Annotated in this window: 100 protein-coding genes and 1 pseudogene (1 of these 101 cut by a window edge); 42 read left to right on the top strand and 59 right to left on the bottom strand. The window is 73.0% G+C overall.

The features are described 5' to 3' along the window. Positions 1-394: the 5' portion of a suppressor of fused domain protein gene (locus IE332_RS11025; protein ID WP_189915604.1), read on the bottom strand. The gene continues 248 nt to the left of window position 1, outside the view; only the first 394 of its 642 coding nucleotides appear in the window; its start codon is at positions 392-394; the stop codon falls past the left edge of the window. A 429-nt stretch (positions 395-823) separates the two neighbouring features. Here IE332_RS11025 and corA point away from each other — a divergent pair, with 429 nt between their 5' ends. After that, complete coding sequence (corA, locus tag IE332_RS11020) at positions 824-1945, top strand: magnesium/cobalt transporter CorA (RefSeq protein ID WP_189915603.1); 1122 nt, start codon at positions 824-826, stop codon at positions 1943-1945. 67 nt (positions 1946-2012) lie between these two features. Here the strand turns inward: corA and IE332_RS11015 are convergent, their stop codons facing one another. After that, a complete protein-coding gene (locus IE332_RS11015; RefSeq protein ID WP_189915602.1) occupies positions 2013-2987 on the bottom strand; it encodes a DMT family transporter in 975 nt (324 codons plus the stop codon). Between the two features lie 94 nt (positions 2988-3081). On the opposite strand from IE332_RS11015, the gene IE332_RS11010 reads away from it, so the two are divergent. The 4 genes from IE332_RS11010 to IE332_RS10995 all read left to right on the top strand — a co-directional run bounded on the left by IE332_RS11010 (position 3082) and on the right by IE332_RS10995 (position 6936). Beyond that, positions 3082-3621, top strand: coding sequence for a hypothetical protein (locus IE332_RS11010; protein ID WP_189915601.1), 540 nt, complete (start codon positions 3082-3084; stop codon positions 3619-3621). Positions 3622-3759: 138 nt separating this feature from the next. Continuing rightward, a complete protein-coding gene (locus IE332_RS11005) occupies positions 3760-5073 on the top strand; it encodes a magnesium transporter MgtE N-terminal domain-containing protein (RefSeq protein ID WP_189915600.1) in 1314 nt (437 codons plus the stop codon). A gap of 49 nt (positions 5074-5122) precedes the next feature. Then, positions 5123-5719 carry a DUF1003 domain-containing protein gene (locus IE332_RS11000; protein WP_373313706.1) on the top strand — a complete coding sequence of 199 codons (597 nt, stop codon included), beginning with the start codon at positions 5123-5125 and terminating at the stop codon, positions 5717-5719. Between the two features lie 56 nt (positions 5720-5775). Then, positions 5776-6936, top strand: a complete 1161-nt coding sequence (locus IE332_RS10995) for an Mrp/NBP35 family ATP-binding protein (RefSeq protein ID WP_189915599.1) — start codon at positions 5776-5778, stop codon at positions 6934-6936. Between the two features lie 94 nt (positions 6937-7030). On the opposite strand, the gene IE332_RS10990 is transcribed toward IE332_RS10995, so the two are convergent. The 4 genes from IE332_RS10990 to sigE form a co-directional block, all read right to left on the bottom strand. Further along, positions 7031-7699, bottom strand: a complete 669-nt coding sequence (locus tag IE332_RS10990; protein WP_189915598.1) for a hypothetical protein — start codon at positions 7697-7699, stop codon at positions 7031-7033. A gap of 220 nt (positions 7700-7919) precedes the next feature. Then, positions 7920-8357, bottom strand: coding sequence for a sec-independent translocase (locus IE332_RS10985; RefSeq protein ID WP_189915597.1), 438 nt, complete (start codon positions 8355-8357; stop codon positions 7920-7922). A gap of 146 nt (positions 8358-8503) precedes the next feature. Beyond that, positions 8504-9529 (bottom strand): zf-HC2 domain-containing protein, encoded by a 1026-nt coding sequence (locus tag IE332_RS10980; protein WP_189915596.1) that lies wholly within the window; start codon positions 9527-9529, stop codon positions 8504-8506. Continuing rightward, on the bottom strand, positions 9526-10257 hold the full coding sequence (gene sigE / locus IE332_RS10975; RefSeq protein ID WP_373313705.1) for an RNA polymerase sigma factor SigE: 732 nt from the start codon (positions 10255-10257) through the stop codon (positions 9526-9528). Before sigE ends, IE332_RS10980 begins: the two co-directional genes overlap by 4 nt. 288 nt (positions 10258-10545) lie before the next feature. Between sigE and IE332_RS10970 the strand changes: the two genes are divergently transcribed. Beyond that, a complete protein-coding gene (locus tag IE332_RS10970) occupies positions 10546-11178 on the top strand; it encodes an O-methyltransferase (protein WP_189915839.1) in 633 nt (210 codons plus the stop codon). Between the two features lie 165 nt (positions 11179-11343). Here IE332_RS10970 and IE332_RS10965 read toward each other — a convergent pair whose 3' ends face one another. After that, positions 11344-11511 (bottom strand): DUF3117 domain-containing protein, encoded by a 168-nt coding sequence (locus IE332_RS10965; RefSeq protein ID WP_014137929.1) that lies wholly within the window; start codon positions 11509-11511, stop codon positions 11344-11346. A gap of 299 nt (positions 11512-11810) precedes the next feature. Between IE332_RS10965 and IE332_RS10960 the strand changes: the two genes are divergently transcribed. After that, positions 11811-12611 (top strand): enoyl-CoA hydratase-related protein, encoded by an 801-nt coding sequence (locus IE332_RS10960; protein WP_189915595.1) that lies wholly within the window; start codon positions 11811-11813, stop codon positions 12609-12611. A 27-nt stretch (positions 12612-12638) separates the two neighbouring features. Here the strand turns inward: IE332_RS10960 and IE332_RS10955 are convergent, their stop codons facing one another. Next, positions 12639-13238 carry a DNA-3-methyladenine glycosylase I gene (locus IE332_RS10955; RefSeq protein WP_308437552.1) on the bottom strand — a complete coding sequence of 200 codons (600 nt, stop codon included), beginning with the start codon at positions 13236-13238 and terminating at the stop codon, positions 12639-12641. Further along, the gene (locus IE332_RS10950) at positions 13235-13696 is read right to left on the bottom strand and encodes a DivIVA domain-containing protein (RefSeq protein WP_189915594.1); all 462 of its coding nucleotides are present in this window, start codon (positions 13694-13696) and stop codon (positions 13235-13237) included. The genes IE332_RS10955 and IE332_RS10950 overlap by 4 nt, the downstream gene beginning before the upstream one ends. A gap of 181 nt (positions 13697-13877) precedes the next feature. On the opposite strand from IE332_RS10950, the gene folP reads away from it, so the two are divergent. Further along, positions 13878-14690: a dihydropteroate synthase gene (folP, locus tag IE332_RS10945; protein ID WP_189915837.1), complete on the top strand. Its 813-nt coding sequence runs from the start codon at positions 13878-13880 to the stop codon at positions 14688-14690. Between the two features lie 66 nt (positions 14691-14756). Here the strand turns inward: folP and IE332_RS10940 are convergent, their stop codons facing one another. Together IE332_RS10940 and dapE are read right to left on the bottom strand one after the other, a co-directional pair. Then, the gene (locus IE332_RS10940) at positions 14757-15566 is read right to left on the bottom strand and encodes an LOG family protein (RefSeq protein WP_189915593.1); all 810 of its coding nucleotides are present in this window, start codon (positions 15564-15566) and stop codon (positions 14757-14759) included. 133 nt (positions 15567-15699) lie between these two features. Further along, entirely contained in the window at positions 15700-16776 is a 1077-nt protein-coding gene (gene dapE, locus IE332_RS10935) for a succinyl-diaminopimelate desuccinylase (protein ID WP_189915592.1), read from the bottom strand. A gap of 348 nt (positions 16777-17124) precedes the next feature. On the opposite strand from dapE, the gene IE332_RS10930 reads away from it, so the two are divergent. After that, positions 17125-18123, top strand: coding sequence for a VldE C-terminal domain-containing protein (locus IE332_RS10930; protein ID WP_444542939.1), 999 nt, complete (start codon positions 17125-17127; stop codon positions 18121-18123). Positions 18124-18426: 303 nt separating this feature from the next. Beyond that, positions 18427-19230 (top strand): hypothetical protein, encoded by an 804-nt coding sequence (locus IE332_RS40865; RefSeq protein ID WP_229928511.1) that lies wholly within the window; start codon positions 18427-18429, stop codon positions 19228-19230. Between the two features lie 102 nt (positions 19231-19332). Here IE332_RS40865 and dapC read toward each other — a convergent pair whose 3' ends face one another. Beyond that, a complete protein-coding gene (gene dapC / locus IE332_RS10920) occupies positions 19333-20475 on the bottom strand; it encodes a succinyldiaminopimelate transaminase (RefSeq protein WP_308437557.1) in 1143 nt (380 codons plus the stop codon). Positions 20476-20501: 26 nt separating this feature from the next. Further along, positions 20502-20828 (bottom strand): ferredoxin, encoded by a 327-nt coding sequence (gene fdxA, locus IE332_RS10915; RefSeq protein WP_030061559.1) that lies wholly within the window; start codon positions 20826-20828, stop codon positions 20502-20504. Positions 20829-20958: 130 nt separating this feature from the next. Here fdxA and IE332_RS10910 point away from each other — a divergent pair, with 130 nt between their 5' ends. Continuing rightward, the gene (locus tag IE332_RS10910; protein ID WP_189915590.1) at positions 20959-21972 is read left to right on the top strand and encodes a GNAT family N-acetyltransferase; all 1014 of its coding nucleotides are present in this window, start codon (positions 20959-20961) and stop codon (positions 21970-21972) included. A gap of 61 nt (positions 21973-22033) precedes the next feature. Continuing rightward, positions 22034-22906, top strand: a complete 873-nt coding sequence (locus IE332_RS10905) for a transglutaminase family protein (protein ID WP_229928544.1) — start codon at positions 22034-22036, stop codon at positions 22904-22906. A 46-nt stretch (positions 22907-22952) separates the two neighbouring features. On the opposite strand, the gene IE332_RS10900 is transcribed toward IE332_RS10905, so the two are convergent. Further along, complete coding sequence (locus IE332_RS10900; RefSeq protein ID WP_189915588.1) at positions 22953-23582, bottom strand: response regulator transcription factor; 630 nt, start codon at positions 23580-23582, stop codon at positions 22953-22955. Between the two features lie 64 nt (positions 23583-23646). Between IE332_RS10900 and IE332_RS10895 the strand changes: the two genes are divergently transcribed. Both IE332_RS10895 and IE332_RS10890 read left to right on the top strand, forming a co-directional pair. After that, a complete protein-coding gene (locus tag IE332_RS10895; protein WP_189915587.1) occupies positions 23647-24600 on the top strand; it encodes a MerR family transcriptional regulator in 954 nt (317 codons plus the stop codon). Continuing rightward, complete coding sequence (locus tag IE332_RS10890; protein WP_189915586.1) at positions 24594-25079, top strand: GNAT family N-acetyltransferase; 486 nt, start codon at positions 24594-24596, stop codon at positions 25077-25079. The genes IE332_RS10895 and IE332_RS10890 overlap by 7 nt, the downstream gene beginning before the upstream one ends. A gap of 7 nt (positions 25080-25086) precedes the next feature. On the opposite strand, the gene IE332_RS10885 is transcribed toward IE332_RS10890, so the two are convergent. From IE332_RS10885 to IE332_RS10865, 5 genes are all read right to left on the bottom strand, one after another. Then, on the bottom strand, positions 25087-25437 hold the full coding sequence (locus tag IE332_RS10885) for a hypothetical protein (protein ID WP_189915585.1): 351 nt from the start codon (positions 25435-25437) through the stop codon (positions 25087-25089). 78 nt (positions 25438-25515) lie between these two features. Beyond that, complete coding sequence (locus IE332_RS10880; protein WP_189915584.1) at positions 25516-26790, bottom strand: sensor histidine kinase; 1275 nt, start codon at positions 26788-26790, stop codon at positions 25516-25518. An 8-nt stretch (positions 26791-26798) separates the two neighbouring features. Then, on the bottom strand, positions 26799-27521 hold the full coding sequence (locus IE332_RS10875) for an ABC transporter permease (protein ID WP_189915583.1): 723 nt from the start codon (positions 27519-27521) through the stop codon (positions 26799-26801). Beyond that, entirely contained in the window at positions 27518-28477 is a 960-nt protein-coding gene (locus tag IE332_RS10870) for an ABC transporter ATP-binding protein (RefSeq protein WP_189915582.1), read from the bottom strand. The genes IE332_RS10875 and IE332_RS10870 overlap by 4 nt, the downstream gene beginning before the upstream one ends. A 181-nt stretch (positions 28478-28658) precedes the next feature. After that, a complete protein-coding gene (locus IE332_RS10865; protein ID WP_189915581.1) occupies positions 28659-30812 on the bottom strand; it encodes a S9 family peptidase in 2154 nt (717 codons plus the stop codon). A 311-nt stretch (positions 30813-31123) separates the two neighbouring features. On the opposite strand from IE332_RS10865, the gene IE332_RS10860 reads away from it, so the two are divergent. The 5 genes from IE332_RS10860 to IE332_RS10840 all read left to right on the top strand — a co-directional run bounded on the left by IE332_RS10860 (position 31124) and on the right by IE332_RS10840 (position 37183). Further along, positions 31124-31318: a DUF2304 family protein gene (locus tag IE332_RS10860; RefSeq protein ID WP_030062563.1), complete on the top strand. Its 195-nt coding sequence runs from the start codon at positions 31124-31126 to the stop codon at positions 31316-31318. A gap of 31 nt (positions 31319-31349) precedes the next feature. Next, on the top strand, positions 31350-32258 hold the full coding sequence (mshB, locus tag IE332_RS10855) for an N-acetyl-1-D-myo-inositol-2-amino-2-deoxy-alpha-D-glucopyranoside deacetylase (RefSeq protein WP_189915580.1): 909 nt from the start codon (positions 31350-31352) through the stop codon (positions 32256-32258). Continuing rightward, entirely contained in the window at positions 32255-32713 is a 459-nt protein-coding gene (locus IE332_RS10850) for a DUF6113 family protein (RefSeq protein ID WP_229928510.1), read from the top strand. The genes mshB and IE332_RS10850 overlap by 4 nt, the downstream gene beginning before the upstream one ends. Before the next feature lie 243 nt (positions 32714-32956). After that, positions 32957-35341 carry a hypothetical protein gene (locus tag IE332_RS10845; protein ID WP_189915579.1) on the top strand — a complete coding sequence of 795 codons (2385 nt, stop codon included), beginning with the start codon at positions 32957-32959 and terminating at the stop codon, positions 35339-35341. Positions 35342-35461: 120 nt separating this feature from the next. Beyond that, a complete protein-coding gene (locus tag IE332_RS10840) occupies positions 35462-37183 on the top strand; it encodes an ABC transporter family substrate-binding protein (RefSeq protein ID WP_189915578.1) in 1722 nt (573 codons plus the stop codon). A 42-nt stretch (positions 37184-37225) separates the two neighbouring features. Here IE332_RS10840 and IE332_RS10835 read toward each other — a convergent pair whose 3' ends face one another. The 19 genes from IE332_RS10835 to IE332_RS10745 form a co-directional block, all read right to left on the bottom strand. Next, positions 37226-38275, bottom strand: a complete 1050-nt coding sequence (locus tag IE332_RS10835; protein ID WP_189915577.1) for an ABC transporter ATP-binding protein — start codon at positions 38273-38275, stop codon at positions 37226-37228. A 165-nt stretch (positions 38276-38440) separates the two neighbouring features. Then, positions 38441-39574 (bottom strand): ABC transporter ATP-binding protein, encoded by a 1134-nt coding sequence (locus IE332_RS10830; RefSeq protein WP_229928509.1) that lies wholly within the window; start codon positions 39572-39574, stop codon positions 38441-38443. Then, positions 39564-40616 (bottom strand): ABC transporter ATP-binding protein, encoded by a 1053-nt coding sequence (locus IE332_RS10825; RefSeq protein ID WP_229928508.1) that lies wholly within the window; start codon positions 40614-40616, stop codon positions 39564-39566. Before IE332_RS10825 ends, IE332_RS10830 begins: the two co-directional genes overlap by 11 nt. 16 nt (positions 40617-40632) lie before the next feature. Then, entirely contained in the window at positions 40633-41547 is a 915-nt protein-coding gene (locus tag IE332_RS10820) for an ABC transporter permease (RefSeq protein ID WP_229928543.1), read from the bottom strand. Positions 41548-41623: 76 nt separating this feature from the next. After that, positions 41624-42550 carry an ABC transporter permease gene (locus IE332_RS10815; RefSeq protein WP_189915574.1) on the bottom strand — a complete coding sequence of 309 codons (927 nt, stop codon included), beginning with the start codon at positions 42548-42550 and terminating at the stop codon, positions 41624-41626. Positions 42551-42660: 110 nt separating this feature from the next. Continuing rightward, a complete protein-coding gene (locus tag IE332_RS10810; protein ID WP_189915573.1) occupies positions 42661-44283 on the bottom strand; it encodes a peptide ABC transporter substrate-binding protein in 1623 nt (540 codons plus the stop codon). 207 nt (positions 44284-44490) lie between these two features. Beyond that, positions 44491-45507 carry an ABC transporter ATP-binding protein gene (locus IE332_RS10805; protein WP_189915572.1) on the bottom strand — a complete coding sequence of 339 codons (1017 nt, stop codon included), beginning with the start codon at positions 45505-45507 and terminating at the stop codon, positions 44491-44493. After that, positions 45500-46549 carry an ABC transporter ATP-binding protein gene (locus tag IE332_RS10800; RefSeq protein ID WP_189915571.1) on the bottom strand — a complete coding sequence of 350 codons (1050 nt, stop codon included), beginning with the start codon at positions 46547-46549 and terminating at the stop codon, positions 45500-45502. Before IE332_RS10800 ends, IE332_RS10805 begins: the two co-directional genes overlap by 8 nt. 19 nt (positions 46550-46568) lie before the next feature. Continuing rightward, positions 46569-47513: an ABC transporter permease gene (locus IE332_RS10795; RefSeq protein ID WP_189915570.1), complete on the bottom strand. Its 945-nt coding sequence runs from the start codon at positions 47511-47513 to the stop codon at positions 46569-46571. Then, complete coding sequence (locus IE332_RS10790; RefSeq protein WP_189915569.1) at positions 47506-48432, bottom strand: ABC transporter permease; 927 nt, start codon at positions 48430-48432, stop codon at positions 47506-47508. Before IE332_RS10790 ends, IE332_RS10795 begins: the two co-directional genes overlap by 8 nt. A 144-nt stretch (positions 48433-48576) precedes the next feature. Next, positions 48577-50217 carry a peptide ABC transporter substrate-binding protein gene (locus IE332_RS10785; RefSeq protein ID WP_189915568.1) on the bottom strand — a complete coding sequence of 547 codons (1641 nt, stop codon included), beginning with the start codon at positions 50215-50217 and terminating at the stop codon, positions 48577-48579. A gap of 432 nt (positions 50218-50649) precedes the next feature. After that, positions 50650-52554, bottom strand: a complete 1905-nt coding sequence (typA, locus tag IE332_RS10780; RefSeq protein WP_189915567.1) for a translational GTPase TypA — start codon at positions 52552-52554, stop codon at positions 50650-50652. Positions 52555-52817: 263 nt separating this feature from the next. After that, entirely contained in the window at positions 52818-54563 is a 1746-nt protein-coding gene (locus tag IE332_RS10775) for an ABC transporter family substrate-binding protein (protein ID WP_189915566.1), read from the bottom strand. Between the two features lie 93 nt (positions 54564-54656). After that, positions 54657-57266 carry a SpoIIE family protein phosphatase gene (locus tag IE332_RS10770; protein ID WP_373313699.1) on the bottom strand — a complete coding sequence of 870 codons (2610 nt, stop codon included), beginning with the start codon at positions 57264-57266 and terminating at the stop codon, positions 54657-54659. Positions 57267-57525: 259 nt separating this feature from the next. After that, positions 57526-60285, bottom strand: a complete 2760-nt coding sequence (locus IE332_RS10765) for a SpoIIE family protein phosphatase (RefSeq protein ID WP_189915565.1) — start codon at positions 60283-60285, stop codon at positions 57526-57528. Positions 60286-60479: 194 nt separating this feature from the next. Then, positions 60480-60956, bottom strand: coding sequence for an NUDIX domain-containing protein (locus IE332_RS10760; protein WP_189915564.1), 477 nt, complete (start codon positions 60954-60956; stop codon positions 60480-60482). Between the two features lie 18 nt (positions 60957-60974). Further along, positions 60975-61187, bottom strand: a complete 213-nt coding sequence (locus IE332_RS10755) for a hypothetical protein (protein ID WP_189915563.1) — start codon at positions 61185-61187, stop codon at positions 60975-60977. A 167-nt stretch (positions 61188-61354) separates the two neighbouring features. Further along, positions 61355-62866: a DUF4190 domain-containing protein gene (locus IE332_RS10750; protein ID WP_189915562.1), complete on the bottom strand. Its 1512-nt coding sequence runs from the start codon at positions 62864-62866 to the stop codon at positions 61355-61357. Positions 62867-63015: 149 nt separating this feature from the next. Then, complete coding sequence (locus IE332_RS10745) at positions 63016-63834, bottom strand: methyltransferase domain-containing protein (protein ID WP_189915561.1); 819 nt, start codon at positions 63832-63834, stop codon at positions 63016-63018. Between the two features lie 164 nt (positions 63835-63998). Between IE332_RS10745 and IE332_RS42350 the strand changes: the two are divergent. Further along, positions 63999-65143, top strand: a pseudogene (locus IE332_RS42350) (dihydrofolate reductase family protein). Between the two features lie 110 nt (positions 65144-65253). Here IE332_RS42350 and ychF read toward each other — a convergent pair. Next, positions 65254-66327 carry a redox-regulated ATPase YchF gene (gene ychF / locus IE332_RS10730; RefSeq protein ID WP_189915558.1) on the bottom strand — a complete coding sequence of 358 codons (1074 nt, stop codon included), beginning with the start codon at positions 66325-66327 and terminating at the stop codon, positions 65254-65256. A gap of 231 nt (positions 66328-66558) precedes the next feature. Here ychF and IE332_RS10725 point away from each other — a divergent pair, with 231 nt between their 5' ends. After that, the gene (locus tag IE332_RS10725; RefSeq protein WP_189915557.1) at positions 66559-67173 is read left to right on the top strand and encodes a DUF6542 domain-containing protein; all 615 of its coding nucleotides are present in this window, start codon (positions 66559-66561) and stop codon (positions 67171-67173) included. Positions 67174-67223: 50 nt separating this feature from the next. On the opposite strand, the gene ppgK is transcribed toward IE332_RS10725, so the two are convergent. Next, positions 67224-67970 (bottom strand): polyphosphate--glucose phosphotransferase, encoded by a 747-nt coding sequence (gene ppgK, locus IE332_RS10720; protein ID WP_189915556.1) that lies wholly within the window; start codon positions 67968-67970, stop codon positions 67224-67226. A 189-nt stretch (positions 67971-68159) separates the two neighbouring features. After that, on the bottom strand, positions 68160-69134 hold the full coding sequence (locus IE332_RS10715; protein WP_189915555.1) for a 4-hydroxy-3-methylbut-2-enyl diphosphate reductase: 975 nt from the start codon (positions 69132-69134) through the stop codon (positions 68160-68162). Between the two features lie 109 nt (positions 69135-69243). Here IE332_RS10715 and IE332_RS10710 point away from each other — a divergent pair, with 109 nt between their 5' ends. The 4 genes from IE332_RS10710 to IE332_RS10695 all read left to right on the top strand — a co-directional run bounded on the left by IE332_RS10710 (position 69244) and on the right by IE332_RS10695 (position 72874). Next, entirely contained in the window at positions 69244-70599 is a 1356-nt protein-coding gene (locus IE332_RS10710; protein ID WP_189915554.1) for an APC family permease, read from the top strand. Between the two features lie 10 nt (positions 70600-70609). Then, complete coding sequence (gene xseA, locus IE332_RS10705; protein ID WP_189915553.1) at positions 70610-71842, top strand: exodeoxyribonuclease VII large subunit; 1233 nt, start codon at positions 70610-70612, stop codon at positions 71840-71842. Positions 71843-71904: 62 nt separating this feature from the next. After that, positions 71905-72162 (top strand): exodeoxyribonuclease VII small subunit, encoded by a 258-nt coding sequence (locus tag IE332_RS10700; protein WP_189915552.1) that lies wholly within the window; start codon positions 71905-71907, stop codon positions 72160-72162. 109 nt (positions 72163-72271) lie between these two features. Further along, complete coding sequence (locus IE332_RS10695; RefSeq protein WP_189915551.1) at positions 72272-72874, top strand: malonic semialdehyde reductase; 603 nt, start codon at positions 72272-72274, stop codon at positions 72872-72874. 85 nt (positions 72875-72959) lie between these two features. On the opposite strand, the gene IE332_RS10690 is transcribed toward IE332_RS10695, so the two are convergent. Next, positions 72960-73475 (bottom strand): DUF4245 domain-containing protein, encoded by a 516-nt coding sequence (locus tag IE332_RS10690; RefSeq protein WP_229928507.1) that lies wholly within the window; start codon positions 73473-73475, stop codon positions 72960-72962. Positions 73476-73710: 235 nt separating this feature from the next. Between IE332_RS10690 and glpX the strand changes: the two genes are divergently transcribed. Further along, on the top strand, positions 73711-74751 hold the full coding sequence (gene glpX / locus IE332_RS10685; protein ID WP_189915547.1) for a class II fructose-bisphosphatase: 1041 nt from the start codon (positions 73711-73713) through the stop codon (positions 74749-74751). Positions 74752-74884: 133 nt separating this feature from the next. Here the strand turns inward: glpX and IE332_RS10680 are convergent, their stop codons facing one another. Both IE332_RS10680 and IE332_RS10675 read right to left on the bottom strand, forming a co-directional pair. Beyond that, complete coding sequence (locus tag IE332_RS10680) at positions 74885-75253, bottom strand: WhiB family transcriptional regulator (protein ID WP_373313704.1); 369 nt, start codon at positions 75251-75253, stop codon at positions 74885-74887. A gap of 314 nt (positions 75254-75567) precedes the next feature. Further along, complete coding sequence (locus IE332_RS10675) at positions 75568-76254, bottom strand: DUF1707 SHOCT-like domain-containing protein (protein ID WP_189915831.1); 687 nt, start codon at positions 76252-76254, stop codon at positions 75568-75570. Positions 76255-76457: 203 nt separating this feature from the next. Here IE332_RS10675 and IE332_RS10670 point away from each other — a divergent pair, with 203 nt between their 5' ends. Next, a complete protein-coding gene (locus tag IE332_RS10670; protein ID WP_189915545.1) occupies positions 76458-78125 on the top strand; it encodes a fumarate hydratase in 1668 nt (555 codons plus the stop codon). Positions 78126-78220: 95 nt separating this feature from the next. After that, the gene (locus IE332_RS40855) at positions 78221-78439 is read left to right on the top strand and encodes a type II toxin-antitoxin system Phd/YefM family antitoxin (protein WP_308437549.1); all 219 of its coding nucleotides are present in this window, start codon (positions 78221-78223) and stop codon (positions 78437-78439) included. A 15-nt stretch (positions 78440-78454) separates the two neighbouring features. Here IE332_RS40855 and IE332_RS10660 read toward each other — a convergent pair whose 3' ends face one another. Beyond that, positions 78455-79213, bottom strand: coding sequence for a GntR family transcriptional regulator (locus IE332_RS10660; protein WP_189915543.1), 759 nt, complete (start codon positions 79211-79213; stop codon positions 78455-78457). A 137-nt stretch (positions 79214-79350) separates the two neighbouring features. Between IE332_RS10660 and IE332_RS10655 the strand changes: the two genes are divergently transcribed. Next, positions 79351-79554, top strand: a complete 204-nt coding sequence (locus IE332_RS10655; protein WP_189915541.1) for a hypothetical protein — start codon at positions 79351-79353, stop codon at positions 79552-79554. A 256-nt stretch (positions 79555-79810) separates the two neighbouring features. On the opposite strand, the gene IE332_RS10650 is transcribed toward IE332_RS10655, so the two are convergent. Further along, positions 79811-80095, bottom strand: a complete 285-nt coding sequence (locus IE332_RS10650; RefSeq protein WP_189915539.1) for a hypothetical protein — start codon at positions 80093-80095, stop codon at positions 79811-79813. A gap of 214 nt (positions 80096-80309) precedes the next feature. Here IE332_RS10650 and IE332_RS10645 point away from each other — a divergent pair, with 214 nt between their 5' ends. The 3 genes from IE332_RS10645 (at position 80310) to IE332_RS10635 (ending at position 86498) form a co-directional block, all read left to right on the top strand. Continuing rightward, complete coding sequence (locus IE332_RS10645; protein ID WP_189915537.1) at positions 80310-83270, top strand: AfsR/SARP family transcriptional regulator; 2961 nt, start codon at positions 80310-80312, stop codon at positions 83268-83270. A 478-nt stretch (positions 83271-83748) separates the two neighbouring features. Continuing rightward, positions 83749-84513, top strand: coding sequence for a class I SAM-dependent methyltransferase (locus tag IE332_RS10640; protein WP_308437548.1), 765 nt, complete (start codon positions 83749-83751; stop codon positions 84511-84513). A gap of 80 nt (positions 84514-84593) precedes the next feature. Continuing rightward, the gene (locus IE332_RS10635; RefSeq protein ID WP_189915535.1) at positions 84594-86498 is read left to right on the top strand and encodes a SpoIIE family protein phosphatase; all 1905 of its coding nucleotides are present in this window, start codon (positions 84594-84596) and stop codon (positions 86496-86498) included. Positions 86499-86602: 104 nt separating this feature from the next. Here IE332_RS10635 and IE332_RS10630 read toward each other — a convergent pair whose 3' ends face one another. Beyond that, on the bottom strand, positions 86603-88786 hold the full coding sequence (locus IE332_RS10630) for an MMPL family transporter (RefSeq protein ID WP_189915533.1): 2184 nt from the start codon (positions 88784-88786) through the stop codon (positions 86603-86605). Positions 88787-88937: 151 nt separating this feature from the next. Between IE332_RS10630 and IE332_RS10625 the strand changes: the two genes are divergently transcribed. Continuing rightward, the gene (locus IE332_RS10625; RefSeq protein WP_189915531.1) at positions 88938-89561 is read left to right on the top strand and encodes a TetR/AcrR family transcriptional regulator; all 624 of its coding nucleotides are present in this window, start codon (positions 88938-88940) and stop codon (positions 89559-89561) included. 92 nt (positions 89562-89653) lie between these two features. Here the strand turns inward: IE332_RS10625 and IE332_RS10620 are convergent, their stop codons facing one another. Next, positions 89654-90607, bottom strand: coding sequence for a LysR substrate-binding domain-containing protein (locus tag IE332_RS10620; RefSeq protein WP_229928505.1), 954 nt, complete (start codon positions 90605-90607; stop codon positions 89654-89656). Positions 90608-90799: 192 nt separating this feature from the next. Between IE332_RS10620 and IE332_RS10615 the strand changes: the two genes are divergently transcribed. Then, complete coding sequence (locus IE332_RS10615) at positions 90800-91351, top strand: peroxiredoxin (protein ID WP_189915529.1); 552 nt, start codon at positions 90800-90802, stop codon at positions 91349-91351. Positions 91352-91354: 3 nt separating this feature from the next. Next, positions 91355-91897 carry an alkyl hydroperoxide reductase gene (locus IE332_RS10610; protein ID WP_189915527.1) on the top strand — a complete coding sequence of 181 codons (543 nt, stop codon included), beginning with the start codon at positions 91355-91357 and terminating at the stop codon, positions 91895-91897. Positions 91898-91979: 82 nt separating this feature from the next. Here IE332_RS10610 and IE332_RS10605 read toward each other — a convergent pair whose 3' ends face one another. The 4 genes from IE332_RS10605 to IE332_RS10590 all read right to left on the bottom strand — a co-directional run bounded on the left by IE332_RS10605 (position 91980) and on the right by IE332_RS10590 (position 97772). After that, positions 91980-93566, bottom strand: a complete 1587-nt coding sequence (locus IE332_RS10605) for an AI-2E family transporter (protein WP_189915525.1) — start codon at positions 93564-93566, stop codon at positions 91980-91982. Positions 93567-94111: 545 nt separating this feature from the next. Then, the gene (locus IE332_RS10600) at positions 94112-94849 is read right to left on the bottom strand and encodes an aggregation-promoting factor C-terminal-like domain-containing protein (protein WP_459646717.1); all 738 of its coding nucleotides are present in this window, start codon (positions 94847-94849) and stop codon (positions 94112-94114) included. A 450-nt stretch (positions 94850-95299) separates the two neighbouring features. After that, positions 95300-96634 (bottom strand): RNA 5'-3' helicase PhoH2, encoded by a 1335-nt coding sequence (gene phoH2 / locus IE332_RS10595; RefSeq protein ID WP_189915516.1) that lies wholly within the window; start codon positions 96632-96634, stop codon positions 95300-95302. 343 nt (positions 96635-96977) lie between these two features. After that, entirely contained in the window at positions 96978-97772 is a 795-nt protein-coding gene (locus IE332_RS10590; protein ID WP_189915514.1) for an isoprenyl transferase, read from the bottom strand. Between the two features lie 447 nt (positions 97773-98219). Here IE332_RS10590 and IE332_RS10585 point away from each other — a divergent pair, with 447 nt between their 5' ends. Beyond that, the gene (locus IE332_RS10585) at positions 98220-99827 is read left to right on the top strand and encodes a chitinase (RefSeq protein ID WP_189915512.1); all 1608 of its coding nucleotides are present in this window, start codon (positions 98220-98222) and stop codon (positions 99825-99827) included. A gap of 172 nt (positions 99828-99999) precedes the next feature. On the opposite strand, the gene IE332_RS10580 is transcribed toward IE332_RS10585, so the two are convergent. Continuing rightward, positions 100000-100740 carry a prepilin peptidase gene (locus IE332_RS10580; protein WP_189915510.1) on the bottom strand — a complete coding sequence of 247 codons (741 nt, stop codon included), beginning with the start codon at positions 100738-100740 and terminating at the stop codon, positions 100000-100002. Between the two features lie 288 nt (positions 100741-101028). Here IE332_RS10580 and IE332_RS10575 point away from each other — a divergent pair, with 288 nt between their 5' ends. Together IE332_RS10575 and IE332_RS10570 are read left to right on the top strand one after the other, a co-directional pair. Beyond that, positions 101029-102243 (top strand): pyridoxal phosphate-dependent aminotransferase, encoded by a 1215-nt coding sequence (locus tag IE332_RS10575; RefSeq protein WP_189915508.1) that lies wholly within the window; start codon positions 101029-101031, stop codon positions 102241-102243. A 201-nt stretch (positions 102244-102444) separates the two neighbouring features. Then, the gene (locus IE332_RS10570; protein WP_189915506.1) at positions 102445-103014 is read left to right on the top strand and encodes an RICIN domain-containing protein; all 570 of its coding nucleotides are present in this window, start codon (positions 102445-102447) and stop codon (positions 103012-103014) included. 154 nt (positions 103015-103168) lie between these two features. Here IE332_RS10570 and IE332_RS10565 read toward each other — a convergent pair whose 3' ends face one another. Continuing rightward, positions 103169-105010 carry a phosphoenolpyruvate carboxykinase (GTP) gene (locus tag IE332_RS10565; RefSeq protein WP_189915504.1) on the bottom strand — a complete coding sequence of 614 codons (1842 nt, stop codon included), beginning with the start codon at positions 105008-105010 and terminating at the stop codon, positions 103169-103171. A gap of 284 nt (positions 105011-105294) precedes the next feature. On the opposite strand from IE332_RS10565, the gene trhA reads away from it, so the two are divergent. Next, complete coding sequence (gene trhA / locus IE332_RS10560) at positions 105295-105987, top strand: PAQR family membrane homeostasis protein TrhA (RefSeq protein ID WP_229928504.1); 693 nt, start codon at positions 105295-105297, stop codon at positions 105985-105987. Here the strand turns inward: trhA and IE332_RS10555 are convergent. Next, on the bottom strand, positions 105958-106674 hold the full coding sequence (locus tag IE332_RS10555; RefSeq protein ID WP_189915495.1) for a hypothetical protein: 717 nt from the start codon (positions 106672-106674) through the stop codon (positions 105958-105960). The genes trhA and IE332_RS10555 overlap by 30 nt on opposite strands. A gap of 311 nt (positions 106675-106985) precedes the next feature. Here IE332_RS10555 and IE332_RS10550 point away from each other — a divergent pair, with 311 nt between their 5' ends. Both IE332_RS10550 and IE332_RS10545 read left to right on the top strand, forming a co-directional pair. Further along, on the top strand, positions 106986-108575 hold the full coding sequence (locus IE332_RS10550; RefSeq protein WP_229928503.1) for an MFS transporter: 1590 nt from the start codon (positions 106986-106988) through the stop codon (positions 108573-108575). An 8-nt stretch (positions 108576-108583) separates the two neighbouring features. Continuing rightward, positions 108584-109240: a TetR family transcriptional regulator gene (locus tag IE332_RS10545; protein ID WP_189915493.1), complete on the top strand. Its 657-nt coding sequence runs from the start codon at positions 108584-108586 to the stop codon at positions 109238-109240. Between the two features lie 132 nt (positions 109241-109372). On the opposite strand, the gene IE332_RS10540 is transcribed toward IE332_RS10545, so the two are convergent. Beyond that, positions 109373-110284 (bottom strand): hypothetical protein, encoded by a 912-nt coding sequence (locus IE332_RS10540; protein ID WP_189915491.1) that lies wholly within the window; start codon positions 110282-110284, stop codon positions 109373-109375. Positions 110285-110292: 8 nt separating this feature from the next. Beyond that, positions 110293-110985 carry a papain-like cysteine protease family protein gene (locus IE332_RS10535; protein ID WP_189915490.1) on the bottom strand — a complete coding sequence of 231 codons (693 nt, stop codon included), beginning with the start codon at positions 110983-110985 and terminating at the stop codon, positions 110293-110295. Positions 110986-111245: 260 nt separating this feature from the next. Here IE332_RS10535 and IE332_RS10530 point away from each other — a divergent pair, with 260 nt between their 5' ends. Next, a complete protein-coding gene (locus IE332_RS10530) occupies positions 111246-112178 on the top strand; it encodes a hypothetical protein (RefSeq protein ID WP_189915827.1) in 933 nt (310 codons plus the stop codon). A 54-nt stretch (positions 112179-112232) separates the two neighbouring features. Here IE332_RS10530 and IE332_RS10525 read toward each other — a convergent pair whose 3' ends face one another. After that, positions 112233-113123 (bottom strand): GNAT family N-acetyltransferase, encoded by an 891-nt coding sequence (locus tag IE332_RS10525; protein ID WP_189915489.1) that lies wholly within the window; start codon positions 113121-113123, stop codon positions 112233-112235. A 98-nt stretch (positions 113124-113221) separates the two neighbouring features. Continuing rightward, positions 113222-115297 carry a thioredoxin domain-containing protein gene (locus IE332_RS10520; RefSeq protein ID WP_189915488.1) on the bottom strand — a complete coding sequence of 692 codons (2076 nt, stop codon included), beginning with the start codon at positions 115295-115297 and terminating at the stop codon, positions 113222-113224. Positions 115298-115343 lie beyond the last annotated feature (46 nt).

Below are 115343 nucleotides of genomic sequence, written 5' to 3'. Positions count from 1 at the left end.
CCAGCGAACCGCCCGGGGCCACCACCAGGCCCTCGACCTGCGGGGTCGCGGCGAAGGTGGCCAGGCTGCGCAGGACGCCGTCGCGCCCGCCGCGCACGGTCAGCAGCAGTTCGACGCGCGGGCCGCGCAGCTGGTCGGCGACCGCGGCGGTCGGGTCGGCCATCGGCGCGGCGGCCATCCCGAGCGTGGCGTACCGCACCAGGCCCTCGGCGTCGGGGCCGAAGCGCAGCACCTCGATCCGGTCGGTGCCGAGGAAGGTGACCGCGGCGCGGCCGCTCGGTTCGCCGAAGGTGGCGATCAGCCGGGCCTCGACGGCGGCCAGCACCGCCTCCCGGGAGAGCTCCGGGGAGCTGCCGCCGTGGGGATCGCCGAAGAGCGGGAAGTCGTGGGCCATGCCGGTGAGCGTAACCCGCGGGGGCACGGGGGCCGCGTGCGGGCGTCCCGGAGGGTCGGCCCGTCAAGGACCAGTAAAGCCTGGGGAACCCCTCGGCGCCGATGGCCGGTCAGATGTTAGGGTGAGCGACTGGCCACCGGAATTCTTCCGTTCCGGGGCGGCGGCGCGAAGGAGGTGGTTGCGGTGGATACCGGCCGACCATGCAGTACCGGCAGCTCTGCCCGGCCCCGACTTCCCCGTACCCCGCGCCCCGCAGGCCCAATCGGCTGATTCAGCCGCGGTAGCCCCGGGCGCAGGCCCACGGCGGACGGACCGGCCGGGAGAGCACATCCATCCCCCTGTCACCGGTGTTCTTCGCCGTCGTACCGCGGCCGAACGTTTCTCCTTCCGCGCCGCCCTGCGACGGCTCCCTGCCCCTGGGAGCCTGCCATGTCGATGATCAACAGCCTGCGTGCCGCCGTCCGCACCAACCGCCGCCGCGGCGCGTCCGGGGTGTACGACGTCCTGCCCGAGGGCGCCGGCTCGGCGGTCGTCGACTGCGCGGTCTACCAGCACGGCAAGCGCAAGGGCGTGACCTGCAGCCCGCGCGAGGCCGCCCGCCGGGTCAAGGCCGAGCAGCAACTCCCGGAGGGCACCGGCTCGTTCAGCTGGATCGGGCTGCACGAGCCGACCGAGGCGGAGTTCGAGGGGATCGCCCAGCGCTTCGGGCTGCACCCGCTCGCGGTCGAGGACGCGGTGCACGCGCACCAGCGGCCCAAGGTCGAGCGCTACGACGACGTGCTGTTCGCCGTCTTCAAGACGATCCGCTACGTCGAGCACGACCAGCTCACGCCCACCAGCGAGGTGGTGGAGACCGGCGAACTGATGGTGTTCGCCGGGCGGGACTTCGTGATCACCGTCCGGCACGGCGGCCACGGCTCGCTCCAGGAGCTGCGCCACCGCCTGGAGGCCGACGCGGACGAGACCGGGCTGCTCGCCAAGGGCCCCGCAGCGGTGCTGCACGCGATCGCCGACCACGTGGTGGACAACTACCTGCTGGTCGCCGAGCGGCTGCAGAACGACGTGGACGAGATCGAGTACGGCGTCTTCTCGGCCAAGGGCGGCCGCAGCTCCGACGTCGGCCGGGTCTACCAACTCAAGCGCGAGGTCCTGGAGTTCAAGCGCGCCGTGGTACCGCTGCTGCGCCCGATGCAGCAGCTGTCCGAGCCGCTGCAGCGCCTGGTGGACCCGGACATCCAGAAGTACTTCCGGGACGTCGCCGACCACCTGGCCCGGGTCGCCGAGCAGGTGCACGGCTTCGACGAGCTGCTGAACTCGCTGCTGCAGGCCAACCTGGCGCAGGTCTCGGTGGCGCAGAACGAGGACATGCGCAAGATCACCGCCTGGGCGGCGATCTTCGCGGTGCCCACCATGATCACCGGCGTCTACGGCATGAACTTCGAGTACATGCCGGAGCTGCACCACAAGTACGGCTACCCGACGGTGCTCGGCGCGATCGTGCTGATCTGCGTCGGGATGTACCGGGGGTTCCGCCGCAACGGCTGGCTCTGACGGCTCCGGCGGCTCTGCGGGCTCTCACGCCGACCGCGGCAGGCGTCGGCGCCGACCGCGGCAGGCGTCAGCGCCGACCGCCGCGGGCGACCAGGACCAGCCCGAGCAGGATCACCACCACCGCCGGGTACGCGGCCGCCGGCGGCCACTGCCCCAGCCAGAGGGCCGCGATCAGCGCCGCCCCCGGGGTCTCCAGCAGGATCGCGGTGGAGGTGACCGACGGTCCGAGGGTGCGCACCACCCGGTTGCTAAGCGAGTGGCCGAGCAGCTGGGCGGCGACCATCAGCAGCACGATCTGCCACCACACCCCGGCCGGCCACCCGGCCAGCGGGGTCCCGGCGACCAGGCAGATGCCGAGCAGGACCACCGCCGTGGTGGCATAGCAGACCAGGGTGTACCCGGTGGTGCTGACGGTCTTGCGGACCTCGGCGCCCAGCAGCATGTACCCGGCCGCGGCCAGTCCGGCGGCCAGCGCGAGCGCGTCGCCGAGCAGCGCGCGGGGGGAGAGCGACAGGTCGACCCCGGTCAGCACCAGCACGCCGGCGAAGGCCACGACCGTGCCCAGCCAGACCATTCGGGGCGCCCGGACGCCCATCAGCCGCATCAGCAGGATGGTCCACAGCGGGGTGGTGGTGACCAGGGCGGTGGCCGAGGCCACCGAGGTCATCCGCAGGCTGGGCATCCACAGCGCGAAGTGGACGCCGAGCAGTGTCCCGGCGGCGATCGCGAGCAGCAACGCCCGGCGGCCGATCCCGCGCAGTTCGGCACGGTGGCGCAGCAGCGCGTACGGGCCGAGGACGCCCACCGACATGACGTTGCGCCAGAAGGCGATCGCCAGCGCGGGCGCGGCGGTGGCGCTGATCAGCGGGCCGGACAGCGAGATGCCGCCGATCGAGACGGCGAGCAGCAGCAGGTCGAGGGTGGGGAGCGGGTGCGTCGGGCGCGCGTCGGCGGCGGGTGCGGAAGCGGGGGCGGGGGCGGTCGCGGGCCGGGCGGCGGGCACGGCGCTCCTCTGCTGGTCGCGGTGGCTGGGGCGGCTCATACGGTAAGGCCCGTGGCGCGCCAATGGAACTGTCGCCCGGGGGCTGAGACGTCCGGCGGACGGGAAAGGGGCGGAAACCCGTACGCTGTCGGCCATGGACCGTACGCCCGCCGCCGCGCCCGCCGACGCCTTCCTCGACCAGGCCCTGCTGGAGGAGGCCGCGAAGAAGTCCGGTCTGCTCTGGGTGCGCGCGGACGGGCAGGAGCAGGCCCGGCCGCTGTGGCACGCCTGGCACGACGGCGCGGTCGTGGTGGTCGGCGAGGGCGGCGAGCAGCCGCTGCACGGTCTGACCCCCGGCGCCGGGGCCGTGGTGACCGTCCGCAGCAAGGACAAGGGCGGCCGGCTGACCGGCTGGAGCGCCCGGGTGGTCGAACTGCCGCCGGGCGGCGAGGCCTGGCTGGGCGCCGTCGAGGAGCTCAAGGGCAAGCGGCTGAACGCGCCCGACACCGACACGATCACCGAGCGCTGGGCCCGCGAGTGCCGGGTGCTGCGGCTGGAGCCCACCGGGCCGCTCACCGAGCACCCCGGCGCGATGCCGGACGGCTCGCACGCCGCCCAGCCGATGCCCACCGGGGCCACCACCCGCCGCCCGATCCCGGCCGGCCTGCCCAAACTGCTGTTCAAGCGCCGTTAAAGGTTCACGCCGAGGTCGCCGAGGACCGCTACGGTGCCTCGTCGGGCCGGGCTCCGCACTCGCGGGTAGATTTGGCCCCGGGTGCGCCCCGGCGACACCCGCGCACCGCGAACGGCGTCGAGCGAGTCGAGGGAGTTCATGGCAGGGCCAAGCACCCGGGTCTTCATCTCCCACCTGTCCACCATCGCGGTCTTCGACCCGAACGGCGACCAGGTCGGCCGGGTCCGGGACGTGGTCGTCTCGCTGCGGCTCGGCGGGCGCCCGCCGCGCGTGCTCGGTCTGGTGGTCGAAGTGGTCGGCCGGCGCCGGATCTTCCTGCCGATGACCCGGATCACCAGCCTGGAGTCCGGCCAGGTGCTCACCACCGGCGTGATCAACCTGCGCCGCTTCGAGCAGCGCCCGTCCGAGACCCTGGTCCTCGCCGAACTGCTCGACCGCACCGTCACCTGGTCCAAGACCGGTGAGGACGTCACCGTGCTGGACGTCGGCATGGTGCAGACCCGGCTGCGCGAGTGGGAGATCAGCAAGGTCTTCGTCCAGCTCGGCCGGGCCGGCCGGCTGCGCAAGGGCAAGGGCGAGCGGCTCACCCTGGACTGGCAGGACGTCACCGGTTTCTCGCTGCCCGAGCAGGACCAGGGCGCGGCCAACCTGCTCGCCACGTTCGAGCAGCTGCGCCCCGCCGACCTCGCCAGCGTGATGCACCACCTGTCCGCCAAGCGCCGCGCCGAGGTGGCCGCCGCGCTGGACGACGAGCGGCTGGCCGACGTCCTGGAGGAGCTGCCCGAGGACGACCAGGTCGAGATCATCGGCAAGCTCAAGGAGGAGCGCGCCGCCGACGTCCTGGAGGCGATGGACCCGGACGACGCCGCCGACCTGCTCTCCGAACTGCCCGGCGACGAGGCCGAACGGCTGCTCCAGCTGATGGAGCCGGACGAGGCCGCGCCGGTGCGCCGCCTGCTGACCTACGAGGAGGACACCGCCGGCGGTCTGATGACCACCGAGCCGGTCGTCCTGGAGCCGGACGCGACGGTCGCCGAGGCGCTGGCCCGGGTCCGGATCAGGGACCACAAGCCCGCGCTCGCCGCCCAGGTCTTCGTCTGCCGCCCGCCGAACGAGACCCCGACCGGCCGCTACCTGGGCACCGTGCACTTCCAGCGGCTGCTGCGCGAACCCCCGTACGTCCTGGTCGGCTCGCTCGTCGACGACGACCTGGACCCGCTGCCGCCGGACACCCCGCTGTCCCTGATCACCAGCTACCTGGCGACCTACAACCTGGTCGCCGCGCCGGTCGTGGACGAGGCGGACCACCTGCTCGGCGCGGTGACCGTCGACGACGTCCTCGACCACCTGCTGCCGGACGACTGGCGCGACGCCGCACTGCACGCCGACGACGACCGGCAGGACCGGCACGACCGGCAGGACCACAGGGAAGGGGTGACCGGTGGACGGTGACCGCAACGGCCGCCCGGACGACTCGGCGCGCCGGCGCCTCCAGGGCGAGCTGCGCCAGCTCCGCCAGTTGCGCGAGCTGCGCACCCGCGAGGGCGGCCGCGAACGGCGGGCCGAGACCACCCCGATCACCGGCACCGGCCGCACCCGGCTCGACCAGCCGCGCACCGAACGGCCCGGCCTGCTCTCGCTGCCCTCCTACGACCCGGAGGCCTTCGGCGTCCTCTCCGAGCGGATCGCCCGCTTCCTCGGCACCGGGCGGTTCATCGTCTGGATGACGGTGGTGGTGGTCGTCTGGATAGCGTGGAACACCCTGCTGCCGGCCACCGTCCGCTTCGACGAGTACCCGTTCATCTTCCTGACCCTGGCGCTGTCGCTGCAGGCCTCGTACGCGGCCCCGCTGATCCTGCTGGCGCAGAACCGCCAGGACAACCGGGACCGCGTCAACATGGAGCAGGACCGGGCCCGCAGCGACCGCAACATCGCGGACACCGAGTACCTCACCCGGGAGGTCGCGGCCCTGCGGCACGGACTCGGCGAGGTGGCCACCCGCGCCTTCATCGCCTCCGAGATGAGCGGTATCCGCTCCGAACTGCAGTCCCTGCTCAGGGAGATCGAGGAGCGCCGGGACGCCCCCGAGCCGCTGTGACCGGCGGCACGCTACCGGCGGGTTAAGCGGTTCGCCCGGCGCCGTACCATCAAGGCATGGCCAACGAGACAGAGGTCGCGGCCGGCGTCACGGAGGAGTCCGTACGCCAGGCGCTGGCGACCGTCAACGACCCGGAGATCAACCGCCCGATCACCGAGATCGGCATGGTGAAATCGGTCGAGATCGCCGAGGGCGGCGCGGTGCGCGTCGCGGTCTACCTGACGGTCTCCGGCTGCCCGATGCGCGACACCATCACCACCCGGGTCCGCGAGGCGGTCGGCAAGGTGGCCGGCGTGACCGGCGTCGAGGTCGAGCTCGACGTGATGAGCGACGAGCAGCGCAAGGAGCTCTCCCAGCTGCTGCGCGGCGGCGCCCCCGAGCGGGAGATCCCGTTCGCCAAGCCGGGCACCCTGACCCGCGTCTACGCCGTCGCCTCCGGCAAGGGCGGCGTCGGCAAGTCCTCGGTGACCGTCAACCTGGCGGCCGCGATGGCCGCGGACGGCCTGAAGGTCGCCGTCGTGGACGCCGACATCTACGGCCACAGCGTGCCGCGCATGCTGGGCGTCGAGGGCAAGCCGACCCAGGTCCAGGACATGATCATGCCGCCGCAGGCGAACGGCGTGAAGGTCATCTCGATCGGCATGTTCACCCCGGGCAACGCCCCGGTGGTCTGGCGCGGCCCGATGCTGCACCGCGCGCTCCAGCAGTTCCTCGCCGACGTGTACTGGGGCGACCTGGACGTGCTGCTGCTGGACCTGCCGCCCGGCACCGGCGACATCGCGATCTCGGTGGCCCAGCTGGTCCCCAACGCGGAGATCCTGATCGTCACCACCCCGCAGATGGCCGCCGCCGAGGTGGCCGAGCGGGCCGGCACCATCGCGGTGCAGACCCACCAGAAGATCGTCGGCGTGATCGAGAACATGTCCGGCATGCCGTGCCCGCACTGCGACGAGATGATCGACGTCTTCGGCACCGGCGGCGGCCAGACCGTCGCGGACGCGCTCACCCGCACGGTCGGTGCGACCGTCCCGGTGCTCGGCTCGATCCCGATCGACGTGCGCCTGCGCGAGGGCGGCGACGACGGCCGCCCGGTCGTGCTCGCCGCGCCCGACTCCCCAGCCGGCGCCGCCCTGCGCGCGGTGGCCGGCAAGCTCGGCGGCCGCCAGCGCGGACTGTCCGGGATGTCGCTCGGACTGACGCCCAAGAACAAGTTCTGAGGCGGTGACGCCCGCCCCGCCCCGGAGGCGAGCGGGCGAGTGACAGCAGGGGGTCGGTGATGATCACCGGCCCCCTCCGTCGTACCCGCGAGTCCTACGGCCTGGTGTAGCTGCCCAGGTCCGGGACGGTGCAGAAGCCGACGCCGTAGGCGCTGACGCCGCGGCCGTAGGCGCCGAGCAGGACACCGGGGGCCTCGCCCGCCAGCACCCAGCCGTACTCGGACTCGCGGTAGCGGAAGGGCTGCGGCAGGCCGTTGACCGGCAGGCTGAGGGTGGACCAGCCGGGGCCCGCCAGGTCGTCGGCGAGGTCCCAGGCGAGGCTGCTCTGCTGGTCCAGCCAGTCCTGGCGCAGCGCGCGGTCCAGCTGGCCCGGCCAGGTCGCGGCGAGCAGGCCGGAGCCGGCCAGCCAGGCCGCGGAGGAGGCGCTGGTCGCCTCCAGGGTGCCGGTGTTGTCGGCGCTGCGCCGGCTGTCGCGGCGGGCGACGGTGACCACGGCCGCGAACTTCCGCATGTCGCGCGGCTCGTACTGCTTGGCCGGCTCGTCGCCGTGGCCGAGCGAGCCGTAGTCGACGCTGCCCGTGGCGCGGGTGCCGGCGCCCGCCTGCATCAGGTAGCGGCGGCCGGTCCAGCCGTCGTCCAGCCCGTACCAGGGGAAGTCGGCGGACAGGTAGGGCACCAGCGGGTCCGCCGGGCCGGCCTGTCCGCCGACCACCGGGCCGCCGGCCGTGGCCGTCGCCCCTCCCGTCTGACTCGTCGCGTCCATCCCCGGGCCTCCTCAAACGCACGTTTGCCTGCCGTGGCGCGCTCCCATGGTGGCGTACCGCGGCGTTCCCGGGGGCCGTTCCTGGTCCGCGACAGTGCGGAATGTGACGGACGGCTCAGCGGGAACAATCAGCACAATAGCGGCGCACGCACCACCGCCCCGCTCAGCCGGGCGGCCGGGCGGGGCGGTGGCGCGCTGCCGGAGCGCCCTGGAGGACGGGTCAGGTGGCGTCGGGGTCGAACGGGGGCCGCTCGCCGGCCGCCAGCGGGACCCCCGCGGAGGCGGGTGCCGGGGCGGCGGACTTCTCGAAGCTGACACTGCCGGTGCGGCCGTTCACCGGCGCCGCGGGCTTGTCGTCCAGGACGGAGCGGATGTCCAGCGAGTCCTTCATGTCCTTGAGGCCCAGCGGGTCCTCCTGGCCGCCCATGAGCTGCTTGCGGACGAAGGTCTTGGGGTTGAGGTCCTCGAACTCGAAGTCCTGGAACTCGGGGCCGAGCTCGCTGCGGATGTCCTCCTTCGCGTTGTCGGCGAAGGAACGGATCTTCCGGATGAAGCCCATGGTGTCCTGGATCAGCTTCGGGAGCTTGTCCGGGCCGAAGATGATGATCGCCATGACGATCAGGGTGAGGATCTCCAGCCCGCCTACGTCGCTGAACACCTTTGCTCCCTAGCTCGCCGGACGACGGTTCCTACAGGGTAATGGCCACCGGCGAGTCCCTGGTCCACGCTGCGATGAAGCCGTGGTAAAGACCTGCCGGTGGCCTGGTGCGTCGAGCCCGGGTGCCGGCGCCCTCCGGGGGCGCTCTAGCGGGTCTGCTGGCGCAGGGCGGCGATGCCGCCGAGGAAGCGCTCCGGGGTGGGCGGCGGGGAGGCGCCGCGGGTCGCGGCGACCGGGCGGCCGGGGAAGTCCACCGGGACCTGCGCGTTCATCGGGACGAGCCCGCCACCGCGGCCGGTGCCGACGTTGCCGCCGGCCGGGCTGACGGTGGTGCCGTGCCGCTCCTCGCCCTGCGGGGAAAGCCCGCCGACGCCACCGAGCGTGACCGCGGCGACCGAGAAGGCGCCCGCGGCGGCGAAGACCAGGCGGCGCCCGCGCGCGGGGGGGCGCAGGGCGGCCGCGGACGGCTGCGTACGGACCCCGGGGTCCGGTCCGGCGTCCGGCTCGGGACGGGCGGTGCGCCGGCCCATCAGCGGCCGCAGCACCGCGCCGCGGCCGAAGGCCCGCGGGTCGACCCCGGGCACGGGCGCGTCGGCGCCCAGCGCGCCCGCGCCGAAGGAGGCCCCGGCGCCGCGGCCGAAGGAGCCGCCGGTGAGCCGGCTGCCGCCGAGCGTGCCGGTGGCGGCGACCCCGCCGCCGGGCAGGTCGTCGTCGTCATCGCGGCGCCCGCGCCCGGACGGCCAGTCGCCGCCCGCCGGGTCGTCCTCGGGGAGGTTGCCGACGGCCATCAGCCGGGCCATCAGCGCGGAGGAGGGGCCGGGCGGGGCGGTGCGGGTCAGCAGGTGCTTGACGCCCCGGCCCTCGTCGGCCTCGGCGAGGCACTGCGGACAGGTCGCCAGGTGCGCCTGGACGCGCTCGCGCGAGTCGTGGCCGAGTTCGCCGTCCAGGAACGCGGAGAGGCGGTCCCCGAGGTGGTGCTCCTCGGCGGCGGGCTCCACCGGCCGTACCGGCAGCGCGTGCAGGGCCGTGTCGGCGGGCAGCGCCAGTGCGGGCAGCACGGGCTCACCGGGGTCGTCGGCACCGCGACGGCCCGGCAGCGCCCAGCTCCGCCGGGACAGGGACCGGCCGGACGTGTCCGGACGGTCCGAGCCGGACCGGCTGGTTCCGCTCACGATCGCCTCCGTCCGCGCCCACCGGGCGCGACCGCGGCCTCGACCGCGCCGACGCCGACCGGCACCGGCTCCTCCGAGCCGCCGCGGCGCTCACGGCCGGGGGCCGAGCCGGGGGCGCGGTGCTTGAGCGCGGCGCGCAGGTGCGAGCGGCCGCGGTGGATGCGGCTGCGGACGGTGCCGAGCTTGACGCCCAGCGTGGCGGCGATCTCCTCGTACGACAGGCCCTCGATGTCGCAGAGCACCACGGCGGCGCGGAACTCCGGCGCCAGGGTGTCCAGGGCCTGCTGCACGTCGGCGTCGAAGTGGGTGTCGCTGAAGTGCTGGGCCGGGCTGGGCTCGCGGGAGGCGAGCCGCTCGGCCGCGTCCTCGCCGAGCGCGTCGAAACGGATGCGCTGGCGGCGGCGGACCATGTCCAGGAAGAGGTTGGTGGTGATCCGGTGCAGCCAGCCCTCGAACGTGCCGGGGGTGTAGGTGGACAGCGAACGGAACACCCGGACGAAGACCTCCTGGGTGAGGTCCTCGGCGTCGTGCTGGTTGCCCGTCAGACGGTAGGCGAGCCGGTAGACGCGGGCGCTGTGCGCCTCGACGATCTCCTCCCAGGAGGGCGGAGTCCAGGTCTGCGCGTCAGGCCCCTCGGCGAACGTGGCGAGGGCGGGGGCCTCGGCGGTCCCGGCGGCCGGCGTCACGGCGGCGGGCTGGTCCAGGTCGGAGTGCGCAGGCTGGTTCATCACGGGCTTCGGCGTACGGATCGACGCGGTGCCGCGGGAGTGCCGCCGCACGGGGACGTCGCCCTCGGCCACACCTCCTCGGTCGGCTCTTCTGCCCAGCAGGGCCACCACCATATCCACCTCACCCGTCAAGCCCGGATAAAAGTGCCCGGGAGGTCTCCCGCACCCGGTCCTTCATCACAACGGCCCGCCGCAGTACGCGGTTCCCGCCCGGCCAGTAATCTGTGGCAGGAAATATCGACATCCCCCGGCACCGGGCCGCCACCCGGGGCTCCGAAAGAGGCAGCCATCAGCGAGTTCGGGCCCGCGCGAGCGGCCCTCGCCGACACCTACGTGGGCGAGGACGCGGTGCTCACCTACGCCCGGGCCCAGTCCGCGCGCACCGGCATACGCGCGATCGGCCCCAGCGGCGGGGCCTGTCTGCGCCTCCTGGCGGCCGCGCTGGACGCCAAGGCGGTGGCCGAGATCGGCACCGGCACGGGGGTGTCCGGCGTCTACCTGCTGCGCGGGATGCGGCCGGACGGCGTGCTCACCACGGTCGACTCGGAGCCGGTGCGCCAGCAGCTGGCCCGCGAGGCGTACCAGGCGGCCGGGTTCGCGGCCAACCGCTCCCGGTTCATACCGGGCCGGGCCCTGGACGTGCTGCCCAGGCTCGCCGACGGCCAGTACGACCTGGTGTTCTGCGACGGCGATCCGGCCGAGTCGCGCGAGTACCTGCTGGAGTCGCTGCGGCTGCTGCGGCCGGGCGGGATGGTCTGCTTCGAAGGGGTCTTCCAGGAGGGCCGGCTGGCCGAGCCGGAGCTGCAGGACCCGCAGACCGGCGCGGTCCGGGACCTGGTCCGGGACGTACGGGAGAGCGAGGCGCTGCTGCCGGCCCTGCTGCCGGTCTCGGACGGCCTGCTCTGCGCGGTCAAACGCTAGGCGACGACCCGCCGGGCACCGCCGGGCGCCGGGGGGCCGTCAGACGCCGGTCCACCGCCGCGAGCGGGTCCGGGCGGGCCGGAAAACGCGCGGACCCGGGCCGACATGACGTCGTACCCGGGCCCGGCAGCACATCTCCAGGGAGATGGTGAGCACCCGCTGCGGTCAGCCGCAGGCCTTCTTCAGGGCCTCGCCCAGGGCGTCGGCCTCGTCAGGCGTGAGCTCCACCACAAGGCGCCCGCCGCCTTCGAGCGGAACGCGCATGATGATGCCCCGTCCCTCTTTGGTGACTTCGAGCGGGCCGTCACCCGTCCGCGGCTTCATGGCCGCCATGCTCGTTCCCCTTCCTGCAACCGCTCAGCTACGCACCGGCAGTCCGTCCACCGCCGGTATCGAACGCATTGATCGGAAGCCATTATCCCGCATGCCACGGGCTGATGACCAACATCACTCTCGGTGCAACCTCGGCCGGACCGCACCCAACCGCCCCAATTCACGTCATAAGCCCCGGCGTGGCGGCGGTGTGGACGCGGCCGGAAGGTGCGATACCTCACACTCCCCAGGCCACCGCATGCTCCGGCATCCTGACACACGACACCGACACCACGACGATCACCAGGGAGCCCTCACCCATGTCCGACTCCGTGCTGTACGAGCTCGACGGCGGCCTGGCCGTGATCACCATCAACCGTCCGGAGGCGATGAACGCCCTCGACGTCGCCACCAAGGTCGCGCTGCGCGACACCGTGGTCGCCGCTGCCGAGGACCCGGCGGTGCGGGCGGTGCTGCTGACCGGGGCGGGCGAGCGCGCGTTCTGCGTCGGGCAGGACCTGAACGAGCACCTGGCGCTGCTGAAGCGCGCCGAGGAGACCGGCGAGGGCGCGCTGCGCACCGTCGCCGAGCACTACAACCCGCTGACCCGGGCGCTGGCCGGGATGCGCAAGCCGACCGTCGCCGCCGTCGGCGGGGTGGCGGCCGGCGCGGGCGCCTCGCTGGCCTTCGCCTGCGACTTCCGGATCCTGTCCGACCGGGCCGGCTTCAACACCGCCTTCGCCGGGATCGGCCTCACCGCCGACTCGGGCGCCTCCTGGACCCTGCCCCGCCTGGTCGGGCACGCCAAGGCCACCGAGCTGCTGATGCTGCCCCGGACGGTCAAGGCCGCCGAGGCGATGGAGCTGGGCCTGGCCACCAAGGTGGTGCCGGCCGAGGAACTCGCCGCCACCGCACGGGTCTTCGCCCGCGAGCTGGCCGAGGGCCCGACCGTCGCCTACGGCGCCATCAAGGAGTCGCTGGCGTACGGCGCCTCGCACTCGCTGTCCGAACTCCTCGACAAGGAGGACGAGCTGCAGACGCTGGCCGGCGAGAGCGAGGACCACCGGATCGCGGTGCGCGCCTTCATCGCCAAGGAGAAGCCGAAGTACGTGGGCCGCTGAGACCGCCGGGGGCCCGTCGGCCCCCGGCTACTTCGCGCCGGTGCGGCCGGTGCGGACGTGGCAGTCCGCCAGGTGGTCGTCCACCAGGCCGCAGGCCTGCATCAGGGCGTAGGCGGTGGTCGGGCCGACGAAGCGGAAACCCGCCTTCTTCAGCGCCTTGGCCAGCGCCGTCGACTCGGGCGTGACGGCCGGCACCTCGCTCAGCCGGCGGGGGGCCGGCCGGTCCGGCTCAGGGGCGAAACCCCAGATCAGCGCATCCAGACCACCGTCCAGGTCGCGGGCGACCCGCGCGTTGGCGATCGCCGCCTCGATCTTGGCCCGGTTGCGGATGATCCCGGCGTCGGCGAGCAGCCGCTCCTTGTCGGCCTCGCCGAACTCGGCGACCCTGGCGATCTCGAAGCCGGCGAACGCGGCCCGGAAGCCCTCGCGACGGCGCAGGATGGTCAGCCAGGACAGGCCGGACTGGAAGGCCTCCAGGCAGACCCGCTCGAACAGCGCGTCGTCACCGTGCACCGGACGGCCCCACTCGGTGTCGTGGTAGACCCGGTAGTCGTCGGTGGAATCGCCCCAGGCGCAGCGCCGCAGCCCGTCCGCGCCGAGCACCGCGCCGTCCGCCGGGGCCGTCACTGCTCCGTCACCGGCTTCGCGTCCTCGGGGGCCGGGACCGGCTCGTCGGCGGACGACTCGGTGAAGGACGGCTTGGTGAGGGCGACGGCCGGCTCGACGACCTTGGCGAACTGCTCCAGGCCGGGCAGCGGTTCGGCCGCCGGGTCGGGGGCGCCGGTCGCCTCGACCGCGCCGCGCAGGTGGGCGGCGGCCTCCAGCTCGGCGATCCGCGCGTCGCGGTAGGCGAGTTCGGCGCCCAGGCGGTCCAGGACGTCGTCCACCTCGTCCATCCGGTAGCCGCGCAGCGCCATCGGCAGGCGCAGCTCGTCCACGTCCGCCTTGCCCAGCGGGCGGTCCTGCGGGAGCCGTGCGGAGATGCGGTCCGGGACCGCCTCCGGCATCGAGCCGCCCCCGCCGAGCGCCACCAGGGCGGCGCCGCCGACCACCACGGCCATGGCGACCACGATCACCCAGAACACGAGCTGTCCTCCCGAACTCCCGGTCGGCCTTCGTCGAGGTGCCAGGGAACCAGACTGATCATGACAGCATGGTCCCTTAGTGAGGCCGGGGGCCATCATCGCACCCGCAGGAGCTCTGGAGGAGACATCGGTGGCACTGCGCCTGGGACCGCGGGAATTCGGTGACGACGAACTGGTGATCATGGCGATCGTCAACCGGACGCCGGACTCGTTCTTCGACAAGGGCGCGACCTTCGCCGACGAGGCCGCCTTCGCGGCCGCCGACCGGGCGGTGGCCGAGGGCGCGGCGATCCTGGACATCGGCGGGGTGAAGGCCGGGCCGGGCGACGAGGTCACGGTCGAGGAGGAGCTGCGGCGCACGGTGCCCTTCGTGGCCGAGCTGCGCAAGCGCCACCCCGAGGCCGTGATCAGCGTGGACACCTGGCGGCACGAGGTCGGCGAGGCGGTCTGCGAGGCGGGCGCGGACCTGCTGAACGACGCCTGGGGCGGGGTGGACCCGAAGCTCGCCGAGGTGGCCGCCCGCCACGACGTCGGGCTGGTCTGCACCCACGCCGGCGGCGCCGAGCCGCGCACCCGTCCGCACCGGACCGGGTACGAGGACGTGATGGCGGACATCCTGCGGGTCACCGTGGGACTGGCCGAGCGCGCGGTGGAGCTGGGCGTACGGCGGGACGCGGTGATCATCGACCCGGGCCACGACTTCGGCAAGAACACCCGGCACTCGCTGGAGGCGACCCGGCGGCTGCCGGAGATGACCGCGACCGGCTTCCCGGTGCTGGTCTCGCTCTCCAACAAGGACTTCGTCGGCGAGACCCTGGACAAGCCGGTGAACGAGCGGCTGCTCGGCACCCTGGCGACCACAGCGGTCTCCGCCTGGCTCGGCGCACGGGTCTACCGGGCGCACCAGGTCGCGGAGACCCGCCAGGTGCTGGACATGGTCGCCTCGATCCGGGGTACCCGCCCCCCGGCGGTCGCCCGCCGGGGGCTGGCCTGAGCACCTTTGACGGCGCTCGGCTCGCCTCGTGACGACGCTCGCTCGCGCGCGTGGCCCGGGAAGCGCCTAGATCTCGTTGGCGGGCCGGCGGGCGTCGGCCAGGATCTTCATGACCTCGTCGAGCTCGTCGGTGATGTGGAACAGCTCCAGGTCGTGCGGGGCCGCCTTGCCCTGCGCGACCAGGGTGTTCTTCAGCCACTCGAAGAGGCCGCCCCAGTACGCGGTGCCGTAGAGGATCACCGGGAAGCGGGTGACCTTCTTCGTCTGCACCAGGGTGAGCGCCTCGAACAGCTCGTCCAGGGTGCCGAGGCCGCCGGGCAGGACCACGAAGCCCTGCGCGTACTTCACGAACATCGTCTTGCGGACGAAGAAGTAACGGAAGTTCAGCCCGAGGTCGACGAACTCGTTGAGGCCCTGCTCGAAGGGCAGCTCGATGCCGAGCCCGACGCTGAGGCCGCCGGCCTCGGAGGCGCCCCGGTTGGCGGCCTCCATCGCGCCCGGGCCGCCGCCGGTGATCACCGCGTAGCCGGCCTCGGCGAGGGCCCGGCCGATGGCCATGCCGGCCTCGTACTCGGGCGAGTCGGCCGGGGTCCGGGCGGAGCCGAAGACGCTGATCGCGGGAGGGAGTTCGGCGAGGGCACCGAAGCCCTCGACGAACTCGGAGGTGATCCGCAGCACCCGCCACGGGTCGGTGTGCAGCCAGTCGGTGGGGCCGGTGGTGTCCAGCAGCCGCTGGTCCGTGGTGCTCGTGCCGACCTGGTCCCGGCGCACCAGCACCGGGCCCTTCTGCTTCTCGGGCCAGGCCTTCTTCTTCCGCGGCACGCCGACCTGCTCGGGGCCGTGCCCGTACTGCTTTTCGTCTCCTGTGCCTGTCATGACGAAACCCTACGCCCGCCTTCCCCCGATTTCAGGCAACGGGGGAAGGTCGGTTCGGCAACCGGAAGGTGGCGTTCGACCGGTGATCGGATCAGCTGTCCGGAGCCACGGGCTCAGCCGGCCGGCCGGGCGCTCAGCCGGTGAGCCAGTCGCGCAGCCGCTGCTCGGTCTCGGCGATGGCGCTCAGCGAGCAGTGCTCCTCCCGCTTGTGCGCGAGGTTCGGGTCGCCGGGGCCGTAGTTGACCGCCGGGACGCCCAGCGCGCTGAACCGGGCGACGTCCGTCCAGCCGAACTTGGCCCGGGCCTGGCCGCCGGTGGCCGCCAGGAAGGCCTGCGCGGCCGGCTGGGAGAGGCCGGGCAGGGCGCCCGGGGCGAAGTCCGTGACGGTCAGCTCGAAGCCGTCGAAGACCTCGCGCACGTGCTTCTCCGCCTCCGCCTCGCTACGGTCCGGCGCGTACCGGAAGTTGACCGTGACGACGCACTCGTCCGGGATCACGTTGCCGGCCACGCCGCCGTCGATCCGCACCGCGTTCAGGCCCTCGCGGTACTCCAGGCCGTCGATCTCCACCCGGCGCGGCTCGTACCGCGCGAGCCGGCCGAGCACCTCGGCGGCGTGGTGGATCGCGTTGTCGCCGAGCCAGCTGCGGGCCGCGTGGGCGCGCACCCCGGTGAGCCGGACCTGCGCCCGCAGGGTGCCCTGGCAGCCGCCCTCGACCATCGCCCCGCTGGGCTCCATCAGCACCGCGAAGTCGGCCGCCAGCCACTCCGGGCGCTCCTTGGCGAGGTGGCCGAGGCCGTTGCGGTGGGCCTCCACCTCCTCGCAGTCGTAGAACACGAAGGTGAGGTCCCGGTTGGGCTCGGGCAGGGTGGCGGCGAGCCGCAGCTGGACCGCCACGCCGGACTTCATGTCCGAGGTGCCGCAGCCGTAGAGCAGGTCCCCGTCGACGTACGAGGGCAGGTTGTCGGCGATCGGCACGGTGTCCAGGTGGCCGGCCAGCAGGACCCGCTCGGCGCGGCCCAGGGTCGTCCGGGCGACCACGTTGTTGCCGTACCGGTCCACCGTGAGGTGCGGGTAGCCGCGCAGCGCGGCCTCCACGGCGTCGGCGAGCGCCTGCTCGTCGCCGCTCACCGAGGGGAAGTCGACCAGGCGGGCGGTCAGCGCGCCGCCGTCGAGAGTGAGGTCCAGGGGCGTCGGGTTCGGGCTGCTCATGGCGCCAGCCTAGTCCGCGCGCCGGATGCCCTCCGTGGTCGCTCTGTGACACGGGTCGGCTTCCCCGCCCCGAGCCGAAGGGCCGCGCCGGTGCCGAAAGGGAGAAGCGAGGAGGCCCGAGGAACGAGGGCATTGGAGCGCCGACCGTCGGCACCGGATCCGAGCGGCCCGGAGGCGAGCGGGCGAATAGCAGCAACCGGGGGGCGCCGCACATCCGTCCGAGTGGGTACGGTGTCGGATCAAGGTGCAGGCGCGAGAGGGGCGACGGTGGCCAGGAGAAGGAGCAGCGAGGAGCAGGGCGAGGACGAGACGCCCGCCCGCCGCCGCGGGCCGCTGCGCGCGCTGCTGATGGTGATCGTCGGGCTGCTCGGGCTCGCACTGGTCGCGGGCCTGGCCGTGGTCGGCATCTGGTGGTTCGGCTTCAAGCCGGGCGAGTCCGAGGGCTGCACGGTGAAGACCGCCGCCGGCAACGGCACCCTGGAGCTGCCGCAGGCCGCCAACGCCGCCACGATCGCCGCGGTGGCGCGCTCGCGCGGGCTGCCGGACCGGGCCACCACGATCTCGTTGGCGACCGCCATGCAGGAGTCCAAGCTGCGCAACCTCGCGGGCGGCGACCGGGACTCGATCGGCCTGTTCCAGCAGCGGCCGTCGATGGGCTGGGGCACCCCGGCGCAGATCGCGGACCCGGTGTACGCCACGAACAAGTTCCTGGACGGCCTGGTCAAGGTCCCCGGTTACACCCGGCTGCCGCTGACCGACGCCGCGCAGGCGGTGCAGAAGAGCGGCTACCCGCAGGCCTACGCCAAGCACGAGACCAAGGCGACGCTGCTCACCTCGGCGCTGGCCGGCCGGGAGCCCGGGTCCTTCTCCTGCATCGTGCACGACTACGCCAAGCCGGACCCGGAGGACTCCTCCTCCGCCACCCCGGGCGGCTCCCCCACCGCGGGCGCCTCCGCCACCCCGGCGGCGGCACCGGACCGGGCCCAGGTGCTGTCCGAGCGGGTGCGCCGGGAGTTCGGCCGCACGGTCACGCCGGCCACCGGCTACGCCTCGACCATCAAGGGCGCCGAGAACGCCGTCTCGCTGACCCCGGACCCGGCGACCGCCGCGCTGACCTCCGCCGACGCCGGCGCCGGTGCCGACGGCGGGGCGAACGCCGAGCGGGCCAGCGGCTGGGAGGTGGCCCACTGGGCGGTCGCCCAGGCCCAGCAGCTGGGCATCGCGACGGTCGCGTACGACGGCAAGATCTGGCGCAAGACGAAGTCGGGGGACGGCTGGCAGCCGCAGCCTTCGGGCACCTCGACCAAGCTCGTCCAGGTCACCCTGGCCCCGTCCGACAAGGGATGACGCACTGACGTTCGGGTTGCCGCCGGACGGGTGATTCCGGTCAACCCCGGTGGACCGGCCGCCCGTTCCGGCGACCCGGCCGGAGAACCGTCACTCCCCTTGGCCGGGGCCGGTCCGGTGGCGTCCGGCGGGGTCCGGCGAGCACCATCGCCGCAGTCCTACGATCCGATGGTCGGTCAGGAAGTTTCCTTGCACCGACCGAAACCTTCTGGCTTCTCAAGCGGTAACAACGTCGTCCGCCCGGTCGTCCACGCCCGGTCCCAGGGGCGGACGGGACGGACCCAGACCCCTTCGAGGAGCCCCATGTCTCACCCCCTCACGCGTCGGATCGCCCAGGCCGCGCTCGTCGTGGCGGCCGGAGCGACCCCGCTGGTCGCGGCCGGCTCCGCGTCCGCACTGGGCGGGGACGCCCTGCTGCCCAAGAGCGACCTCGCGGCGCCGTTGGGCCAGCTGACCAACACCGACACCGGTTCCACCCTGCAGCACACCACCCACCAGCTCGGCCAGGCGGCCGGCACCACCGGCGCGGCCACCGTCGCCGCCGGCGTACCGGCCTCCGCCGACGCGGCCGGCAACATCGTCGCCCACCAGCTCCCCGAGGCGAACGAGAAGGCCAGCTCGCTGACCGCCCCGGTCGACCAGACCGCCGCCACCACCGGCCAGCTCTCCGCCGTCACCCCGAAGGTCGCCTCGGCGCTGGCCGGCAAGGTCGGCGAGGCCGTCACCGGCAAGGGCATGGGCACCCGCAGCGCCAACGCCGGCTCCAGCCCGGTCGGCGGGCTCGCCCAGGCGGGCGGCGTCGCGCAGGCCCTGCCGGGCGCCGACAAGCTCTCCGGCGCCGTCCCCGGCACCAACGCCGTCACCGACGCGCTCCCGCTGGGCTCGGTGGAGCGCGCGCTGCCGCTCGGCTCGGTCGAGCACGCCGTCCCGGGCGGCCTGCCCGGCGCCGACGTCCTGGGCCTGGCCGAGCACGGCTCGGCCAACCGCCTCGGCGGCGCCGACCTCGGCCCGAACAACCCGCTGTCCGGCCTCACCGGCTCGCTCGGCCCGATCGGCGGGCTGCTGGGCGGCGTGAACGGCGGCAGCATCAGCGGCCTGCCGGTGTAGTCCGCGCGCGGCACGGTCCGTGCGGACACCGGCCCGCACGGGCCGTGCCGCATGCCGAAGGGCCGGTGTTCCTCCTCGGAACGCCGGCCCTTCGACGTCCGCTCAGCGCGCCGCGCGCAGCCGCTCCACGGCCGCGGCGACCCGCTCGTCGGTCGCGGTGAACGCCACCCGGACGAAGCGGTCGCCGGCCGGCCCGTAGAAGTCACCGGGCGCCACCAGGATGCCCAGTCCGGCCAGTTCGGCGACGGTCTCCCAGCACGGACGGTCCTGGGTCGCCCACAGGTAGAGGCTCGCCTCCGAGTGCTCGATCCGGAAGCCGTAGGCCTCCAGCGCCGCCCGCAGCGCCGAGCGCCGGGCCGCGTACCGCTCGCGCTGCTCGGCCACGTGCGCGTCGTCCGCGAGTGCGGCGACGGTCGCCGCCTGGACCGGGGCGGGCACGATCATGCCGCCGTGCTTGCGCACCTCCAGGAGCTCCCGGACGACCACCGGGTCGCCCGCGACGAAGGAGGCGCGGTAACCCGCCAGGTTGGAGCGCTTGGAGAGCGAGTGGACGGCCAGCAGGCCCTCGTGGCTCCCCCCGCACACGTCGGGGTGCAGGACGGAGACCGGGTCGGCCTCCCAGCCCAGCTCCAGGTAGCACTCGTCGCTGACCAGCAGCGCCCGGTGCTCGCGGGCCCACTCGACCGTACGGCGCAGTTCGTCCGCGCCCAGCACCCGGCCGGTCGGGTTGGACGGCGAGTTCACCCAGATCAGGCGCACCCGGGAGCCGTCCAGCTCGTCCACCGAGTCGTACTCGACCGGTTCGGCACCGCACAGCCGCGCGCCCACCTCGTACGTCGGGTAGGCCAGGCGCGGGTAGGCGACCTGGTCGCCGGGGCCGAGGCCGAGCTGGGTCGGCAGCCAGGCCACCAGCTCCTTGGAGCCGACGGTCGGCAGGACGGCCTGCGGGCCGATCCCGGCGCCGACGCGGCGGTGCAGCCAGCCGGCGATCGCCTCGCGCAGCTCCAGCGGGCCCCAGACGGTCGGGTAGCCGGGCGTGTCGGTGTGCGCGGCCAGCGCCTTCTGGATCAGCTCGGGGACCGGGTCCACCGGGGTGCCGACGGAGAAGTCGCAGAGGCCGCCCGGGTGGGCCACGGCGGTCGCCTTGTACGGCTCCAGCTTGTCCCAGGGGAAGACCGGCAGGAGGTCGGAAACGCGGCGCGCCGCCCCCGGGTGGCCCGGGAACGGCGCGCGCGTGCTGTCGATGCTCACAGCTTCGATGCCACCGATCGTCAGTGGTCGGCGTTCTGCGGCGGCAGAGCGGCGATGAACGGGTGGTCGCGCTCGATCAGGCCCAGCTTCGAGGCGCCGCCGGGCGAACCCAGGTCGTCGAAGAACTCGACGTTGGCCTTGTAGTAGTCCTTCCACTCCTCCGGAGTGTCGTCCTCGTAGAAGATCGCCTCGACCGGGCAGACCGGCTCACACGCGCCACAGTCGACACACTCATCCGGGTGGATGTAGAGCGATCGCTCGCCCTCGTAGATGCAGTCAACCGGGCACTCTTCGATGCACGCCTTGTCCTTCACGTCGACACAAGGCTGCGCGATGACGTAAGTCACGCTGTCTTTCCTCCTCGGAAGGGCCTGGTGGCCCGTTCTGTTCTGCTCGCGTGCGCGGTGAGCGCGGCGTCGTCGATGCCCGCCCCTAGTATCGCGGGTCGGAGACCGCAAATGCACAGGAGGTGGCCAGATGACGCCAGGCAACCCGGTGGACGGCCGTCCAGAGGTCCGGATAGACCGCTCTGACGTGGGACTTCGCGTGTCCGTCCGGCGCCTCTCCGAGTTCGTGGACGACCGGCCGGTGTTCCGGGATTCGATCGGCGTGCTCACATCGTGGGACGATCATGGGTTGACGGTCGTGCCCCGGTCCGGGGACCCGGTCTTCTTGCCGGAGAAGCTGCTGGTCGCAGGCAAGGTCGTGCCGCCGTTTCCCGCCCGGCGCGCTCCGCTGCCGGTCACCTCGCCGGTCGAACTGCAGCGGATCGCGGGGCGCGGCTGGCCGGCCGTCGAACAGGAGCCGCTCGGCGAGTGGACGCTGCGCGCCTCGGCCGGGTTCACCCGGCGGGCCAACTCCGTCCAGGCCCTCGGGGACCCGGGGATGCCGCTGCCGCGGGCGCTGGCGGCCGTCCGCGCCTGGTACGCGGAGCGCGGACTGCCCTCGTACGTCGAGGTGATCACCCCCGGGTCCCCGGAGGAGCTGCGCGCCGAACTCGACCGGCTGGGCGCCGGGTACGCGCCCACACTGGTCCGCACCGCCCCGCTGGCCGGGCTCGCCCGGACCGGCCGCGGGCACGACCGGGTACGGCTGGCGCGGACGGCCGACGCGGCCTGGCTGTCGCTGTACCGGCGGGTGAGCGGGGATCCGGCGGTCGAGGAGGCCGCCCGGCAGGTCCTGCACGGCGGGCCGTCGGTCTGGTTCGCCACCGTGCCGGGAGCGCCCGGGCAGCCGCCGCTGGCCATCGGACGCTGCGTCATCGAGGGGCCCTGGGCCTGCTTCGGCGCCATAGAGGTGCAGCCGCACGCCCGGCGGGCCGGACTGGCGACGGCGGTCATGGCGGTGCTCGCCTCGCGGGCGGCCGAGGAGGGGGCGAGCGGCGGCTACCTGCAGGTCGAGGCGGAGAACACCGGGGCGATCGCGCTCTATGACGGACTCGGCTTCACGACCAGTCACACTTACCACTACGCCCTGCTTCCCCAGGGGTAGCAGCCCGCCCGTTCGTCTTGCCCGTTTGTCCGCCCGCCGTACGAAAGCCGTCGCCGTCACCGTGACCGAGCAGAGCAGAGACCGCTTCCGGACCGCCGCCCGCGCCGAGCACCCCGACCCGGTGCTGCTCTGCCTGCTCGCCGCCGCCGAACACGGCCCGGCGCTCGACCCCGACGACCCCGGCGAACCCCCCAGCCCGGACGCCCTGCTCGCCGCCTGCGAGGCCGCGCTGGAGCGGCACGCGGCCGCCGTCCGGGTGGCCGTCGCGGAGCGCGCGCCCGCCGGACCGGAGGAGACCGCCGCGCTGCTCGCGGCCGTCCTCGGCGGGCGGGAGCGCTTCCACGGGCGGCAGGCGGACTACCGGCGGCTGGAGTCCTCGCTGCTGCCCGAGGTGCTGCGGCGCCGCCGGGGGCTGCCGATCATGCTCTCGCTGGTGTGGACGGCGGTCGGGCAGCGGGCCGGGCTCACCGTCCACGGCATCGCGCTGCCCGGCCACTTCATCGTCGCCGTCGGCGGGCCGGCCGGCGGCGAGGACTACGTACTGGCCGACCCGTTCCACGGCGGGCGGCTGCTCGACCCCGGGGACGTCGAGCGCCTGGTCGCCGCCTCCGGGCACGACTTCACGCCCGCGCTGCTCACCCCGGCGCAGCCGCTGGACATCGTCCTGCGGGTGCTCGGCAACATCCGCGCCTGGGCCGCCGACCGCCCCGAGCACGCCCGCACCCAGCTCTGGGCCACCGAACTCGCCCTGCTGCTGCCCCGGCACCCGGCCCAGCTCCGCCTGGAGCGGGCCGAACTCCTCGTCCGCACCGGGGACTTCCTCGGCGGCTCGGCGGAGATGGACGCCTACGCGCAGATCCTGGACGCCTTCGACCCGGACGGGGCCGCCAAGGTCCGGCAGGAGGCCCGGGCGGCCCGGCACCGGCTCAACTGAGCGCGACTGGGCGGACAGGACGGACTGGGCGGACTGGGCGTGGCGGCTACAGCCAGCCCTTCTCGCGGGCGATCCGGACCGCCTCGGTGCGGTTGCGGGCCTCGGTCTTCTGGATCGCCATCGACAGGTAGTTGCGGACCGTCCCCTCGGACAGGTGCAGCCGCTCGGCGATGTCCGCGTTCACCGCGCCGTCGGCGGCCGCGCCCAGCACGTCCCGCTCGCGCGCGGTCAGCGGGTTGGCGCCCTCGGCCAGCGCGGCCGCCGCCAGCGCCGGGTCGATCACCCGCTCGCCGCGCAGCACCCGGCGGATCGCCTCGGCCAGCTCGGAGGCGGGCGCGTCCTTCACCAGGAAGGCGTCCGCGCCGGACTCCATCGCCCGGCGCAGGTAACCGGGCCGGCCGAAGGTCGTCGCGATGACCACCTTGGTGCCCGGCGCCGCCCGGCGCAGCTCGGCGGCCGCGTCGATGCCCGTCATCCCCGGCATCTCGATGTCCAGCACGGCGACCCGCACGTCGTTGGCCAGCACCGCCGCCACCACCTCGTCCCCCCGCCCGACCTGCGCGACGACGTCGATGTCCCCCTCCAGCCCGAGCAGCGCGGCCAGCGCCTCCCGGACCATCCCCTGATCCTCGGCCAGCAGCACGCGGATCGGGGCCCCGTTGTCAGTGTCGTTCATGGCCATGACCTTAGAGGGCAACGGGCTTGAGTCTCCGGTAAGGGGAGAGTCCACAGTGGTCCCCATGGACGGCAGCCCCGCGGACGGCATCCGCTACTCGATCGGCGACCTCGCCCGGCGCACCGGGCTCACGGTCAAGACCATCCGGTTCTACGCCGACACCGGCCTCGTCCCGCCGACCGGCCGCACCCCGGCCGGCTACCGGCTGTACGACGTCCGCGCACTCGCCCGGCTCGACCTGGTGCGCACCCTGCGCGAGCTCGGCCTCGACCTGCCCGCGATCCGCCGGGTGCTGGAGCGGGAGGCCCCGCTGCCCGAGGTCGCCGCCGCGCACGCCGAGGCGCTGGAGGTGCAGATCCGCACCCTGCGGCTGCGCCGGGCGGTGCTGCTGGCCGTCGCCCAACGCGGTTCCACCCCTGAGGAGATGAGACTCATGCACAAGCTCGCCAAGCTCTCGGACGCCGAACGCCGGCGCCTCGTCCACGACTTCATCGACGAGGTGTTCGGCGGACTGGACGCCAACCCCGAGTTCGTCGCCATGATGCGCTCGGCGATGCCCGAACTGCCGGACGAGCCGCGGCCGGAGCAGGTCGAGGCCTGGGTCGAGCTGGGCGAACTCGTCCAGGACCGGGACTTCCGCGCGGCCGTGCGGAAGATGGCCGAGCACCAGGCCGCGGAGCGGGCGGACGGGGACCGCACGGGCCTGCACCACGCCCTGACCGAGACCGTGACCTCCGAGGTCCGCGCCGCGCTGGCCGCCGGGATCGCCCCCGCCTCCCCCGGGGCCGACCCGGTCGTCGCGCGCCTGTCCGCCGCGTACGCCGAGACCTTCGGGCGCCCGGACGACGAGGAGCTGCGGCGGTGGCTGCTCGACCGCCTCGGGGCGGCCGACGACCCGCGCGCCGAGCGCTACTGGCAGCTGCTGGCGACCGTCAACGGCTGGCCGGTCCCGGAGGGCCTGCGGGACGTATTCGCGTGGTTCTCCGAGGCCCTGCGGGCCAGACTGACGGGATGCTGAGCCTGGAACCCCTCCGTCCCGACCACGCCGAGGCCCTGCTGGCCTTCGAGCGCGCCAACCGCGCGTACTTCGCGCGCAGCGTCCCGGACCGCGGCGACGCCTACTTCGCCGAGTTCCCCGCCCGCCACGCCGCGCTGCTCGCCGAACAGGCCGCGGGCACCTGCCGGTTCCACGTCGTCCGGGACGCGGACGGGGAACTCGTCGGCCGGGTCAACCTGGTCGACCTCGTCGACGGCTCCGCCGAGGTCGGCTACCGGATCGCCGCGTCCGCCGCCGGGCGCGGGATCGCCACGGCCGCGGTCGCGGAGGTCTGCCGGCTCGCGGCCGACGGCTACGGGCTCCGCGCCCTGACCGCGGTCACCACCGTGGACAACCCCGCCTCGCAGACCGTCCTGGCCCGCAACGGCTTCCGCTTCGGGCACGAGTTCCTGCTCGACGACCGCCCGGCCCTCGCCTACCGCCGCGACCTGGTGCCGTAGGGCCCGTTCAGAGGTGCCGTCGGGCGGCCTCGACGCTGTCCGCGCCACTGCTGTTGAAGGCGATGGCGGCCCCGGGGGCGTGCCGGCGGACCAGGTTGACGACCTGCTCGAAGAACACCAGGGCGGGCTCCGGCTTGCGGATGCCGCCGCCGATGACGACGACGTCCCAGGGGCGGGAGGAGAGCGCCGCCACGACGGCGGGCTCGGCGGTGTCGTCGGGGGCCAGCAGGGTCATCGCGGCGTCGATGCCGTGGTCGGCGAAGCGGGCGAGTTCGGCGTCGAGGACGGCCCGCATGCCGTCGCCGTCCATGCCGGGGATGGTGTGCGGGTCGAAGCCGAGAACGAGAACAGTGGGCATGTCCCGAACGACGATCGGTACGGGTCCACGAGTTCCCCTCACGGGAGGCGGCCGGCCCCGGCGTTCACCCGTACCGGTTCACCGCGGCCCGGCCTTCGGCGAGGAGCCGGCCTCGGGCTCCGGGGCGGCGACCGTCCTCAGCGGCACCGAGGCCCGGACCCGGAAGCCCCTGCCGCGCTCCCCCGGTCCGGTCTCCAGCCGTCCGCCGACCAGCGCCAGCCGCTCGTCCAGCCCGGACAGCCCGTTCCCCGGCTGGGACTTGCCCGGCCCCTGCCCGTCGTCGACGATCTCCAGTACGGCGTAGCGCTCGCCGCTCGCCTCCCAGCTCTCGTCCGCCGTGACCGTGCAGACGGTGGCGCCCTCGCCGTGCCGGACCACGTTGGTGACGGCCTCGCGCAGCGCCCAGGCCAGCGCGCCCGCCTCCTCGTTGGCCAGCCCCGGCCAGCTGTCCACCAGCTCCGGCGCGGCCTCCAGTCGGACCTGTGCGGCGGCCAACGCGGTGCGGGCGGCGGCGAGTTCGACCGGCAGGGTCGGACGGCGGAAGCCGGTCACCGCCTCCCGGACGTCGATCAGCGACTGCCGGGCGACCTGCTCGATGTCGGCGACCTGCGCCCGCGCCGCCTCGTCCTTGCCGGCGTCCATGAACCGCCCGGCCAGCTCGCTCTTCAGCGTGATCAGCGAGAGCGAGTGCCCGAGCAGGTCGTGCAGGTCGCGGGCGAGCCGCAGCCGCTCCTCGGAGGCGGCCAGGTGCGCGACGGCGGCCCGGGCCTCGCGCAGCTCCCTCATGGTGGCGACCAGCCGCTGCAGGCCGGTCATCGCGACGCCGGAGAGGAACCCGCTGAGCGCGAAGGTGGCGATGTTGTCCATGCCCGCGTGGATCAGCAGGCCGACGGCGGTGATCAGCGCGGCCATGCCGGCCAGGGCGCGCAGCGCGTACCGCGCCGGGGTGACGATCGCGACGCACACCGAGGTGTAGATGAACAGGGTCAGGAAGGCTTCGCCGAGCACGAAGGCGCAGGCGATCGCGAGTACCACCATCATCGCGACGACCACCTGACAGGCGCGCGGCCGCATTCCCTCGGTGGAGCGGAAGATCACCAGCAGCACGTAGCCGGCCACGAAGAAGGCCAGGCAGCTCCAGCCGAGCACCAGGGCGCCCGTGCTGTGCACGCCGTTCAGCAGCCGGCTCACCGGGTAGGCCAGGTAGATCATCCAGAGCAGCATCCAGGTGACCTTGACCAGCAGCTGCCGCCTGGTCTCCACCGGGGAGCCGGGGACGTTCATGAACGAGGCACGCGCCGGGCCCGCGTCCGGGTGTTCGTCGGGGCCGTGGACCTGGCGCGTGTCACTCATGTCGATCATCATGCCTGCCGGGTGTCGCGGCGGTACAGGGCCGCGGCGGCGACCACGAACACCACCAGGAAGGCGCCCAGTCCGGCGACCGCGACGGTGTCCAGGGACTGCCCGGGCCGGGTGAAGGTGGCCAGGTGGTTGTACAGGTACACCGGGTTGAGCCGGGCGAACTTCTCCAGCGAGCCGCTCACCGGGAACCAGGTACCGCCGAGCAGCGCCATCGCCATGTAGACGATCATCACGATCGGCTGCACCGCGTCCGGCGCCGCCGCGTACCCGAGCGCCACCCCGAGCGCCGCGAAGACGAAGCTGCCCAGCCACAGCGCGACGACCAGCCCGGCCCACTGCGCCGCGGTGAGCGAGACGCCCTGGGCCGCGCCGGCCGCGAAGACCACCAGGATCGCCGGCAGCGTGGTGACCGCGCTCGCCGCGATCTTGCCCATGGTGTAGGCCCGGCCGGGCAGCGCGGTCAGCCGCAGCTGCCGGGTCCAGCCGCTCTTGCGCTCCAGCGAGATCCGCTGCGCACTGCCGGTCAGCACCGCGCCGACCGCGCCGAAGGTGGCCATCGAGACCATGAAGTACGTCTTCACCGGCAACCCGCCCGCCTGGTTGGCGGCCCCGTAGGCGTGGATGAAGAAGACGTACATCAGCGCCGGGTAGGCCACGGTGAAGAACAGGTAGCGCCGGTTGCGGAGGGTCCGCAGGATCTCCAGCGTGATCAGGGTGGTCATCGCGCACTCTCCAGGGCCGCGTCGTTCCGGTCCAGCTCTCCGGTGATGGTCAGGAAGGCCTGCTCCAGGCCCACGCCGGTGACCTCCAGCCCGCGCGGGTAGAGGCCCGCCCGGTAGAGCCCGGCGACGCTCGCGTCGGCGTCCGAGGTCCGGATCCGCACCGTCCGCACCCCGGGGACCCGCGCGGTGACGTCCAGCGACCGCACGCCCGGCAGGGTGCGCAGCAGGCCTTCGTCGAACCGCCCGGTGTCCGGGAGGTCCCCGTCGTGGAGCTCGAAGGCGATCCGGCGGGCGCCGGCCCGGGCCTTGATCTCGGCGGAGCTGCCGTCGGCGATCAGCCGGCCCCGGTGCAGCACCAGGACGCGGTCGGCGATCGAGTCGGCCTCCTCCAGGTAGTGGGTGGCGAACAGCACCGTGCGCCCGGCGTCGGCCTGCGCCCGCATGCTCGCCCAGAACGACTGCCGGACGCTGACGTCCATGCCGGTGGTGGGCTCGTCCAGCACGATCAGGTCGTTGTCGCCCGCGATCGCCAGGGCGAAGCGGACCCGCTGCTCCTGGCCCCCGGACAGCTTGTCGACCCGGCGCTCCGCGAGCTCGGTGATCCCGGCGTCGGCCAGCACCTCGGTGACCGACCGGCCGCGCGGGTGCACGTCGCAGGCGAGCCGGACGATCTCGCGCACCTTGACGTCGGACATCAGCCCGCCGCTCTGCAGCATCGCGCCGACCCGGCCGGCCTCGATCGCCGCCCGCGGGGTGCCGCCGAAGAGCGTCACCCCGCCCTGGTCGGGCTCGCGCAGCCCGAGCAGCAGGTCCAGGCTGGTGGACTTGCCGGCGCCGTTCGGGCCGAGCAGGGCGACGGTCTCGCCCGGCCGCAGCACGAGGTCCAGTCCGTCCACGGCGCGTACCCGCCCGTAGCTCTTTCCCACGCCGCGGAAGGCGGCCACCTCGGTGTCCATCGCCCGGCTCCTCTTCCCTGGTGCTGTCGCGTCCGGTGCTGTTCGCACCACCTCAGGGTCCCGCGCGGGCGGTTCGCGGCGGCAGTGTCCGCCGTCGTGCCTTCGACATGACGGATGTCATGCCGGCGGCCGGTACCGAGGTCACGGGTACCGGCCGCCGAACGTGCTGGTCAGGAGGGTCCTACAGCCCCAGCGAGCGCTTCACGAAGTCGACTTGGAGCAGCAGCAGGTTCTCCGCGACCTCCTCCTGCGGGGTCATGTGGGTGACGCCGGACAGCGGCAGCACGGTGTGCGGGCGCCCGGCGGCGAGCAGCGCCGAGGAGAGCCGCAGGGTGTGCGCGGCCACCACGTTGTCGTCGGCCAGCCCGTGGATGATCATCAGCGGGCGCTCCAGCCCGGCCGCGTACCCGCTGAGCGAGTTGCCCGCGTACACCTCGGGCCGCTCGGCCGGGTCGCCCAGGTAGCGCTCGGTGTAGTGGGTGTCGTACAGCGCCCAGTCGGTCACCGGCGCGCCGGAAACCGCCGCGTGGAACACGTCCGGGCGGCGTAGCACGGCCAGGGCGGAGAGGTAGCCGCCGTACGACCAGCCGCGGATGGCGACCCGGCCGAGGTCCAGCGGGAACTCCCCGGCGAGCGCCCGCAGCGCCTCGACCTGGTCGTCCAGGGTGGCCCCGGCGAAGTCGAAGGCGATCGACTTCTCCCAGGCCGGCCCGCGCCCCGGGGTGCCGCGCCCGTCGGCGACGACCACCGCGAAGCCCTGGTCGGCGAACCACTGCGAGTTGAGGTGCGGGTTGTGCGCCTGGACGACGCGCTGCCCGTGCGGGCCGCCGTACGGGTCCATCAGGACGGGCAGCAGGCCGTCGCGCTCCCGGTCGTAGCCGGTGGGCAGGAAGACGGCGGCCGGGATGCGGCGCTCGCCGGCGAAGCGGAAGACCGGACGGGCGGTGATGGCCGGGGTCTCGGCGTAGGAGGCGACGGTCGCGACGTCGTCGACCACCAGGCCCTCGGGCAGGTCGCGGGCGACCTGGACCAGGGTGCCGGGCAGGTCGGGCTCGGCGGTGGCCCGGACGGTGATCCCGCCGCCGTGCACGGCGCTGGTCACCGAGGTGAACGGCCGCCCGTTGGCGGACTCCCAGCCGAGCCGCTTGCCGTCGTGGCTGATCCGGCCGACGGCGATCCAGCCGGGCTCGGGGTCGGTCTCGGCGGCGCCGCCGGAGGCGCTGAAGAACACCTCGTCCTCGGTGACGGCGACGACGGACCTGACGTGCAGGTCGGCCCCGGTGACGGTCCGGTCGCCGACGACCAGCGCCCGCACCCCTCCCTCGTCGCTGATCCGCACCAGCTCGCCGCCCGGGGTCCACGCCGGGACGCCCCCGAACAGCTCCAGCCAGGCCGCGTCCTCCTCCTCGTGCAGCACCTCGGTGGCGCCGGTGGTCACGTCCAGGCCGAGGATCCGCTGGCGGCGCTGGTCGCGGGACTGCACCTGCAGCAGCGGCACGCCGCCCTTCGACCAGTGCACCCGGCCGAGGTAGGGGAAGGCCGCGCGGTCCCAGACCACCTCGGTGCGCCCGCCGTGCAGGTCGAGCACCCAGAGGCCGACCTCGGCGTTGGCGGTGCCGGCCGCCGGGTAGGCGATCTCGGCGGGCTCGCGGTCCGGGTTGGCCGGGTCGGCGATCCACCAGCGGCCCACCGGGCTGTCGTCGGCGCGCTCGACCAGCAGCCGGTCGCTCTCCGGGGACCACCAGAAGCCGCGGGCGCGGTCCATCTCCTCCTGGGCGATGAACTCGGCCTGGCCCCAGGTGACGTTCGGGCCGTCCGGCTCGGCGAGCACCCGGTCGCCGCTGCCGTCGGCCCGGGTCAGCCGCAGCTCGCCGGCCGTGTTGGCGTACGCGACGCAGGAGCCGTCCGGCGCCGGGCGCGGGTCCAGCAGCGGGCCGCGGGCGGGCAGTTCGGTGGTGGCGCCGGTGGCGAGGTCGGCCGTGAAGAGCCGGCCGGAGAGGGCGAAGGCGGCCAGCGCGCCGGTCGCGTCCAGGGCGTAGCCGACGATGCCGGCCGAGCTCTCGCGGCTGCGCTCCCGGCGGGCCTTCTCGGCCGGGGAGAGGTCCTCCTCGCCGCCGCCGAGCAGGACCGCCGGGTCGGCGGCGATCCGCTCCTCGCCGGTGGCCGTGTCGAGGCTCCAGAGCAGGTTGGCCCGGTCGTTGCCGGAGCGCGAGCGGAGGAAGACGACCCGCGAGCCGTCCGGTGCGACGGAGAAGGAGCGGGGCGCGCCGACGGTGTAGCGCAGGGTCCGCGCGTACTGCCGGGGGAAGGTGTCCGCAGGGGTGTGGGAGGTCATGGCACCAGACCCTACGACGCCGAACTGCCGCTGCCGGGAGGCTGGTGATCACTCGTTCGGAGCATCACCCCCGAGGGCGCCCCAAAGGGGCCCAAACGGCCTCCGACCGGCCCGGGCGCCCCGCGGGCGCCGCCGCACCCCGGCACGCCGGGACTCACTGAATGTAATGCTCCCCTTACCCATCGGGTATGACTTGTCGGGCAGGTGGTCGTCGGCCCCGTCCCGGGCCCCGGCCACCCGCAGCCCCAGTCCCGCACCGTCCCACCGCCGCCCTCCCGGGGCGGCGCGCCCGAGAAGGGGTGTGAGCCGACATGGCCATGAACATCTCCGCCGCCGTGCTGATGCTGGTCATCGTGGTGGTGCTGATCCGCCGCTCCGGCCTGAAGCTGGCGCACGCGATCGTCTGCGCGCTGCTCGGCTTCTACCTGGCGTCCAGCTCGATCGCACCGTCGATCAGCCAGGTCACCAGCAACCTCGCCGGGATGATCAACGGCCTGAAGCTCTAGGGTCACCCGGCCGGTGGTTAGGCTTCCTCCCATGACCGCGACTACCGGCCGCCGACTCCTCCTGGTGCACGCGCACCCCGACGACGAGTCGATCGGCAACGGCGCAACCATGGCCCGGTACGCCGCCGAGGGCGCCCGGGTCACGCTGGTGACCTGCACCCTCGGCGAGGGCGGCGAGGTGATCCCCCCGGAGCTGGCCCATCTGACGGCCGATCGGGAGGACACCCTCGGCGCGTACCGGATCGGCGAGCTCACCGAGGCGATGGCCGCCCTGGGCGTCACCGACTTCCGCTTCCTCGGCGGCCCGGGGCGCTACCGCGACTCCGGGATGATGGGCGTGCCCGACAACGACGTGCCCGGCTGCTTCTGGCGGGCGGACGTGGACGAGGCGGCCGGCCACCTGGTCGCGGTGATCCGCGAGGTGCGGCCGCAGGTGCTGGTCACGTACGACGAGGACGGCGGTTACGGCCACCCGGACCACATCCAGGCGCACCGGGTCGCGGTGCGCGCGTACGAGCTGGCCGCCGACCCGGCGCACCGCCCCGAGCTGGGCCCGGCCTGGCGGATCGCCAAGGTGTACTGGAACCGGATGCCCCGCTCGGTGATCGAGGCCGGGCTCGCCGAGACCGCCGCCAAGGCGTCCTTCCCGGGCGTCGCTCGGCCGTCCGACGTCCCCGGCGTGGTCGCCGACGAGGTGGTCACCACCGTGCTGGACGGCGCCCGATACGCCGGGCGCAAGGCGGCCGCGATGGCCGCGCACGCCACCCAGATCACCGTGGACGGCGCCTTCTTCGCGCTCTCCAACGACCTCGGCCAGCCGCTGCTCGCCACCGAGTACTACCAGTTGGCGCACGGCCAGGCCGGGCCCGGCGAGCCGGAGGACGACCTGTTCGCCGGCCTCGACGACGCGGCCGCGAGCACCGGGGAGGACACCCGATGAGCAAGACCGCCGACCGGCCACCGCACCGTTCGATCCCGGCGACCGTCCTCGGCACCCGCGACGAGCGGCTGGCCGAGCCCCAACCCCCGCGCGCCGCCCGGATCGCGGCGTATGTCCTGTTCTTCCTGCTGGGCATCGCGGTGTCGGTGTGCGGATCCTTTGTGCAGGCCCTGTGGCCGCCCGTGGGAGTCCTGCTGGCACTCGCCGCGAGCTGCGCCACCTTCTACGGCGGGCTGCGGGTCACCGGCACCCGGCTCGGCGCGGGCATGCCCGTGGCCGGCTGGTTCCTGGCGATGCTGCTGCTGATCGTGCCCCGGCCGGAGGGCGACAACGTGCTGTGGTCCAACGCCACCTCGCTGGCCTGGCTGTTCGGCGGCTCGGTGCTGGGCGTGATCTGCGCCACCCTGCCCACCCGGACCAGCTGGTTCCCCGGGGTGCCCGGCCCGCCCCGCTGACCCCGTCGGAGCACGCCGTACCGCACCGCGCACGACGCGCAGTCAGGAGCACACGGCCTTACTCTCATACCGGAGGAACCGGACGTATCAGGATCTGTCCGAAGCCGTTCACCGCTCAGTTCTTCCCAGTATGGTGGTCCCGCAGAACGCCGTACCCGACCGCCGCCCGCCCCAGCCGGGCCCGGCGACCACGAACCGCGGTCGCGCCTCACGGCCCGCCCGCGAACCCGGAGCAGAGCAGCATTGAGCAGCCGCGAATCTGACAACGCCCACCCGACGCCCCGGCGCACGGGTCCGGACGCCTACCCGTCGGGCACGCCGCCCTACGGCACGCCCGGGCTCCCCGGCGGCGACCGGGCCGCGGCCGGTGCCGGACAGGGCGCCGCGTCGGGCGGCGAGGACGACGGTCCGAAGACCGAGACCACCTTGACCACCCGGGTCCGGATCAACATCCCCGGCTCGCGTCCGATCCCGCCGGTCGTCGTCCGCAGCACCGTCAAGAACGAGGACGGCACGGCCGACGAGGCCCCGTCCGCCACCCCCGAGCAGGGCAACCCGCGCCACCGTTCGGCGCCGGCCTCGCCGGTCCTCGGCGTGATGGAGGGCGGCGGCGGCACGGCCACCCCGCCCGACCTGCCGCCGGAGTGGGAGATCCCGGCGATCCCGCCGGCGACCTCGGAGTCCGAGTCCACCGGCGCCTGGTTCCGGCCGCGGCAGAAGAAGGCCGCCGAGCCCGCCCCGGCCGCCGTGCCGGCCGGTGCCCCGAGCGCCCCGGCCGCGACCGGTGCCGCCGCCGAGCCCCGGCCGCAGGGTGCCCGTCAGGGCGGCGCCGCCGCCCGCGCCAACGGCGTCCCGAACGGCCGCCCGGTGCCCGCCCAGGGCAAGGCGCCCAACCCGGGCGCCCAGGCGGCTCCCGCCGCGCCGCGCCGCGCCGAGGCCCCGACCGAGGAGCCCGGCGTCTACGAGGCCGCCGACCCCTTCGCGCCCGTCGCCGACCCGTTCGCCCCGGCCCCGACGCCGGGCCCCGACGCCGGCACCCGCGGCCCGCGCGGCGGTCGTCCCCAGCAGAACGGCGCGCAGCAGAACGGCGCGAGGCAAAACCGGCCGCAGCAGAACGGCCCCCGTCAGGGCGGCCCGCAGCAGAACGGCCCGCAGAACGGCTTCCAGCCGAACGGCCACCCGAACGGCCCGCTCCCGCAGGGCGTGCCGGCCGGCGGGCCGAACCCGGAGGACACCTCCGTCGACGGCTTCGCGCCGATCCGCGAGAACACCCCGCCGCCCGCCGGAATATCCGGCCGGCCCCGCAACGGCGCCACGCACGGTGCCGACGGTCGTCCGCAGCCGGGCCTGTTCGCCTCGGCGCCGACCGGCGCCGACCCGTTCGCCACCCAGCGCCCGGCCGGCCCCGGCCAGGACGGCCCCACCGCCCCGACGGGCCCCGGCGGGCTCTTCCCGGGCGCCCCCGGCGCGGGCCCGCAGCCCGGCCGCCCCCAGCAGCCCGGCCCCGACCCCGAGGCCACCGCGGTCACCCCGCTGCCGGCCCCCGGCTCCGGGCCCGAGGCCGGACAGGGCGCCCAGCGCGTGCCCACCCCGACGCCTACCCCGGCGCCCGCCAAGGCCGAGCCCGCGTCCGGCAAGGCCAAGGGCAAGGGAAAGGCCAAGACCAAGGGCGGCGGCGGCGGCAAGAAGGTCGTCAAGCTGGCCGTGTACGCCGTCGGCGGGGTGCTGTTCCTCGGCGCCGCCGCGTACGGCACCGGCCTGATGCTCAACCAGTCCGACGTGCCCAAGGGCACCGTGGTGCTCGGCACCGACATCGGCGGCAACAGCCGTGACCAGGCGATCCACTCGCTGGACGAGTCGGTCGGCAAGGCCGGCCAGCAGCCGCTCAAGCTGAAGATCGGCGACCAGACGGTGGACCTCGACCCGACGGTCGCCGGGCTGGGCTTCGACACCACCGCCACCGTGGACGGCCTGGCCCAGCACAGCTACAACCCGGTCGACGTCATCAAGTCGCTCCAGGGCGGCACCAAGGCCGTCGCGCCGGAGGTCAAGGTCGACCGGGCCAAGCTGAAGGCCGCCCTCGACTCGCTCGCGGCCGGCTCGGGCCAGGGCCTGCAGGAGGGTTACGTCAAGTTCGGCGAGCCCAACGGCGAGCCGATCGTCGTCCCCGGCCGGGCCGGCCAGGCGGTGGACTCGGGGAGCGCCCTGGACGTGGTCGAGCAGGCCTACCGCGACCGTGCGGCCGGCAAGCCCGACCAGCCGGTCGCCCTCGCCGTCACGGCCGCCCAGCCGAAGGTCTCGGCCCAGGCCCTGCAGGCCGCCGCCGACAGCCTCGGCAAGCAGGTGGCCGCCGGCAAGGTGCACGTCGTGGCCGGCGCCAAGTCCTGGGACTTCGGCGGCAAGACCGCCGCCAAGGCGCTCACGCTCGTCCCGGACGCCTCCGGCAAGATCGTGCCCAAGTGGGACCTCGACGCGCTCTCCGGCCAGCTGGGCAACGTGTTCGACAAGGTGAAGTTCAAGAAGAACGGCCAGCTCGTCGCGATCACCCCGCAGGACGTCGCGGACGGCATCGCCTCGGTCTTCGACAAGACCGGCGACAAGGACCGCACCTTCAAGTTCGCCGTCTGACGTACCGCCTTCCGTCGGGGGGCGGGGCCGCATCCGGTCCCGCCCCTCGACAACTCCACCCCCCGGTCAGCAAGATGTGACGCCACACCTACCGTCACATCCACCTCCGGGAGCACGCCGATGGGCCGCCGCCTCCAGCACCACGGGACGGCCCTGCTCGCCGGCCTCACCGCCCTCACCCTCTCGCTCGCGCTCTGTTCCTGCGCCTCCGGGCAGGGCGGCGGCGACGGCGCCGACGGCCTGCCGTCCTCCCCCGCGACGCCCAAGCTGACCTCGGTCGACACCAACCCGCAGGAGCGCGGCCGGCTGCGCCAGGGCGGCACCCTGAACCTGGCGATCACCCAGTTCTCCCGCCAGTGGTCGCCGATCCAGACCGACGGCAGCGAGTCCTCGACCATCGCCGTCACCAAGCCGCTGCTGCCGACCTTCTTCCGCTCGGACGCGGCGGGCACCCAGACCGTCAACCCCGCCTACCTGCAGGACGCCCACGCCGACCTCAGGGACGGCAAGCAGGTGGTCACCTGGACGCTCAACCCGAAGGCGCACTGGTCCGACGGCACCCCGATCACCTGGCGCGACATCGAGGCCAACTGGCGGGCCCTGAACGGCAAGGACCCGGCCTACAAGGCGTCCAGCACCTCCGGCTTCGAGCAGGTCTCCTCCGTCGAGCGCGGCAAGGACGACTTCCAGGCCGTGATGACCTTCGACCGGCCGTTCTCCGAGTGGCAGTCGATGTTCAACGGCGCCGGCAACGCCCCACTGCTGCCGGCCGGCCGGATCGCCACCCCCGAGCTGTTCAACACCGCCTACCTGGACGCGATCCCGGTCACCGCCGGCCCGTTCAAGGTCGAGCAGCTGGACCGCGCCGCGCAGACCGTCACCCTGGTCGCCGACCCCGCGTGGTGGGGCGACAAGCCGATGCTGGACCGGATCGTCTTCCGCGCGATGCTCCCCGACGCGATGGCCGCCGCCTTCGCCAAGGGCCAGCTCGACCTGGTCAACAACGGCCCCGACGTGGCCGGTTACCAGACCATCCGGACCACCAAGGGCGCCGTGGTGCGCCGGGCCGGCGGCCCGGACTTCCGCCAGATCACCCTGAACGCCCGCACCCCCGCGCTGAGCGACGCGACCGTGCGCCAGGCCGTGTTCCAGGCGATCAACCGGGACACCGTCATCCGCTCCGACCTCAACGGCCTGGACTGGCCGGCCGTCCCGCTCAACAACCACCTGCTGGTCGCCAACCAGAACGGCTACCGCGACAACTCCCTCGGCCTGGCCCGCTACGACCCCGCCGAGGCCGCCCGCAAGCTGGACGCGGCCGGCTGGAAGCTCGACGGCGACGTGCGCAGGAAGGACGGCCACGAGCTGAACCTGCGCATGGTCATCCCGGCCGGTGTCACCCAGGCCCAGAACGAGGCCGCGAACACCACCAGGATGCTCAAGGACGTCGGGATCAAGGTCAGTACGGTGACCGCCCCCGTCAACGAGTTCTTCGACAAGTACGTCAACCGCAACGACTTCGACATCACCGCCTACTCGCTGCTCGGCACGCCCTTTCCGGCCAGCGGCAACCGCGCCAACTTCGTCCAGAACGGCGGCACCAACCACGTCGGCGCGGGCAGCCCGGCGGTCGACGCCGCGCTCGACCGGGCCGCCGCCGCGGGCGACGCCGCCACGGCCACCGAGGCCACCAACCAGGCCGACGGCGAGCTCTGGAAGGTGGCCGGCGTCCTGCCGCTCTACCAGCGCCCGCAGCTGTACGGCGCCCGCGCCGACCTCGCCAACATCGGCGCGCAGGGCCTGTCCGACATCGTCTGGGAGAACGTCGGCTTCCTGAAGTAGCGGGCGCCGGCGGGGGCGGCCGGCGAAAACCGCCGGGCGGGCTCAGCCGTGCAGCGTCTCGTGCCAGTAGTGGCAGGCGCTGCGACGGCCCACCAGCTCCTCCCCGTGCTCGCCCACCACCGGTACCAGCGACGGCAGTTCGGCCAGGCAGCGGTCCCGCGCCCGCTCGCAGCGCGGGTTGAAGGCGCAGCCCTCCGGGATCCGCAGCAGGTTGGGCGGCAGCCCCTTGATCGCGTGCAGGTCCTGGCCCTTCTGGTCCAGCCGCGGGATGGAGTCCAGCAGGCCCCGGGTGTACGGGTGGGCCGGGCGCGCGTACAGCTCGTGCACCGGGGCGGTCTCCACGATCCGGCCCGCGTACATCACGGCGATCTTGTCCGCGACGTCAGCGACCACGCCGAGGTCATGGGTGATCAGGATCAGCCCCATGTTGAACTCGGCCTGCAGCTCGGCCAGCAGGTCCATCACCTGGGCCTGCACCGTCACGTCCAGGGCGGTGGTGGGCTCGTCCGCGATGATCAGGTCCGGCTCCAGCGAGAGCGCCATCGCGATCATGATGCGCTGGCGCATACCGCCCGAGAACTGGTGCGGGAAGTCGCCGACCCGCTGCCTGGCCGCCGGGATGCGCACCCGCTCCATCAGCTCGACGGCCTTCTCCCGGGCCTCCTTGCGGGTGACCCCGTGGTGGACCCGGAACATCTCGCCCAGCTGGTAGCCCACGCTGAGCACCGGGTTGAGCGCGGACAGCGCGTCCTGGAAGATCATCGCGATCCGCCGGCCCCGGACGGCCCGCCGGGCGTTGGCGCTCATGGTCAGCAGGTCCTCGCCCCGGAACAGCACCCGCCCCGCGGTGATCCGCCCCGGCGGCATGTCCAGGATGCCCATGATCGCCTGCGCCGTCACCGACTTGCCGGAGCCGGACTCCCCCAGCACCGCCAGCGTCTCGCCCGCCGACACCGCGTAGCTCACCCCGTTGACGGCCTTCGCCACGCCGTCCCTGGTGTGGAACTCCACATGCAGGTCCTCGACCTCCAGCAACGGCGTCCCGGGCGCCAGGCTCGCCCGTCCGCCGCCGACCACCTCCACCGCGTCCATGTGAGCAGCCCTCCTCAGCACAGCAGCGACCATCGATGGGTGCAGAGCAACTATCAAGGACAGGGCCGGACTTGGCGAGCCCGCAGGAGATCTCTTTTCCATCACGGGACGAACGGCGAGGGCGCGCCCCCATCGCGGGGACGCGCCCTGGAGACCGCCGACCGGCTACTCCGTACCGCCCTGCCCGCTCTCCCCGGCCTGCCCGCTCTGCCCGGCCTGCCCGATCTCGCGCTCCGCCGCGAAGTGACACGCCGAGTCGTGCGAGGCCGCCCCGTCCAGCCAGGACGGCGCGGCGAGCAGCGGCACCTCCACCTCGCACCGCTGCTGCGCCTTCCAGCAGCGGGTGCGGAAGCGGCAGCCGGAGGGCGGGTTGGCCGGCGAGGGCACGTCCCCGGTGAGCACGATCCGGTCGCGGGACTCGCGCGCCGCCGGGTCCGGCACCGGCACCGCGGAGAGCAGCGCCTGGGTGTACGGGTGGGTGGCGTGGTCGTAGATCTCCGCGTCGCTGCCGACTTCGACCATCTTCCCGAGGTACATCACGCCGACCCGGTCGGAGATGTGCCGGACGATGGAGAGGTCGTGGGCGATGAACATGTACGACAGGTTGAACTCGCCTTGCAGCTGCTCCAGCAGGTTGATCACCTGCGCCTGCACCGAGACGTCCAGCGCCGACACCGGCTCGTCGCAGATGATGATCTCGGGCTTGAGCGCGAGACCGCGGGCGATGCCGATGCGCTGGCGCTGGCCGCCGGAGAACTGGTGCGGGTACCGGTTGATGTACTCCGGGTTGAGCCCGACCACGTCCAGCAGGTCCTGCACAGCCTTGCGGCGGTCGCCCTTGGGCGCCACCTCGGGGTGGATCTCGTACGGCTCGCCGATGATGTCGCCGACCGTCATGCGCGGGTTCAGCGAGGTGTACGGGTCCTGGAACACCATCTGGATGTTGCGCCGGACGGCCTTGAGCGCCGCGCCGGACAGCCGGGAGATCTCCTCGCCCTTGTACCGGACCGAGCCCCCGGTGGCCGGCTCCAGGTTCATCAGCACCTTGGCCAGCGTGGACTTCCCGCAGCCGGACTCGCCGACGATGCCGAGCGTCTCACCCTGCATCAGGTCGAAGCTGACCCCGTCGACCGCCTTGACCGCGCCGACCCGCTTCTTGAACAGGACGCCCTGGGTCAGCGGGAAGTGCTTGATCAGGTCCCGGACTTCGAGGATCGGCTCGCCGCGCGGCACCTCCTGCGTGAAGGCGGCCTCCTCGGGCACCGCCGCGCCCAGTGCGCTGGCCCCGTTAGCGGTCATGGAGGGTCTCCTTCCAGAAGAAGCAGGCGCTGCCGCGTCCCTCCAGCGGCGTCCCGTCCTCCTCGGTGACCGGGAACAGGTCCGGCACCTCGGCCCGGCAGACGTCCTGCGCGCGCGGGCAGCGCGGGTTGAAGGCGCAGCCCGGGGGGATCCGCAGCAGGTTGGGCGGCAGGCCCTTGATCGCGTAGAGCTCCTGGCCCTTCTGGTCCAGGCGGGGGATCGAGTCCAGCAGGCCCCGGGTGTACGGGTGGGCCGGGCGCGCGTACAGCTCGTGCACCGGGGCGGTCTCCACGATCCGGCCCGCGTACATCACCGCGATCTTGTCCGCGACGTCGGCGACCACGCCGAGGTCGTGGGTGATCAGGATGAGCCCCATGTTGTACTCGGCCTGCAGCTCGGCGAGCAGGTCCATCACCTGGGCCTGGACGGTGACGTCCAGGGCGGTGGTGGGCTCGTCCGCGATGATCAGGTCCGGTTCCAGGGCCAGCGCCATCGCGATCATGATGCGCTGGCGCATGCCGCCGGAGAACTGGTGCGGGTAGTCGTTCACCCGCTGCTTGGCCGCCGGGATGCGCACCCGCTCCATCAGCTCGACGGCCTTCTCCCGGGCCTCCGCCCGGGAGACCCCCCGGTGGGCCCGGAACATCTCGCCCAGCTGGTAGCCCACGCTGAGCACCGGATTGAGGGCGGAGAGCGCGTCCTGGAAGATCATCGCGATCTTCTGGCCGCGGATCTTCCGGCGCTCCTCCTTGCCCATCGTGAGCATGTCCCGGCCCCGGAAGCGGATCTCGCCGCGCGGGATCCGGGCCGGCGGCATGTCCAGGATGCCCATGATCGCCTGGGCCGTCACCGACTTACCGGAGCCGGACTCCCCCAGCACGGCGAGCGTCTCGCCCGCCGACACCGAGTAGTCGACGCCGTTCACGGCCTTGGCCACGCCGTCCCGGGTGACGAACTCGACGTGCAGGTCCCGCACGTCGAGCAGCGGCCCCTCGTACGGCGCCTCCCGCTCCCGCTTGGCGGTGTCCACCGCTGTGTTCACGTTGCGCTCCCCTCGCTCAGCGAAGCTTCGGGTCGAGGGCGTCGCGCACCGCGTCGCCCAGCATGATGAAGGCCAGCACGGTGACGGAGAGTGCCGCGGCCGGGAAGAACAGCACATAGGGCGCCGTCCGGATCACCTTCTGGGCGGAGGAGATGTCGATGCCCCAGGAGATGGTCGGGTCCTGCAAGCCGATGCCGAGGAAGCTCAGCGTCGCCTCGGTGGCGATGTAACCGCCGAGCGCGATGGTCGCCACCACGATCACCGGGGCGATAGCGTTCGGCAGGATGTGCCGGAACATCAGCCGGCCCGTGCCGGCGCCGAGTGCCCGGCCCGCCACCACGAAGTCGGCCTGCTTGACGGTCAGCACCGCTCCGCGCATCACGCGGGCGATCTGGGTCCAGCCGAGCACGCCGAGCGCGATGACCACGCTCCACACCGTGCGGGTGGCGAAGGCGTTCAGCAGCACCAGGGCGCCGAGCAGCAGCGGGATGCCGAAGAAGATGTCGGTGATCCGGGAGACCACCGCGTCCACGGCGCCGCCGAAGTACCCGGCGACCATCCCGGTCAGCCCGCCGAGCACGGTCACCGCGGCGGTCACGAAGATGCCGACGGTGATCGAGGCCCGGGCGCCGTAGATCACCCGGGCGTAGATGGACCGGCCCTGGGCGTCGTAGCCGAACCAGCCGCCCCCGAACACGTCGCCCCAGTTCGGCCGCCTGAGGTAGTCGTTGACCAGGTCGGCCTTGCGCGGGTCGGTGTCGGTGAAGGCCCAGGGGAAGATCGCCATCACGACCAGCAGCAGGATCAGCACCGCGGAGATCAGGAAGATCGGCCGCCCGCGCAGGTCGCGCCAGGCGTCGCCCCAGAGGCTGCGGGCCTCCTCCCGCTTCACCGGGTCGCGTTCGACCAGGGTCTCCTGCTCGACCGCCATGCCCTGCTCGCCCGCGTAGTCGAGGTGCGAGACGCCCGGCTTGGGGTGCGGTTCGTACGAGTCCTCGTCGTGGATGTCAGGCATAGCGGATCCTCGGGTCCAGGACCGCGTAGAGCAGGTCTACGAGCAGGCTGGCGACCAGGTAGACGATCACCAGGACGGTCACGATGCCGACCACGGTCGGGCCTTCCTTCTGGTTGATCGCCCGGTACAGGACGTTGCCGATCCCCTGTACGTTGAAGATGCCCTCGGTGACGATCGCCCCGCCCATCAGCGCGCCCAGGTCGGTCCCGAGGAAGGTGACCACCGGGATCAGCGAGTTGCGCAGCAGGTGACGGGAGATGATGGTCCGCCGGGGCAGCCCCTTGGCGACCGCGGTGCGGATGTAGTCGGCCCGCAGGTTCTCGCCGATGGACGTCCGGGTGAGCCGGGCGACGTACGCGAGCGAGAGCGAGCCCAGGACGGTGGCCGGCAGGACGAGCTGGGTGAGGTCGTAGCTGTCCTGCACGGTCGGGGTGACCCAGCCGAGGTTGGTGGCGAACACCGTCTGGGCGATGTAGGCGAGCACGAAGACCGGGATCGAGATCACCACGAGGGTCAGGATCAGCACCAGGGTGTCCGCGATGCTGCCGCGCTTGAGCCCGGAGAGCACGCCGAGGGCCAGGCCCAGGACCATCTCGAAGACGAACGCCATCAGCGCGAGCCGGATGGTCACCGGGAAGGCGTCCGCCATGATGTCGGAGACCGGGCGGCCGGTGAAGCTGGTGCCGAAGTCCCCCTGGAAGAGGTTCCCCATGTAGTGCAGGTACTGCTTCCAGATCGGCTGGTCCAGGTAGTACGTGTGCTTGATGCTGGCCACCACGGCCGGGTCCGCGGCCTTGTCGCCGAACAGCGCCGTCACCGGGTCACCGGGCAGCGAGTAGACCATCACGAAGATCAGCAGCGTGGTGCCGAAGAACACCGGGATCATCTGCAGCACCCGCCGCAGCACGTAACTGCCCATCCGAGCCTCCTTCCTAGGTGCCCGACCGGCCGGGCCGGCCGGCCGGGAGACCGCGCCCCGCCCTCCGTGCGGGGAGGGCGGGGCCGGCGCTGGGGATCAGGGCCCGGGGATCAGCCCTTGACCTCGACCTGGGTCCAGGCCGGGTTGCCGAAGGAGTCGAACTTCACGTTCTGCACCTTGGAGGAGTAGCCCGAGTTGGTGCGGTAGTACCAGAGCGGGATCGCCGGCATGCCGCTCGGCAGCACGGCCTCGGCCTGCTGGTAGCCGGTCACCGTGTCGGCGACGCTGGGGGCCTCGTCGGCCTTGGTGGCGGCCTCGTCGAACTGCGGGCTGCTGTAGCCGAAGTCGTTGGAGGCGGCGCCGGTGCGGTAGACGTCCGACAGGAAGTTGGCGTTCAGCGGATAGTCCTGCACCCAGCCGGTGCGGAAGGCGCCGTTGATCTGGTGCCCGGTGATCGCCGCCCGCGCGGTCTTGAAGTCGGGCTTCGGGTCACCCAGGCAGTCGACGCCGGTGCTCTGCCGGATCGAGTTGCAGACCGCGTCGACCCACTCCTTGTGGCCGCCGTCCGCGTTGTAGGTGATCAGCAGCTTGTTGCCGGGGACGCCGCCGCCGTCCTGGATCAGCTGCTTGGCCTTGGCCGGGTCGAACTTGCAGAAGTCCCCGCAGGCGCCGTCCTTGTAGCCCTCGACGCCCTCGGCCACCCAGGCGGTGGCCGGCTTGCGGGAGCCCTGCAGCACCGTCTTGGTGATGACGTCGCGGTCGATCGCCATCGACAGGCCCTGGCGCACCTTGGCCTTGTCCGGCGCGGCCCAGTCGGCCTGGTAGAGCGTGAAGCCGATGTTCTGGATGGCGCCCTGCGGGGCGTCCACCGCCCGGTCGCCGAGGTCGTTCTTGTACGTCGCCAGCGCGGACGGCGGCACCTGGTCCATCACGTCCAGGTTGCTGGACTGCAGGTCCGCGTAGGCGGCCTCGGCCGTGGTGTACATCTTGAAGACGATGCCGCCGTTCTTCGGCTTGTCCACGCCCTGGTAGTCCGGGAAGGCCTTGGTGACCACCTGGCTGTTGTGCGCCCAGCTGACGAACTGGTAGGCGCCGTTGCCCACCGGCTTCTGCCCGTACCCGGCCGGGTCCTTGAAGAAGCCGTCCGGCAGCGGTGAGAAGGCGATGTAGCCGAGCTTGTACTCGAAGTACGAGACCTTGTGGCTCAGCTTCACGGTGAAGTGCAGGTCGTCGGTGACGGTCAGGCCGGACATCTTGTCGACGGTCGGCTTGCCGGTGGCCGGGTGGATGTCCTGGTAGCCCTCGATGTCGGAGAACCAGGAGCTGTTGATCTGGTTGCTCGCGGGGTTGGCGCCCCAGTTCCAGGCGTCGACGAAGTTCTTGGCGTGCACCGGGGTACCGTCGTGGAACTTCCAGCCGTCCTTCAGCGTGATGGCGAAGGTCTGCGAGTCGCTGGTCTCGATCTTGTCGGCGACCTGCATCCGGATCTTGGCGTTGGTGGGGTCGTAGTCGACCAGCCCCTTGAAGAGGTTCTGGATGATGCGACCACCGCCGACCTCGTTCGCGTTGGCGGGCTGCAGCGCGTTCTGCGGCTCGCTGCTCTGGTAGCTGAAGGTCTTGCTGGCGTCCGACGAGCTGCTGCCTCCTCCGCCGCTGCTGCTGCACCCGGTGGCCACCAGGGCCACGGACGTCGCAACGGCGAGGACCCAACGAGCGCGGGCGGCTACGGGCATGGAGGTCCCTCCTCAAGGTGTGTGTCGCATCACACCCCATGAGAAGCGCGCCCCGGCGACGGCGCGAGTCGGGTGCACCCGGATGGGTGCCGTGACCCCCCTGCCGAGTTGACGAGGCGCCGCATCGACGCAGCGTCTCCTCGTATCAGCACAACGACGGAAGGGCCCGTGGCGGGAAGCCACGGGCCCTTCCGGGGAGAGCGGGGGTCAGGCCGCGGCCTGCACCCGGACCTCGGGGAAGTGGCAGGCCGAGTCGTGCGCGGCCGCGCCCTTCAGCACCGTGGGCACCGCGAGCAGCGGGATCTCCTCGGCGCAGCGGTCCTCCGCCTTCCAGCAGCGGGTGCGGAAGCGGCAGCCGGACGGCGGGTTGGCCGGCGAGGGGATGTCACCGCTGAGGATGATCCGGTCGCGGGACTCGCGCGCCGCCGGGTCCGGCACCGGCACCGCGGAGAGCAGCGCCTGGGTGTACGGGTGGGTGGCGTTGTCGTAGATCTCCTCGTCGCTGCCGATCTCGACCATCTTGCCCAGGTACATCACGCCGACGCGGTCGGAGATGTGCCGGACGATGGAGAGGTCGTGCGCGATGAACATGTACGACAGCTCGAACTCGCTCTGCAGCTGCTCCAGCAGGTTGATCACCTGCGCCTGGACGGACACGTCCAGGGCGGACACCGGCTCGTCGCAGATGATGATCTCGGGCTTGAGCGCGAGGCCGCGGGCGATGCCGATGCGCTGGCGCTGGCCGCCGGAGAACTGGTGCGGGTACCGGTTGATGTACTCCGGGTTCAGACCCACGACGTCCAGCAGGTCCTGGACGGCCTTGCGGCGGTCGCCCTTGGGCGCCACCTCCGGGTGGATCTCGAACGGCTCACCGATGATGTCGCCGACCGTCATGCGCGGGTTCAGCGAGGTGTACGGGTCCTGGAACACCATCTGGATGTTGCGGCGGACGGACTTGAGCGCCGCGCCGGACAGCTGGGAGATGTCCTCGCCCTTGAACAGGACCTGGCCGGAGGTGGCCCGCTCCAGGTTCATCAGCACCTTGGCCAGCGTGGACTTGCCACAGCCGGACTCGCCGACGATGCCGAGCGTCTCACCCTTCTTCAGCTCGAAGGAGATGCCGTCGACGGCCTTGACGGCGCCGACCTGCTTCTTGAACAGGACGCCCTGGGTCAGCGGGTAGTGCTTGACCAGGTCCTTGACCTCCAGGATGTTCTCAGCCATGGAGGGTCTCCTTCCAAAGGTGGCACGCGCTGCGGCGGCCGGTGAGCTCCTTGCCGTCCTTGTCGGTCACGTGGTGCAGCGCCGGGATCTCGGTGCGGCACAGGTCGGTGGCGACGTCGCAACGGGGGTTGAACGCGCAGCCGGCCGGGACCTTCAGCAGGTTCGGGGGGAGGCCCTTGATCGCGTAGAGCTCCTGGCCCTTCTGGTCCAGGCGCGGGATGGAGCGGAGCAGGCCCTTGGTGTACGGGTGCGCGGGGTTCGCGTACAGCTCGTGCACCGGGGCGGTCTCCACGATCCGGCCCGCGTACATCACGGCGATCTTGTCCGCGACGTCGGCGACCACGCCGAGGTCGTGGGTGATCAGGATCAGGCCCATGTTGTACTCGGCCTGCAGCTCGGCGAGCAGGTCCATCACCTGGGCCTGGACGGTGACGTCCAGGGCGGTGGTGGGCTCGTCGGCGATGATCAGGTCGGGCTGCAGGGAGAGCGCCATCGCGATCATGATGCGCTGGCGCATGCCGCCGGAGAACTGGTGCGGGTAGTCGTTCACCCGCTGCCGGGCGGCGGGGATGCGCACCCGGTCCATCAGCTCGATGGCCTTCTCCTTCGCCTCCTTCTTGGAGGCGCCCTGGTGCACCCGGAACATCTCGCCGAGCTGGTAGCCCACGCTGAGCACCGGGTTGAGGGCGGAGAGCGCGTCCTGGAAGATCATCGCGATCTTCTGGCCGCGGATCTTCCGGCGCTCCTCGTTGCCCATCGTGAGCATGTCCTGGCCGCGGAACAGGATCTGGCCCTGGGTCACCTTGCCCGGGGGCATGTCCAGGATGCCCATGATGGTCTGCGCCGTCACGGACTTGCCGGAGCCGGACTCACCGAGCACGGCGAGCGTCTCGCCCGCCGCGACGGAGTAGTTGACGCCGTTCACGGCCTTGGCGATCCCGTCCCGGGTGTGGAACTCCACGTGGAGGTCCTTGACCTCGAGGAGCGGGGTTCCGACTTCGAGACGATCGTTCTTCTGGTTGTTCTCGATCACGGTGGTCATCGGGTCGTCACCTCTTCTCTCAGCGGAGCTTCGGGTCGAGGGCGTCGCGCACCGCGTCGCCGAGCATGATGAAGGCCAGCACGGTCAAGCTCAGCATGCCGGCGGGGAAGAACAGCGCGAACGGCGCCGTCCGGATCACCTTCTGGGCCGAGTTGATGTCGATGCCCCAGGAGATGGTCGGGTCCTGCAGACCGATGCCGAGGAAGCTCAGCGTCGCCTCGGTGGCGATGTAGCCGCCGAGCGCGATGGTGGCGACGACGATCACCGGGGCGATCGCGTTCGGCAGGATGTGCTTGAACAGGATCCGGGTGGTGCCGGCGCCGAGCGCCTTGGCCGCGGTCACGAAGTCGGCCTGCTTGACCGTGATGACCGAGCCGCGCATGACACGGGTCATCTGGGTCCAGCCCAGGGCGACCAGGGCGAAGACCACGCTCCAGATGGTGCGCTCGGTGAAGGCGTTCAGGATCACCAGGGCGCCGAGCAGCAGCGGGATGCCGAAGAAGATGTCGGTGACCCGGGAGATGATCGTGTCGATCCAGCCGCCGAAGTAACCGGCGAGCATGCCCGTGATTCCGCCGAGGATGGTCACACCGGCGGTGACACAGATGCCGACCACGACCGAGGCGCGGGCACCGTAGATGACGCGGGCGTAGATGCTGCGGCCCTGGAGGTCGTAGCCGAACCAGTCGGCCTGGAAGAAGCTGCCGTAGTTCGGCTTCGTCAGGTAGTGGTTGCGCAGGTCGCCGGCGCGCGGGTCCACCGAGGTGAACAGGCCCGGCGCGATCGCGATGACGACCAGCAGCAGGATGAGCAGCGCGGAGATCACGAAGATCGGCTTGCGGCGCAGGTCGTGCCAGGCGTCCGAGCCGAGGCTGCGGGCCTTCTCCTGCTTCGGCGCCGGGGCGTCCGCGGTGCGCTGCGCCGGGATGTCCCCGGAGGTCTTCTTCTCGGTCAGATCAGGCATACCGGATCCTCGGGTCCAGGACCGCGTAAAGCAGGTCGACGATCAGGCCGGCGGCCAGGTACACGAGCACGAGGAAGGCGACGAAGCCGGAGACGGTCGCGCCCTCCTTCATGTTGATCGCTTGGTACAGCGCGTGGCCGACACCCTGGACGTTGAAGATGCCCTCGGTGACGATCGCGCCGGCCATCAGGTTGCCGAGGTCGGTGCCGAGGTAGGTGACGACCGGGATCATCGAGTTGCGCAGCAGGTGGGTGCCGATGACCTTGCGTCGCGGCAGGCCCTTGGCCACCGCGGTGCGGACGTAGTCGGCCTTGATGTTCTCGGCTATGGAGGTACGGGTGAGGCGCGCGACGTAGGCCAGCGACAGCGAGCCGAGCACGACGGCCGGCAGCACCAGCTGGGTGATGTCGTTGCTGTCCTGGACGGTCGGGGTGACCCACTTGAGGTTCTGCCCGAAGACCGTCTGGACGACGAAGCCGAGCACCGGGACCGGGATCGCGATCAGCAGCAGGGTGAGGACCAGGGTGCCCTTGTCGAACAGCTTGCCGCGGCGCAGGCCGGAGAACAGGCCGATGGCGATACCGACCACGATCTCGATGGCGAACGCGAACAGCGCCAGCCGGACCGTGACCGGCAGGGCATCGGTGATCTTGTCGAGCACCGGACGTCCGTCCAGGGAGGTGCCGAAGTCGCCGGTGAGCAGGTTCCCCATGTAGGAGAGGTACTGCTGCAGCAGCGGCTGGTCGAGTCCCTGCTGGTGCTTCAGGGCTGCGAGCTGCACCGGGTCCGGCGCCTTGTCGCCCCACAACGCTGCCAGCGGGTCACCGGGCAGCAAGTGCACCATGAAAAAGATGAGTGCGGTCGTTCCGAGGAACACCGGGATCATCTGGAGCAGTCGCCTTGCGACAAAGCGCCCCATCGTGCCTCCATGTATGACTCTGCCGGGCCCGTCAACCCGGCCAGAGATAAGTCGGCGTGCCAACGGCCGGTGCCAGTCCTCGCCCTTGTGGGGATGGGACGGGCACCGGCCGTTGTCACCGGGTCAGGCGGTGCCGACCGATTACTACTTCTTGACCTCGACGTCGGTGTAGACCGGGTCGCCGAAGGAGTTGAACTTGACGTTCTGGACCTTCTTGGAGTAGCCCGAGTTCGTCTTGTAGTACCAGAGCGGGATCGCCGGCATGTCCTTGGCCAGAACGGCCTCGGCCTGCTGGTACAGGTCCGCGGTCTTCTCGACCGAGGTGGCGGCGTCGGCCTCGTGCGACAGCTTGTCGAACTCGGCGCTCGAGTAGCCGGCGTCGTTGGCCGCGGCACCCGTGCCGTAGACGTCGCGCAGGAAGTTGGCGTTCAGCGGGTAGTCCTGCACCCAGCCGGTACGCATCATGCTCGGGACGGCCTTCTTCGTGATGATGTCACGAGAGGTCTTGAAGTCGGGCTTCGGGTCACCGAGGCACTCGACGCCGGTCGCCTGGCGGATCGAGTTGCAGACCGCGTCCACCCACTCCTTGTGGCCACCGTCGGAGTTGTAGATGATGCCGATCTTGCCACCGGGGACGCCGCCGCCCTCGGTGATCAGCTGCTTGGCCTTCTCCGGGTTGTACTTGCAGGCGTCACCACAGGTGCCGGCCTTGTAGCCCATGACGCCCGGCGCCACGAACGAGTCGGCGGGCTGACGGCTGTTGTTCAGCACGGTCTTGGTGATGGTGTCGCGGTCGATCGCCATCGAGAGACCCTGGCGGACCTTGGCCTTGGCCGGGTCGGTCCACTCCGCGTTGTACAGCGCGAAGGAGATGTTCTGGATGGCACCCTGCGCCTGGTCGACGGCGCGCTTGCCCAGGTCGTCCTTGTACTTCGGCAGGTCGGTCGAGTCGACCTGGTCCAGCACGTCCAGCGTGTCGGACATCAGGTCCTTGTACGCGGCCTCGGGCGAGGTGTAGGCGCGGAAGACGATGCCGCCGTTCTTCGCCTTGTTGGTGCCCGTGTACTTGTCGTAGGCGGCCAGGGTGATGGCCTTGTTGTGCTCCCACGACACGAACTTGTAGGGGCCGTTGCCGACCGGCTTCTGGCCGTAGCCCTCCGGGTCGGAGAAGAAGCCCTCGGGCAGCGGGAAGAACGCCGAGTAGCCGAGCTTGTACGTGAAGTACGAGACGGTGTCGCTCAGTTCGATGGTGAAGTGAGTGTCGTCGATGACCTTGAGGCCCGACATCTCCTTCGCCGTCGGGGCGCCCTTGTCCTTGTCCGGGTGGACGGCGTCGTAGCCGACGATGTCCGAGAACCAGTCCGAGTTGATCTGGTTGTTGGCCGGGTTGGCCGACCAGTTCCAGGACTTGACGAAGGACGAGGCGGTGACCGGGGTGCCGTCGTGGAAGGTCCAGCCGGACTTCAGCGTGACGGTGTAGGTCTTGGAGTCGGTGGTCTCGATCTTGTCGGCCACCTGGTTGCGCAGGGCACCGGTCGCGGGGTCGTAGTCGACGAGGCCCGTGAACAGCTGCTTGACGATACGGCCGCCCTGGTTCTCCATGGCGTTCGCCGGCTGCAGCGGACGCTGCGGCTCGGCGCTCTGGTAGCTGAAGACGCCCTGGGCGTTGACCGCACCATCGGAGCTGCCCCCGCTGGAGGAGTCGCTGCTGCTGCTACAAGCAGTCGCGGCAAGGGCGACCGCAACAGCTGCGACAACCCACTTGGCCTGGCTCCCACCACGCATCGGTGTGCCTCCTGAATTCGACGTTGCAACGAGGAGAGCACCGCGGAACGGCTGTTCACCGGACCCGCTGTGCCGTCCGCGCTCGTGGTTTCGGCGCGCACCCCTGCGCGTTCACCCTTGACCCGAGCCTGACTGCACCCACTATCCGTCACGCACGGACACGAAAGTGACCAGTGACGATCTCAATTAGGTCACATGAACAGTCGGTAAGTTTCGAAAACCGGACATTTGAGACATAGCCAGACAGGTACCAAACGGACAGTCGTCATGCATGACGAACCGTGGTGTCCGCTCAGCGGACACCACGGTGTGATGAGCGTTATTCGGTTAATAGCGGCCCTGGCAACTTGGAGTAGTTGAAAAAGTTCGCCCCCCTCTCCATTGGAAAGGGGGGCGAATCATTCCGGCCAATGGCCGTTCGGAGCGACCGGATCAGACCTTCTTGGCGCGCGAAGCAGTGCGTCCGCGGTCCTTCTGGTCCAGGACGACCTTACGGATGCGAACCGTCTCCGGGGTCACCTCGATGCACTCGTCCTCGCGGCAGAACTCCAGCGACTGCTCCAGCGAGAGCTTGCGCGGCGGGACGATCGACTCGGCCACGTCAGCGTTCGAGGAACGCATGTTGGTGAGCTTCTTCTCCTTGGTGATGTTGACGTCCATGTCGTCGGAGCGCGAGTTCTCGCCGACGATCATGCCCTCGTACACCTCGGTGCCCGGCTCGCAGAAGAGCACGCCGCGCTCCTGCAGGTTGGTCATCGCGAAGGCGGTCACCACGCCGGCCCGGTCGGCGACCAGGGAGCCGTTGTTGCGGGTGGTCAGCTGGCCGAACCACGGCTCGTGGCCCTCGTGGATCGAGTGGGCGATGCCGGTGCCGCGGGTGTTGGTCAGGAACTCGGTCCGGAAGCCGATCAGACCGCGGGACGGGACGACGAACTCCATCCGGACCCAGCCCGAGCCGTGGTTGGACATGTTGTCCATCCGGCCCTTGCGGATGCCCATGAGCTGCGTGACCGCGCCCATGTGCTCCTCCGGGACGTCCACCGTGAGGCGCTCGACCGGCTCGTGGGTCTTGCCGTTGACCTCCTTGGTGACCACCTGGGGCTTGCCGACGGTCAGCTCGAAGCCTTCCCGGCGCATCGTCTCGATCAGGATGGCCAGCGCCAGCTCACCGCGGCCCTGCACCTCCCAGGCGTCCGGCCGCTCGGTCTCCAGCACGCGCAGCGAGACGTTACCGATCAGCTCGCGGTCCAGGCGGTCCTTCACCTGGCGGGCGGTGACCTTGCGGTCCACCTTGGCGCCGGACTTGGCGTCCGCGCCCTTGCCGCTGCCGCCACGGCCGACCAGCGGCGAGGTGTTGGTGCCGATGGTCATCGAGATGGCCGGCTCGTCCACCGTGATCAGCGGCAGCGCGATCGGGTTCTCCGGGTCGGCCAGGGTCTCGCCGATCATGATCTCGGAGATGCCGGCGACGGCGCAGATGTCACCGGGGCCCGCCACCTCGGCCGGCTTGCGGGTGAGCGCCTCGGTCATCAGCAGCTCGGAGATGCGGACGTTCGAGATGCTGCCGTCGCGCTTGATCCAGGCCACGGTCTGGCCCTTGCGCAGCTCGCCCTGCTCGACGCGGAGCAGCGCGATGCGGCCGAGGAAGTTGTCGGCGTCCAGGTTGGTCACGTGGGCCTGCAGCGGCGCGTCCGCGTCGTAGCTCGGCGCCGGGACGTGCTCCAGCAGAGTGGAGAAGAACGGCTCCAGGCTGGTGGAGTCCGCCGGGACGGTGCCGTTCTCCGGCTTGGTCAGCGAGGCGACGCCGTCACGGGCACAGGCGTAGACGATCGGGAACTCGATCTGGTCCTCGTCCGCGTCCAGGTCCAGGAACAGGTCGTAGGTCTCGTTGATGACCTCGTCGATCCGGGAGTCCGGGCGGTCCGTCTTGTTGATGCAGAGGATGACGGGCAGGCGGGCCGTGAGCGCCTTGCGCAGCACGAAGCGGGTCTGCGGCAGCGGGCCCTCGGAGGCGTCGACCAGCAGGACGACCGCGTCCACCATCGACAGACCGCGCTCGACCTCACCACCGAAGTCGGCGTGGCCCGGGGTGTCGATGATGTTGATGGTGATCGGCGCGCCACCATCCTTCGGGTGGTACTTGACCGCGGTGTTCTTCGCGAGAATGGTGATGCCCTTCTCGCGCTCCAGGTCGTTCGAGTCCATCATGCGGTCGTCGAGCTGCTGGTGGGCGGCGAAGGCGCCGGCCTGCTTCAGCATGGCGTCGACCAGGGTGGTCTTGCCGTGGTCGACGTGGGCGACGATGGCGACGTTACGGATGTCGTTGCGCGTGGGCATGCCTTGCGGATTCTCCCGGAATCGTGGGTTGCGGCGCCCGGCTGCGTGACGCGCACTTGCGATCCCTGTCGATCGCCGCCGCCCGTTCCGCCTGCTACTACCGGTCCACCCGCCGGGCAATGGACATGCCTCGGCTTCCTCCTATCGTACGGGGAACGGCCCAGGTGAGCAGAAACGGGCAGGTGGGGCGGGACCAAGATCACAGGTGGGTCACACACTCTTCACCCGACGGCCGCCCCGGGGCCAGGCCCCGGACTCCCCCGCTACCGCTCCCGGATCCACCCCGTGTCCTGGAAGCGGGGGCGGCCGAAGCCGAAGGCGCCGGCGCCCGCGACGCCGTCGCGGACGGCGACCAGTTCGGGGCGCTGGTAGAGCGGGACCGAGTGGCCGAGCTGCCAGATCCGTACGTCCGCCTCCTGCAGCAGGTCCAGTCGGGCCGCCGGGTCCAGTTCGGTGGCGGCCCGGTCGAACAGCCGGTCGATCTCCTCGGTGCCGCTGCGGCCGTAGTTGGTGCCGGGGTCGAGCGCGCCGTCGGGGCCGGGCCGGGGTTTGGCGTAGGCAGGGCGCTGTTCGCCCACCGGGCTGGGGCCGGCCGGCCAGGAGAACAGGGCGAGGTCGTAGTCCCCGGCGGCCAGGTGGTCCTTGACGAAGGTCTCGGCGGGCGAGGTCACCGGCTTCAGCGCGATGCCGGACTCCGCGAGGTCGGCGGTGAGCGCGTCGGCGGTGCGCCTGGCGGTCACCGAGCCGGCCGGGACGAGCAGGGTCAGGGTGAGCGCCTTGCCGTCCTTGACCCGGGTGCCGCCGTTCGGCCGTTTCCAGCCCGCGTCGTCCAGCAGCCGGGCCGCGTCGGCCGGGCCGGCCGCGGCGCTGTTGTCCCGGTAGCCCTCCTGGTCCCCGGCGAGCAGGTGGCTGCCGAGCGGGGCAGCGGGCAGGCCGAGCGGGGTGAGCGCGGCCTCGGCGATCCGGCGCCGGTCGACCGCCCGGGCCAGCGCCCGCCGTACGGCCGGGTCGGTGAGCGGGGTGCGGGCGGCGTTGACGGTGAGCTGGGTGAGCGAGGCCGCGGCGGCCCGGTGCACGGTGACGCCGGGCAGTGACTCGGCCCGGCGCAGCGCCGTCGCCGCCGCCTCGGACGAGGGCAGGGCCCGGTCGAGTGCCGCGGTGAGCGGGGCGATGTCCAGCCGGTCCTGGTCGAGCGCGTCCAGCCGCTGCTCCGGCGGGGTGGCGAGGAACTCGATCCGGTCGGTCTTCGGTACGTCGCCCCACCAGCGCGGGTTGCGCACCACGGTGACCCGCCCGGCCCCGGCGTCGTACCGGGAGAGGGCGTACGGCCCCGCGCCGAGGTGGCCGTCGCCGGTCAGTGCCCGGTTGAAGACGTCCGGCCGGCCGGTCTCGGCCGCCGGGTAGAGCGGCCCGAACAGCGAGCGCCACTCGGCGTACGGCTGCCGGAAGGTGACCCGGACCTCGTGCGGGCCGGCGCCCTGGGCGACCGAGTCGACGGCGTCGTACCCGGCCGGCCGCAGGCCCCGGTAGGCCGGGTCCAGGCCGGAGAGGGCGGCCCGCTGGGCGGCGAGGTCGGCGGCCGAGAGCGGGCTGCCGTCGCTCCAGACGGCGTGCGGGTTGAGCCGGTAGGTGACCACCTGAGGCCGCTGCCCGGGCGGGGTGGACTCGGCGGACTCCAGGTAGTCCGGGTCGGGCACGAGCCGGCCGTGCTCGTCGGGGCGGAACAGCGAGGGGTACAGCGCGTGGGCGATCAGCGCCGAGTCGGCGGTCGCCGCGCCCTGGTAGACGTTCAGCGTGGCCGGGACGCCGTCCACCGCCCAGCGCAGCACCCCGCCGTCCCGGACGGCGGTGCGGTCGGCGGGCCGGACGTCCCCGGTGGTCGCGGTCGGGTCGGCCGAGGCGGGCACCGGGGCGGGGGTGCGGCCGGGGGCGGGGTGGCCGGAGCAGCCGCCGAGGCCGGCGGCGAGCAGCAGAGCGGCGGCTGCGGCGGTGAGCTGGCGGACGCGCATGGCGGCCATCGAACGCCGCCGGTCCGGCCCGGCCCGCGCCGACACGGCGGGCCGGGGGTGACTGCACCCTTACGGCCCAGCCGCCGGAAGGCGCTACAGCGCCAGTTCGAACCAGACGATCTTGCCCTTGGGCGTGCGCCGGCTGCCCCAGCGTTCGGCCAGCAGGCTGACCAGCTGCAGGCCGCGCCCGCCCTCGTCGGTCTCCTGGGCGCGCCGCTGGCGGGGCTGCGCGTAGCCGTCGTCCCAGACCTCGCAGACCAGGCCGCGCTCGCGCAGCAACCGCAGCCGGATCTCGCCGCGCCCGTGCTTGAGCGCGTTGGTGACCAGCTCGCTGACCAGCAGCTCGGTGGTGTCGACCAGCTCCTCCAGCCCCCGGGCCAGCAGCCAGCTGCAGGCCTGTTCGCGGGCCTTGGCGACGGAGGTGGGCTCGGGCGGCAGGAACCACTGGCCGACGGCGTCCTCGGGGAAGGCGTGCACCTTGGCCATCAGCAGGGCGATATCGTCCTCGCCGTGGTGCGGGTTGAGCTCGCCGAGCACGTGGTCGCAGAGCTCCTCCAGGCCCTTGCCCTCGGCGGACAGCGCGACCCGGAAGGCGCGCAGGCCCTCGTCCAACTGGTGCTTGCGGCTCTCCACCAGGCCGTCGGTGTAGAGGCCGAGCACCGCGCCGTCCGGGAGGTCCACCTCGACCTCCTCGAAGGGCTCGCCGCCGACGCCGAGCGGCAGGCCGGGCGGCACGTCGAGCATCCGGGCGCCCTCGCCGGGGCTGAGCAGCACCGGCGGCAGGTGGCCGGCGTTGGCGATCCAGCAGCGGCGGGTGACGGCGTCGTAGACCGCGTAGACGCAGGTCGCCAGGTAGATCTCGCGGGCCTCCTCGTCGGCCGTCGAGGTGAGCCGCCCGTACGGGGTGGGCGGCCCGGCCGGCACGGAGTCGTCGCCGAGGCCGCGGGCGATCTCGTCCAGGGCGGTGAGCACCTCGGCGGGTTCGAGGTCGAGCATGGCCAGGGTGCGGACGGCGGTACGCAGCTGGCCCATGGCGACGGCTGCGCGCAGGCCGCGGCCCATCACGTCGCCGATGACCAGCGCGGTGCGGTTGCCGGGCAGCGGGATGACGTCGAACCAGTCGCCGCCGACCTCGGTGTTGTTGTTGCTGGGCAGGTAGCGGCAGGCGATCTCCAGGCCGCTGGCGGCCGGGTTGCCCGGGGGCAGCAGGCTGCGCTGGAGGATCAGCGCGCGCTCGTGCTCGCGGCGGTAGAGCCGGGCGTTGTCGATGCAGACGGCGGCGCGGGCGACGAGCTCCTCGGCGATCGCGACGTCGCGGGCGTCGAAGGGTTCGCTGCCGATCGCCCGGGAGAGCTGGACGAGGCCGAGCACCTGGTCGCGGGCGACCAGCGGGACGATCAGGGTGGAGCGCAGCAGCGGGTCCGGCCCGGGCTCGGGCACGACGCTGCGGCCGGTGCGCAGCGCCCTGGCGTGCGGGGAGCGGCGCGGGTAACAGAGGGTGCCGCCCGCCTCGGCGATCGGCAGGCCGGTGACCGAGCCGAGCACCGAGGAGGCGCCGCCGACGACGCTGGAGACGGCGACCCGGCGCAGTTCGCCGCTGCCGTCGGTGAGCACGGTGTCGCCGAGCCGGCCGGCGCTGGGGACGGTCTCGCCGGAGAGCAGCGCGGTGTAGAGGTCGACGGTGGCCAGGTCGCAGAACGGCGGGACGACGACGTCCAGCAGCTCCTTGGCGGTGGTCTCCAGGTCGAGGGTGGAGCCGATGTGCGCGCTGGCCTCGTTGAGCAGGGCGAGGTTGCGGCGCACGCCGTCCGCCTCGCGCTCGGCGACGTGCCGGCTGGTGACGTCGGAGACCTGCCCGGCCACGCCCATCGGCTGCCCGGCGGCGCCGTTGAGGCGGTAGAGCGAGACGGCCCAGAGCCGGTTGCCCTCGCGGGTCGGGACGGCTCCGTGGAAGCGCAGGTCGAAGACGGGCTCGCCGGTGGCGAGGACCTTGCGCAGGGCGGCGCTGAGCCGGTCCGCCTCGGACGGCGGGAAGAGGTCGTGCGGGGTCAGGCCCTCCAGGTCGGTGGGGACCAGGCCCATGCCGGAGGCGAAGGCGTCGTTGACCCGCTGCAGGCGCAGCCGGTCGTCGAAGAGCACGAAGCCGGTGGGGGTCTGTCCGAAGACGGCCTCGGAGGCGGCGAGGTCGGTCTCGATCCGGCGCAGCCGTCCGAGGTCGACGGCCAGGCAGGTGGCGCCCGCGGTGGGCAGGGCGCTGTCGGGCATCAGGTAGAGCTCGGCGAGGCCCTCGCCGCCGCCGGCGTCCCGGTAGGGGGTGGTGCCGACCCACTCCTCGCCCGCCAGGGTGCGTTCCAGCCGGGCGCGGCCGCGCTGCCAGAGCTCGCGGGGGACGAAGGTGGAGATCGGGTCGGCGCCGACGGCGTCGGCGGCCGGGACGCCGAAGAACTCGGCGGCGCGCTCGCTCCACTGGCTGATCCGGCCGTCCGGGCCGATCGCGAAGGTGGCGACCCGGATGTAGTCGTAGATCGAGCCCGGGTCGCCGACGCCCCACGGTTGGGTCTCGGCGACGGGGTGGGCGCCGCGGCTCGCCGTGTCGCCGCCCGGCGGTGTCGCCGGTACGGGCAGGTGCAACGAGCCGGCCTGCCCGGGCACCGCGACATGACCGCTGCTGCTCGGCGCGTTCCGCGCCGGAGTGCTGTTCAACGGACCGACCCCTCCAACCCGCGACCGTCCGGATGTCGAGAAGACCGAGTATTCATCATCGAGGGGTGCGTTCACACGCCCTCAACATCACAACATCAGATCGGGCGAAGGTTTTTGTCCTACCGCCCGCGCAACCACAATGCCACGCTCGCGCCCCCTTCCGGGACGCGCGCTCCCCCCGGGCCTCCGATGGCATATGCGGCACCGCTCTCCTGGCGTTTCTTCCGGCGTTCGATCGAGTCCTCGGCGTTCGACCGAGTCACGACTCCCCCGCCTGATTACCCGGCAGCGCCTGCTCGAACCAGACCACCTTGCCGATGCCCTCGGCCCGGGCGCCCCAGCGCAGCGCCAGCCGGCGGACCAGTTCCAGGCCCCGGCCGCCCTCGTCGGCCTCGGCCGCGTGCCGCTCCCGGGGCGGGTCCGGCAGCGGGTCGGAGATCTCGACCAGCAGCGTCTCACCGAGCGTCAGCCGTACCCCGATGGGGGCGCTGGCGTACCGGACGGCGTTCGTGACCAGCTCGCTGACCAGCAGCTCGGAGGTGTCGGTGAGCGCCTCGACGCCCCATTCGGCGAGCGTGGCGCGGACCAGCCGGCGAGCCCGGGAGACGGCGGTGGGCTCGGCCGGCAGCGTCCAGCCGGCCGTCGGGGTACCGGCCTGGCCGTGGCCCAGCCGGGCCAGCAGCAGCGCGACGTCGTCCGGCTCGCGGCCCTGCTCCATGGTGTCCAGCACCGCCTCGCAGGCGGCCTGGATGGAGGCGTGGGGCTGCTGGAGCACGGTGAGCAGCCGGCCGAGGCCGACGTCCAGGTCCTTGTCCCGGGACTCCACCAGGCCGTCGGTACAGAGGGCGAGCAGGCTGCCCTCGGGGATCTTCAGTTCGACCGATTCGAACGGGACGCCGCCGACCCCGAGCGGGGCGCCGGAGGGCAGGTCGAGGATCCGGCCGGCGCCGCCGGGCAGCGGGCCGCCGGTGCGGGTCGGCTCCTCGGTCTCCTCGCCGGGCACCACCAGCACCGGCGGGATGTGCCCGGCCTTGGCGACGGTCAGCCGGGCCGTCGCCGGGTCGAAGACCGCGTAGACGCAGGTGGCGAGCAGCGCCTCGTCCGGGCCCTGGGCAAGGTCGTCGGCCAGTTCGTGGACGTGCCGCAGCAGGACGTCCGGCGGCAGGTCCAGGGCGGCCAGCACCCGGACGGCGGTGCGCAGCCGGCCCATCGTGGCGGCGGCCCGCAGGCCGTGGCCCATCACGTCGCCGACCACCAGGGCGGTGCGGTCGCCGGGCAGCGGGATGACGTCGAACCAGTCGCCGCCGACCTCGGTGCCGCTGCTGCCCGGCACGTACCGGTAGGCGACCTCGACGCCGGTGGGCTGCGGGACCTGCTGCGGCAGCAGGGTGCGCTGGAGGGTGAGCGCGGCGGTGCGCTCGCGGGCGTAGAGGCGGGCGTTGTCCAGCGAGCTGCCGGCCCGGTCGGCGAGCTCGACGGTGAAGGCCAGGTCGTCCCGGTCGAAGCCCTCGCGGTACCCGGCCCGGCTGACCTGCAGCAGGCCGATCACGATGCCGCGGGCGCGCAGCGGCACGACCAGCATCGAGTGCACGCCGAGGTCCCGGGCGGCCTGCATCTTCGGGTCGCCGGGGTAGGTGACGTCGTCCAGCTGGTCGGCGCCGGAGAGCAGCTCGGGCACGCCGGTGCGCAGCACCCGCCCGCAGGCGGAGTCCTCGGCGAAGGTGATCCGGGCGCCGCGGCGCAGCATCACGTCGACCTCGGGGCCGTCCTGGACGGAGGCGGTGCCGAGCTGGAGCAGCGAGGTGCGCCGGTCGTGGCCGTGCCGGGGCAGGTCGTCACCGTGCGCGACGGCCTGCAGCAGGATCACCGCCGAGTGGTCGGTGAGCCGGGGGACGACCGAGCTGGCGAGTTCCTGGGCGATCCGCGAGGCGTCCAGCAGGTCGCCGACCCGCGAGCCGAACTCGTTGAGCAGCGAGAGCCGGCGCCGGGCGTGCTCGACCTTGGCGACCGCCCGGTAACGCTCGGTCACGTCCATCACGGTGCCGGAGATGCCGAGCACCCGGCCGGAGCGGTCGGTCATCCGGCTGTAGGAGATCGAGCGGTAGCCCGCCCGGGTGGTGACCGGGGAAGCCAGCGTGACGTCGATGACCGGCTCGCCGGTGGCCAGCACCTGGCGCTGGATGGAGGTGATCTCGTCGGCGGCCCGCTCGGGGAGGGTCTCGCCGGTGGTGCGGCCGACGTGGTCCTCCAGGGCGACGCCGTTCATCTCGGCGAGGGTCTGGTTGACGGCGGTGTAGCGCAGGTCGGTGTCCAGGATGGCGATGCCCAGCGGGGACTGCTCGAACAGCGCGTCGCGCACCGCGAGGTCGCGCTCGACGGCCCGTACGGCGGCCGACTCGGCCAGGTTGACCTGCAGGAACGGGGTGCCGTCGCCGTCCACCAGGAGGGAGATCCGGGCCTCCACGGCGACCGGCACGCCCTCCCGGTCGCGCAGCTCCGCATAGCCGGCCCAGCGGCCGTGCCGCAGGGTGTCCTGGATCGCGGCCCGGATCCGGACGACCTGCTCCTGGTCGGGGATCAGCTCCTCGATCCGGCGGCCGACCAGCAGCTCGTTCGGCCAGCCGAGCAGCTCCTCGGCTGCGGGGCTCCAGAGCACCACCCGGCCCGCGGTGTCGAGGATCGCGATGGCGACCTTGAGCATGTCGAGCAGGCTGCCCTCGGAGGGCGCGCCGGGCCCGCCCGGGGCGTCGCCGGGACCGCCGGGGAACGGGCGGCCGGGGCGGCTGCGCAGGCCGGAGCGGTCGCCCGGCTCGGGGAGGGCCAGGGTCGGCGCGGGCTCGGCGGGCCGCTCGGCGTCGGGGGCGGCGACGGTGCCCCGGCGGCGGCCGGCCGGCGGCTGGGGGGTGGTCGGACGGACGGCAGCCGGACGGGCGGCGCGCCGCAGCCGGGCGCGCGCGGCGGCGCTGCCCGCGGGACCTGCCCGCCGCTCTCCCCCGCCGTCGTTCCCGGTACTCGACACCGACGGGGCCTCCGGCTCTGGTCGGGATCGGCGTCGCCGGCTGGGGCGGCTCACCGATGGTGACGAATGGTGCCGAAAAGTGACATACCCAGCAGAACCCAGGCTATCCCGGCGGCTGGGTCGTCTTGTCCGATTGACCTACCCGGCGGACGGCGCGTCGTCCGACCCAGGAGGCGGCCCGCACGCCGTCCGACCTACCCGGCGGACTGCGCGTCGCCCGCCGTTCCCGGCCCGGTGAGCAGCCGGGCGACGTACGGCAGCACCTCCCGGTCGTGGTCGATCCAGTCGACGGCGTCCAGCTCGTCCGGGCCCAGCCAGCGCAGCGCGTCGTGGTCCTGGAGCGCACGCGGCTCGCCGGCCAGCAGTTCGGCGGCCCAGAAACGCAACTCCAAGCCGGGGCGCACGGCCCACGCGCCGGGCAGCCGGGTCAGCGCCCGCGCCCGTACGCCCAGTTCCTCCAGCAGCTCGCGCTCCAGCGCCTGCTCCTCGGTCTCACCGGGCTCGGCCTTCCCGCCGGGGAACTCCCACCGGCCGGCCACCGCCTCTGGGGCGCTGCGCCGGGCCGCGAGCACCCGGCCGTCGTGGACCAGCGCGCCGCCGACCACGATCCGGGGCTCGGCGGGGCCGTCGGCGGAGCGGTCCTGGGGGTGTGCGGCGTGGGTGGCGTCCATGGTGGCGACCCTACGGCCTCAGGCGTTCCGGGCCGCGTCGGTCCCCGTGCCGGTGCCGGTCCTCTTCTCATCTCCGCCGGCTCCCGCGGTCTCCTCGACCCAGTACAGCTGCTTGTGGCCGCGCGCCTCGAACTCGGCGGCCAGCCGCTGCGCCTCGGCCCGGTCCAGGTCCTTGGCGACCAGGAAGCGGTTGCCGTTGTCGTCCTGCCGCATCACCCGGTAGCCGCCCATGACGGCAGGCTATCCGGCGCACGCCGGGCCGGGGGCCGGTACGGCGGACGTCCTCGTGCCCCCGGCTCGCGTGGGGGTCGGGCCGGGGGCACACCCGCGACGCTACGCGCCGATGGCTACCGGCAGGTACAGCTGTTGTTAACGGCCGGTAACCTCGTGTGCGGCGCTCAGACCCGCAGGTCCGGCGCCTGTTCCCCGGTGGACAGGCCGAGCCCGCGCCGGATCTCCACGCTCGTCGGCACCGTCTTGGCCACCAGCGCCCTGGCCCGGCGGATGCCGCCCTCCACGTCGTCGCCGGAGGCCGCGGCGTCCCAGACGGCGGCCGCCTGCGACTGGGCCTCGACCAGCTTGGCGATCTGCGGCCCGACCTCGGCCGGCCAGTTCGCGGTGGGCGCGCCGAGCACGGCGGCCTCCGTCCGGGAGGCGCCGGACACCCGGCGGGCCCAGAGCCGGAGCTCGGTCTCGGAGGCGCCGTCCTTCGGCTCGTCCAGGTAGGCGAGGTCGAAGCTCCGGACCGCCTCCAGGTAGGTCAGCTGGGGCGCGGTCAGACGGCTCCGGTCGGTGCGGACCGTGCCCCGGTGCTGGTCGTCGCGGTCCTCCAAGGCGCAGGTGGCGTACCGCTCACCGATCGCCCAATTGCGCGCGGTCGGGTAGAGGTAGACGTCGTCCATGCCGTCCGGGATGACCCACTGGTCCAGCGCGTACTCGTTCAGCACCGCGTGGCACAGCCGGGCGGCCGACTCGCGGACGGCGCTCTCACCCGGGTAGGCGCCGGTGCCCGTGGGGAGCGCGGCGGTGCCGGCCACCTCGCCGTGGTGCGGCTCTGCGCAGGCCACCCGGCGCACCCAGTACACCGTCTCGTCGCCGGCGCCGTTGGTCACCGACCCACCGGCCGGGGAGCTGTAGCAGTCGCCGGCCTTCAGCTCGGACCAGTGGACCGACCCGGCCGGGGCCTTGGGGCCCGCGAAACGGCCGTCGCGCGCCCCGCTGAAGTCCGCCGCGCCCAGCAGCAGCGAGAGCAGCACCGTACCGATCGTGCCGAGCACCACGCCGGTCACCGCCATGCCGGAACCGCGCTCCCTGCGGCGCTTGATCTGGACCAGGGCGACGATGCCGAACACCAGGGCCAGCGGCGCCACCAGGACCAGGCCGGTCACCAGGGAGCCGACCGCGAAACCGTTGGTCGGGGCGGGGGCGAAGGGCTGCGGGTACGGGTGGCCGGGCGGCGGGAAGCCGGGCTGGAGGCCCGGGGGGAGGCCGTTGGGCTGGAGGCCGTTGGGCTGGAAGCCGGACTGGGCGGAGGGCGTGACGGAGGCCCAGCCGCCGGCGGGCAGCGGGTGCGGCGGCTGCGGCGGGGCCGCCGACGGCACCGGGACGGCCTGCGGGCGCGCGGCGGCCGGGGCGGCGGCCGGGGCGGGGGCCGGGGCGGCCCAGGGATCGGGCGCGGCCCAGGGGTCGGCGGGGGCGGCGGGGGTCGCGGGCTCCGGCTCGGGCGCGGGGCCCGCCGGGGTGGGCTCGGGCTCGTCGGCCTCCTTGCGGAAGTCCACCCGGGGGTCCTGGCCCGCGGCCGGGGCCGCGTCGGCGTCCGTGCCCGTCGCCGCGTCCACGTCCGCGTCCGTCCCGGTCCGCACGGGCGGCTCCGACCCGGGGGCGGGCAGCTCGGACTCAGGCTTGGACACGTGGACTCCCCCAACCCGCCGGGGCGGGCATCGGCTCGGCGTACGGCACCATGGCTCGGACCCGAACGGGCCCGAATGTGAACGGTCGCGCGACTTTACCCGATCATTCCGAACACCTGCCCACCTCGGCGCGCGCCCCGTCCGGCGGCTCAGCCACGCGCCAGGATCTCGCCGTGCAGCATGGAGAACCAGCCGTCCCCGGCGGCGCTCCACTCCCGCCAGGCGGCCGCGATCCGCCCCGGTTCGTCCGGCTCGGCGAAGCCCCGCTCGACCACCGTCCGGCCCAGCGCGGTGCCGGTCATCCGGTCCGCCCACATCCCGCCCCACCAGTCGCGCCGCTCGGGCGTCGCGTACGTCCAGGTGGTGGCGCTCGCGGTGATCTCGGCGAAGCCGGCCGCGCGGGCCCAGGACAGCAGCCGCCGTCCGGCGTCCGGTTCCCCGCCGTTGGCGCGGGCGGTCCGCCGGTACAGCTCCAGCCACCGGTCCAGGGCCGGCACCTCGGGGAACCAGGTCATCGAGGCGTAGTCCACGTCCCGGACCGCGACCACGCCGCCGGGGGCCGTCACCCGCCGCATCTCGCGCAGCGCGGCCACCGGGTCGGCCACGTGCTGCAGCACCTGGTGGGCGTGCACGACGTCGAACTCGCCGTCCCGGTAGGGCAGTCGGTGCACATCGGCGCACTCCAGGACGACGTTCGCCAGGCCGCGCCCGGCCAGGTGCCCCGCGGCCTGCTCCAGCACCTCGGCGGAGGCGTCCACGGCCACCACCCGGCCGCTCGGACCGACCAGCGCGGCCAGGTCGGCGGTGATCGTGCCGGGCCCGCAGCCGATGTCCAGCAGGGCCTGTCCCGGCCGCAGTTCGGGCAGCAGGTAGGCGGCCGAGTCGGCGGCGGTACGCGAGCGGTGCGAGCGCAGCACGGCCTCCTGGTGGCCGTGGGTGTAGACGGTGGAGGGCTGCGGTGCGGACATGGGATCCCCCTGGACGTGGTCGGCTTTCCGTTCTCCTCGACGCCTCGACGCTACTCCCCGTCCCGGATGGCGAGAAGTTCTGTCTCACATGTCGACCACCGGACACCCCGGCCGCACCCGCCCGCCGTACCGTGGAGGCGCCCCCGACAGAACGGTCCCCGCCCATGCCCGGCCAGCGCCCCTTCGTCCTGCTGAGCGTCGCCGTCTCGCTCGACGGCCACCTCGACGACGCCTCCCCCGACCGGCTGCTGCTCTCCAACGCCGCGGACTTCGACCGGGTGGACGAGGAACGGGCGGCCGCCGACGCGATCCTGGTCGGCGGCAACACCCTGCGCGCCGACAACCCGCGCCTGCTGGTCAACGACCCCGCGCGCCGGGCCGCCCGGCTGGCCGCGGGGCGGCCCGAGCACCCGCTGAAGGTGACGCTCAGCGCGAGCGGCGACCTCGGCGCCGACCTGCGCTTCTGGCACACCGGCGGCACCAGGCTCGCCTACACCACCGACGCCGGGGCGGCCGTGCTGCGCCCCCGGCTGGACGGCCTGGCCGAGGTGGTCGCGCTCGGCGACACGGTGGACCTCGGCGCGGTGCTGGACGACCTGGGCGCGCGCGGGGTCCGCCGGCTGATGGTCGAGGGCGGCGGGGGCGTGCACACCCAGTTCCTGGCCCAGGGCCTCGCGGACGAGCTGCAGTTGGCCGTCGCCCCGCTGCTGGTCGGCCAGGAGCGGGCACCCCGGTTCGTCCGCCCGGCCGCCTTCCCCGGCGGCCCGGCCCGGCGGATGCGGCTGCTGGAGGCACGTACCGTGGGCGACGTCGTCCTGCTCAGGTACGCCCCGAAGGAGCCCGCGCCGTGAACCGCCCCGCGACCACCGACCTCGACCACCTGCGCCGGGCCGTCGAGCTCTCCCGCAGCTGCCCGCCGTCCGAGACGGCCTTCTCGGTCGGCGCGGTGATCGTCGGCGCCGACGGCGAGGTCCTGGCGGAGGGCTACAGCCGGGAGGCGGACGCGCACGACCACGCCGAGGAGGCCGCCCTGGCCAAGCTGCCGGCCGGCGACCCCCGACTGCGCGGGGCGACCGTCTACAGCTCGCTGGAGCCCTGCGGCCAGCGCGCCTCACGACCGGTGCCGTGCGCCCGGCTGCTGATCGCGGCGGGCGTGCCGCGAGTGGTGGTCGCCTGGCGCGAGCCGGACCTGTTCGTCACCGACTGCCAGGGCACCGCCCTGCTGGAGGCGGCCGGAGTCGAGGTGGTGGAGCTCCCGGAGCTGGCCGGCGCCGCCCGCGCGGTCAACGCCCACCTGCTCGGCCACTGACCCGGCGGAGCCAGCACCGAGCCGGCACGGAAAGGAGAACGGGGCCCGCCTCCGGAGAGGCGGGCCCCGTTCGACCTGCGCGGTCGGCAGATCGAGCCGACACAGGGCGGTCAGACGTTGAAGCGGAACTCCACCACGTCGCCGTCCTGCATGACGTATTCCTTGCCCTCGATGCGGGCCTTGCCCTTGGAGCGGGCCTCGGCGATCGAGCCGGTCTCGACGAGGTCGGCGAAGGAGATGACCTCGGCCTTGATGAAGCCCTTCTGGAAGTCGGTGTGGATGACACCGGCGGCCTCGGGGGCGGTGGCGCCCTTCTTGATGGTCCAGGCGCGGGTTTCCTTGGGGCCGGCCGTCAGGTAGGTCTGCAGGCCGAGGGTGTCGAAGCCGACCCGGGCGAGGGTGGCGAGGCCGGGCTCCTCCTGGCCCATGGACTGGAGGAGTTCGAGGGCCTCGGCGTCGTCCAGCTCGATCAGCTCGGACTCGATCTTGGCGCTGAGGAAGATCGCCTCGGCCGGGGCGACCAGCTCGCGCTGGGCGTTCTTGAAGTCCTCGTCGGCCAGCTCGTCCTCGTCCACGTTGAAGACGTAGAGGAAGGGCTTGGCGGTCAGCAGGTGGAGCTCGCGGATCGGGGCGGTGTCGAAGCCGGCCTCGAAGAGGGTCTTGCCGGTCTCCAGGACCGCCTGCGCGGCCTCGGCGGCGGCCAGCACGGGCGCGGTGTCCTTCTTGAGGCGCGCCTCCTTCTGCAGACGCGGCAGGACCTTCTCGATGGTCTGGAGGTCGGCCAGGATCAGCTCGGTGTGGATGGTCTCGATGTCGTCCTTCGGGGACACCTTGCCGTCCACGTGCACCACGTCGGGGTCGGTGAAGGCGCGCACGACCTGGCAGATCGCGTCCGACTCCCGGATGTTGGCGAGGAACTTGTTGCCCAGGCCCTCGCCCTCGCTCGCGCCGCGCACGATGCCCGCGATGTCGACGAAGTCGACGGTGGCCGGGAGGATGCGCTGGGAGCCGAAGATCTCGGCGAGCTTGGCCAGCCGCGCGTCCGGGACGCCGACCACGCCGACGTTCGGCTCGATGGTGGCGAACGGGTAGTTGGCCGCCAGCACGTCGTTCTTGGTCAGGGCGTTGAACAGGGTCGACTTGCCGACGTTCGGCAGGCCGACGATTCCGATCGTGAGCGACATGAAGCGCAGTCCCGGGGGCTTGGAGGAGTTGGGTCGGCACCGTACGGGCCGACCCCCAAGTCTACGGGCAAGCGTCCGCGGCTCCGGGGCCACCGGGACGTCCGGGCGGCCCGGCGGGACGGGTCGGCCCTCCCGGACGACGATCACATGACTACGCCGTCCGGAGACACGGGGCGGGACCTGAACGGTCCATTACACAGTGTGGCGATGATCGGACCGTACGTTGGGCAGGTGGAGCAGAGCATTCGAACCCAGCCGCCAGGGCCCAGACGCCGTCCGCCGAACCGCGCGGCCGCAGCCGCCGTCCCCGGCCCGGGCCGGGCTCCCGAGACCGCCGGGGCCGCCCCCGCCTCCCGGCTGCGCCCGGTGGCCGGCCCGTCCGGTGCCGACCGCCCGGCTGCCCCGCGGCTGCGCCTGCCGCTGCGCGGGCGCGCCGACGAGCGGCTGTACGGACGGCGCCGAACCGGTCGGCCGACCCGGCTGACGGCCGTCGGCACCGGCGTGGTCGCCGTGCTGGCCACGCTCGCGGTGGCGGGCGCGGACCGGCTGCTGTTCGACGACCTGAACTGGCTGTTCGGCCTCGGCTACCTGGTGGTCTGCTTCCAGCTGGCCGTGCGGGTCCGCTACGCCGACCTGCTGGCCGCGCCGATCAGCGGGCCGATCGCCTTCGCGCTGGCGCTGCTGCTGCTCGCCCCGGTCGGCTCCTCGGGCGTCACCGCCCAGGTGGTCTCGCTGGCGACCGGGCTGGCGCTGCGGGCCGGCTGGCTGTTCTCCGGCACCGGGCTGGCCGCACTGATCGTGCTCGCCCGCTTCATCGCCCAGCGCCGGATCCACCGCTCCCGCTGAGCCCCGGCGGGAGCCCTCACCGCCCCGCCGGGGCCCACCGGGGGCGGGCCTCAGCCCGCCGCCCGGGCCGCCGCCATGGCCGCTCCGACGATCCCCGCGTCGTTGCGCAGCTCCGCCGGCACCACCCGCGCCTCGCGGTCCTTCAGCAGCGGCAGGAACTTCTCGTGCTTGCGGCTCACCCCGCCGCCGATCACGATCAGCTGCGGCGAGAACAGCATCTCGACCAGGTCCAGGTACTCGTCGACCCGCCCGGCCCACTGCTCCCAGTCCAGCCCGTGCCGCTCCTTGGCGGCCGAGGAGGCCCGGCGCTCGGCGTCCTTGCCGCGCAGCTCCAGGTGGCCCAGCTCGGTGTTGGGCACCAGCGCGCCGTCCACGAAGAGCGCGCTGCCGATGCCGGTGCCGAAGGTGAGCACCATCACGACCCCGGACTGCTCCCGGCCCGCGCCGTGCGTGAGTTCGGCGAGTCCGGCCGCGTCGGCGTCGTTGAGGACGGTCGCGGGCAGGTCCAGCGCCTCGCGGAACAGGCCCTCGGCGTCCAGGCCGATCCAGCCCTTGTCCACGTTGGCCGCCGTCCTGGTGCGGCCGCCGACCACCACACCGGGGAAGGTCAGCCCGACCGGGCCCTGGTGGTCGAAGTGCCGGACCACCTCACGGACGGCGGCGACCACGGCCTCGGGGGCGGACGGCTGCGGGGTGAGCACCTTGTGGCGCTCCTCCGCGAGCGCGCCCCGGGCGAGGTCGACCGGCGCGCCCTTGATCCCGGAGCCGCCGATGTCCACGCCGAATACCGCCGTCATCACGTCCACCCTCCGCCGTGGCCGCGGACCCGCTTGTCCACAGCCTGTGCACAAAACTACGAGAGGGCGCACGGGCGCGCACAGCAGAAGGCCACACAGCCGGAGGCGCGCGGCAGGAAGCCGCACGGCAGGAGGCACACAGCGAAAGAGCCGGCACCCCGCGAGGGGGTGCCGGCTCCTCCGGACGGGTCAGAGCTTGCCGGCCGCCTCGGCGCGCAGGTCGCGGCGCAGTTCCTTGGGCAGCGAGAAGATCAGGTGCTCCTCGGCGGTCTTGACCGTCTCGACCGTGTCGTAACCGCGCGCGGCCAGGAACTCGAGCACGCCGTCGACCAGGATCTCCGGGACGGACGCGCCGCTGGTCAGGCCGACGGTGGAGACGCCCTCCAGCCACTCCTCGCGGATCTCCTCGGCGAAGTCCACCAGGTGGGCGGCCTTGGCGCCGTACTCCAGGCCGACCTCGACCAGGCGGACCGAGTTGGAGGAGTTCTTGGAGCCGACCACGATCAGCAGGTCGGTCTCGGGGGCCAGCTCCTTGACCGCGACCTGGCGGTTCTGGGTCGCGTAGCAGATGTCGTCACTGGGCGGGCTGACCAGCGCCGGGAAGCGGTTCTTCAGCTCGCCGACGGTGGCCATGGTCTCGTCCACCGACAGGGTGGTCTGGGAGAGCCAGACGACCCGGGACTCGTCCCGGACCTTCACGTTGGCGACGTCCTCGGCACCGTCCACCAGGTGGATCCGGTCCGGGGCCTCGCCCATCGTGCCGATGACCTCCTCGTGGCCCTCGTGGCCCACCAGCAGGATGTCGAAGCCCTCGTCGGCGAAGCGCACGGCCTCCTTGTGCACCTTGGTGACCAGGGGGCAGGTGGCGTCGATGGTGGCGAGCTTGCCGGCCCGCGCCTCGTCGTGGACGGCCGGGGCGACGCCGTGCGCGGAGAAGACCACGATCGAGCCCTCGGGCACCTCCTCCGTCTCGTCGACGAAGATCGCGCCCTTCTTCTCCAGGGTCTGCACCACGTACTTGTTGTGGACGATCTGCTTGCGGACGTAGATGGGCGCCCCGTACTGCTCCAGGGCCTTCTCCACGGCGATCACGGCGCGGTCGACACCCGCGCAGTAGCCCCGGGGGGCGGCGAGCAGGACACGGCGCTGCGCGGTGTTGGACATGGCTCCATCGTACGGGCGACCGGGGGCGCCGCCGCCCGCGGCGGGGAGCCGCGCCGAAGGCGGGCACGTTCCGTGCGATCCCGGTCACGAATGCTCAAATGTGGTGCCTATGAGCTCTGTGAGCGGGCAGGCGACGCCGAGCGGCCTGCGCCGCAGCCTGGGCGTCCGCGATCTGATGGTCTACGGGCTGCTGTTCATCGCCCCGATGGCCCCGGTCGGCGTGTTCGGCGTGCTGGACGCCAAGAGCCACGGCGCCGTCGCCACGGTCTACCTGGCCGCGACCGTCGCGATGGGCTTCACCGCCTTCTCGTACGCCCAGATGGTGCGCGCGGTGCCGCAGACCGGCTCGGTGTTCGCCTACGCGCGGGCCGGGCTCGGCGAGGGGCCGGGGTTCATCGCCGGGTGGATGGCGATGCTCGACTACCTGCTGATCCCGGCGGTGGCCTACCTGTTCTCCGGCATCGCGCTGCACTCGCTGGTGCCGGGCGTCTCGCGCTGGGCGTGGACGGCGATCGCGGTCGTCGTGACCACCGCGCTCAACCTGCTCGGGGTGCGGACCGCGGCGACGGTCGGCTTCGCGGTGCTGGCGCTGGAGATCGCGGTGCTGGCGGTGTTCGTGGCGGCGGCCGTGGTGGCGCTCGTCCAGGACGGCGCCCGGCGGGGCTGGGACACCCCGTTCACCGCGGTCGGCGAGTTCTCGCTGACCGCGGTGATCTCGGCGGTGTCCGTCGCGGTGCTCTCCTACCTGGGCTTCGACGCGATCGCGACCTTCGTGGAGGAGGCCGTCGGCTCCTCGGCCGCGGTGGCCCGGGCGGTGCTCCGGTGCCTGGTGCTGGCCGGGGTGCTGTTCGTCGCGCAGACCTACCTGGCGGCGCTGCTGGAGCCGCTGGGCCCGCGGCAGCTGGCCGCCGACCCGGTGGCGCAGGGCTCGGCCTTCTACGACACCGTGGAGACCGGCGTCGGGCACTGGCTGCACGTGCTGGTGGCGGCGAGCAAGGCGATCGGCGCGGCCTTCGCGGCGCTGGCCGGGCAGGCCGCGGCCGGGCGGCTGGTCTACGCGATGGGCCGGGAGGGGCGGCTGCCGCGCGTCCTCGGCTCGGTCGACCCGGCCAGCGCGGTGCCGCGCCGGGCGCTGCTGGCGGCCGCGGTGATCACCATGGCGGCGGCGGTCTGGGCGGCGAACCGGGACGACGGGCTGGACCAGCTGACCTCGGTGGTGAACATCGGCGCCCTGACCGCCTTCGCGCTGCTGCACGCCTCGGTGATCGGCTGGTACACGGTGCGGCACGGCTCCCGGGACCGGCTGCGGCACCTGGTCGTGCCCGCGCTGGGGATCGTGGTGATCGGCGCCGTGATCCACGAGGCCTCGACCACCGCGCAGCTGGTCGGACTGGTGTGGCTGGCGGCCGGCCTGGTGGTGCTCGGCGTGCAGGGTTCCCCGGGAACTGTCGGCCCGCGCCGCTAGCCTCATAGGCATGGCCAACACCAGCTCCCCCGAAGCCCCGCTCCCGGTCGGCAAGGTCTCCGCGCTGATCGGCGGCTGGATCGACCGGCTCGGCGCGGTGTGGGTGGAGGGGCAGATCACCCAGCTCAGCCGCCGGCCCGGGGCGGGCGTGGTGTTCCTGACCCTGCGCGACCCGCAGGCGGACGTGTCGCTCACGGTGACCTGCTTCCGCTCGGTCTTCGAGCAGGTCGCGGACGTCGTGCAGGAGGGCGCGCGGGTCGTCGTGCACGCCAAGCCGGAGTGGTACGCGGCGCGCGGGCAGCTGTCGCTGCGCGCCTCGGAGATCCGGCCGGTGGGGCTGGGCGAGCTGCTGGCGCGGCTGGAGCAGCTGAAGCGGCGGCTCGCCGCGGAGGGCCTGTTCGCGGCCGAGCGCAAGAAGCCGCTGCCGTTCCTGCCGCAGTGCGTGGGGCTGGTCACCGGGCGGGGCTCGGCGGCCGAGCGGGACGTGCTGGAGAACGCCCGGCGGCGCTGGCCGGCCGTCCGCTTCGAGGTGCGCAACGTCCCGGTGCAGGGGGTCAGCGCGGTGGAGCGGGTGAGCGCGGCGGTGCGGGAGCTGGACGAGCACCCCGAGGTGGACGTGATCGTGGTGGCCCGCGGCGGCGGCAGCGTGGAGGACCTGCTGCCGTTCTCCGACGAGGGGCTGGTGCGGCTGGTCGCGGCCGCCCGTACGCCGGTGGTCAGCGCGATCGGGCACGAGCCGGACCAGCCGCTGCTGGACTTCGTCGCCGACCTGCGCGCCTCCACCCCGACCGATGCCGCCAAACGGGTGGTTCCGGACGTCGGCGAGGAGCTGGCCAAGGTCCGTCAGCTGCGCGACCGGGCCCGCCGGCACGTGCTGGCCCGGGTCGAACGCGAGCAGCACGGGCTGGACGGGCTGCGCAGCCGCCCCGCGGTGGCCGCCCCGCACCGGATGCTGGACGGGCGCGGCCAGGAGGTGCACGGCCTGCTGGAGCGGGCCCGGCGCACCCTGCGGCACCGGCTGGACCACGCGCAGAGCGACCTCGGGCACACCCTGGCCCGGGTGGTCGCGCTCTCCCCGGCGGCCACCCTGGAGCGCGGCTACGCGGTGCTCCAGCGGGCGGACGGCACGGTGGTGACCGATCCGGCGCAGGTCGCGCCCGGCGAGGGGCTGCACGCCCGGGTGGCGGGCGGCAGCCTCGACGTCACCGCGGCCGGGGCGGCCGCGGCGACCGGAGAGGGGTAGCACGGTCGGCGCGGCCCGGAGACGGGGTAGCGCTGTCGGTCCGAGCCCCTACGCTGGCACGCATGGCAGAGCAGCAGGAGCAGCAGGACGCGGCGGCACCGAACCCGGACGACGCGCTGGGCTACGAGCACGCCCGGGACGCGCTGCTGGACGTCGTCCGGCAGCTGGAGAACGGCGGGACCTCCCTTGAGGAGTCGCTGGCTCTGTGGGAGCGTGGTGAGCAGCTGGCGAAGGTGTGCCAGCGCTGGCTGGACGGCGCCCGGGCCCGACTGGACGCCGCGCTCGCCGCCGAGGAGGGCGGGGACCCGCGCGGGGAGTGATGCGGGTCACATCCCCTTGGGGAATCGTTGAATATTCACCTATGTTGGAGGAAGTGAACGGCCCGGCCGCTCACTCCGACGAACCCCCTCCCGCATGAGGTGCAGAAGCATGACCACCGACGCCCTGGTACTCGACGCCGCCGCTCAGGACCTGCTGTTCCGCGAGGCCCGCACCGCGAACACCTTCACCGACGAGCCGGTCTCCGAGGAGCAGATCCAGGCCATCTACAACCTGGTCAAGTTCGGCCCGACCGCCTTCAACCAGCAGCCGCTGCGCGTCGTCCTGGTCCGCTCCGCCGAGGGCCGCGAGCGCCTCGTCCAGCACATGGCGGACGGCAACAAGGCCAAGACCGCCGGCGCCCCGCTGGTCGCCATCCTGGCCGCGGACAACGAGTTCCACGAGGAGCTGCCGACCCAGCTCCCGCACTTCCCGCAGGCCAAGGACATGTTCTTCTCGGAGCGCAGCGTCCGCGAGCAGTCCGCCACGCTGAACGGCGCCCTGCAGGCCGCCTACTTCATCATCGGCGTGCGCGCCGCCGGCCTGGCCGCCGGCCCGATGACCGGCTACGACGCCGACGGCCTGAACAAGGAGTTCTTCGGCGACGGCGAGCACTCGGTGCTGGCCGTGGTCAACATCGGCAAGCCGGGCGACGACGCCTGGTTCCCGCGTTCGCCGCGCCTGGAGTACGACGAGGTCGTCACCACCGTCTGATTCCGCCCGCGCGAAAGGGCCCCGCACCGGTTCGTCCGGTGCGGGGCCCTTCGGCGTTCCCGGGAGGCCCTCGCGGGCCCCGGCACTACTTGAGCGCCTGCGCCAGCTCGGCCAGCTCCTCGTAGGAGGCGGTGCCGGTGAGGACCGTCGTCCCGGAGCCGGTCGGCGCGGTCAGCGCGCGGGCCTTCTCGCCCTGGACCCGCTCCCAGGTGCGGCCGGCCACGTCGGAGCTGCCGTCCGGCTTGCCGCCGGCGACCTTGTCGGACAGCAGCGAGTCGCGCGGCGCGTCGCTCTGCTCGACCGCCGCGTACTGGCCGGAGGGGGTCACGAAGCCCAGGTGCCAGGCGTTGCCCTTGCCGTTGCTCTGGTCCGAGGAGCGGTAGCTGACCGAGGTGGCCCGCCACTTGTCGGGCAGCCCCTCCGGCGAGAGCAGCGGGTACGGCGCGGCGCGCTTGGCGGTGGCCGCGGCCACCTTGTACTCGACCACGTGCACCGGGTCGCCGTCGGCGTCGTGCGGGAGGAACAGGTACCCGATCCAGACGACGAAACCGACCGCCAGCATCGACAGGACCATGTCCCGTACGGTCTGGCGACCCCTCATGCCCTTGCTCTCTGCAGCCACCCCCACATGGTGACTCATCCACATCCCGGCCCGTCCACCCGGGGTGCCCACGTACGGGTGAAGCGGACGAAACGGTGGTTTTCGCCGGCGGACGGCGACCCGCGCCACAGACAGTCATCTCGTGGGCAGATACGATCGCAGAACCCTCACCACGGCGTTCGACCAGGCAGTAGTCGGGCGCTTACTGGCCGTCGCGTACAGAGAGGTAACGACGATGACCACGCAGTACCCGCACCACCTTCCCAGTGCCCTGGAGGTCGCGCCCGAGGCTCCGGACCGGAACCTCGCGCTCGAGCTCGTACGGGTCACCGAGGCGGCCGCCATGGCCGCCGGCCGGTGGGTCGGCCGTGGCGACAAGAACGGCGCGGACGGCGCGGCCGTGAAGGCCATGCGCACCCTCGTCTCGACCGTGTCGATGAACGGCGTCGTCGTCATCGGCGAAGGCGAGAAGGACGAAGCCCCGATGCTCTACAACGGCGAACGGGTCGGCGACGGCACCGGCGCCGAGTGCGACGTCGCGGTGGACCCGGTCGACGGCACCACCCTCACGGCCAAGGGCATGAACAACGCCGTCGCCGTGCTGGCCGTGGCCGACCGCGGCACCATGTTCGACCCCAGCGCCGTGTTCTACATGGACAAGCTGGTGGCCGGACCGGAGGCCGCCGAGTTCGTCGACATCACCGCCCCCGCCGCCGTCAACATCCGCCGGGTCGCCAAGGCCAAGGGCAGCGCCGTCGAGGACGTCACCGTCGTCGTGCTCGACCGCCCCCGCCACGACGGCCTGGTCCGGGAGATCCGCGAGGCGGGCGCCCGGATCAAGTTCATCTCCGACGGCGACGTGGCCGGCGCCATCATGGCCGCCCGCGAAGGCACCGGCGTCGACCTGCTCATGGGCATCGGCGGCACCCCGGAGGGCATCATCGCGGCCTGCGCCATGAAGTGCATGGGCGGCGTGATCCAGGGCCGCCTGTGGCCCAAGGACGACGCCGAGCGGCAGAAGGCCCTCGACGCCGGCCACGACCTGGACCGGGTGCTCACCACCGACGACCTGGTCAGCGGCGAGAACGTGTTCTTCGTCGCCACCGGCATCACCGACGGCGAGCTGCTGCGCGGCGTGCACTACCGCTCCGAGACCGCCACCACCAGCTCGCTGGTGATGCGCTCCAAGAGCGGCACGATCCGCGAGATCCACTCCACCCACAAGCTCTCGAAGCTGCGGGCCTACAGCGCGATCGACTTCGACCGCGCCAACTGACGCCACGAGCACGGCGCACCCTGCGGACAGCAGACAGCGGCCCCGGCGGGATCCACACCCCGCCGGGGCCGCGGCGCGTCCTGCCCCGGGTCCTCGGCGCCCCGGCGCCCGCCCCCGGGTCTTCGACCCGCCGTCACCCGGCTATCCGGCGCGCCGGCGCCGCCGCCTCGATCAGCTCCGCGTCCCGGCGGCGGCGCCGGGCCAGCACCACCCGCCGCTCGGCGGCCGTCAGCCCGCCCCACACGCCGTACGGCTCCGGCTGGGCCAGCGCGTGCTCCCGGCACTCCAGCAGCACCGGGCAGCGGGCACAGACCTGCTTGGCCTGCTCCTCCCGGGACAGCCGGGCCGCGGTCGGCTCCTTGGAGGGCGCGAAGAACAGCCCCACCTCGTCCCGCCGGCACGCCGCTCCGGTGTGCCAGGGGTTGTCCTCGCCCGCGGGCGCACCCGCCGGGCCGCCCGGGGGCTGCGGCTGCGGACGGACACCTGGACGGCGCTCCAGCAACTGCGCGGCGGCGACTGGCGAAGTGGTGCGGGACTCGATCGGATGCAGCACGGCCGTACTCCTGACGAGGCTCTCGGACACGGGGAACCCCGCTCACCTGCCCGGCTGCGAGCCCCCGCTGTCCAACCCCCGGAACGGCCCCTCGGCCGCCTCCGGTGCGCAGCCGTACAAGAAGCGATGTGCGGAAGGAACTACCCCGCCACGCGGCGATTCATGCACACTGCACGCAATCGACTACGGAGTGCACCGGCCGCAACGTCGAGCGCCCGGCCGGGAGTTGGCTCCCGGTCGGGCGCTGTGCCGGTCAACAGCTTCTAGTCGGTGCCGAGTTGGCGGCGCACCCACTCCTTGAGCTTCTTGCCGCGGCGCGGCTTCGCGGTGCAACCCCCGAACATCGCAAGGCCCTTGACCCGGACAACCGGAGCGTACGGGTCCGCCGCGGTCTGCTCACGGACGTCGAACCCGCCGAACAGGCCGACGCCACCGCCCTGCAGGGTGACGTTCTCCGGCACCCGGACCTCGACCCCGCCGAACATCGCCATGACCACGATCTCCACCTCGGGAGACTCGAACACGGCGTCGCTCAGGTCGATCTCCACCCCGCCGAACGCGGCGAAGGCCTTCAGGTGCGACCCCACCCGCCAACGGCCCTTGCGGGACGCGCCGCCGAAGATCGCCACCACCGCCGGCGACTCCTGGCGCGCGGGCGGCTGCGGCGTCGCCACCGCGCCCAACGGCGCCTTCTCGAAGGAGAGCGGGCGGGCCGGCAGGTCCCTGGTCAGCGGCGCCAGCTCACCGAAGGTCTTGGCGGCGTACGCGGCCTCGATGCGCTCCGCGTGCTCGTCCGCGTCCAGGCGGCCCTCGGCATAGGCGTCCCGCAGCAGCTCCGCGATCCGCTCGCGGTCGGCGTCCGAGACGCGCATCTGCGTCTCCGCCACCGGCGCGTTCGACGGCGGCCCGGCCTCCGGCCTGGCCTCGGGCTCGAGTTCGGACTTGGTCATCGGTACGGGCGCCGGCACCGGCTGCCCCCGGTCGTCGTGCGACGGCGAGTTGTCCACGGGGTCAGCCTAGTCGCTCGCACTCCAGCCCGAGTGAGCCCCGTCACGCAAGGCTGACCTGTCCGCACGACGCCCCCGGCCGGGTCCTACCCTGGATGGTGCTTCGCCGACGCAGCCGGACCACTGGAAACCTAAGGACCGCCCCGATGGCTCCCACGCCAGACTTCGAGTACAGCGACCTCCTCCCCCTGGGCGCCGACCCGACCCCGTACCGCAAGCTGACCTCCGAGGGTGTCTCCACCTTCGAAGCGGGCGGCCGCACCTTCCTCCAGGTCGAGCCCGAGGCCCTGCGCCTGCTCACGGCCGAGGCGATGCACGACATCTCGCACTACCTGCGCCCCGCCCACCTCGCCCAGCTGCGCCGCATCCTGGACGACCCGGAGGCCAGCCCCAACGACCGCTTCGTCGCGCTCGACCTGCTGAAGAACGTCAACATCTCGGCCGGCGGCATCCTCCCCATGTGCCAGGACACCGGCACCGCGATCGTCATGGGCAAGCGCGGCCAGAACGTGCTCACCGAGGGCGGCGACGAGTCCGCCATCGCCCGCGGCGTGTACGACGCGTACACCAAGCTCAACCTGCGCTACTCCCAGATGGCCCCGGTGACCATGTGGGACGAGAAGAACACCGGCAACAACCTGCCGGCCCAGATCGAGCTGTACGCCACCGACGGCGACGCCTACAAGTTCCTCTTCATGGCCAAGGGCGGCGGCTCCGCCAACAAGTCGTACCTGTACCAGGAGACCAAGGCCATCCTGAACGAGGCGAGCATGCTCTCGTTCCTGGAGCAGAAGATCCGCTCCCTCGGCACCGCGGCCTGCCCGCCGTACCACCTCGCCATCGTCATCGGCGGCACCAGCGCCGAGTTCGCGCTGAAGACCGCCAAGTACGCCTCGGCGCACTACCTGGACAACCTGCCCACCTCCGGCGACGCCAAGACCGGCCACGGCTTCCGCGACCTGGAGCTGGAGGCCAAGGTCACCGAGCTGACCCAGAAGATCGGCATCGGCGCCCAGTTCGGCGGCAAGTACTTCTGCCACGACGTGCGCGTGGTGCGCCTGCCCCGCCACGGCGCCTCGCTGCCCGTCGCGATGGCCGTCTCCTGCTCCGCCGACCGCCAGGCGCTCGGCAAGATCACCGCCGAGGGCGTCTTCCTGGAGCAGCTGGAGACCGACCCGGCGAAGTACCTGCCGGACACCACCGACGAGCACCTGGACGACGACGTGGTGCGCGTCGACCTCGACCAGCCGATGTCCGCGATCCGCGCCGAACTCTCCAAGTACCCGGTGAAGACCCGCCTCTCGCTCACCGGCACCCTGGTCGTCGCCCGCGACATCGCCCACGCCAAGATCAAGGAGCGCCTGGACGCCGGCGAGGGCATGCCCAAGTACCTCCAGGACCACCCGGTCTACTACGCGGGCCCGGCCAAGACCCCCGAGGGCTACGCCTCCGGCTCCTTCGGCCCGACCACCGCCGGCCGGATGGACTCCTACGTCGACCAGTTCCAGGCGGCCGGCGGCTCGATGGTCATGCTCGCCAAGGGCAACCGCAGCAAGCAGGTCACCGACGCCTGCGCCACCCACGGCGGCTTCTACCTCGGCTCCATCGGCGGCCCGGCGGCCCGCCTCGCCCAGGACTGCATCAAGAAGGTCGAGGTCCTGGAGTACGCCGAACTCGGCATGGAGGCCGTCTGGCGCATCGAGGTCGAGGACTTCCCGGCGTTCATCGTGGTGGACGACAAGGGCAACGACTTCTTCCGCGAGACCACCGAAGGCCCGCTGATCACCAACCTCCGGGTGCGCTCCAAGGAGTAACCACTCCCCGCACGCCCCTTGACCGCCCCGGCCGCCCCCGCGACCGGGGCGGTTTCACGGGCCGGCACGGACCGTAGGTGGTTAGCGTTCCTCCCGTGGAGACCACGAAGGGCGCACCCGACGACACGAGGCCCGCGAGTGGACGGCGCGAGGAGGCCGCGGACCTCGACGCCTGGCAGGAGACGAGATACCTGCTGCGCTCGCCCGCGAACGCCGAACGGCTCATGGCCGCCATCGCTCGTGACAGGGCCGACCGCCTCGGCGTCGCCGGGGCCGTGGAAGACCTGGCGTCGCAGGCGGATCCGGGCCGCTGACGGCCCTGGTCCGGCTCACGCGTCGAAGTCGTACTCCAGGACGTAGGAGGCGGCGTCCAGGATCATCTCGTTGAGCTCGACCACCTGGCCCTCGTCGGCGAAGGCGGTGCGGCAGATCAGGATCACCGGGGTGCCGACGGACAGCTCCAGGCGGGTGGACTCCTCCCCGCTGGGCATCCGGGAGCGGACCTCCTCGCGGAAGTGCACGGGCTTGGCGCCGATCTCCGCCAGCCGGGCGTAGGTGCCGCCGGGGCCGGTGTCCTCGCGGGTGATGGCGGTGCCCGCGACCAGGCCGGCCGGCAGGTAGGAGGTGGAGAGCAGCACCGGCTTGCCGTCCAGGACGAAGCGGCGGTGCCGTACGCACATCGGGGACCCCGGGTCCGCCCCGAGCACCCGGGCCACGTGCTCCGGCGCGCCCCGCTCGGTGACCGACACCTGGTCGACCACCAGGGACCGCTTGTCGATGTCCGCCGACCATATCGACCGGCCGGACCCCCACTGCCCCTGCGCCAGCCGCTGGATACCGCGCCGGCGCAGCGGCCGGAAGTCCCGGACGAACACCCCGGCACCGCGGCGCGCCTCGGCGATGCCCTCGCTCTGCAGCACCCCCAGCGCCTGACGGGCGGTCATCCGGGCGACGCCGTACTCGTCCATGAGGTCGTTCTCGCCGGGCAGCCGGTCGCCCGCGCGGTACCGGCCGGTGTCGATGGCCGACTTCAGGGCGTCGGCGATCCGCTGGTACTTGGGCTGCTTGTCGCCACTGCTGCCGGTCATCGCCGCTCCCTCTGCCTCGGACAAATCGTAGGCGCGCCCGCGCCCGCTAGTAAGCCGATACGACCGTTGACATCTCTAGAGATATTAGCTTCTCTAGAGATGCTGGCCAGTCGCCTACCAGAGCGAGGAGCACAGCGGTGAACATCCGACAGCGCAACGCCCCGGCCTACCGACCGCGAGCGGGCGAACTGGTCCTCGACCGGAGGACCGGACGCACCGGCATCTACATGGACACCATCGGCGGCGAGTGCTACCTGCGCCCCGAGGGCGGCGGCCGCGAATGGACCGCCGAACCGAACCACGTCTCACCCGTTCCCGGGCCCCGCGATCCGGCTGAATGAGTTCAACCCGGGAATTGCGGCAAAAACCACGCAAACTACTACATTCCCGGGCCGGCAATCCCGCCGGTGAATCCGGAATTCCGGAACGCCCCACGCACGCCGCCGGGCACGTTACGGATATCGCCGGTCACCATGCGTGCACCGGGGGTGGGAATCGGCCACCGGCGTACCCGCGCACGAACTGGCGCGTACATAACCGGCAGCGCCCCCGCGCCCGGACGGGGGCGTGGGGGCACGGGCGCTCGGCCGGAACGACTTACGGGTGGCCGCCGACGACGTTCTCCGGCACGTACTTCTTGCCGGGCTGGCCGGTGGCCGGCGTGGTGGGCTCCACCACGTGCTCGGCCTCGTCACCGAAGAGGTCGTTCTCGATGTCCGACTTCTGCTCGTCGGTCGGCGCGGTGTACTCGGCCGGGTTCGAGGACGCGGCCACCGCGCCCTCGACAGCCTTGCCCGCCTCCACAGCGGCGGCCGGGGCCTCGGTCTTCGCCTCGTGCTCGGGCGCCGACGCCACCGGGGTCTCGCTCTGGTCGTTGGCCATTGGGCGGCCGCCTTTCGGTCATCAATTGTGTCCAGCCCGACCTCCGTGGCGCGGGCGCGCGGACAGTATCGTAGGGTTGATTAAATGTCCGATAAACATCGTGTGGCTTGCGCTGCCGTCCGGCAGAGTCGGGCGTCCGCCTAAGCTGAAGCACCGCGGCGGACCGCCGAGCGCCCTTTCACGGAATCGACACCACAGGCCATCGGGGGACTTCATGGAGTTTCGGGAGACGCCGCAGACCTCTGCGCTGCGCTTCCAAGTCCTCGGTCCGGTCCAGGCCTGGCTCGACGACAAGCCCCTCTCCCTCGGATCCCCCCAGCAGCAGGCCGTTCTGACCACCCTCCTGCTGCACTCCGGACGCCCGGTCACCACACAGGACCTGGTGGACGCGCTCTGGGGCGATCGGCCCCCGACCCAAGCGGTGGCCGCGCTCCGCACCTATGTCTCCCGGCTGCGCTCCGTCATCGAGCCCCGGCGTGAGGTTCGCCGCCCCGCCGAGCTGCTGGTCTCGGTCGCCGACGGCTACGCGCTGCGCATCCCGGGCGAGGCCCTCGACCTGACGGTCTTCGAGCGGCTCTCTACCGAGGCCGCGACCGCCCGGACCTCGGGAGACAAGCACGAGGCGCACCGGCTTCTGGCGCGGGCACTGGACCTCTTCAGCGGTCGCCCGCTCACCGGCATCCCCGGCCCCTACGCCGATACCCAACGGCTGCGACTCGCCGAGCGCCAGGTGGCCGCCGCCGAAGAGCTGTGCGCCACCGCGCTCGACATCGGCCTGCATGCCGAGATCGTCGGCGAGCTCAACGGCCTGACGGCCGAACACCCGCTGCGCGAGCGCCTGCGCGAGCTGCTGATGCTGGCGCTGTACCGCTGCGGACGCCAGGCCGAGGCGCTCGGCGTCTACACCGACACCCGCAAGCTGCTGATCGAGGAACTCGGGGTCGAACCGGGCACCGGCCTGTCCACGATGCACAACCGCATCCTCGCAGCCGACCCAGCACTCGCGCTCCCGGCCGCAGCCTCCCTCGCCGCCCGCGAGGATACCTCCTCCGCACCCCCAGCGCCCGCCCAACTTCCCGCCGATGTATCGGACTTCAGCGGACGGTCGGAGCTGGTCGGCGACCTCTCGGCGGTGCTGATGAACGCCACGGGTCAGGCCGTGGTGGTCACCTCGCTGGCCGGCATCGGCGGTGTCGGGAAGACCACCCTCGCCGTGCACGTCGCCCACCGCGTCCGCGCCGAGTTCCCGGACGGGCAGCTGTACGTCGACCTGCGCGGAGCCGGTGCCTCGCCCGCCGACCCGGTGGTCGTCCTGGGCGACTTCCTGCACTCGCTCGGCGTCACAGAGAACCCGGACTCGCTGGAACAGCGCGCGGCGCTCTACCGCTCGCTGCTCGCCAACCGGCGCATGCTCATCCTGCTCGACAACGCGCGCGACGCCGAACAGATCCAACCGCTGATCCCCGGTGTCTCGGGCTGCGCCGTGCTCGCCACCAGCCGCTCCCGGCTGGCCGGTATCCCGGGCGCCCAGCTGTTCGACGTCGAGGAGCTGACCCCGGCCGAGGCGCTGGCGCTGTTCTCAGCCATCGTCGGTGAGCAGCGGGTCGCCGCCGAGCCGGAAGCGGCCATGAAGGTGGTCACCGCCTGCGGCTTCCTGCCGCTGGCGGTCCGCATCGCCGCCGCCCGGCTGGCCAGCCGTCCGCGGTGGAGCGTCTCCGACCTGGCAAGTCGGTTAGCCGACCAGCGCCGGCGCCTGGACGAACTCCAGCTCGGCAACCTCGCTGTGGAAACCACCATCGGCCTCGGCTACGGACAGCTGTCCACGGACGAGGCCCGCGCCTTTCGGCTCCTCGCCCTGATCGACTCCCCCGACATCCCGCTGGCGGCCGCCGCGGCGCTGCTCGGCGTGGACGAGTACACCGCCGAGGACCTCGCCGAGGCGTTGGTCGAGGCGAACATGCTGGAGTGCTTCACCCCCGGCCGCTACCGCTACCACGACCTGCTCCGGCTCTACGCCCAGCGACAGAACGAGCGGATCGGGGACACCGGGGAGCAGGAAAGGGCCGTCATGCGACTGCTCGACCTGCTGATCCCGACCGTGCGCAACGCCGCCCAGGTCATCGAGCCGGACGATGCTCTGCCCGAGCTGCTGACCACGCTCTCCTCGCCGGGGCTCGACCTGCCGACGAGCCAAGCCGCCCAGGATTGGCTCGGAACCGAGGGTGCCCTGCTGCTCAGTGCTGTCGAGGCCGCCGCGAGTGGCCCCGGCGCCCTGCAGCACGCAGCCGTCGACCTGCTGAACTACCTGTTCAGCATCGATCCGGACCCGACCCGCGGCCCACGGGCGCTCCGGGTCCTGGAGACCATCGGTGAGGACGCGCAGCACCGTGGCGACTCCGCCGGAATCGCCGGGGTGTACTTCGCCCTCGGCACCCTGCAGTCCGTCACCAGCGACTTCCAGGGGGCCGAGCAGTCCTTCCGCCGGAGCCTGGACCACCAGGCGCCGGATGAGCCGACCGTCATGCTCCTGGCCACGGCCAACATGCTGGGTGTGATCCTGAGCGTGGGCAACCGCCCGGCCGAGGCCCTGCCGTTCCTGGAGCAGGCTCGGGCCACCAGCCAAGCCGTCGGAGCGCCGAAAGCCGAGGCTCGGATCGTCAGCAACATGGCCCGGGTGCAGCACCGGCTCGACATGACCGAGACGGCAATCAAGTCCGCGAGCGATGGTGTCGCCGCCGCACGGGCCTCCAAGAACGGCCCGCTGCTCGCTCAGACCCTCTACCAGCTCGGCGTGGTGCTTTCCAGCGCCGAGGCCGTCCCGCACCTGCGCGAGGCGCACGGGCTCTACCAGTCCCAGCGGAACCCGCTCTGGGAGGGGTACACCCTGGCCCGACTGGCCTCCGCCCTGCTCGTCTCGGAACAGCACGCCGAGGCCGCCGAAGCCGCCGGTGAATCGCTGGCGATCGCCCAGGAGCTCGACTCCGCCTTCTGCCAGGGCCTGGCCAACGCCGCGCTGGGTGAGGCTCTGCTGGCGCTCGCCCAGCCCGCGCGCGGACTGGCGTGCCTTCAGGAGGCGCACGCGATCTTCACTCGGCTCGGTGTGCCCGAGGCCTCCCCCGTGGCGGACCTCATCTCCCAGCAGCACACCGAGCCCCTCTCTCCCCCCGCGCCGTAAAGGCCTCCGTTCCCCAGCGGAGTGCCTCCCCCGATTCGCGCGTCGGCGCTCCCGCAGCCCCCCGGCTGCGGGAGCGCCCTCAACGCTTCCCCGGCGCTGGTCTCCACTGTGCACCGGGCCGATTGACGTTCGATAAACGTCCGATAGTCAGCCTGCGGAGCGGAGAAATCGCAGGTCAGCGCCATCGCCCCCGGCGCGCTGTGCGGCGTGCGGGCTCTCGCGCACCACCCCGGCCCGCACCGTCGTGCTTCCGCAACCCCGGCCACATCGGCCCAAGCATGACGAGTTGGCCGGAAAGGGACCCCATGGCGCAGTGATCACGCATATTCTCATGCCAGTACGCGCACGAGTGTCTGCCGGAAACGCGTCGGGGTGCAGTCCGTCCGTGTGCTGCGGGGAGCGTGACACGCCGCCACCGGCCGCGGCCGCGAGGCCGAGGAGCCGACCGGAGGCCACGGGTGGAAGGGTGCCTCTCAACGTGACGACCGGACGGATATCCGACGCGTTCCCCGTCGGCGAGGACGCTGGGGACGACGAGCCCGAGGTACGGCGACGCCGGGCGGCCCGGGCCTTGCAGGCGGTCGCCTTCGACACCATCGGCGAGGGGTACGGCGAGGCCTTCCCCGCCAAGGACGGGCAGCTGGCCTGCGGCCGGCGGCTGCTGGCCGGGCTCGAACCGGGTGCCCGGGTGCTGGACGTGGGCTGCGGCACCGGTGAGCCGACCGTCCGCCAGCTGACCGCGGCCGGGCTGCGGGTGACCGCCGTGGACCTCTCCGACGTGATGCTCGCCCTGGCCCGGCGGGCGGCGTTCCCCGGCGCTTTCCCGCCGGAGTTCCATCGGATCGACCTGTACGATCTGGCCACCGAGCGCGCGGGCCGGGTCTGGAACGCCCCCGGGCTGGGGCCGGACGGCCACGGCGGGTTCGCCGCCGTCACCGCGTTCTTCTCGCTGATCCTGCTGCCGCAGGACGAGATCCCGACCGTGCTCCGGCGGTTGCGCGAACTCCTGCGGCCGGGCGGACTGCTGGCACTCGGTATGGTCGAGGCGGACCTGGATCACGTTCCGCTTCCGTTCCTTGGCAGAGAGCTGCGGATCAGCGGGTATCTGAGGGAGGATCTGGAACGGGTTCTGGTCGCGGCCGGCTTCGCCGTCGAGGAGTGCTCGGGGCATCCGTACGCGCCGGCCAGTACCTCGCTGCCGCCGGAGGAACAGCTGTTCCTGTGCTGTCGACGCGTCGGCTGAACGGATGAGCGGATGAACGACCGAACGACCGATCGACCAGAGAACACCCACTGACCACACCGAATCCAGGACAGGCAGCCGTGCGCGACCAGCTCAAGACCGAGGCGGAGCAGCCGCCCGCCGTCCCGGGCCAGCGCCGTCAGGTCCCGGCCCTGGCACCGGCGCCCGAGAAGCCGCAGTCGGCGGATCCGTCGTCCGCGAAGCCGTCGTCGGCGCGACCGTCTTCGGCGCGGCCGTCGCCCGCGCGGCCGGAGCGCGCCGACGTGGCGGACCGCCTCGCGTACCTCGACTCGGCGACCCGGCGGATCAACAGCGCCCTCGACCTGGCCGCGACGCTGCGCAACATCGGCCGGGTGCTGGTCCCGACGCTGGCCGACGCCGCCGTGGTCCACCTGCGCGACCCGCTGCCCAACGTGGAGCGCGAGCCCGGTTTCCCGGAGGAGCTGCGGATCCACCACAGCACCGGCACCCGGATCGGCCGGCGCGGCCGCCCGGGCGGCTTCGACGACCGGCGCCGCTCCCGCTACGGCGCCCGCTCGACCGCCGACAGCGGCCCGGCCACCCCGGTGACCCGCGGCGGTGCGCTCGCCCACGCCCTGCTGAGCCGCCGTCCCGCCGAGGTGGCCGTCCTCGGCGAGCCCGGCGCCGAGCGCACCGAGGTGCTGCTGCGCGAGCTGTACGGCACCCGCGGGGTGGCCCGGCTGGCCGCGGGCACGTCCGTCCTCGCGCTGCCGCTGCGTGGCCGCAAGGCCGTCCTCGGGCTGCTGGTGCTGATCCGCCGCCCTCCTGAACGCACCGGCCGTCCGGCCTTCGACTCCGCGGACACCGCGACCGCCGCGCACCTCGCCACCCAGGCCGGGCTGGCCGTGGACACCGCCCTGCGGTACGCCCGCGAGTGGGAGATAGCCAACGAGCTCCAGCGCAGCATGCTGCCCCTGCGGCTGCCGCAGCCGCACGGCGTCCGGCTCGCCCAGCGCTACCTGCCCGGCGAGCGCGGCGCGCAGGTCGGCGGGGACTGGTACGACGCCGTCCCGCTGCCCGGCAACCGGGTCGCCCTGATCGTCGGCGACGTGATGGGGCACTCGCTCACCTCGGCCGCCATCATGGGCCAACTGCGCACCAGCGCCCAGACCTTGGCCGCCCTCGACCTGCCGCCGCACGAGGTGCTCTACCACCTGGACGAGCAGGCCCAGCGGCTCGGCCGCGAGCAGCACCTGGCCACCTGCGTGTACGCGGTCTACGACCCGATCGCCAACCGGGTGGTGCTGGCGAACGCCGGGCACGTCCCGCCGGTGCTGGTCCGCCCGGACGGGACCGCCGAGCTGGTGGAGCTGGACTCCGGGGCCCCGATCGGGGTCGGCGGGGTGGACTTCAACTCGGTCGAACTGCCCGCGCCGCCCGGTTCGGCGCTGCTGCTGTTCACCGACGGCCTGGTGGAGACCCGCAGCCGTCCGATCATGGACGGCCTGGAGGTGCTGCGCGCCCGGATCGCCGCCGCCCGCTGGCAGTCCCCCGAGCAGCTCTGCCAGGAGGCGCTGCGGATCCTGCCGCCCGGCGACCGCGGCGACGACATCGCCCTGCTGGGCGCCTGCTTCGACGGCATCCCGGCCGGGGACGTCGCGCACTGGTACCTGCAGCCGCGCAACGAGACGCCGGGCCGGGCCCGCCGGCTGGCCGCGCACACCCTGCGCCGCTGGGGGCTGGACGAGCTCGGCGAGGCCACCGAACTGATGGTCAGCGAGCTGGTGACGAACGCCGTCCAGCACGCGACCCGGCCGATCACCCTGAGCCTGGTGCGCACCACCCGGCTGCGCTGCGAGGTCGGCGACGACAGCCCGCTGCTGCCGCGCCCGCGCCGCACCGGGCCGGAGGACGAGCGGGGGCGCGGGCTGCAGATAGTGGCCAGGTGCGCGGACCGCTGGGGCGCGACCCGGCTGGGCACCGGCAAGGTGGTCTGGTTCGAGCAGCGGCTGCCGCAGCGGTAGGCCCCTGCCCCGCCGCCGTCTGCCCTGACGGCCCCGGACACGCACGCCCCGGACACGGGCGGGCGCCCGGCGGACGGGGTCCACCGGGCGCCTCGAACGGGCGGTCAGACCGCGACCGGCTCCTTCGCCGACCGCTCCTCCAGCCGGGCGATCAGCTGCTCGCCCTCCATGTCCACCTTGGGCACGACCTTCTCCAGTGGCCTGGGGAACCACCAGGCGGCCCTGCCGAACAGCGCCATCGCGGCCGGCACCAGCGCCATCCGCACCACGAAGGCGTCGACCAGCACGCCCACCGCGAGGGCGAAGCCGATCGGCTGGACGATCGGGTCGTGGCCGAAGACGAAGGCCCCGAACACCGCGACCATGATCAGCGCGGCCGCCGTCACCACCCGGGCGCCGCCCTTGACCCCGCCGACGACCGCCTCGCGCGGCGCCTTGCCGTGGACGTGCTGCTCCTTCATCCCGGAGACCAGGAAGAGCTCGTAGTCCATCGCCAGCCCGAACAGCACCCCGATCAGCAGGATCGGCACGAAGCTGACCACCGGGCCGACCTTCGGCACGTCGATCAGGCCGTCCAGCCAGCCCCACTGGTAGACCGCGACCACCGCGCCGAGCGAGGCCCCGATGCTGAGCAGGAAGCCGAGCACCGCCTTGAGCGGTACGAGCACCGAGCGGAAGGCCAGCGCGAGCAGCACCAGCGCGATGCCGACGATCACCGCGACGAACGGGGGCAGCGCCTGGCCGAGCTTGGTGGAGACGTCGATGTTGGCGGCCGTGGTGCCGGTGACGGCGATGTCCGCGCCGGTCGCCGACTTGAGCCGGTCGCGCTGGTCGCGGATCTCGTTGACCAGCGCCTTGGTGTCCGCGTCGTCCGGGCCCGTCGTCGGGATGACGGGCACCAGGGCGGTCCGGCCGCTCTGGTCGGCCTGCGGCGGCAGCAGCGTCCGGACGCCCTTCAGGGTCTGCAGCTCGGCCGCCACGCCCTGCACCGCCTGCTCCGGCCGCGGCGCGCCGTGGGCGTCCACGACGACCACCAGCGGTGCGTTGAAGCCCGGCCCGAAGCTCCCGCTGACCAGGTCGTACGCCTTGCGCGCGTCCGTCCCGACGGCCTGTGAGCCGCCGCCCGGCAGGCCGAGGTCCAGGCTCGCCGCGGGCACCGCCATGGCGCCCAGCCCGGCCAGGCCGACCAGCAGGACGGGCAGCGGCCGGCGGACCACGAAGCGGGCCCACCGCTCGCCCGTGGTGGTCCTGCCGTTGGTGCGCAGCGCCCGCTTCCAGACGGGCAGTCTGTCGATGCCGCGGCCGACGAAGCCCAGCACCGCGGGCAGCAGGGTGATCGCGACCAGGACGGCCACCACGACGGCGGCGGAGGCGGCCAGGCCCATCACGGTGAGGAAGGGGACGCCCGCGACGGCGAGCCCGGCGAGCGCGACGACCACGGTCAGGCCGGCGAAGACGACGGCGCTGCCGGCGGTCGCGGTGGCCCGGGCGGCCGCCTCTTCCGGCTCCAGGCCCTCGTCCAGGTGGCGGCGGGTGCGGAACAGGATGAACAGCGCGTAGTCGATGCCGACCGCGAGGCCGACCATCAGGGCCAGCACCGGCGCGGTGGTGATGATCTGGAACGAGCCGGTGAGCGCCAGCAGTCCGGCCATCGCCACGCCGACGCCGACCAGCGCGGTCAGCAGCGGCAGCCCGGCCGCGACCAGCGTGCCCAGGGTGATCACCAGCACCACCCCGGCCACCACCAGGCCGATCGACTCGGAGGCGCCCTCGATCTGGGCGAGCTTGTTGTACGCGTCGCCGCCGAAGGCCACGTCCAGGCCGGCCGCGCGGGCCGGTTCGGCCGCCGCCTTGACCGCCTCGCGCTGCTGGTCGGTGACCTCGGCGAGCTTGTGGTCGAAGGAGACCAGGGCGATGGTGACCCGGCCGTCGGGCGAGACGGCGCCGGTCGCGTACGGGTCGGGCACCGCGGCCACGCCGGGGACGCGGGCGATCCGCTCGACCGCCTCGCCGACGGCCGCGGCCGCCCCGGGCGCGGTGGCACCGCCGGGCGCCGGGGCGGCGAAGACGACCTGGGCGGAGCCGTGGCCCTGCGCCGGGAAGGTGTCCTTGATCCGGTCCAGGGTGCTCTGCGCCTCGGTGCCGGGCACGGTGAACTCGTCGCTGGTCTTGCCGGCGAAGGCGCCCGCGGCCCCGCCGACGGCGATCAGCACGGCGATCCAGACGGCCAGGACGGCGCGCCGCCGCCGGAAGCAGAAGCGGCCCAGTCGGTACAGGTACGTGGCCATGGGCGGTCCCTCGGGTTCGGTCAGGACAGGTCTCGTCCCACCGTACGCGCAACCTTGTCGGGTGACAAAGTCGGGCGACATGTGCGTGCGACAGGGGCGATCGACGGAATCGTTCGACACAGTTGCCCGACCGTGGCGATACCCTGGCGGGATGGCTCACGTCCCCGCCTCCGAACGCCGCCCGCAGCTGGTCCAGGCCGCCATCGACCTGATGGCCCGGGAGGGGGTCGCGGCCGGCAGCACCCGGGCGATCGCGGCCGAGCTGGGCGTGGCACAGGCGACGGTGCACTACACCTTCGGCACCAAGAAGGACCTCTACCGGGCCGTCATCGAGCAGCTGACCGCCGAGTTCATCGGCTCCGTGCGCGCCGTCTCCCCCGGCGACGGCCCCTTCGGCGAGCAGGTCAGGACGCTGGTCCACGCCCTCTGGGAGAGCACCACCGGCGAGGACGGGCGCTGCATGCTGCTGACCGAGTTCGCGGCGCTGGCGATGCGCGACCCCGACCTGCAGGAGATCATGCGCGCCCTGCAGTACGAGACCGAGGGCACCGCGGCCGAGATGATCACCGCGCTCGCCCGGGTGCACGACCTGCGGCTCGCCGTGCCCGCCGAGGAGATCGCCGTCCACTTCCTGAGCGGCTTCAACGGCCTGACCGACCGTTACCTGTCGCTGCGCGCCCCCGGCGAGCGGCCCGGCCCGGACACCCTGCGGGCCCTGGACGTGCTGGTGGCGACCACCGTCGGGCTCTGCCTGGCCGCACCCGCCGACGTCTAGCGGAGCTGTTCCACCCGCCGACGTCCAGCGGAGCCGTTCCACCCGCCGACGTCCAGCGGAGCCGTTCCACCCGGAGAGCCGCCAGGCGGTCCCTACGGCTCGACGATCCGCACCGGCAGTCCGGCCAGCACCTCGCGCAGCGCGGCCGCGAACCGCTCGTACTCGGCGCCGCGGGCCGAGCCCGGGCGGACGGCCAGCCCGATCCGGCGGCCCGGCGCGGGGGCGGCGAAGCGAACAGCGGCCAGCCGGTCGGTGCGTCCGGCCTCGACGTCCAGCGCGGTGGCGGGCAGCAGGGTCACCCCGAGGCCGCCGGCGACCAGTTGGACGAGGGTGGACAGGCCGGCCGCCTTGGTGGTCGAGCCCGCCGGGTCGACGCCCACCTCGCGGCAGATGTCCAGCGCCTGGTCCCGCAGGCAGTGGCCCTCCTCCAGCAGCAGCACGTCGAGGTCGAGCAACACGTCGCGCGGGACGTCGATCCGGCCGGCCAGCGGGTGGCCGGGCGGGGTGACCAGGACGAAGTCCTCGTCGAACAGCGGGATGTCCAGGGTCGGCGAGGTCCCGCCGGCCGGGAGCGCGAGCAGCAGGACGTCCAGGCGCCCGGCGGCCAGGCCCTCCAGCAGCGAGGGGGTGCGCTCCTCGTGGACGTGCAGCTCCAGCTCCGGGAAGCCGTCACGGACCAGCCGCAGCACATCGGGCAGCAGGTAGGGCGCGACGGTCGGGATGACGCCCAGGTGCAGCGGCCCGGTGAACGGCCGGCGGGCGGCCTCGACCTCCTCGGTGAGGGCCTGCAGCGAGGCGAGCACCCGCCGGGCGTGCTGGTGCACCCGCTCCCCCAGCTGGGTGACAATCACCTTGCGCGTCGTACGCTCGACCAGCTGCGCGCCCAGCGACTCCTCCAGCGCCGCGACGGCCCCGGACAGCGCGGGCTGGCTGGTCCCGGTGGCGGCGGCGGCCTCCCGGAAGTGCCGGTGCTCGGCCACCGCGACGAAGGCCCGCAGCTGGGCGACGGTCGGGGTGCGGGGGGCGCGGGCTGTGGCGCTCGCCACAGTCGCGCCGGCCTTGGCGGCGGCCGTCCGGCGGGAGCCCGGCCGCGACGTGGGGGATTCGGTACTGATAGCAATCTCCGATCAGACACATCAAGTCTAGCTATTTCCCCGATCAGTCCACGATGTGGAATCGTGATGCGTGTCCGGATTCCGGACACATGCTCCCCACACCTCACTTCAGGAGAAGCGAACGTGCTCACGATCGGTGACAAGTTCCCCGAGTTCGACCTCAAGGCCTGTGTCGACCTGGAGGCCGCGAGCGCCTTCGCTGACATCAACCACAAGTCCTACGAGGGCAAGTGGAAGGTCGTCTTCTTCTGGCCGATGGACTTCACCTTCGTCTGCCCGACCGAGATCGCCGCGTTCGGCAAGCTGAACGACGAGTTCGCCGACCGCGACGCCCAGATCCTCGGCGTCTCCGGCGACTCCGAGTTCGTGCACCACGCCTGGCGCAAGGACCACAAGGACCTGCGCGACCTGCCCTTCCCGATGCTGGCCGACGTCAAGCACGACCTGATGCGCGCCTGCGGCGTCGAGGCCGAGGACGGCACCGCCCAGCGCGCCGTCTTCATCGTCGACCCGAACAACGAGATCCAGTTCGTCATGGTGACCGCCGGCTCCGTCGGCCGTAACCCCAAGGAGGTCCTGCGGGTGCTGGACGCCCTGCAGACCGACGAGCTGTGCCCGTGCAACTGGACCAAGGGCGAGGACACCCTCGACGCCCAGGCCCTGCTGGCGGGCTGACCCATGGCCCTCGACGACCTGAAGGCCGCCCTCCCGGACTACGCCAAGGACCTCAAGCTCAACCTGGGCTCGGTCATCGGCAACTCCGACCTCCCCGCCCAGCAGCTCTGGGGCACCGTGCTCTCCTGCGCGATGGCCACCCGCAGCCCCGGCCTGCTGCGCGAGCTGGAGCCCGAGGCCAAGGCCAACCTCTCCCCGGAGGCGTACACCGCCGCCAAGGGCGCGGCCGCGATCATGGGGATGAACAACGTCTACTACCGGACGCTGCACCTGCTCTCCGACAAGGAGTACAGCACGATGCGGGCCGGTCTGCGGATGAACATCATCGGCACCCCGGGCGTCGAGAAGATCGACTTCGAGCTCTGGTGCTTCGCGGTCTCCGCCATCAACGGCTGCGGCCAGTGCCTCGACTCGCACGAGGCCGTGCTGCGCAAGGCCGGCGTCGACCGTGAGGTCATCCAGGCCTCGATGAAGATCGCCGCCGTCCTGCAGGCCGTGGCCGGCGTCCTCGACGCCGAGGCCGCCCTGGTCGGCGTCACCGCCTGACCCACCCGGCACCCGACGGGCCCCTCCCGGACACCACGTCCGCGAGGGGCCCGTCGTCGTTTCCGGCCGTCGTCGTTTCCGGTCAGTCCGTGACCGGCTGGGCGGCCGGCTTCGTGAGCGGGGTCGTGGACGTGGTCGCGTTCGTGGACGTGGTCGCGTTCGCGGGCGCGGGCGCCGTCGCAGCCGCGCCCGGCCGTCCGGCGGCGGTGCGTTCGGCGGCCTCGCGGGCGGCTTCGAGCGCGGTGAAGACGGCCTGCCCGGCCTCGTTGCGGCGGCGCAGGTGGGTGATCACGGTGTTGGTGACGGCGATCAGCGGAACGGCCACGACCGCGCCACCGATACCGCCGATGATGCCGCCGGCCGCGACGCCGAGGACCACGCCCAGCGGGTGCACCCGGACGGCCCGGCCGAGGATCAGCGGCTGCAGGATGTGGCTCTCGACCTGCATCACCGCGATCAGCACCACCAGCACCATCAGCGCCGTCCACGGTCCCTGGGTGACCAGGGCGATCAGCACCGCGACAGTGCCGGTGACCAGCGCGCCGACCAGCGGGACGAAGGCCCCCAGGAAGATGATCACGGCCAGCGGCATCGCCAGCGGCACGCCCAGCAGGTCGATACCGATCCCGATGCAGACCGCGTCGATGAACGCCACGCACACGGTGCCGCGCACGTACGCGGTGAGCGTCGCCCAGGCCTTCGGGCCGGCGCCGGCCATCGCGAACCGGGACTGCCGGGGCAGGCCGCGCAGCGCCCAGTTCCAGATCCGCTCGCCGTCGTAGAGCAGGAAGAAGGTGGTGAAGAAGGTCATCAGCAGCGCGGTCAGCACCTCGACGGCGATCTGCGCGCCAGTGATCGAGGCCGAGGTGAGCTGATCGGTGTTGGTGGTGATCGCCTTGGTGATCTGGTCGGCGAAGTCCTTGATCTGCTGCTGGGTCAGGTGCAGCGGCCCGGTGATCAGCCAGTCCCGCAGCTGGTTGACACCGTCCTTGACCTGGGCGGTGACGTCCGGCAGGTTGGTGCTCACCTGCCAGACCACGAACCAGCCGACCAGCCCGATCCCGGCCAGGCCGCTCAGGAACACCACGCCCGCCGCCAGTGAGCGCGGCGCCCGGCGCCGGCGCAGCCAGGACACCGAGGGTTCCAGCAGAGCGGCGATCAGCAGCGAGGCCAGCACCGAGAAGGCGACCAGCCGCAGCATGTCGACCACGTAGAAGACGACGTAGAGCGCGGCGCCGAGCAGCAGCAGCCGCCAGGTCGACTCGGCGGCGACCCGCAGCCCCCACGGCAGCGCCTCGGCGGGGGTGGCGGGCCGGCCGGGGTGGTACTCCCGTCCGAGGCCCGCGTGCGCGGTGGGCGCGACCGGGGCCGCGGCGGCGGGCGCGGGCACCCCGGCGACCGCCGGGCCCGTCGGCACCGCGGCTGCCGGAGCGGGCTCGGTCAAGGGCGCCGGTGCCGGGCCGGGCGTCTCGACGACCGCCGGTACGCGCCCCTCGGCCACTGCCTGTTCGTGGGCCAACGGGTGCCCGTCGGCCAGTGCGGGGACGGCGAGTTCGTGCGGGTCGGCCGCCATCGCGGCGCGTCGGCGCCGTTCGATCACGGCGGCCGCGCTCGCCACCACGGCCATCCCCTTGGCCACGGCCTTGAAGGCCTTTCCGCCCCGCGCCATCCTCGCTACCACCGCTCCCCTGCCCGCCCGCCGTGCCCGGCGGTACGCCGCGGGTCACACCGCGGCCGTCAGGGATGACGCTACCCGGCGGGGGCGCGGCGAGTCCGGTCGCCGGTGGGTTCGATTCGAGCGCCCCGCTCCGAGATACCGGGCAAATCACCCTGTTCCGGGTGGTTTCGGGCGCGATTTCCTGGGGAGGAGTCGGGACGAGAGCCCGGAGGCTTCGTCTCCGGACGCCTCGGGAGCCAACCGCCGGCGGACCGGCCGGTGCGGGAAGCATCCAGGACCCCTTCCCGTCCCCGCGTCCGCACCAGAACCGCACCGCCCGAGCGCGCACTGGTCAGCGCGGCCCGGGCGGCGCGGTTCGCCTTCACCGGACCGGCCGCACGGACGGCCGGGGCCCAGGCGGGAGATGCGGGAAATGCTCGGGCCCGGGCGGGAGATGCGGGAGAGGCGGGAAATGACGACGGCCCCCGGTCACCCGCCCCGCGAGGGCGAGCGGCCGGGGGCCGTCCGGAGTCACGCCGCCGTGGCGGCGGTCGCTCCTAGTACCAGTTGTGGGCCTGCCAGAACGACCAGGCGCCACAGGGGCTGCCGTAGCGGCTGTTCATGTAGCTGAGGCCCCACTTGATCTGGGTGGCCGGGTTGGTGCGCCAGTCGGCACCGGCCGAGGCCATCTTGGTGCCCGGGAGCGCCTGGACCAGGCCGTACGCGCCGGAGCTCTTGTTCGTCGCGGTGTAGTCCCAGCCGCTCTCGCGCTTCACGATCTGGCTGAAGCACTGGAACTGGGCGTCGTTGCCGACGATCTGCCGCGCCATGTCCTGGACGGAGCCGGGACTGACCGAGACGGGGGGCGCGCTGTCGTCGACGGCGGTCATCGCCGAGCGGGCCTTCGACCGGTTGGCGGCCTCGGCCTTGCGCTGGTCGTCGGCGGCCTTGGCAGCCTTCTCCGCGTCGGCCTTGGCCTGGGCATCGGCCTTCGCCTGGGCGTCCGCGGCGGCCTTCTGGCGCGCGGCCTCCTCGGCGGCCTTCTGCTCCGCGGCGGCCTTGGCGGCGGCGTCGGCGGAGGCCTGCTGGGCGGATGCCTGCTGGCCGATGTTGTCACTGATGGTCTGCGCCTGGGCGCCAGAGGGGACTTCGGCAAGCAGGGTCGCGCCGGCGGCGACATCGACCGTCTGCGTGGTCTTGCCCTCGCTGCCCGAGGCCATGCCCACGACGGCACCGACTGCGGTGACGGCGGTGGCGGAGGCCACAGCAACTCCCCGGACCGAGATCCGAGTCACATGGATTCCTTCCAGCATCGCCCACGCGTGACCGTACGGGCGTTACATGCCCCTTGGCACGGACCTCCCACAGTGCTCTGGTCACGGGAGGTGCTGGCCCGGCGTCCGGCCGAGGTGAGGCGACCGGGCGTTGGAATCGGGCGGCGTACGGCTCATCGGTTTTCAATTGTGCGTCCACCGACCGGAGTTGGCGGACCTTCCGGGCCTGACTTCCGGAGTCCGGAAGCCCTGCCGCGCCGTACGCGGGGCCTGACAGAACCCTCACCATGCCGCACCGGGCGCTGTCGACGCAATTCCCGCCCGCGTGGCGCATGTCACATTCACCGCCCGGGAGTTCCCCGGACGGAAAGCCACTCGATGTGATGAAACGGATGGGGCCCGCTCCGTCAGGAGCGGGCCCCGGGGCACCAGTTGACCGTATTGTACGACTATGTCCCGATCAGGGACGGATCACGGGTGGATGTCCTCCAGCATCTCCGTGACCAGCGCCGCGATCGGCGAACGCTCCGAGCGCGTGAGCGTGATGTGGGCGAAGAGCGGGTGGCCCTTCAGCTTCTCCACCACGGCCACCACCCCGTCGTACCGGCCCACCCGGAGGTTGTCCCGCTGCGCCACGTCGTGGGTGAGCACCACCCGCGAGCCCTGGCCGATCCGGGACAGCACCGTCAGCAGGACGTTGCGCTCCAGCGACTGCGCCTCGTCCACGATCACGAAGGCGTCGTGCAGCGAGCGCCCCCGGATGTGGGTCAGCGGCAGCACCTCCAGCATCCCGCGGGAGATGACCTCCTCGATCACGTCCGGCGTGGTGACGGCGGAGAGGGTGTCGAAGACCGCCTGCGCCCAGGGGCCCATCTTCTCCGCCTCGGAACCCGGCAGGTAGCCGAGCTCCTGGCCGCCGACCGCGTACAGCGGCCGGAAGACCATCACCTTGCGGTGCTGCCTCCGCTCCAGCACCGCCTCCAGACCCGCGCACAGCGCCAGCGCCGACTTGCCGGTGCCGGCCCGGCCGCCCATCGACACGATGCCGATGTCCGGGTCCAGCAGCAGGTCCAGCGCCACCCGCTGCTCGGCGCTGCGCCCGCGCAGCCCGAACGCCTCGCGCTCCCCGCGCACCAGCCGGACCCGGCCGTCGCCGGTGACCCGGCCGAGCGCGCGGCCGCGCTCCGAGGTGAGCACCAGCCCGGTGTGGACCGGGAGCTCGTCGGCGCCGTCGACGTCCACCCCGGCCTCGTGCCCGGCCGAGAACAGCGCGTCCACCTGGTCGGCCGGGACGTGCAGTTCGGACATGCCCGTCCAGCCGGAGGTGATCGCCAGCTCGGCCCGGTACTCCTCGGCGAGCAGACCGACCGAGCTGGCCTTGATCCGCAGCGGCAGGTCCTTGGAGACGACGGTGACGTCGTAGCCCTCGGCCTGCAGGTTGCGGGCGACCGCCAGGATCCGGGTGTCCGCCTCGCCGCCGCCGGCGCGGTAGCCCGCCGGCAGTATCGACGTGTCGGAGTGGTTGAGCTCGACCCGGATGGTGCCCCCGAGCTCCCCCACCGGGATCGGCTCGTCGAGCCGGCCGTGGCGGATCCGGTAGTCGTCGAGCAGCCGCAGCGCCTGGCGGGCGAAGTAGCCCAGCTCCGGATGGTGCCGCTTGGCTTCCAGCTCGGTGACGACCACCACGGGGAGGACGACCTCGTGCTCCTCGAAGCGGGTCATGGCGAGCGGGTCCGCCAGGAGCACGCTGGTGTCGAGAACGTACGTGCGCCGGTCTGGTGTCCGGCGGCTCTTGGAACTGACCACTAGGCCTCCAGAGCGGATGACCCTGCGTCATCCGCGGCAAGCCGGCCCCGCTGCCCCGGTGGCCTCGGGACCGGACTGACTGGAGTATTCCCAGGCGGGGGGCGGTGCATTCGCGCCCCCGGAGAACTGACGGATCATTGTCGGTGAACGTTTGGCCTCGGCCCGGAGCCGGGTAGGCCAGGCCTACGGCGGTCATTTCGCCCCGAGGCCGGGGCCGGGGTCCCGGACGCGGGGCCTCCGACGCGGGACGGGTGGGCCCGGGGCAGGACCGACCCGGGTCCGGCGTAGGACCGCTGTGAGACTGCCGTGGGACCTGCGGGACCGACGTGGGTCCGACGTGGGGTTAGAGGCCCATCCGCCGGTGGCGCTGCTCGAACGCGCGCAGGGCGCGCAGGAAGTCGACCTTGCGGAAGGCCGGCCAGTACGCCTCGCAGAAGTAGAACTCGCTGTGCGCGCTCTGCCAGAGCAGGAAGCCGGACAGCCGCTGCTCGCCCGAGGTGCGGATGATCAGGTCCGGGTCGGGCTGGTTGCGGGTGTAGAGGTGCTCGGAGATGTGCTCGACGGTCAGGACCTCGGCCAGTTCCTCGATCGAGGTGCCGCGCCCGGCCTGCTCCTGGAGCAGCGAGCGGACGGCGTCGGCGATCTCGTGCCGGCCGCCGTAGCCGACCGCGACGTTGACCGTGATGCCGTCGATGTCGGCGGTCTCGTCCGCGGCGCGCTTGAGCACGTCGGCGGTGTGCTGCGGGAGCAGGTCCAGCGCGCCGACCGGGTGGACCCGCCAGCGGCGGGCGGCGGCCAGGCCGGTGACGGCGTCCTCGATGATGCCGAGCAGCGGGACCAGCTCGTCGGCCGGGCGGTCCAGGTTGTCGGTGGAGAGCATCCAGAGGGTGACGACCTTGACGTGGGTCTCGTCGCACCAGCCGAGGAACTCGGTGATCTTGTCGGCGCCGCGCTGGTGTCCGTACGCGGTGGACCCGCCGGTGGCCTTGGCCCAGCGGCGGTTGCCGTCCAGGATCACGCCGATGTGGTGCGGGGTGCGCGCGAGGTGGACCTCGACCCGGCGGCCGTAGAGCCCGTACATCCCGCCGAGCAGGGTGCGCAGCCCCGGCGTCCGTTCCACGACATCGCGCAGACCCATGGTTCCCGGACCCCTCCGTGCTCGTTCAGCTGGTGCGTCAACGCCCCGGCGCAGCCTACTCCCGCACGCAGGTGCACGGTAAAGCCGCAGGTAGCGGTCTGGTCACGGTCCTGTGCGAAGTCTGTCGCGAGGGGCGTGCCGGGGGTCGCACGGCGGTCCTCCGGAGGCCGCGGGGGCGTCGGGAAGGGGCCGCGCGGGGGTCCCGGCGGTGCGGACACGGAACGGTCTCCGAATCCTTAACGGAACCGTAAGCCGACGTTCCGATGCTTGACGACCCGCAATGGTCTAGTCCAGCTTTTGATCCGGGACGGAACGATCCGCTCACCGGTCCCGAACCGGTCCCCGATCAGTCCCGAACCGGCTCGTCCTTGACGCAATGCCCTCCCCCACACGCGGCCGCCGCGCCCCCCACCGCGGCGGCCGCTCCTCCCCCAGGAGCGTCGCCCCATGGCCCGTACGCTGAACCAGCCCTCGCACAAGCGGCGGCGCAGCCCCCTCCCGGCCGTCGCGGCCGGCGCCACCGCCCTCGCCCTGGCCGGCGGCGGGCTGGCCCTGTTCGCCGGCGGCGCCAGCGCCGCGGTCGGCAACCTCGTCACCAACGGCGGCTTCGACGGCGGGCTGGCCGGCTGGAGCTGCGCCGGCGCCGCGACCGCCGTCTCCTCGCCGGTCCACTCCGGCACCGGCGCCCTGCAGGCCACCCCGGGCGCCGGCGACACCGCCGAGTGCACCCAGATCGTCAGCGTGCTGCCCAACACCAGCTACACGCTGAGCGCGTGGGTCCAGGGCCCGTACGTCTACCTCGGTGCGCGCGGCACCGGCGGCACCGACCCGTCGACCTGGTCGAACCAGAACAGCTGGAACCAGCTGTCCACCACCTTCACCACCGGGGCGAACGCCACCAGCGTCACCCTCTACCTGCACGGCTGGTACGGCCAGAGCGCCTACCTCGCCGACGACGTCGCGCTGATCGGCCCCGGCGGCACCGGCACCCCCTCGCCGACCGCCACCCCCACGGCCACCCCCACCCCCACGCCGACCGCGACGGCCACCGCCACGCCCACCAGGACGGCGACCCCGACCGCGACGCCGACCCCCACGGTCACTCCTACGGGAACGCCCACCGCCACCCCGACCGGCACCACCCCGCCGACCACCGGCCTGCCGGCGCACGCGGTCACCGGCTACTGGCAGAACTTCGACAACAACTCGACCCCGCAGCGCCTGAGCGACGTCCAGAGCGCGTACGACATCATCGCGGTCTCCTTCGCCGACGCCGTGCCGACCCGGGCCGGCGCGATCAGCTTCACCTTGGACCCGGGCCTGTCCAAGGCGCTCGGCGGCTACACCGACGCCCAGTTCCGCGCCGACGTCAAGGCCAAGCAGGCGGCGGGCAAGAAGGTCGTCCTCTCCATCGGCGGCCAGAACGGCGCGATCACCGTCGGGGACGCCACCGCCGGCGCCAACTTCGCCGACAGCGCCTACGCGATCATCAAGGACTACGGCTTCGACGGCATCGACGTCGACCTGGAGAACGGCGTCCAGGCCGGTCCGCTCGGCGACGCGCTGCACGCCCTGCAGGCCAAGGTCGGCTCCGGCTTCATCCTGACCATGGCGCCCGAGACCATCGGGATGTACAACACCTCCGGCGCCTACTTCCAGCTGGCGCTGAGGACCAAGGACATCCTCACCGTCGTCAACACCCAGTTCTACAACTCGGGCGGCATGAACGGCTGCGACGGCAAGGTCTACAACCAGGGCACCATCGACTTCATCACCTCGCAGGTCTGCACCCAGATCCAGGGCGGCCTGCGGCCGGACCAGGTCGGCATCGGCGTCCCGGCCTCCAGCCGGGCGGCGGGCGGCGGCTACGTCCCGCCGGCCGTGGTGAACAACGCGCTGGACTGCCTGGCCACCGGCAACAACTGCGGGAGCTTCGTGCCGCCGGCCAAGTGGCCCACCATCCGCGGCGCGATGACCTGGTCCACCAACTGGGACGCCAACAACGGCAACGCGTTCTCCAACGCGGTCGGCCCGTTCGTCCACAAGATGCCGTAGTCGCCCCGCACGACACGCCTCTCGGACTCACCTCCCCCGGCGCGCCGCTCCTTGAGGGTGGGGCCCACGCGCCGGCGGCGGGGCCCGCCGTACCGGACCGGTACGGCGGGCCCTTCCGCGTCCGTCCCCTCCGACCGCCGACCGCCGTGGGCCGCGGGCCGCGGGGCGCGGGCTATCCGGCCAGCACCGCGGTGAGCGCCCCGAGCAGCAGGAACGGGCCCACCGGGACGTCGAGTCCGCGCACCGGGCGCCGGCGGACCAGCGCGGCGGCGGCCCGCAGCACCGCCCAGGCGCCGGCCAGCACCACCGCCGCGAACAGCCCGCCGAGCGCCACCGACCAGCCGTACCAGCCGAGGAGCCCGCCCAGCGCGAACCCGAGCGGGGAGTCGCCGGGCCCCAACGCCCGGGCCCAGACGGCCAGTTCGAGCACCGCCCCGACCGCGATCGCCACCAGCAGGCAGCGCGGCAGCACCCCGGGGCGCCCCTCGGTGACCGCGGCCACCGACAGCAGCACGGCCACCCCGCCGAGCAGCGGCACGGTCAGCCGGTACGGCAGCCGGCGCACCCGGGCGTCGACGAAGCCGAGCGCCACCCCGAGCGCGGCCGCCCAGGCCAGCGCCGCGGCGACCGGCCCGTCCGCCGCGTACGCCACGGCGACGGCGACGGCCGCCGCGACCGGCTCCACCGTCCACGGGCCCGCGCCCAGCCGCTCCCGGCAGCCCGGGCAGCGCCCGGTCGGCGGCAGCAGGAGCACCCCGCGCCCGCACGACGGGCAGGTCTCGCACCACGGTTCGCCCTCCGGCACGGCGAACCTGGCGACCAGCCCGCGCAGCGGCACGGCCGCCAGGAGACCGACCAGCACCGCCGCGACCACGACCGGTACCACCGGCGCACCCCCTCCTCGATCGAGCACCGGCCACATCCTCCCGCGCCGGGCGGTGTGCCGTCCGCTCCCGGAGGCGTCGTCCGAGCGCGGGGCAATGCGCCGCTCGGTGTGCCGCTCGGTGTGCCGTCCGTCTCGTTCCGGGCCGCGACCGGCCCGCGTTCCTCGCGTACGGGAGCATTCCGGACACCGCACGCACCCTTTGGAAGGCCCGCCGACGCCCCCGCCTGCCGATCCAAGGAGGCCCCTCGGGCCCCTTCGGATCACCTTCCCGGAGAGCCGCCGCAGCGGTCGTCCGTACCCCTAAAGTAGTCAGACATGCAGGTCATCCAGTCCAGCAAGCTCGCCAATGTCTGCTACGACATCCGTGGCCCGGTGCTCGACGAGGCGATGCGGCTGGAGGAACAGGGCCACCGCATCCTCAAGCTCAACACCGGCAACCCGGCCACCTTCGGCTTCGAGGCGCCGCCGGAGATCCTCCAGGACATCCTGCGCAACCTCTCCACCGCGCACGGGTACGGCGACTCCAAGGGCCTGCTCTCCGCCCGCCGCGCGGTGGTCATGCACTACGAGGACCGCGGGCTGCACGGCCTCTCCGTCGACGACGTCTTCCTGGGCAACGGCGTCTCCGAGCTGATCCAGCTCGCGATGACCGCGCTGCTGGACGACGGCGACGAGGTGCTCGTCCCGGCGCCGGACTACCCGCTGTGGACCGCCTCGGTCTCGCTGGCCGGCGGCACCGCGGTGCACTACCGCTGCGACGAGCAGTCCGAGTGGTACCCGGACCTCGCCGACATCGAGGCCAAGGTCACCGACCGGACCAGGGCCATCGTGGTGATCAACCCGAACAACCCGACCGGTGCGGTCTACCCGCGCGAGGTGCTGGAGGGGATCGCGGAGATCGCCCGCCGGCACGACCTGGTGGTCTACGCGGACGAGATCTACGACAAGATCCTCTACGACGACGCCGAGCACGTCCCGCTGGCCACCCTGGCCCCGGACCTCTTCTGCGTCACCTTCAACGGCCTCTCCAAGGCGTACCGCGTCGCGGGCTTCCGCTCCGGCTGGATGGTGCTGTCCGGCGACCGGAGCCGGGCCCACAGCTACATCGAGGGCCTCACCGTGCTCGCCTCGATGCGGCTGTGCGCCAACATGCCCGCCCAGCACGCGGTGGCCGCCGCGCTCGGCGGCCGGCAGTCGATCCGCGACCTGGTGCTCCCGGGCGGCCGGCTGCTCGCCTCGCGCGACGCCGCGTACGAGCTGCTGAACCAGATCCCGGGCGTCAGCTGCGTCAAGCCCAAGGGCGCCCTGTACGCGTTCCCGCGGCTGGACCCGAAGGTCCACAAGATCAAGGACGACGCCCAGATGGTGCTCGACCTGCTGCGCTCCCAGCGCATCCTGCTGGTCCAGGGCACCGGCTTCAACTGGCCCGAGCCGGACCACTTCCGGCTGGTCACCCTGCCCCGCGCCGAGGAGATCACCGACGCCGTGACCCGCATCGGCGACTTCCTCTCGGGCTACGCACAGCCTTGACCTCCCCTTTAACCGGGGGTTGCGGACCGGAGCGTAGGATTCCCGCGCGTCGGCGGCCCGAGTACCTCTTCGGGCCGTAGGGGGGACGGGCCGATCGGTGTGGTGTGCCAGGGGCCCGGTCCGACGCGAGCACCGAGGCGCCACTCGGCCCGGGAGGCTCTGTTCCCCTGCCTTCGATCATCCGCAAGGGACCGGTCCGCCTTGAACTTCCGTATTCCGCTCTCCCGTACCCGCGCCGCTGCGGCCATCGTCGGCGCCGCCGTCGCGCTGGCCACCGCAGCCCTGCCGGCCACCCCGGCCGCGGCCTACTCCGGGGGCTTCCGCATCCCGTCGTCGAGCACCCTGGTCAACGCCCACTCCGGCAAGTGCCTGGAGATCGCCGACTGGAGCTGGGACAACGGCGCCCCCGCCCGCCAGTGGGACTGCACCGGGGGTGCCAACCAGCGTTGGAACTTCCAGCTGGCGGGCGGCATCATGATGCTGGTCAACGCCCACTCCGGGAAGTGCCTGGAGGTCGCGGACTGGAGCATGGACAACGGCGCCCCGGCCCGCCAGTGGGACTGCACCGGCGGCTGGAACCAGGGCTGGCAGTACAGCGGCCAGATCGGCTCCCGCAAGGAGCTGGGCCTGTCCAACCTCAACTCCGCGGCCCTGCTGGAGATCGCCGACTGGCGCACCGACACCGGAGCCCCCGCCCGCCAGTGGCGCGGGTCCAGCGTGGGCGTCTGCCAGGCCAACCAGGCATGGATCACCGCCATCACGCTCATCTGAGCCCTACTGCCGGAAAGCACTACGGCCGGAGTCCCTGGCCGGACGATCTCCTTGGTCGGGGAAAGATCGTCCGGCGGAACTCCGGCCGTCCTGTCGCTCGGCGGGTGCGCGGTTCGTGCCGCGCGCCCGCCTCTCGCTCGGTTGAGGCTCAGGCTCAGCCGAGGCGCGCGACCAGGCTCCGGTACTCGTCCCACAGCTCCTTCGGCGTGTGGTCGCCGAAGGTCTCCAGGTGGGCCGGCACGAGGGCGGCCTCCTGGCGCCAGATGTCGGCGTCCACGGTGAAGAGCAGGTCGAGGTCCTCCTGGGACAGCTTCAGGTCGCCGAGGTCGAAGCCCTCGACGGTCGGCAGCACGCCGATCGGGGTCTCCACGCCCTCGCCGGTGCCCTCCAGGCGCTCGACGATCCACTTCAGCACGCGGCTGTTCTCGCCGTAGCCGGGCCAGACGAACTTGCCCTCGGCGTTCTTGCGGAACCAGTTGACGTAGTAGATCTTCGGCAGCTTGGCGGCGTCCGCCTGGGCGCCGACCTTCAGCCAGTGGGCGAAGTAGTCGCCCATGTTGTAGCCGCAGAACGGCAGCATCGCGAACGGGTCGCGACGCAGCTCGCCGACGGTGCCCTCGGCGGCGGCGGTCTTCTCGGAGGCGATGTTGGCGCCGAGGAAGACGCCGTGCTGCCAGTCGAAGGACTCGGTCACCAGCGGGACGGCGGTGGCGCGGCGGCCGCCGAACAGGATCGCCGAGATCGGCACGCCCGCCGGGTCCTCCCACTCGGGGGCGATGGTCGGGCACTGCGCGGCCGGGACGGCGAAGCGGGCGTTCGGGTGGGCGGCCGGGGTGCCGGACTCGGGGGTCCAGTCGTTGCCGCGCCAGTCGGTCAGGTGCGCCGGGGGCTCCTCGGTGAGGCCCTCCCACCACACGTCGCCGTCGTCGGTGAGGGCGACGTTGGTGAAGACCGTGTTGCCCCAGAGGGTCTCGATGGCGTTGGCGTTGGTGTCCACGCCGGTGCCGGGGGCGACGCCGAAGAAGCCGGCCTCGGGGTTGATGGCGTACAGACGGCCGTCGGCGCCGAAGCGCATCCAGGCGATGTCGTCACCGATCGTCTCGACCTTCCAGCCCGGGACGGTCGGCTGGAGCATGGCCAGGTTGGTCTTGCCGCAGGCCGAGGGGAAGGCGGCCGCGACGTACGTGGGCTGCGCCTCGCCCGTGGGGCCGGCCGGCGGGGTGAGCTTCAGGATGAGCATGTGCTCGGCCAGCCAGCCCTCGTCGCGGGCCATGGTCGAGGCGATGCGCAGCGCGTAGCACTTCTTGCCGAGCAGGGCGTTGCCGCCGTAGCCCGAGCCGAAGGACCAGATCTCCTTGGTCTCCGGGAAGTGCGAGATGTACTTGGTGGTGCTGCACGGCCACGGCACGTCCGCCTCGCCCTCGGCGAGCGGGGCGCCGACGGTGTGCACGGCCTTGACGAAGTCGCCGTCCTCGCCGAGCTGGTCCAGCACCGCGCGGCCCATCCGGGTCATCACGCGCATCGAGACGGCGACGTAGGCGGAGTCGGTGATCTCGACGCCGTACGCGGCCAGCGGGGAGCCGACCGGGCCCATCGAGAAGGGCACGACGTACATCGTGCGGCCCTTCATCGCGCCGCGGAACAGCCCCTGCTCGCCCTGGAAGACCTCGCGCATCTCGGCGGGGGCCTTCCAGTTGTTGGTCGGTCCGGCGTCCTTCTCCTGCTCGGAGCAGATGTAGGTGCGGTCCTCCACGCGCGCCACGTCCGTCGGGTCCGAGGCGGCGTAGTAGGAGTTGGGGCGCTTGTCCTCGTCGAGCTTCTTGAAGGTGCCCTGATCCACCAGCAGGTCCGCGAGGCGGTGGTACTCCTCGTCGGAACCGTCGCACCACTCGATGCGGTCCGGCTGGGTGAGCTCGGCGATCTCGCTCACCCAAGCGAGCAGCTGCTTGTGGCGGGTGGGCGCGGATGCGCTGAGAGCAGAGATCTCGTACGACACGATCGCTCCGTTTCACGCCATCTCGGCGAAGAGACGGCGTTGCGGGGGTCTGAGGGTGCTTGCAGCGTAGCTCCGGGCTCAAGGCCGGAACGCCCCCCAGCGTCGAAATTGACGCATCTTTTACTACAGTAAGTATGATTACTGGCCCGTAGCAGGTCGCTCATGTCCGGGACGGAGTGGGCGGGGCCACACTCCAAATACTCCAAAACGTCTAAGAGTGATGATCGCCACTTCCTACGCGCGAGTAACCTACGGATGCGTAGGTAGCCGGTAGCATGCTGCCCATGACTGCTGCCGCTCTCGCCGAGAGCCTCGCGGAGGGCCCTGCCGAGCACAGGGAGAGCAAGCCGAAGTGGCGCGGCTGGCTGCATGCCGGGATGTTCCCGGCCACGGTGGCCGCCGGGATCGTGCTGATCTGCCTGGCCGACTCCACACCCGCCAAGATCGCGTGCGCGATCTACTCGGCCACCGCCTGGCTGCTGTTCGGGGTCAGCGCGGTGTACCACCGCTTCGACTGGGGCCCGCGCGGCGACGCCGTGCTGCGCCGGCTGGACCACGCGAACATCTTCCTGATCATCGCGGGCACCTACACGCCGTTCACGATCCTGCTGCTCAAGGGCGCGAGCCAGCAGCTGCTGCTCTGGGTGGCCTGGGGCGGCGCGCTCGCCGGGATCGCGTTCCGGGTGTTCTGGGTCGGCGCGCCGCGCTGGCTGTACACCCCGGTGTACATCGCGCTGGGCTGGGCCGCCGCGTTCTTCCTGCCGGACTTCCTGCACGCCGGCGGGGTCGCCGTACTGGTGCTGATGATCGTCGGCGGAGTGCTCTACAGCATCGGCGGCGTGGTGTACGGGCTCAAGCGGCCCGATCCGTCACCGCGCTGGTTCGGCTTCCACGAGGTGTTCCACGCCTTCACCCTCGGGGCGTTCATCGTGCAGTACGTCGGCGTCTCACTGGTGGCGTACAGCACGGCCGGCTGAACCCGGCGCTCCACGACGGGCGGTCGCACGGTCCACGGACCGGGCGGCCGCCCGTTCCGCCGTCCAGGGCCGCTCGTACGGGGCCCGGATCTGCGGGCGGCGCGCGTACGGAGCGTGGTCGGCCGCGCCCGGCTCCGAATGCGGGGCGGCGTCCTGGTGCCCTTCCGGCACCTCGGGCGACTCGAGCGCCTCGGGCGACTCGCTCCCGCCGTGCCCCTCGTGGACCCGGTGCCCGGCGCGCCTCCCGCGCTCCTCGTACGCGTCGTACCGGTCGTAGGCCTCGTGCTCCCGACGCCCCTGGTGCTCGGCCCGCGCCGCCCGCGCCGCGTGTTCCGCGGGCGACGACGGCGTGGGCAGCGCCGCCGGCGCCGGCCGCACCACGGAGGCGGAGCCGCCGCGGGCCTGCCGGGCGTCCAGCGCCTCGCGGGCCCGGCGGCAGCGCTCGCAGTGCGCGGCGTCCGGGACGCCGCGGCGCGGACGGTGCCGGACCGGGGCCGGCCGGCCGCGCAGGGCCCGCCAGCGGCGGCCGACGTAGACCATGAGCAGCACGGTCTCGACCCCGGCGACCCCCAGGACCAGCAGGGCGCCGTTGATCAGATAGGCCGCGACCACGGCCAGCGCGGAGGCCACCACCGCCGCCGCGCCCCACACCTGGGCGCTCGCCCGCCTGTCGTCCGTGTCGGCCACTTCGGCTCCCCTTTCCCCGGTGCCGGGCTCGTGGTCGGCTCCTGCCGCCCCACCCCTTCTCCGCTCTCGGCACGCGTCGGCCAGCACTGACCGATTGCCACATCGTATCTACCGTCAGTCACTCCGAACCGCCCTCGGGGGGCGAACGACAGATCAACGTTGCGTCAATTCCTTGTGCTGAAGCAGCACTTCCAGGACACACCACGGAGCGTGACGGGGTGACGACCGCACTCATCATGTTGACTGTCGCCATCTTTTGAGAGTTACTGTCATTTGAGAGGAACTTCCACAGAAGCGCCCTGGAGGCCACCGTGCCCGCCGCACCGCCCGCCACCGTCACCGACACCACGGCCGTCGCCGCACCCGACCCACGCCGCCGGCTCGCCCTGATCGCCGTCGCCCTGAGCGTCCTGGTGATCAGCTTCGACATGACGATCCTCAACGTCGCCCTGCCCACACTCGCCTCGCAGCTGCGGGCCACCACCGGCCAGCAGCAGTGGATCGTCGACGCCTACACCGTGGTCTTCGCCGCCGCGATGCTCCCGGCCGGACTGCTCGGCGACCGCTTCGGCCGCCGCCGCACGCTCACCGCCGGGCTCGCGCTGTTCGCCCTGGCCTCCGTCGTCGGCATGCTCACCCACTCCCCCGCCACCCTGATCGCCGCCCGCGCCGGGATGGGCCTGGCCGGCGCGCTGGTCATGCCGATGTCCCTGGCGGTGATCCCCGGCCTCTTCCCGCCCGCCGAACAGCGCCGGGCCACCTCGGTCCTGGCCGCCGCGCTCGCCGCCGGGGCCCCGCTCGGCCCGCTGATCGGCGGCTTCCTGCTGCAGCACTTCTGGTGGGGCTCGGTCTTCGCGATCAACGTCCCGCTGACCGCGATCGGCATCGTCGCCTGCGTGCTGCTGCTGCCCGAGAGCCGCAACCCCACCGCGCCCCGGATCGACCTGATCGCCACCGTGCTCTCCGCCACCGGCCTCGGCGCACTCACCTACGGCATCATCGAGGGCTCCGAACGCGGCTGGACCGACCCGCTGGTGCCCGCCACCCTGGCCGGCTCGGTGCTCGCCCTCACCGTCCTGGTACTGCGCAGCCGCCGCCGGCGGGAACCGATGCTCGACCTCACCCTGCTCGCCGACCGGACCTTCCGCTGGTCCTCCGGCGCGGCGACGCTGATCTCCTTCGTCCTGTTCGGCGCCTTCTTCGTGCTCCCGCTCTACTTCCAGAGCGTGCTCGGCACCGACGCCCTCGGCAGCGGGCTGCGGCTGATGCCGATGATGCTCGGACTGATCGCGGCCGCCAAGCTCACCGACCCGCTGGTCGACCGGCTCGGCGCCCGTACGGTGATCGTCCTCGGCCTGGCCGTGCTCGCCGCCGCCCTGCTGTTCGGCAGCCGGACCGGCGCCCACGACGGCTACGGGCGGGCCGCGCTCTGGCTCAGCGTGCTCGGGATCGGCATGGGCCTGTCGCTGATCACCGCCCAGGCCTCCGCCCTGGCCACACTGCCGGCCGCCCGGGCCGGGGTCGGCTCCGGACTGCTGCAGACCCTGCGGCAGGTCGGCGGCGCACTCGGCATCGCCGTCTTCGGCAGTCTGCTGTCCGGGGTCTACCGGGGTGCGCTGGACACCGGCGGGCTGCCCGCCGAGGCCGCGCACCAGGCCGGGGAGTCGGTGGTCGCCGCCGACGCGATCGCCCGGGCCGGGGGCGGGCCGGCGCTCGGCGCCTCCGCCCACGCGGCGTACGTGCACGGCATGGGGGTGGTGCTGCTGGTCTCCGGGCTGGTCGCGGTGGTCTCGGCGGTGCTGGTCGCGGCCCGCATGCCCGGGGACGGCGCCACCGCCGCCCGCGGTCGCGGCGGCCCCGCCCACTCGGATCCCCCTACCGCCGCCGGAGATCACGGATAATCGGAGGCATGACGCCCCAGCGACCGACCGCGGCCCCTCCGGACGCCCCGACCAACCCGGTCCAGGCGATACTGGAGGCGCCGCTGTCGCTGCGCGAGCGCAAGAAGCTGAAGACCCGCCAGACCATCCGCCGCGAGGCGTACCGGCTGATCGACGAACAGGGCTACGAGAACACCACGGTGGAGCAGATCGCCGCCGCCGCCGAGGTCTCGCCGTCCACCTTCTTCCGGTACTTCGCCACCAAGGAGGACCTGGTCCTCTCCGACGAGTACGACCCGGCGATCATCACCGCCCTGCTGGCACGGCCCGCCGGGGAGCCCTTCCTCACCTCCTGCCGGAAGGCCATGGGTGACCTGATCCACCAGCTGCTCGAGCACGAGCGCGAGGAGCTGTTCACCCGGATGCGGCTGGTCACGGAGGTCCCCGCGCTGCGCGCCGGGGTCTACCGCAGCAGCAACAACCCGCAGCAGCTGTTCCTCACCGTGCTCACCCGGCGGGCCGGCGTCGAGGAGCCCACCTTCGAGATGCGCCTCACCGCCGCCGCCGTCGCGGCCGCCACCACCGAGGCCCTCCTGCGGTGGGCCGCGAGCGACGGCCGGGAGGACATCGCGGACCTGGTCGACCACACCTTCGCGGTGCTGGGGAGCGGCTTCGCCGGGGTCTGACCCCGGTACGTCCGGGTGTGGCCCCTGCTCCGGGTGTGGCCCCTGTAGACGTGACCCCTATAGAGGGGAGAGCAGCGCGGCACAGGGGAGAGCAGCGGGGCCCGGTCCGCTCGGCCGGGCCCCGCTCCCCCCTCACCCGCGGCGGGCGCCCGTCCTCCGCCGCAGGACGGCGCCCGCGCCCACCAGCGCGGTGGCGCCCAGGGCCGCGGCCGCCGTCACGGCCGGCAGCACCGGACCACCTCCCGCCGCGGGCTCGGGCGCGGCCACCGGTGCCGCGGCGACGTCCGCGGAGCCCGCAGCGTCCGCGCTGTCCGCGGCGTCCGCCTGGTAGCCGCCGCCCTTGCCCGCCCGGTCGTAGGCCGAGCCGGGCAGCTTGTCCCCGTACCGCTGGTGCACCAGCTGCTGGTACGCGGCCAGCGACACCCCGCCCGCGCCCACCGAGCGCCGGGCCTCGTCGTCCAGCGGCAGCACCCGGCCGTCGCGCAGCACGTACCAGGCGTTGACCTGCGGCTCGCGGAAGGCGGTGCCACCGCCGCCGCTCGCCGCCTTCGCCGCGTAGTCGCTCTCGTCACCGCCCGAGGCGATGTTCACGACCCGCCAGGCGTCGCCCTGCCGGACCGTCCAGACCGAGGCGGTCTGCCCGTCCGCCGCGACCACCTTGCTGGCGGTGAACTCGGCCTTCGCCACCGGTGCGCCCGGGGTGCCGGCCACGAAGCCGGCGTCCAGGAGGTACACCGGCACGGTGTCGCCGGCCAGCCTCGGCGCGGACTCGCTCGCCGCCCGCGCCTCCTCGGCGGCGCCGATGGTCAGCTGCCGGGTCGGCGGGACGCCCTTGCGGGCGAAGAAGTGGCCGACCTTGTCCAGGACGGCCGGGTCCTGGACCGCGCCCCGGGCCCCGGCCAGTTCGGCGGCGGGCAGCGGGGCGGGGGCCCCGGCAGTCGGGGCCGGCCCGGCGGCGTGCGCGGCCGGGGCGAGCGCCAGCGCGAGGCCGGCGGTGAGCAGGGCGCCGGCGGCGGCCCGACGGAGGATTCGGCTCTCGGTCATGGTCGTCCTCACGCGCCGATCCGGTACAGGGAGTGGGTCCACGAGAACGTGTCGTTGTTCACGTAGTACCAGTAGTCCGCCCAGTTGTAGCGGTAGTTGGACGGCCACGGGTCGCCCCAGTAGACCCAGTTGTTCCCGGTGTCGTAGCCGTACAGGACGTGCATGTGCCCGCCGCCCGAGCTCCACTGGATGCGGGTCTCGACCGGCCGGTCGGCGTCCACCTCGGCCTGCACCGTGCTGTAGCGCAGGTAGCCGGTGACGTACGAGCCCGGGCTGATGCCGAACCGGTTCAGGCCGTTCTGCACATCGGCCAGCGTGGCCTGGCTGTTGGGGCAGCTGGAGTTGGCGGCGCGGCCGAACGCGGCGTTGCAGAACTGGTTCTGGCTGTAGTTGTAGCCGAACCAGGTGGCGATGGTGTTCCCGCTCGCCGCCCAGCACCAGTTGGTCTGCTGTTGCTGCTGCATGGTGATGTTGAGCTTCTTGTACGTGCCGGCCAGATCGGCCGTGCTGCCGGGCGCGGCGGCCTGGCGGACCTGGTGCGGCGCCACCCCCTCCTGGGTGGCGGTGAGGGTGGTGGTGACGGTGGTGGCCGTGGGGGCGGCCACCGCCGGCGCGGCCACCGCGGCGGTGAGCGCGGGGCCCAGGACGCCGAGGGCGAGCAGTGAGACGGCACGGCGCAGCCGTATCCGTGGAACTGGCATGTGGGGATGCCTCCTTGCGCGAACGGAGCTGAGGTGCTGTGGGGGTGCGGTCCGGATCGCGCCCTGAGCATCGCGCCGCCTCCCGGAGGCGGTCAACGGGGTCCGGCGGGGCCCCGGTCGCGGTGTGAACGCCCGGGCGCAGGTGTGAACACCGTCCGGGAAACCCCCGCGCGACGGGCCCGGACCGGTGACAAACCGCCGTGCCGGTGTGAATATTCACGGTCAAAAGCCGGTCCGCCCGCGCCCCTCAGGAGGCCGCCATCCACCGGAGCGACCCAGCCGAGCTCGCCGCCGCCCTGCGCACCGGCCCGTTCCACCACGCCCTGCGCACCGCCATCGCCACCCGGGGCCTCGCACTGCACCGGATCCGCCGCCACCTCGCGCTGCGCGGCGTCAACGTCGGCCTCACCAGCCTCAGTTACTGGCAGCAGGGCCGTCGCCGCCCCGAACGCCCCGAGTCACTGCGCGCCGTGACCGCCCTGGAGGACGTCCTCGACCTGCCCGAACACTCCCTCACCCGGCTGCTCGGCCCGCGCAAGGCCGTCGGCACCGCCCCGACCGGCCCGCCGGTGCGGCCGTACCGCGACCTCATCTCCCCCGCCGCCGCCGTCGACGACCTGCTCACCGCGCTCTCCGGGCCCCGTGACAGCGGCCTGCACACCGTCACCCACATCGAGCGCATCCGGATCGGCCCCGACCGCCAGCAGGCGAGCCGCGACTCCCAGCACGCGCTGCGCGCCCACCGCGACGGCATCGACCGCTACCTCGCGCTCTACCAGGGCGACCCGGGCAGCGACATCACGCGGGTCGGCGTCCGGGCCGAGGAGAACTGCCGCCCCGGCCGCATCCGCCGCGACCGGACCCACCACCTGCTCGCCGCCGAACTCCTCCTCGACCGCCGGCTGCGCGCCGGCGACACCCACCTGCTCGGCTACGGCTTCGACGACGCGCCCTCCCCGGACCCGAGCTGCGAGTACGTCCGCGGCTTCAACTCCGGCGCCGGCCAGTACGTCCTCCAGGTCACCTTCCACCCCGACGCCCTCCCGGTGCGCTGCCACCGCTTCGCCCTGCACGCGCCGGGCGGGGACCCGTACGAGACCGAGGAGCTGACCCTCGACGGCCACCGCTGCGTGCACCTGGTCGCCACCGCGCTGCGGCCGTGCCTCCTGGGGATCCGCTGGGACTGGGAGTGACGGGCCCCGGGGTCGGGCGCGGGACCGGGGTGGGGCCTCGGGTCCCGGGTCCCGCTACGGAGCGTCGAAGTCCAGGATCAGGCAGTCCTCCACCGGCAGGTACCCGATCTGCCGGTAGATGGAGTTGCTGGTCGGGTTGGCCAGGTCCGTGTAGAGCAGCACCTCGTCGGCGCCGCAGGTCAGCACATGGGCCGAGGCGGCCGCCGTGACGGCGCTGCCGTAGCCGTGGCCGCGCCGGTCGGCCGGCGTGTAGACCGGACCGATCCGGGACATCCCGGCGAGCACCGGGCTGGTGCCGGCCAGCGCGACCGGCTCGCCCCCAGCCTCCCAGAGGTGCAGGCCGCCGGCCGCGATCTTGTCGTCCACCGCCCTGGGCACGTCCGGCAGTTCGACCCGGGCCTCGGCCAGGAACGCCTCGTACCAGCGGATCGCCAGCTCGCGGTCGGCCGGCCCGGCCAGCCGGTGCCGGCCGGCGGCCGGGCGCGGCGGGTCGGTCAGCCGGCCGAGCCGGTAGAGCCGTTCGTCGAAGCGGACGGACTGCCGGGTGCCGGTGGCCGCCGTCCACGCGGTGGCGAAGGCCCGGACGGCGTCGGCGCCGCCGGCGATCCCGTTCACGGTCGTGAACCCGGGGCCGGCCGCGGCCAGGGCGACCGCCAGCTCGGCGGCGGCGGTCTCCGGCATGGCGGAGAGCCGGGGGTCGAACGGCGGCGTCTGCAGGAAGGCGCCCCCGACCGGGCCGTCCTCGACCGGACCGCCCTCGACCGAAGCGCCCTCCCCGGCCCGCCACCAGCCGAAGACCGGCGGATCGCCGAACACGTCCAGCCCGGACTCGGCCAGCCGGTGCGCGATGGTGATCAGCACGGTGTTCTCGGCCGGCCGGGCCGCGAGGAAGGCGCCCGCGCAGTCGCGGAAATCGTCGAGGGAGGTACTGAAGGTCCAGGTCATGGCCCATGTTCACCCTGACCCGACCGATCCCGCCAACGGTTATCCGGCCACCGCTGCCCAGTCCCTCCGCCCGGCTTCCGCTCCCTGGCCTTCGCTACTCACTTCGCTCCCTCGCTTCGCCACCCGACCTCGACGCCCAGCCGCGCCGCCAGCGCCGCCGGGTCGGTGGTCGGCGCGTCACAGGCGAAGTGCCGGCAGACGTACGCCGTGGGCGCCCCGTCGACCAACGGCCGGTCCGCCAGCAGCGGCACCTCGGTCTCCCCGGGCGTGCCGACCGCGACCACCGCGCCCGGGGCCGTCGCGAGCAGCGCCGCCCGCCGCAGCGCGCCGGTGGCCGGGTCCCCGGGCGCGCCGACCACGGCCACCTCGCGCGGCCCGTCGAGCAGCGCCTCGGCGACGGCCAGGCCCCAGCCGATGAACCGCGGCGCCCGTCCGGCGAGCGCGCCGACCACGCCGAGGGCGCGCTCGGCGGCCGTCCGGTGCCGGTCGGAGCCGGTGTACGCGGCGTAGCTGAGCAGGGCTCCGGCGGCGGCCGTCCAGCCGGACGGGGTGGCGTTGTCGGTCGGGTCCTGCGGGCGGCGGATCAGCTCCTCGGCGTCGTCGGCGGTGTCGTAGAGCGCGCCGGAGGCCTCGTCGGTGAAGTGCTTGAGAACGGTGTCGAGCAGGCCGCCGGCCAGCTGCAGCCACTCGGCCTCGCCGGTGACGGCGTACAGGGCGAGGAAGCCCTCGGCGGTGTCCGCGTAGTCCTCCAGCACGCCCGCGTTGGCCCCGGCCCGGCCGTCCCGGGAGGTGCGCAGCAGCCGTCCGTCGGAGGTGAGGTGGACGGCGAGCAGCAGGTCGGCGGCGCGCTCGGCGGCCTCGACCAGGTCGGGCCGTTCCAGCAGGGCGCCGGTCTCGGCGAGCGCGGCGATGGCGAGGCCGTTCCAGGCGGCGACGACCTTGTCGTCCCGGGCGGGTGCGGGCCGGGCCGCCCGGGCCTGGAGCAGCCGGGCGCGGATCGACTCGTACTCGGCGAAGTCCTCGGTGGACTCCTCGGGCTCGGCGAGGAGTTGGAGGACGGAGGTGCCGTGCTCGAAGGTGCCGTCGGCGGTGACGGTGAACAGCCGGGCGGCGGTGGCCGCGTCGGCGGGGCCGAGCAGGTCGACCAACTGGCCGGGCTCCCACACGTAGTAGGCGCCCTCGGCGGACTGCCCGGTCTCCTCGTCCAGGCTGTCGGCGTCCAGCGCGGAGGCGAACGCGCCCTCGGGGGTGCGCAGTTCGCGCAGCAGGAAGTCCGCCGTCGACAGTGCGACCCGACGCGCGGAGCCGGAGCCGGTCGCCCGCCACAGGTGCAGGTAGGCGCGCAGCAGCAGGGCGTTGTCGTACAGCATCTTCTCGAAGTGGGGCACCACCCAGTCGGCGTCCACCGAGTAGCGGGCGAAGCCGCCGCCGAGCTGGTCGTGGATGCCGCCGCGGGCCATCGCCTCGCCGGTGCGGACGGCCATCTCCAGCGCCGCCGCGGAGCCGGTGCGCGCGTGGTGGCGCAGCAGGAACTCGACCACCATGGCCGGCGGGAACTTGGGCGCTCCGCCGAAGCCGCCGCGGGCCTGGTCGAACTCCCGGCTGAGGGCCACCAGCGCCTGGTGCAGGTCCGCCTCACCGGGCGGGTTGTGGGCGCCGGCCGAGTAGACGGCGGCCCGTTCGGCCAGGTCGGCCCGGATCCGCCCGGCGACCTCGGCGACCTCCTCGCGGCGGTCCCGCCAGGCGGCGTCCACGCCCTCCAGCACCTGCCGGAAGGACGGCATCCCGTGCCGGGGCCGCGGGGGGAAGTACGTGCCGAAGTAGAACGGCTCCTTGTCGGGCGTGAGGAAGACCGTCATCGGCCACCCGCCCTGCCCGGTCGCGGCCTGCACCGCCTCCATGTACACGGCGTCGACGTCCGGGCGCTCCTCCCGGTCCACCTTGACCGCCACGAACCGCTCGTTCAGGTACCCGGCGAGCCCGGCGTCCTCGAAGCTCTCGTGCGCCATCACGTGGCACCAGTGGCAGGCCGCATACCCCACGCTCAGCAGCACCGGCACGCCGCGCCGCCGCGCCTCCTCGAACGCCTCCGGCCCCCAGGGCCACCAGTCGACCGGGTTGTCGGCGTGCTGCAGCAGGTACGGCGAGGTCGCGTCCGCGAGACGGTTCGGCATGACCCCCATCCTCGCGCATCGGCGGCCGGCGGGGGCGCCGGGGCGT

The organism is Kitasatospora xanthocidica (genome assembly GCF_014656195.1).
In the GTDB taxonomy this organism is placed as follows: Bacteria; Actinomycetota; Actinomycetes; order Streptomycetales; family Streptomycetaceae; genus Kitasatospora; species Kitasatospora xanthocidica.
This window is presented reverse-complemented; position numbering and strand designations above follow the sequence as displayed.

Coding starts and splice junctions, on each gene's coding strand:
- IE332_RS10630 (WP_189915533.1), bottom strand. CDS start 88,786: ATGGCCACGTACCTGTACCGACTGGGCCGCTTCTGCTTCCGGCGGCGG.
- IE332_RS10650 (WP_189915539.1), bottom strand. CDS start 80,095: ATGGCCAACGACCAGAGCGAGACCCCGGTGGCGTCGGCGCCCGAGCAC.
- ppgK (WP_189915556.1), bottom strand. CDS start 67,970: ATGACGGCGGTATTCGGCGTGGACATCGGCGGCTCCGGGATCAAGGGC.
- IE332_RS10895 (WP_189915587.1), top strand. CDS start 23,647: ATGGACGGCAGCCCCGCGGACGGCATCCGCTACTCGATCGGCGACCTC.
- IE332_RS10885 (WP_189915585.1), bottom strand. CDS start 25,437: ATGCCCACTGTTCTCGTTCTCGGCTTCGACCCGCACACCATCCCCGGC.
- IE332_RS10815 (WP_189915574.1), bottom strand. CDS start 42,550: ATGGGCAGTTACGTGCTGCGGCGGGTGCTGCAGATGATCCCGGTGTTC.
- IE332_RS10675 (WP_189915831.1), bottom strand. CDS start 76,254: ATGACCAAGTCCGAACTCGAGCCCGAGGCCAGGCCGGAGGCCGGGCCG.
- IE332_RS10525 (WP_189915489.1), bottom strand. CDS start 113,123: ATGACCTGGACCTTCAGTACCTCCCTCGACGATTTCCGCGACTGCGCG.
- IE332_RS10870 (WP_189915582.1), bottom strand. CDS start 28,477: ATGGACACCGAGGTGGCCGCCTTCCGCGGCGTGGGAAAGAGCTACGGG.
- trhA (WP_229928504.1), top strand. CDS start 105,295: ATGACTGCTGCCGCTCTCGCCGAGAGCCTCGCGGAGGGCCCTGCCGAG.
- IE332_RS10910 (WP_189915590.1), top strand. CDS start 20,959: ATGACGCCAGGCAACCCGGTGGACGGCCGTCCAGAGGTCCGGATAGAC.
- IE332_RS10775 (WP_189915566.1), bottom strand. CDS start 54,563: ATGCGCGTCCGCCAGCTCACCGCCGCAGCCGCCGCTCTGCTGCTCGCC.
- IE332_RS10800 (WP_189915571.1), bottom strand. CDS start 46,549: ATGACCACCGTGATCGAGAACAACCAGAAGAACGATCGTCTCGAAGTC.
- IE332_RS10900 (WP_189915588.1), bottom strand. CDS start 23,582: ATGAACGACACTGACAACGGGGCCCCGATCCGCGTGCTGCTGGCCGAG.
- IE332_RS10755 (WP_189915563.1), bottom strand. CDS start 61,187: ATGGGCGGCTACCGGGTGATGCGGCAGGACGACAACGGCAACCGCTTC.
- IE332_RS10535 (WP_189915490.1), bottom strand. CDS start 110,985: ATGCCAGTTCCACGGATACGGCTGCGCCGTGCCGTCTCACTGCTCGCC.
- IE332_RS11005 (WP_189915600.1), top strand. CDS start 3,760: ATGGCAGGGCCAAGCACCCGGGTCTTCATCTCCCACCTGTCCACCATC.
- IE332_RS10660 (WP_189915543.1), bottom strand. CDS start 79,213: ATGACCGGCAGCAGTGGCGACAAGCAGCCCAAGTACCAGCGGATCGCC.
- IE332_RS10990 (WP_189915598.1), bottom strand. CDS start 7,699: ATGGACGCGACGAGTCAGACGGGAGGGGCGACGGCCACGGCCGGCGGC.
- IE332_RS10645 (WP_189915537.1), top strand. CDS start 80,310: ATGGAGTTTCGGGAGACGCCGCAGACCTCTGCGCTGCGCTTCCAAGTC.
- IE332_RS10790 (WP_189915569.1), bottom strand. CDS start 48,432: ATGGGGCGCTTTGTCGCAAGGCGACTGCTCCAGATGATCCCGGTGTTC.
- IE332_RS10710 (WP_189915554.1), top strand. CDS start 69,244: ATGAGCTCTGTGAGCGGGCAGGCGACGCCGAGCGGCCTGCGCCGCAGC.
- IE332_RS10575 (WP_189915508.1), top strand. CDS start 101,029: ATGCAGGTCATCCAGTCCAGCAAGCTCGCCAATGTCTGCTACGACATC.
- IE332_RS10590 (WP_189915514.1), bottom strand. CDS start 97,772: ATGGGTCTGCGCGATGTCGTGGAACGGACGCCGGGGCTGCGCACCCTG.
- dapE (WP_189915592.1), bottom strand. CDS start 16,776: ATGAGCAGCCCGAACCCGACGCCCCTGGACCTCACTCTCGACGGCGGC.
- IE332_RS10940 (WP_189915593.1), bottom strand. CDS start 15,566: ATGACAGGCACAGGAGACGAAAAGCAGTACGGGCACGGCCCCGAGCAG.
- xseA (WP_189915553.1), top strand. CDS start 70,610: ATGGCCAACACCAGCTCCCCCGAAGCCCCGCTCCCGGTCGGCAAGGTC.
- IE332_RS10785 (WP_189915568.1), bottom strand. CDS start 50,217: ATGCGTGGTGGGAGCCAGGCCAAGTGGGTTGTCGCAGCTGTTGCGGTC.
- IE332_RS10865 (WP_189915581.1), bottom strand. CDS start 30,812: ATGACCTCCCACACCCCTGCGGACACCTTCCCCCGGCAGTACGCGCGG.
- IE332_RS10805 (WP_189915572.1), bottom strand. CDS start 45,507: ATGGCTGAGAACATCCTGGAGGTCAAGGACCTGGTCAAGCACTACCCG.
- IE332_RS10995 (WP_189915599.1), top strand. CDS start 5,776: ATGGCCAACGAGACAGAGGTCGCGGCCGGCGTCACGGAGGAGTCCGTA.
- IE332_RS10960 (WP_189915595.1), top strand. CDS start 11,811: ATGTCCGACTCCGTGCTGTACGAGCTCGACGGCGGCCTGGCCGTGATC.
- IE332_RS10820 (WP_229928543.1), bottom strand. CDS start 41,547: ATGGCGGTCGAGCAGGAGACCCTGGTCGAACGCGACCCGGTGAAGCGG.
- IE332_RS10605 (WP_189915525.1), bottom strand. CDS start 93,566: ATGGCGCGGGGCGGAAAGGCCTTCAAGGCCGTGGCCAAGGGGATGGCC.
- IE332_RS10965 (WP_014137929.1), bottom strand. CDS start 11,511: ATGGCGGCCATGAAGCCGCGGACGGGTGACGGCCCGCTCGAAGTCACC.
- IE332_RS10545 (WP_189915493.1), top strand. CDS start 108,584: ATGACGCCCCAGCGACCGACCGCGGCCCCTCCGGACGCCCCGACCAAC.
- IE332_RS10610 (WP_189915527.1), top strand. CDS start 91,355: ATGGCCCTCGACGACCTGAAGGCCGCCCTCCCGGACTACGCCAAGGAC.
- IE332_RS10760 (WP_189915564.1), bottom strand. CDS start 60,956: ATGGACGCCACCCACGCCGCACACCCCCAGGACCGCTCCGCCGACGGC.
- IE332_RS10520 (WP_189915488.1), bottom strand. CDS start 115,297: ATGCCGAACCGTCTCGCGGACGCGACCTCGCCGTACCTGCTGCAGCAC.
- IE332_RS10810 (WP_189915573.1), bottom strand. CDS start 44,283: ATGCCCGTAGCCGCCCGCGCTCGTTGGGTCCTCGCCGTTGCGACGTCC.
- typA (WP_189915567.1), bottom strand. CDS start 52,554: ATGCCCACGCGCAACGACATCCGTAACGTCGCCATCGTCGCCCACGTC.
- IE332_RS10860 (WP_030062563.1), top strand. CDS start 31,124: ATGGCCATGAACATCTCCGCCGCCGTGCTGATGCTGGTCATCGTGGTG.
- IE332_RS10930 (WP_444542939.1), top strand. CDS start 17,125: ATGGTGATCGTCGGGCTGCTCGGGCTCGCACTGGTCGCGGGCCTGGCC.
- IE332_RS10890 (WP_189915586.1), top strand. CDS start 24,594: ATGCTGAGCCTGGAACCCCTCCGTCCCGACCACGCCGAGGCCCTGCTG.
- IE332_RS10715 (WP_189915555.1), bottom strand. CDS start 69,134: ATGTCCAACACCGCGCAGCGCCGTGTCCTGCTCGCCGCCCCCCGGGGC.
- IE332_RS11015 (WP_189915602.1), bottom strand. CDS start 2,987: ATGAGCCGCCCCAGCCACCGCGACCAGCAGAGGAGCGCCGTGCCCGCC.
- sigE (WP_373313705.1), bottom strand. CDS start 10,257: ATGAACCAGCCTGCGCACTCCGACCTGGACCAGCCCGCCGCCGTGACG.
- ychF (WP_189915558.1), bottom strand. CDS start 66,327: ATGTCGCTCACGATCGGAATCGTCGGCCTGCCGAACGTCGGCAAGTCG.
- IE332_RS10835 (WP_189915577.1), bottom strand. CDS start 38,275: ATGGACGCGGTGGAGGTGGTCGGCGGCGGACGGGCGAGCCTGGCGCCC.
- IE332_RS10695 (WP_189915551.1), top strand. CDS start 72,272: ATGACCACCGACGCCCTGGTACTCGACGCCGCCGCTCAGGACCTGCTG.
- IE332_RS10700 (WP_189915552.1), top strand. CDS start 71,905: ATGGCAGAGCAGCAGGAGCAGCAGGACGCGGCGGCACCGAACCCGGAC.
- IE332_RS10540 (WP_189915491.1), bottom strand. CDS start 110,284: ATGACCGAGAGCCGAATCCTCCGTCGGGCCGCCGCCGGCGCCCTGCTC.
- corA (WP_189915603.1), top strand. CDS start 824: ATGTCGATGATCAACAGCCTGCGTGCCGCCGTCCGCACCAACCGCCGC.
- mshB (WP_189915580.1), top strand. CDS start 31,350: ATGACCGCGACTACCGGCCGCCGACTCCTCCTGGTGCACGCGCACCCC.
- IE332_RS10880 (WP_189915584.1), bottom strand. CDS start 26,790: ATGAGTGACACGCGCCAGGTCCACGGCCCCGACGAACACCCGGACGCG.
- IE332_RS10745 (WP_189915561.1), bottom strand. CDS start 63,834: ATGTCCGCACCGCAGCCCTCCACCGTCTACACCCACGGCCACCAGGAG.
- IE332_RS10850 (WP_229928510.1), top strand. CDS start 32,255: ATGAGCAAGACCGCCGACCGGCCACCGCACCGTTCGATCCCGGCGACC.
- IE332_RS11010 (WP_189915601.1), top strand. CDS start 3,082: ATGGACCGTACGCCCGCCGCCGCGCCCGCCGACGCCTTCCTCGACCAG.
- IE332_RS10795 (WP_189915570.1), bottom strand. CDS start 47,513: ATGCCTGATCTGACCGAGAAGAAGACCTCCGGGGACATCCCGGCGCAG.
- IE332_RS10670 (WP_189915545.1), top strand. CDS start 76,458: ATGGCTCCCACGCCAGACTTCGAGTACAGCGACCTCCTCCCCCTGGGC.
- glpX (WP_189915547.1), top strand. CDS start 73,711: ATGACCACGCAGTACCCGCACCACCTTCCCAGTGCCCTGGAGGTCGCG.
- IE332_RS10690 (WP_229928507.1), bottom strand. CDS start 73,475: ATGAGGGGTCGCCAGACCGTACGGGACATGGTCCTGTCGATGCTGGCG.
- IE332_RS10625 (WP_189915531.1), top strand. CDS start 88,938: ATGGCTCACGTCCCCGCCTCCGAACGCCGCCCGCAGCTGGTCCAGGCC.
- IE332_RS10840 (WP_189915578.1), top strand. CDS start 35,462: ATGGGCCGCCGCCTCCAGCACCACGGGACGGCCCTGCTCGCCGGCCTC.
- IE332_RS10875 (WP_189915583.1), bottom strand. CDS start 27,521: ATGACCACCCTGATCACGCTGGAGATCCTGCGGACCCTCCGCAACCGG.
- IE332_RS40865 (WP_229928511.1), top strand. CDS start 18,427: ATGTCTCACCCCCTCACGCGTCGGATCGCCCAGGCCGCGCTCGTCGTG.
- folP (WP_189915837.1), top strand. CDS start 13,878: ATGGCGATCGTCAACCGGACGCCGGACTCGTTCTTCGACAAGGGCGCG.
- IE332_RS10585 (WP_189915512.1), top strand. CDS start 98,220: ATGGCCCGTACGCTGAACCAGCCCTCGCACAAGCGGCGGCGCAGCCCC.
- IE332_RS10830 (WP_229928509.1), bottom strand. CDS start 39,574: ATGACCGCTAACGGGGCCAGCGCACTGGGCGCGGCGGTGCCCGAGGAG.